The sequence below is a fragment of the Ferdinandcohnia jepli genome (assembly GCF_047246645.1).
Classification (GTDB): Bacteria; Bacillota; Bacilli; order Bacillales; family Bacillaceae_L; genus Ferdinandcohnia.
On the sequence record NZ_JBFOKR010000002.1, the window covers coordinates 115,343 to 230,685 of the forward strand.

The 115,343-nt window shown below is 35.9% G+C and carries 116 protein-coding genes, 1 pseudogene and 1 other annotated feature (1 of these 118 cut by a window edge); of the genes and pseudogenes, 17 read left to right on the forward strand and 100 right to left on the reverse strand.

All coding sequences use genetic code 11. The features are described 5' to 3' along the window. The 7 genes from pstC to AB3M96_RS02580 form a co-directional block, all read right to left on the reverse strand. A protein-coding gene (gene pstC, locus AB3M96_RS02550) for a phosphate ABC transporter permease subunit PstC (RefSeq protein WP_412965999.1) crosses the window boundary here: on the reverse strand, positions 1–697 show its 5' portion. Its footprint begins 245 nt before the window's first position; 697 of the gene's 942 nt are visible here — the first part of the coding sequence; it begins with the start codon at positions 695–697; its stop codon lies beyond the left edge, outside the window. 100 nt (positions 698–797) lie between these two features. After that, a complete protein-coding gene (locus tag AB3M96_RS02555) occupies positions 798–1,781 on the reverse strand; it encodes a PstS family phosphate ABC transporter substrate-binding protein (protein ID WP_412966000.1) in 984 nt (327 codons plus the stop codon). Positions 1,782–1,993: 212 nt separating this feature from the next. Then, positions 1,994–4,120 (reverse strand): peptidoglycan D,D-transpeptidase FtsI family protein, encoded by a 2,127-nt coding sequence (locus AB3M96_RS02560; RefSeq protein ID WP_412966001.1) that lies wholly within the window; start codon positions 4,118–4,120, stop codon positions 1,994–1,996. A 225-nt stretch (positions 4,121–4,345) separates the two neighbouring features. Continuing rightward, positions 4,346–5,632: an MFS transporter gene (locus AB3M96_RS02565; RefSeq protein ID WP_412966002.1), complete on the reverse strand. Its 1,287-nt coding sequence runs from the start codon at positions 5,630–5,632 to the stop codon at positions 4,346–4,348. A 141-nt stretch (positions 5,633–5,773) separates the two neighbouring features. Next, positions 5,774–6,382, reverse strand: a complete 609-nt coding sequence (gene sodA, locus AB3M96_RS02570) for a superoxide dismutase SodA (protein ID WP_412966003.1) — start codon at positions 6,380–6,382, stop codon at positions 5,774–5,776. Positions 6,383–6,604: 222 nt separating this feature from the next. Beyond that, entirely contained in the window at positions 6,605–7,087 is a 483-nt protein-coding gene (locus tag AB3M96_RS02575; protein ID WP_412966004.1) for a DUF456 domain-containing protein, read from the reverse strand. Between the two features lie 62 nt (positions 7,088–7,149). Next, positions 7,150–8,784 carry a Na/Pi cotransporter family protein gene (locus AB3M96_RS02580; RefSeq protein WP_412966005.1) on the reverse strand — a complete coding sequence of 545 codons (1,635 nt, stop codon included), beginning with the start codon at positions 8,782–8,784 and terminating at the stop codon, positions 7,150–7,152. 268 nt (positions 8,785–9,052) lie between these two features. On the opposite strand from AB3M96_RS02580, the gene AB3M96_RS02585 reads away from it, so the two are divergent. Continuing rightward, entirely contained in the window at positions 9,053–9,382 is a 330-nt protein-coding gene (locus AB3M96_RS02585) for a flagellin hook IN motif-containing protein (RefSeq protein WP_412966006.1), read from the forward strand. Positions 9,383–9,525: 143 nt separating this feature from the next. After that, positions 9,526–10,620: a flavodoxin-dependent (E)-4-hydroxy-3-methylbut-2-enyl-diphosphate synthase gene (gene ispG, locus AB3M96_RS02590; protein ID WP_412966193.1), complete on the forward strand. Its 1,095-nt coding sequence runs from the start codon at positions 9,526–9,528 to the stop codon at positions 10,618–10,620. A 66-nt stretch (positions 10,621–10,686) separates the two neighbouring features. On the opposite strand, the gene AB3M96_RS02595 is transcribed toward ispG, so the two are convergent. From AB3M96_RS02595 to AB3M96_RS02615, 5 genes are all read right to left on the reverse strand, one after another. Next, on the reverse strand, positions 10,687–11,073 hold the full coding sequence (locus AB3M96_RS02595; RefSeq protein WP_412966007.1) for a DUF4190 domain-containing protein: 387 nt from the start codon (positions 11,071–11,073) through the stop codon (positions 10,687–10,689). A gap of 115 nt (positions 11,074–11,188) precedes the next feature. Further along, positions 11,189–11,602 (reverse strand): zinc uptake transcriptional repressor Zur, encoded by a 414-nt coding sequence (gene zur, locus AB3M96_RS02600; RefSeq protein WP_412966008.1) that lies wholly within the window; start codon positions 11,600–11,602, stop codon positions 11,189–11,191. Beyond that, positions 11,599–12,441: a metal ABC transporter permease gene (locus tag AB3M96_RS02605; protein WP_412966009.1), complete on the reverse strand. Its 843-nt coding sequence runs from the start codon at positions 12,439–12,441 to the stop codon at positions 11,599–11,601. Before AB3M96_RS02605 ends, zur begins: the two co-directional genes overlap by 4 nt. A gap of 2 nt (positions 12,442–12,443) precedes the next feature. Next, entirely contained in the window at positions 12,444–13,196 is a 753-nt protein-coding gene (locus AB3M96_RS02610; protein WP_412966010.1) for a metal ABC transporter ATP-binding protein, read from the reverse strand. Positions 13,197–13,434: 238 nt separating this feature from the next. Then, on the reverse strand, positions 13,435–14,304 hold the full coding sequence (locus AB3M96_RS02615; protein WP_412966011.1) for a YitT family protein: 870 nt from the start codon (positions 14,302–14,304) through the stop codon (positions 13,435–13,437). A gap of 99 nt (positions 14,305–14,403) precedes the next feature. Between AB3M96_RS02615 and AB3M96_RS02620 the strand changes: the two genes are divergently transcribed. After that, positions 14,404–14,661 (forward strand): DUF2624 domain-containing protein, encoded by a 258-nt coding sequence (locus AB3M96_RS02620; protein ID WP_412966012.1) that lies wholly within the window; start codon positions 14,404–14,406, stop codon positions 14,659–14,661. Between the two features lie 110 nt (positions 14,662–14,771). Here the strand turns inward: AB3M96_RS02620 and AB3M96_RS02625 are convergent, their stop codons facing one another. Together AB3M96_RS02625 and AB3M96_RS02630 are read right to left on the reverse strand one after the other, a co-directional pair. Further along, the gene (locus tag AB3M96_RS02625; RefSeq protein ID WP_412966013.1) at positions 14,772–15,665 is read right to left on the reverse strand and encodes a deoxyribonuclease IV; all 894 of its coding nucleotides are present in this window, start codon (positions 15,663–15,665) and stop codon (positions 14,772–14,774) included. A 59-nt stretch (positions 15,666–15,724) separates the two neighbouring features. Next, positions 15,725–17,032, reverse strand: coding sequence for a DEAD/DEAH box helicase (locus tag AB3M96_RS02630; RefSeq protein ID WP_412966014.1), 1,308 nt, complete (start codon positions 17,030–17,032; stop codon positions 15,725–15,727). 283 nt (positions 17,033–17,315) lie between these two features. On the opposite strand from AB3M96_RS02630, the gene vrrA reads away from it, so the two are divergent. Beyond that, positions 17,316–17,834: a VrrA/YqfQ family protein gene (gene vrrA, locus AB3M96_RS02635; RefSeq protein ID WP_412966015.1), complete on the forward strand. Its 519-nt coding sequence runs from the start codon at positions 17,316–17,318 to the stop codon at positions 17,832–17,834. Positions 17,835–18,205: 371 nt separating this feature from the next. After that, positions 18,206–19,153: a 4-hydroxy-3-methylbut-2-enyl diphosphate reductase gene (locus AB3M96_RS02640; RefSeq protein ID WP_412966016.1), complete on the forward strand. Its 948-nt coding sequence runs from the start codon at positions 18,206–18,208 to the stop codon at positions 19,151–19,153. Between the two features lie 245 nt (positions 19,154–19,398). Here AB3M96_RS02640 and AB3M96_RS02645 read toward each other — a convergent pair whose 3' ends face one another. From AB3M96_RS02645 to rpsU, 27 genes and pseudogenes are all read right to left on the reverse strand, one after another. Continuing rightward, on the reverse strand, positions 19,399–20,520 hold the full coding sequence (locus AB3M96_RS02645; RefSeq protein ID WP_412966017.1) for a Nif3-like dinuclear metal center hexameric protein: 1,122 nt from the start codon (positions 20,518–20,520) through the stop codon (positions 19,399–19,401). Next, the gene (locus AB3M96_RS02650) at positions 20,517–21,221 is read right to left on the reverse strand and encodes a tRNA (adenine(22)-N(1))-methyltransferase (protein ID WP_412966018.1); all 705 of its coding nucleotides are present in this window, start codon (positions 21,219–21,221) and stop codon (positions 20,517–20,519) included. Before AB3M96_RS02650 ends, AB3M96_RS02645 begins: the two co-directional genes overlap by 4 nt. Positions 21,222–21,397: 176 nt before the next feature. Then, positions 21,398–21,760 carry a cytochrome c550 gene (gene cccA / locus AB3M96_RS02655; protein ID WP_412966019.1) on the reverse strand — a complete coding sequence of 121 codons (363 nt, stop codon included), beginning with the start codon at positions 21,758–21,760 and terminating at the stop codon, positions 21,398–21,400. A gap of 331 nt (positions 21,761–22,091) precedes the next feature. Continuing rightward, positions 22,092–23,231, reverse strand: coding sequence for an acyl-CoA dehydrogenase family protein (locus AB3M96_RS02660; RefSeq protein WP_412966020.1), 1,140 nt, complete (start codon positions 23,229–23,231; stop codon positions 22,092–22,094). A gap of 81 nt (positions 23,232–23,312) precedes the next feature. Beyond that, positions 23,313–23,852 (reverse strand): hypothetical protein, encoded by a 540-nt coding sequence (locus AB3M96_RS02665; RefSeq protein ID WP_412966021.1) that lies wholly within the window; start codon positions 23,850–23,852, stop codon positions 23,313–23,315. A gap of 212 nt (positions 23,853–24,064) precedes the next feature. Then, positions 24,065–25,189, reverse strand: a complete 1,125-nt coding sequence (gene rpoD, locus AB3M96_RS02670) for an RNA polymerase sigma factor RpoD (protein WP_412966022.1) — start codon at positions 25,187–25,189, stop codon at positions 24,065–24,067. Between the two features lie 54 nt (positions 25,190–25,243). Next, positions 25,244–27,052, reverse strand: a complete 1,809-nt coding sequence (gene dnaG / locus AB3M96_RS02675; RefSeq protein ID WP_412966023.1) for a DNA primase — start codon at positions 27,050–27,052, stop codon at positions 25,244–25,246. 36 nt (positions 27,053–27,088) lie between these two features. Then, a pseudogene (locus AB3M96_RS02680) lies at positions 27,089–27,563 on the reverse strand (YaiI/YqxD family protein). A gap of 405 nt (positions 27,564–27,968) precedes the next feature. Next, positions 27,969–28,781: a pyruvate, water dikinase regulatory protein gene (locus AB3M96_RS02685; RefSeq protein WP_412966024.1), complete on the reverse strand. Its 813-nt coding sequence runs from the start codon at positions 28,779–28,781 to the stop codon at positions 27,969–27,971. A 39-nt stretch (positions 28,782–28,820) separates the two neighbouring features. Further along, on the reverse strand, positions 28,821–29,465 hold the full coding sequence (ccpN, locus tag AB3M96_RS02690; RefSeq protein WP_412966025.1) for a transcriptional regulator CcpN: 645 nt from the start codon (positions 29,463–29,465) through the stop codon (positions 28,821–28,823). A gap of 129 nt (positions 29,466–29,594) precedes the next feature. Beyond that, entirely contained in the window at positions 29,595–31,673 is a 2,079-nt protein-coding gene (gene glyS, locus AB3M96_RS02695; RefSeq protein ID WP_412966026.1) for a glycine--tRNA ligase subunit beta, read from the reverse strand. After that, entirely contained in the window at positions 31,666–32,556 is an 891-nt protein-coding gene (gene glyQ, locus AB3M96_RS02700) for a glycine--tRNA ligase subunit alpha (RefSeq protein ID WP_412966027.1), read from the reverse strand. The genes glyS and glyQ overlap by 8 nt, the downstream gene beginning before the upstream one ends. A gap of 397 nt (positions 32,557–32,953) precedes the next feature. After that, positions 32,954–33,706, reverse strand: a complete 753-nt coding sequence (recO, locus tag AB3M96_RS02705; protein ID WP_412966028.1) for a DNA repair protein RecO — start codon at positions 33,704–33,706, stop codon at positions 32,954–32,956. Positions 33,707–33,885: 179 nt separating this feature from the next. After that, positions 33,886–34,029: a YqzL family protein gene (locus AB3M96_RS02710; protein WP_412966029.1), complete on the reverse strand. Its 144-nt coding sequence runs from the start codon at positions 34,027–34,029 to the stop codon at positions 33,886–33,888. A 145-nt stretch (positions 34,030–34,174) separates the two neighbouring features. Continuing rightward, entirely contained in the window at positions 34,175–35,083 is a 909-nt protein-coding gene (gene era / locus AB3M96_RS02715) for a GTPase Era (RefSeq protein ID WP_412966030.1), read from the reverse strand. Beyond that, complete coding sequence (locus tag AB3M96_RS02720) at positions 35,073–35,510, reverse strand: cytidine deaminase (protein ID WP_412966194.1); 438 nt, start codon at positions 35,508–35,510, stop codon at positions 35,073–35,075. Before AB3M96_RS02720 ends, era begins: the two co-directional genes overlap by 11 nt. Positions 35,511–35,666: 156 nt before the next feature. Further along, positions 35,667–36,044: a diacylglycerol kinase family protein gene (locus AB3M96_RS02725; RefSeq protein WP_412966031.1), complete on the reverse strand. Its 378-nt coding sequence runs from the start codon at positions 36,042–36,044 to the stop codon at positions 35,667–35,669. Beyond that, positions 36,028–36,498 carry an rRNA maturation RNase YbeY gene (ybeY, locus tag AB3M96_RS02730; protein ID WP_412966032.1) on the reverse strand — a complete coding sequence of 157 codons (471 nt, stop codon included), beginning with the start codon at positions 36,496–36,498 and terminating at the stop codon, positions 36,028–36,030. The genes AB3M96_RS02725 and ybeY overlap by 17 nt, the downstream gene beginning before the upstream one ends. Then, positions 36,495–38,687: an HD family phosphohydrolase gene (locus AB3M96_RS02735; RefSeq protein WP_412966033.1), complete on the reverse strand. Its 2,193-nt coding sequence runs from the start codon at positions 38,685–38,687 to the stop codon at positions 36,495–36,497. Before AB3M96_RS02735 ends, ybeY begins: the two co-directional genes overlap by 4 nt. 103 nt (positions 38,688–38,790) lie before the next feature. Continuing rightward, positions 38,791–39,753 carry a PhoH family protein gene (locus tag AB3M96_RS02740; protein WP_412966034.1) on the reverse strand — a complete coding sequence of 321 codons (963 nt, stop codon included), beginning with the start codon at positions 39,751–39,753 and terminating at the stop codon, positions 38,791–38,793. 3 nt (positions 39,754–39,756) lie between these two features. Further along, positions 39,757–40,944, reverse strand: a complete 1,188-nt coding sequence (yqfD, locus tag AB3M96_RS02745; RefSeq protein WP_412966035.1) for a sporulation protein YqfD — start codon at positions 40,942–40,944, stop codon at positions 39,757–39,759. A gap of 256 nt (positions 40,945–41,200) precedes the next feature. Next, a complete protein-coding gene (gene yqfC, locus AB3M96_RS02750; protein WP_412966036.1) occupies positions 41,201–41,485 on the reverse strand; it encodes a sporulation protein YqfC in 285 nt (94 codons plus the stop codon). A 91-nt stretch (positions 41,486–41,576) separates the two neighbouring features. Continuing rightward, on the reverse strand, positions 41,577–42,056 hold the full coding sequence (locus AB3M96_RS02755) for a hypothetical protein (RefSeq protein WP_412966037.1): 480 nt from the start codon (positions 42,054–42,056) through the stop codon (positions 41,577–41,579). Between the two features lie 32 nt (positions 42,057–42,088). Beyond that, a complete protein-coding gene (gene floA, locus AB3M96_RS02760; protein ID WP_412966038.1) occupies positions 42,089–43,084 on the reverse strand; it encodes a flotillin-like protein FloA in 996 nt (331 codons plus the stop codon). Between the two features lie 21 nt (positions 43,085–43,105). Beyond that, positions 43,106–44,434: an NfeD family protein gene (locus tag AB3M96_RS02765; RefSeq protein ID WP_412966039.1), complete on the reverse strand. Its 1,329-nt coding sequence runs from the start codon at positions 44,432–44,434 to the stop codon at positions 43,106–43,108. Positions 44,435–44,874: 440 nt separating this feature from the next. Then, entirely contained in the window at positions 44,875–45,321 is a 447-nt protein-coding gene (locus AB3M96_RS02770) for a GatB/YqeY domain-containing protein (RefSeq protein ID WP_412966040.1), read from the reverse strand. Between the two features lie 16 nt (positions 45,322–45,337). Beyond that, positions 45,338–45,511, reverse strand: coding sequence for a 30S ribosomal protein S21 (gene rpsU / locus AB3M96_RS02775; RefSeq protein ID WP_015595024.1), 174 nt, complete (start codon positions 45,509–45,511; stop codon positions 45,338–45,340). Between the two features lie 336 nt (positions 45,512–45,847). Between rpsU and AB3M96_RS02780 the strand changes: the two genes are divergently transcribed. Continuing rightward, positions 45,848–46,774, forward strand: a complete 927-nt coding sequence (locus AB3M96_RS02780; protein ID WP_412966041.1) for a Na/Pi symporter — start codon at positions 45,848–45,850, stop codon at positions 46,772–46,774. 43 nt (positions 46,775–46,817) lie between these two features. Here AB3M96_RS02780 and deoC read toward each other — a convergent pair whose 3' ends face one another. The 13 genes from deoC to gpr all read right to left on the reverse strand — a co-directional run bounded on the left by deoC (position 46,818) and on the right by gpr (position 62,330). Next, the gene (gene deoC / locus AB3M96_RS02785; RefSeq protein WP_412966042.1) at positions 46,818–47,486 is read right to left on the reverse strand and encodes a deoxyribose-phosphate aldolase; all 669 of its coding nucleotides are present in this window, start codon (positions 47,484–47,486) and stop codon (positions 46,818–46,820) included. Positions 47,487–47,646: 160 nt separating this feature from the next. Further along, complete coding sequence (mtaB, locus tag AB3M96_RS02790; protein ID WP_412966043.1) at positions 47,647–49,005, reverse strand: tRNA (N(6)-L-threonylcarbamoyladenosine(37)-C(2))-methylthiotransferase MtaB; 1,359 nt, start codon at positions 49,003–49,005, stop codon at positions 47,647–47,649. Positions 49,006–49,010: 5 nt separating this feature from the next. Next, a complete protein-coding gene (locus AB3M96_RS02795) occupies positions 49,011–49,754 on the reverse strand; it encodes a 16S rRNA (uracil(1498)-N(3))-methyltransferase (protein ID WP_412966044.1) in 744 nt (247 codons plus the stop codon). A gap of 30 nt (positions 49,755–49,784) precedes the next feature. Continuing rightward, positions 49,785–50,729 (reverse strand): 50S ribosomal protein L11 methyltransferase, encoded by a 945-nt coding sequence (prmA, locus tag AB3M96_RS02800; RefSeq protein ID WP_412966195.1) that lies wholly within the window; start codon positions 50,727–50,729, stop codon positions 49,785–49,787. A 281-nt stretch (positions 50,730–51,010) separates the two neighbouring features. Then, positions 51,011–52,141 (reverse strand): molecular chaperone DnaJ, encoded by a 1,131-nt coding sequence (gene dnaJ / locus AB3M96_RS02805; protein WP_412966045.1) that lies wholly within the window; start codon positions 52,139–52,141, stop codon positions 51,011–51,013. Positions 52,142–52,474: 333 nt separating this feature from the next. Continuing rightward, complete coding sequence (gene dnaK, locus AB3M96_RS02810; RefSeq protein ID WP_412966046.1) at positions 52,475–54,298, reverse strand: molecular chaperone DnaK; 1,824 nt, start codon at positions 54,296–54,298, stop codon at positions 52,475–52,477. Positions 54,299–54,330: 32 nt separating this feature from the next. Beyond that, positions 54,331–54,915 carry a nucleotide exchange factor GrpE gene (gene grpE, locus AB3M96_RS02815; protein ID WP_412966047.1) on the reverse strand — a complete coding sequence of 195 codons (585 nt, stop codon included), beginning with the start codon at positions 54,913–54,915 and terminating at the stop codon, positions 54,331–54,333. Positions 54,916–55,041: 126 nt separating this feature from the next. Continuing rightward, positions 55,042–56,073 carry a heat-inducible transcriptional repressor HrcA gene (gene hrcA / locus AB3M96_RS02820; RefSeq protein ID WP_412966048.1) on the reverse strand — a complete coding sequence of 344 codons (1,032 nt, stop codon included), beginning with the start codon at positions 56,071–56,073 and terminating at the stop codon, positions 55,042–55,044. A gap of 167 nt (positions 56,074–56,240) precedes the next feature. Continuing rightward, positions 56,241–57,377 carry a radical SAM family heme chaperone HemW gene (hemW, locus tag AB3M96_RS02825; protein WP_412966049.1) on the reverse strand — a complete coding sequence of 379 codons (1,137 nt, stop codon included), beginning with the start codon at positions 57,375–57,377 and terminating at the stop codon, positions 56,241–56,243. A 100-nt stretch (positions 57,378–57,477) separates the two neighbouring features. Then, on the reverse strand, positions 57,478–59,304 hold the full coding sequence (lepA, locus tag AB3M96_RS02830) for a translation elongation factor 4 (RefSeq protein WP_412966050.1): 1,827 nt from the start codon (positions 59,302–59,304) through the stop codon (positions 57,478–57,480). Between the two features lie 236 nt (positions 59,305–59,540). Continuing rightward, complete coding sequence (locus tag AB3M96_RS02835) at positions 59,541–59,897, reverse strand: YqxA family protein (RefSeq protein WP_412966051.1); 357 nt, start codon at positions 59,895–59,897, stop codon at positions 59,541–59,543. Positions 59,898–59,918: 21 nt separating this feature from the next. Continuing rightward, positions 59,919–61,115, reverse strand: coding sequence for a stage II sporulation protein P (gene spoIIP, locus AB3M96_RS02840; protein ID WP_412966052.1), 1,197 nt, complete (start codon positions 61,113–61,115; stop codon positions 59,919–59,921). Between the two features lie 87 nt (positions 61,116–61,202). Further along, positions 61,203–62,330, reverse strand: coding sequence for a GPR endopeptidase (gene gpr / locus AB3M96_RS02845; protein ID WP_412966053.1), 1,128 nt, complete (start codon positions 62,328–62,330; stop codon positions 61,203–61,205). Between the two features lie 302 nt (positions 62,331–62,632). Here gpr and rpsT point away from each other — a divergent pair, with 302 nt between their 5' ends. Next, the gene (rpsT, locus tag AB3M96_RS02850; protein WP_412966054.1) at positions 62,633–62,899 is read left to right on the forward strand and encodes a 30S ribosomal protein S20; all 267 of its coding nucleotides are present in this window, start codon (positions 62,633–62,635) and stop codon (positions 62,897–62,899) included. A gap of 138 nt (positions 62,900–63,037) precedes the next feature. Here rpsT and holA read toward each other — a convergent pair whose 3' ends face one another. Continuing rightward, positions 63,038–64,054, reverse strand: a complete 1,017-nt coding sequence (holA, locus tag AB3M96_RS02855; RefSeq protein WP_412966055.1) for a DNA polymerase III subunit delta — start codon at positions 64,052–64,054, stop codon at positions 63,038–63,040. Between the two features lie 350 nt (positions 64,055–64,404). Here holA and AB3M96_RS02860 point away from each other — a divergent pair, with 350 nt between their 5' ends. After that, positions 64,405–64,539: a YqzM family protein gene (locus AB3M96_RS02860; protein ID WP_412966056.1), complete on the forward strand. Its 135-nt coding sequence runs from the start codon at positions 64,405–64,407 to the stop codon at positions 64,537–64,539. 72 nt (positions 64,540–64,611) lie between these two features. Here the strand turns inward: AB3M96_RS02860 and AB3M96_RS02865 are convergent, their stop codons facing one another. Genes AB3M96_RS02865 through AB3M96_RS02875 form a run of 3 tightly spaced genes read right to left on the reverse strand, consistent with a single transcriptional unit; the run spans position 64,612 to position 68,190 of the window. Next, a complete protein-coding gene (locus tag AB3M96_RS02865) occupies positions 64,612–67,026 on the reverse strand; it encodes a DNA internalization-related competence protein ComEC/Rec2 (RefSeq protein ID WP_412966057.1) in 2,415 nt (804 codons plus the stop codon). Further along, a complete protein-coding gene (locus tag AB3M96_RS02870) occupies positions 66,947–67,519 on the reverse strand; it encodes a ComE operon protein 2 (protein WP_412966058.1) in 573 nt (190 codons plus the stop codon). Before AB3M96_RS02870 ends, AB3M96_RS02865 begins: the two co-directional genes overlap by 80 nt. Positions 67,520–67,578: 59 nt before the next feature. Next, on the reverse strand, positions 67,579–68,190 hold the full coding sequence (locus AB3M96_RS02875) for a helix-hairpin-helix domain-containing protein (RefSeq protein WP_412966059.1): 612 nt from the start codon (positions 68,188–68,190) through the stop codon (positions 67,579–67,581). Positions 68,191–68,430: 240 nt separating this feature from the next. On the opposite strand from AB3M96_RS02875, the gene comER reads away from it, so the two are divergent. Continuing rightward, the gene (gene comER, locus AB3M96_RS02880; RefSeq protein ID WP_412966060.1) at positions 68,431–69,264 is read left to right on the forward strand and encodes a late competence protein ComER; all 834 of its coding nucleotides are present in this window, start codon (positions 68,431–68,433) and stop codon (positions 69,262–69,264) included. A gap of 96 nt (positions 69,265–69,360) precedes the next feature. Here the strand turns inward: comER and AB3M96_RS02885 are convergent, their stop codons facing one another. The 8 genes from AB3M96_RS02885 to AB3M96_RS02920 are packed head-to-tail and all read right to left on the reverse strand — an operon-like array spanning position 69,361 to position 74,412. After that, a complete protein-coding gene (locus AB3M96_RS02885) occupies positions 69,361–70,107 on the reverse strand; it encodes a class I SAM-dependent DNA methyltransferase (RefSeq protein WP_412966061.1) in 747 nt (248 codons plus the stop codon). After that, positions 70,104–70,460 (reverse strand): ribosome silencing factor, encoded by a 357-nt coding sequence (gene rsfS, locus AB3M96_RS02890; RefSeq protein WP_412966062.1) that lies wholly within the window; start codon positions 70,458–70,460, stop codon positions 70,104–70,106. Before rsfS ends, AB3M96_RS02885 begins: the two co-directional genes overlap by 4 nt. A gap of 4 nt (positions 70,461–70,464) precedes the next feature. Continuing rightward, the gene (yqeK, locus tag AB3M96_RS02895; RefSeq protein ID WP_412966063.1) at positions 70,465–71,034 is read right to left on the reverse strand and encodes a bis(5'-nucleosyl)-tetraphosphatase (symmetrical) YqeK; all 570 of its coding nucleotides are present in this window, start codon (positions 71,032–71,034) and stop codon (positions 70,465–70,467) included. After that, the gene (locus AB3M96_RS02900; protein ID WP_412966064.1) at positions 71,024–71,593 is read right to left on the reverse strand and encodes a nicotinate-nucleotide adenylyltransferase; all 570 of its coding nucleotides are present in this window, start codon (positions 71,591–71,593) and stop codon (positions 71,024–71,026) included. The genes yqeK and AB3M96_RS02900 overlap by 11 nt, the downstream gene beginning before the upstream one ends. A gap of 19 nt (positions 71,594–71,612) precedes the next feature. Further along, positions 71,613–71,912 (reverse strand): ribosome assembly RNA-binding protein YhbY, encoded by a 300-nt coding sequence (gene yhbY / locus AB3M96_RS02905; RefSeq protein ID WP_412966065.1) that lies wholly within the window; start codon positions 71,910–71,912, stop codon positions 71,613–71,615. Further along, the gene (aroE, locus tag AB3M96_RS02910) at positions 71,906–72,751 is read right to left on the reverse strand and encodes a shikimate dehydrogenase (RefSeq protein ID WP_412966066.1); all 846 of its coding nucleotides are present in this window, start codon (positions 72,749–72,751) and stop codon (positions 71,906–71,908) included. Before aroE ends, yhbY begins: the two co-directional genes overlap by 7 nt. Positions 72,752–72,782: 31 nt before the next feature. Then, positions 72,783–73,892: a ribosome biogenesis GTPase YqeH gene (gene yqeH / locus AB3M96_RS02915; protein ID WP_412966067.1), complete on the reverse strand. Its 1,110-nt coding sequence runs from the start codon at positions 73,890–73,892 to the stop codon at positions 72,783–72,785. 4 nt (positions 73,893–73,896) lie between these two features. After that, positions 73,897–74,412 carry a YqeG family HAD IIIA-type phosphatase gene (locus AB3M96_RS02920; RefSeq protein WP_412966068.1) on the reverse strand — a complete coding sequence of 172 codons (516 nt, stop codon included), beginning with the start codon at positions 74,410–74,412 and terminating at the stop codon, positions 73,897–73,899. A 508-nt stretch (positions 74,413–74,920) separates the two neighbouring features. Here AB3M96_RS02920 and AB3M96_RS02925 point away from each other — a divergent pair. Further along, on the forward strand, positions 74,921–75,061 hold the full coding sequence (locus tag AB3M96_RS02925) for a sporulation histidine kinase inhibitor Sda (RefSeq protein WP_412966069.1): 141 nt from the start codon (positions 74,921–74,923) through the stop codon (positions 75,059–75,061). A gap of 42 nt (positions 75,062–75,103) precedes the next feature. Here AB3M96_RS02925 and AB3M96_RS02930 read toward each other — a convergent pair whose 3' ends face one another. Beyond that, positions 75,104–75,886: a phosphatidylserine decarboxylase gene (locus AB3M96_RS02930; RefSeq protein ID WP_412966070.1), complete on the reverse strand. Its 783-nt coding sequence runs from the start codon at positions 75,884–75,886 to the stop codon at positions 75,104–75,106. 142 nt (positions 75,887–76,028) lie between these two features. Between AB3M96_RS02930 and pssA the strand changes: the two genes are divergently transcribed. Next, a complete protein-coding gene (gene pssA / locus AB3M96_RS02935) occupies positions 76,029–76,568 on the forward strand; it encodes a CDP-diacylglycerol--serine O-phosphatidyltransferase (RefSeq protein ID WP_412966071.1) in 540 nt (179 codons plus the stop codon). Between the two features lie 110 nt (positions 76,569–76,678). On the opposite strand, the gene AB3M96_RS02940 is transcribed toward pssA, so the two are convergent. Beyond that, positions 76,679–78,472, reverse strand: coding sequence for a M3 family oligoendopeptidase (locus tag AB3M96_RS02940; RefSeq protein ID WP_412966072.1), 1,794 nt, complete (start codon positions 78,470–78,472; stop codon positions 76,679–76,681). A gap of 235 nt (positions 78,473–78,707) precedes the next feature. Here AB3M96_RS02940 and AB3M96_RS02945 point away from each other — a divergent pair, with 235 nt between their 5' ends. The 5 genes from AB3M96_RS02945 to sigK all read left to right on the forward strand — a co-directional run bounded on the left by AB3M96_RS02945 (position 78,708) and on the right by sigK (position 83,660). Then, positions 78,708–80,264, forward strand: a complete 1,557-nt coding sequence (locus AB3M96_RS02945; protein WP_412966073.1) for a spore germination protein — start codon at positions 78,708–78,710, stop codon at positions 80,262–80,264. A 6-nt stretch (positions 80,265–80,270) separates the two neighbouring features. Further along, on the forward strand, positions 80,271–81,389 hold the full coding sequence (locus AB3M96_RS02950; RefSeq protein ID WP_412966074.1) for a GerAB/ArcD/ProY family transporter: 1,119 nt from the start codon (positions 80,271–80,273) through the stop codon (positions 81,387–81,389). Beyond that, on the forward strand, positions 81,364–82,620 hold the full coding sequence (locus AB3M96_RS02955; protein ID WP_412966075.1) for a Ger(x)C family spore germination protein: 1,257 nt from the start codon (positions 81,364–81,366) through the stop codon (positions 82,618–82,620). The genes AB3M96_RS02950 and AB3M96_RS02955 overlap by 26 nt, the downstream gene beginning before the upstream one ends. Before the next feature lie 2 nt (positions 82,621–82,622). Next, positions 82,623–82,778 (forward strand): hypothetical protein, encoded by a 156-nt coding sequence (locus AB3M96_RS02960; protein WP_412966076.1) that lies wholly within the window; start codon positions 82,623–82,625, stop codon positions 82,776–82,778. A gap of 168 nt (positions 82,779–82,946) precedes the next feature. Beyond that, a complete protein-coding gene (gene sigK, locus AB3M96_RS02965) occupies positions 82,947–83,660 on the forward strand; it encodes an RNA polymerase sporulation sigma factor SigK (RefSeq protein WP_412966077.1) in 714 nt (237 codons plus the stop codon). Positions 83,661–84,268: 608 nt separating this feature from the next. Here the strand turns inward: sigK and AB3M96_RS02970 are convergent. The 30 genes from AB3M96_RS02970 to AB3M96_RS03115 form a co-directional block, all read right to left on the reverse strand. After that, positions 84,269–84,409, reverse strand: a complete 141-nt coding sequence (locus tag AB3M96_RS02970; RefSeq protein WP_412966078.1) for a YrzI family small protein — start codon at positions 84,407–84,409, stop codon at positions 84,269–84,271. Positions 84,410–84,451: 42 nt separating this feature from the next. Beyond that, on the reverse strand, positions 84,452–84,592 hold the full coding sequence (locus tag AB3M96_RS02975; protein WP_412966079.1) for a YrzI family small protein: 141 nt from the start codon (positions 84,590–84,592) through the stop codon (positions 84,452–84,454). Positions 84,593–84,629: 37 nt separating this feature from the next. Beyond that, the gene (locus AB3M96_RS02980) at positions 84,630–84,767 is read right to left on the reverse strand and encodes a YrzI family small protein (RefSeq protein ID WP_412966080.1); all 138 of its coding nucleotides are present in this window, start codon (positions 84,765–84,767) and stop codon (positions 84,630–84,632) included. A gap of 345 nt (positions 84,768–85,112) precedes the next feature. Then, on the reverse strand, positions 85,113–85,355 hold the full coding sequence (locus AB3M96_RS02985; RefSeq protein WP_412966081.1) for a YrhC family protein: 243 nt from the start codon (positions 85,353–85,355) through the stop codon (positions 85,113–85,115). Between the two features lie 571 nt (positions 85,356–85,926). Further along, positions 85,927–87,060: a bifunctional cystathionine gamma-lyase/homocysteine desulfhydrase gene (locus AB3M96_RS02990; RefSeq protein ID WP_412966082.1), complete on the reverse strand. Its 1,134-nt coding sequence runs from the start codon at positions 87,058–87,060 to the stop codon at positions 85,927–85,929. 2 nt (positions 87,061–87,062) lie between these two features. Then, a complete protein-coding gene (locus AB3M96_RS02995; RefSeq protein WP_412966083.1) occupies positions 87,063–87,986 on the reverse strand; it encodes a PLP-dependent cysteine synthase family protein in 924 nt (307 codons plus the stop codon). Between the two features lie 15 nt (positions 87,987–88,001). After that, complete coding sequence (gene mtnN, locus AB3M96_RS03000) at positions 88,002–88,706, reverse strand: 5'-methylthioadenosine/S-adenosylhomocysteine nucleosidase (protein WP_412966084.1); 705 nt, start codon at positions 88,704–88,706, stop codon at positions 88,002–88,004. Then, positions 88,703–89,374 carry a class I SAM-dependent DNA methyltransferase gene (locus AB3M96_RS03005; protein WP_412966085.1) on the reverse strand — a complete coding sequence of 224 codons (672 nt, stop codon included), beginning with the start codon at positions 89,372–89,374 and terminating at the stop codon, positions 88,703–88,705. Before AB3M96_RS03005 ends, mtnN begins: the two co-directional genes overlap by 4 nt. Before the next feature lie 158 nt (positions 89,375–89,532). Continuing rightward, positions 89,533–90,249 (reverse strand): YrrS family protein, encoded by a 717-nt coding sequence (locus AB3M96_RS03010; protein ID WP_412966086.1) that lies wholly within the window; start codon positions 90,247–90,249, stop codon positions 89,533–89,535. Between the two features lie 89 nt (positions 90,250–90,338). Then, positions 90,339–92,111 (reverse strand): peptidoglycan D,D-transpeptidase FtsI family protein, encoded by a 1,773-nt coding sequence (locus AB3M96_RS03015; protein ID WP_412966087.1) that lies wholly within the window; start codon positions 92,109–92,111, stop codon positions 90,339–90,341. A gap of 73 nt (positions 92,112–92,184) precedes the next feature. After that, entirely contained in the window at positions 92,185–92,661 is a 477-nt protein-coding gene (greA, locus tag AB3M96_RS03020) for a transcription elongation factor GreA (protein WP_412966088.1), read from the reverse strand. 191 nt (positions 92,662–92,852) lie between these two features. Continuing rightward, complete coding sequence (gene udk, locus AB3M96_RS03025) at positions 92,853–93,488, reverse strand: uridine kinase (RefSeq protein WP_412966089.1); 636 nt, start codon at positions 93,486–93,488, stop codon at positions 92,853–92,855. Between the two features lies 1 nt (position 93,489). Further along, positions 93,490–94,767, reverse strand: a complete 1,278-nt coding sequence (locus AB3M96_RS03030; protein ID WP_412966090.1) for a peptidase U32 family protein — start codon at positions 94,765–94,767, stop codon at positions 93,490–93,492. A 21-nt stretch (positions 94,768–94,788) separates the two neighbouring features. After that, positions 94,789–95,718, reverse strand: a complete 930-nt coding sequence (locus AB3M96_RS03035; protein WP_412966091.1) for a peptidase U32 family protein — start codon at positions 95,716–95,718, stop codon at positions 94,789–94,791. A gap of 1 nt (position 95,719) precedes the next feature. Further along, the gene (locus tag AB3M96_RS03040; protein ID WP_412966092.1) at positions 95,720–96,364 is read right to left on the reverse strand and encodes an O-methyltransferase; all 645 of its coding nucleotides are present in this window, start codon (positions 96,362–96,364) and stop codon (positions 95,720–95,722) included. 216 nt (positions 96,365–96,580) lie between these two features. Continuing rightward, complete coding sequence (gene mltG, locus AB3M96_RS03045; protein ID WP_412966093.1) at positions 96,581–97,717, reverse strand: endolytic transglycosylase MltG; 1,137 nt, start codon at positions 97,715–97,717, stop codon at positions 96,581–96,583. Between the two features lie 311 nt (positions 97,718–98,028). After that, a complete protein-coding gene (locus AB3M96_RS03050) occupies positions 98,029–98,316 on the reverse strand; it encodes a DUF1292 domain-containing protein (protein ID WP_412966094.1) in 288 nt (95 codons plus the stop codon). Between the two features lie 13 nt (positions 98,317–98,329). Continuing rightward, positions 98,330–98,746, reverse strand: a complete 417-nt coding sequence (ruvX, locus tag AB3M96_RS03055; protein ID WP_412966095.1) for a Holliday junction resolvase RuvX — start codon at positions 98,744–98,746, stop codon at positions 98,330–98,332. 5 nt (positions 98,747–98,751) lie between these two features. Continuing rightward, a complete protein-coding gene (locus AB3M96_RS03060; protein ID WP_412966096.1) occupies positions 98,752–99,018 on the reverse strand; it encodes an IreB family regulatory phosphoprotein in 267 nt (88 codons plus the stop codon). Between the two features lie 249 nt (positions 99,019–99,267). After that, positions 99,268–101,901 (reverse strand): alanine--tRNA ligase, encoded by a 2,634-nt coding sequence (gene alaS / locus AB3M96_RS03065; RefSeq protein ID WP_412966097.1) that lies wholly within the window; start codon positions 101,899–101,901, stop codon positions 99,268–99,270. Between the two features lie 58 nt (positions 101,902–101,959). Further along, positions 101,960–102,233: a binding site (T-box leader), on the reverse strand. A gap of 254 nt (positions 102,234–102,487) precedes the next feature. Beyond that, complete coding sequence (locus AB3M96_RS03070) at positions 102,488–103,549, reverse strand: AI-2E family transporter (RefSeq protein WP_412966098.1); 1,062 nt, start codon at positions 103,547–103,549, stop codon at positions 102,488–102,490. Between the two features lie 217 nt (positions 103,550–103,766). After that, positions 103,767–103,901 carry a YrzQ family protein gene (locus AB3M96_RS03075; RefSeq protein WP_412966099.1) on the reverse strand — a complete coding sequence of 45 codons (135 nt, stop codon included), beginning with the start codon at positions 103,899–103,901 and terminating at the stop codon, positions 103,767–103,769. 25 nt (positions 103,902–103,926) lie between these two features. Continuing rightward, the gene (locus tag AB3M96_RS03080) at positions 103,927–104,115 is read right to left on the reverse strand and encodes a hypothetical protein (RefSeq protein WP_412966100.1); all 189 of its coding nucleotides are present in this window, start codon (positions 104,113–104,115) and stop codon (positions 103,927–103,929) included. Between the two features lie 118 nt (positions 104,116–104,233). Further along, positions 104,234–104,710: a PRC-barrel domain-containing protein gene (locus tag AB3M96_RS03085; protein ID WP_412966101.1), complete on the reverse strand. Its 477-nt coding sequence runs from the start codon at positions 104,708–104,710 to the stop codon at positions 104,234–104,236. Between the two features lie 27 nt (positions 104,711–104,737). After that, entirely contained in the window at positions 104,738–107,176 is a 2,439-nt protein-coding gene (gene recD2 / locus AB3M96_RS03090) for an SF1B family DNA helicase RecD2 (protein WP_412966102.1), read from the reverse strand. Between the two features lie 64 nt (positions 107,177–107,240). After that, a complete protein-coding gene (locus AB3M96_RS03095) occupies positions 107,241–107,906 on the reverse strand; it encodes a tetratricopeptide repeat protein (protein WP_412966103.1) in 666 nt (221 codons plus the stop codon). Between the two features lie 128 nt (positions 107,907–108,034). Continuing rightward, positions 108,035–109,147 carry a tRNA 2-thiouridine(34) synthase MnmA gene (gene mnmA, locus AB3M96_RS03100; RefSeq protein WP_412966104.1) on the reverse strand — a complete coding sequence of 371 codons (1,113 nt, stop codon included), beginning with the start codon at positions 109,145–109,147 and terminating at the stop codon, positions 108,035–108,037. Positions 109,148–109,248: 101 nt separating this feature from the next. After that, a complete protein-coding gene (locus tag AB3M96_RS03105; protein WP_412966105.1) occupies positions 109,249–110,394 on the reverse strand; it encodes a cysteine desulfurase family protein in 1,146 nt (381 codons plus the stop codon). A 124-nt stretch (positions 110,395–110,518) separates the two neighbouring features. Then, positions 110,519–110,932: a cysteine metabolism transcriptional regulator CymR gene (gene cymR, locus AB3M96_RS03110; protein WP_412966106.1), complete on the reverse strand. Its 414-nt coding sequence runs from the start codon at positions 110,930–110,932 to the stop codon at positions 110,519–110,521. 25 nt (positions 110,933–110,957) lie between these two features. Continuing rightward, complete coding sequence (locus tag AB3M96_RS03115; RefSeq protein ID WP_489672274.1) at positions 110,958–111,599, reverse strand: YczE/YyaS/YitT family protein; 642 nt, start codon at positions 111,597–111,599, stop codon at positions 110,958–110,960. A gap of 288 nt (positions 111,600–111,887) precedes the next feature. Here AB3M96_RS03115 and AB3M96_RS03120 point away from each other — a divergent pair, with 288 nt between their 5' ends. Continuing rightward, entirely contained in the window at positions 111,888–113,189 is a 1,302-nt protein-coding gene (locus AB3M96_RS03120) for a replication-associated recombination protein A (RefSeq protein WP_412966107.1), read from the forward strand. 29 nt (positions 113,190–113,218) lie between these two features. Here AB3M96_RS03120 and AB3M96_RS03125 read toward each other — a convergent pair whose 3' ends face one another. Together AB3M96_RS03125 and AB3M96_RS03130 are read right to left on the reverse strand one after the other, a co-directional pair. After that, entirely contained in the window at positions 113,219–114,160 is a 942-nt protein-coding gene (locus tag AB3M96_RS03125; RefSeq protein WP_412966197.1) for an ABC transporter permease, read from the reverse strand. Position 114,161: 1 nt separating this feature from the next. Further along, complete coding sequence (locus AB3M96_RS03130) at positions 114,162–115,082, reverse strand: ABC transporter ATP-binding protein (protein WP_412966108.1); 921 nt, start codon at positions 115,080–115,082, stop codon at positions 114,162–114,164. Positions 115,083–115,343: the final 261 nt, after the last annotated feature.

The window sequence follows — 115,343 nt, forward strand, 5'->3', positions numbered from 1 at the left end:
GGGATATTCCAAGTACAAATGAAGCGATAATACCAGACATAGCAGCAGGAATAACAACTTTCCATGTAACCTCTAATCTAGTAGATCCAAGCCCTAATGCACCTTCTCTTATAGAATTTGGTACCGAGCTCATCGCGTCCTCTGATAAGGAGGCAACCATAGGGATAATCATTATTCCCATTACTATTCCTGGACTGAGGATATTGGTTGGTTCAAGACCAGGAATAATAGATCTCAATAGTGGTGTAACGAATGTTAATGCAAAGAAACCATATACTATCGTTGGAATCCCAGCTAATATTTCCAGAATGGGTTTTAATACCTTCCTAACCCTCTCAGAAGCATACTCACTTAAATAAATAGCTGACATTAAACCAACAGGTATTGCAACAAGCATTGCAATCGTTGAAGAGATTATTGTTCCGGTTAAAAGGGGTAGTACCCCAAATTCAGCATTATCACCGAGGGGTTTTAATACAGTACCTGTAAAAAAGTCTAGAAAAGGTACTCGCTTAAAAAACTCAAATGTTTCAAATAGCAATGTGAAAACTATTCCTATTGTAGTTAAAATGGAGATAATTGCAATCACAAGCAAGCTTTTCGGAATCACTTTTTCAATGAATGTATTTATGTTTTTTGCACTTTTGTTTTGTGCAATCATCTCTCTGACATTCACAGTTTTAGGTCCTTCCTTCATGATAGACTCCCTTCAATCCTTCTAATTTTTCGGCCAAATATTTTAATGTGGAAGAAGATGAGGGGATACCCTTCTCTCATCTTCTTCTTTTATCTACTACTTATTTTAATCCTTCTAGCTCTTCTACTACTTTTTGTAACTCATCATCTGGTAATGGAGCAAATCCAGTTTCTGCAGCAACTTCAGCAGCGTTTTTCATTGTATAGATTGCATAATCTAATACTTGTTGCTTTTCTTTTGCCATGTTTACATTTAGGTAAGTAAATACTGGTCTTGTAAATGGTGCGTAGTCTCCATCTTCACTAATTGTATCTAGATTCGGTTCAACAGGACCCTTACCAAAATCGATTTTTATTATTTTTACTTTATCCGTGTTATTTACTGCATACCCGTAACCAAAGAATGCAATTCCGTTTTTATCCTTTGAAACTAGATCAACTAATGTTGAATACTCTTGTTGAAGATTTGCATTAGCTACAAGGTCTTGTTCTTCTAAAATATTTTCCCAGAAGAATTCATAAGTACCATGATTTTCGTTTGGCCCATATGTTTTGATTGGTTCATTTGGGAAATCAGCACGAACATCAGACCACTTTTTCTTACCAGCACTTGCTAAGAAAATATCAATTACTTCCTGTTGGGTTAATTCCTCTGCCCAATTATTATCTGGGTGTACAACGAATGTTAAACCATCAAGTGCTACCTTAAGTTCTTTTACTTCAATTCCTAACTCTTCAGCTGTAGCAGCTTCTTCATCCTTAATTTGGCGAGATGCGTCATTAAAGTCTGTTCCGCCTTCTTCAACTAAGAACTTTTTGAAGCCTGCACTTGTTCCAGCACGGCTAACTTCAACTGATACGTTTTCTTGTTCATTTAACATATAATTTTCTGCCATTTTAGACATGAAAGGATAAACAGTTCCGGATCCATCGATTACAACACTACCTTCTAATTCTGCACTTGCATTACCATTTCCAGTTTGAGTATCGTTTTCCTCAGTGTTACTTCCACTGCTACCACATGCAGCGAGTGCAAGCATCGAGATTACCATTGTTACTAATCCAAAGAACTTCAAGCGTTTCATTTCTTAATTCCCCCTAAGGTTTTAAAGTGTTTTGCTTTTGTCCTACGAGTTTAGAATAATCTCACTCTATTAATCTCGTATGAATTGATTGTAAAGGTTTTGTAAATATGCAAAAAATGATGAATATGCACAGAAATTGTTGATTGATTCCAATGCATTTTTTTAAACAAAAAAACAGCCTAACGATTACTCGTTAAGCTGTTTTTTATTTTTTATTCAGTTTCTGGTTCTTCTTCCGTTTCGTCTGGAGCAGTTTCTCCCTGTGCTTCTTCTGTTGTTTCTGATTGCTCTGTTGAGGTATTCCGATCAGTTGCCTTAAGTTCAAAATACTTATCTAAGATACGAGATCCTACCTTAAGGTTCATACCATGATTGTTTTTTGAATAAGAGAAAGGAACTACTACAGAAAATGCGACCTCAGGATTATCATATGGTGCATAACCTACAAGTGTACTTGTTACTGAATCACCTTTTTGTTTAGTTTCAGCGTTATAATAACGAGTTTCAGCAGATCCTGTTTTTCCTGCTGGTTTATATGGCTTATTACCGAAATAACTCTTTGCAGTTCCTCTTGCGCCATGCATAACTCGCACAAATCCTTCTTGAACCCGTTCAATATATTTCATATCCATATCTATACGATTTAAGACAGTAGGTTCAAAAGGTTTTTGAATTGGACCAAGTTCATTATCTTCTAACGTAGGTTGATGAATTTGTTTAACAATCTTTGGTTGCATACGGTATCCATCGTTTGCAATGGTTGATACATATTGTGTTAACTGTAATGGAGTATAAGTATCATACTGTCCAATTGCTAAGTCCATTAAGAAACCAGTTGTAGTATCCTTTCCGACAAATCCGACCGCTTCACCAGGTAAATCAATCCCTGTTTTTACCCCTAATCCAAATTGGCTAAAATAGTTGCGAATAATCGGAAATGCCCCTTCATCAATTGGAAGTGAACGATTCGGGATATACGTCCCGCCTGCAATCCTAATAAAGGTTTTGAACATATAAACGTTCGAGGAACGTTCAAGTGCAGTTAAATCATTAATTAGGCCCATGTTCTGCCAAGATGCTTTTATAGGAGTACCTTTAATATCCATAGGAGCATCGTAGTGAGTACTACCTATATCGATCGCACCGGTCTCGTAACCCGTGAGCATTGTTGCTCCTTTTATTACTGAACCCATTTCATATGACGAATTCATAGCACCTAGAGCATAGTCTTGGAAAACAACATTTCCATTCTCATCTTTTGTATAGACCTTGCCGGCCATACTTAAAAGTTCACCTGTCTTAGGATTCATCATTACAACGAATGCACGATCAAGAAACGGAGTACCTGGTGATTGTTTGGCAGCTATTAATTCTTCTTCCAAGATTTGTTCTACTGCTTTTTGTAGATCCATATCAATTGTTAGGACAAGATCGCTGCCTCGCTGCCCTTCAGAAATAACAATCGTTTCTTGTACTGAGTTACCTTTAATCACATTCTCAACTTTTGCTTTTTGGCCGTGTAATACTGACTCGTATTGATATTCAAGATAACTTAAACCGACACGGTCATTACGGTTATAACCTCGAGCTAGATAATAATCAAGCATTTCACTCGGTAAACCATCATCTGTATCAGAAATTCGACCAAGAATTGATTTTAATGTTGCATCAAATTTATAATCACGAATCCAATCGGTCGTTGTATTAACACCTGGAAGGTTCTCAAGATTTTCAGATACAACTGCATATTCCTCGGCTGAGACACCTTCATTTTTTACAATTTGAGGTACAAGTGCGTAGCCCTTCGTCATTTCACGATATATCGCAGCGACCTCAAGTTCCGGTTCCGTAATCTTTTTTAGATCATCCTCTGTGATACGCTCAATCTGAAGCTTATAAATATCACCACTTGATAATTCCTTCTCTTCAATTTCAGACTTTGGAACCAACTCTTCGGCTTCATCAGGATGTTTCAACATCCAGAAATCTTTTAGGTCACGCTCTGTTACTTTATCTGATTCCATTTCGATTAGTGTTGCCAGCTTTTCAGCAACCTCTAATACATCTTCATTCTTCGTACCCTTGGCACGTGTGTAAGTAATAGCATTCATGGCAAGGTTATCAACTATTACCCTTCCATAGGAATCATAAATTTTCCCGCGAGGTACAGGAAGATTTACAATTTCATTTTCGGTTTTGTCTACTTCTTTTTGAAATTTCTCTCCATGTACAATTTGTACAACACCTAATCTCAAAACTAGTGCTGAAAAAAGAAGAAAAACAACAAAAAACAACATATTCAACCGAAACGGCACATGTGATTTTTTCTTTTTGATCATTTATATCATCAACCTTTTATAGAGTAATTATTACACTGGACATCTTTCTCAAGTGCGTTAAAAAGAGCACCTAGTCAGGCCAGGTGCCCTTATTCTTATTGTAAAAGAAAATACACTTGATTGCTATTAAAAAACACGATTTCCGCAAATTGGTGGAAATCGATATCTTTCTTCTACTTTAATCCTAAAAATTAAACAACTTAGAGTAAATTACTACGCTATTAATTATGCAGTAGATCCACCTTCACCCTCAATCAGTTTACGATTTGCAGCTGATTTAGATTGTACGGGACCTTTTGCATCTGGCATATTGATATTCCGAATAAAGAAATAAATGATTAAATGTCCGCCCCCTACTATTGCAAGCAAAATAGGAATACTTTGTTTATCGTCAAAAAATGTAACTGCAGCTAAAAATAATAGGATTGAAACAAACCTTCCTGCATTTAAGAATATTTCTCGAATAACTATGTATTCAATTCTCATTTCCTTTACTTTCCAGGCCTTACCGATTACATCATAGGTTAAGGAATTATAAGGTACCAAAATAATTGGATAGGCTATCGCTATCAAAATTCCGTAAATAATTAACCTTGCATACGTAACTTCAAATAGAATCGCGAAAATAGAGAGGTATAATAAAAGACCACCTAAAAGAATCGCTTTCTTTCGCATTTTCTTTTTAATTAGTCTAGTGGCCAAGAAGTAAAATAAAAATGATACCCCTGAATTAATAAGACCAAACTTTCCTAATGCTAGTTCACTTCCTGTTGCAACAAACACTAAGACTGAAATTACAAATACAAACGTTCCCTCACGGATTCCTTGGAAAAAGTGCGCATGAAGTATATACTTCCAATTCGAATTATTCTTTCTTTCCGCTAAAATTCTTTTAAATAAGAACTTTCCTTCAGCCTTTCTTCCTTTAATAAAGAAGCTTAAAATGACTGCCCCCGTAAAGAGTCCTAACGAAATACCGAATATGACCGTATATCCAGTAAAGCTTTCCATAGTAGAAATAATGACACCTGCAGCGATAGGTCCAATCATTCCAGCAAATGAACCAAGGAGACCTAAAAAGCCATTAAAAAAATCACGGGTCTCAGGCTCTGTGATTTCAAACGTTAATACATTAAAAGCTAACCAATAAAAGCCATAACCAATACCTAGTAAACCACCTAAGACAAATAAAAATTGTGATGCCCTTTCACCAAAGACTAAAACTGTTATATAGAATATGGCTAAAAATGATACTCCTAACCGCAAAACAATCACGCGATCTATCTTCTTAGCCCATCTTCCAGCTAAAATAAATGTAAGTGGTTGTAGCACTACAACTGATAAATTATAAAACCCTAAATCCCTAAAGTCACCAGATTGCTTCCATAAAAAAACATTTACAAACGTATTTGATAGTGCAGTACTAAGTGCATAAAGGCCACCAATTACTAATAACAATACTAAGTCTTTATGAATAGGTACATCTCCTAGTACCTTTTTAAAACGAAACATTAGCTGACTCCCCTTTTTTATCTACTAATTAGTTTGTCATAAAAGGAGTCAGATATACGAAGATTGTACAAATGTGAATGAGGAGTAGGATTGTTTTGAGGAGAATATAAAAGCCAGTAGATTTCTCTACTGGCTACATCATTATTTTGCTGCGCTATAGCGCTTTGATACTTCTTCCCAGTTTACTACATTAAAGAATGCAGAAATATAATCTGGGCGACGGTTTTGATAATTTAGGTAGTAAGCATGCTCCCAAACATCAAGTCCAAGAACTGGAGTCTTACCTTCCATTAATGGAGAATCTTGGTTTGGAGTGCTTGTTACTTCAAGCTCACCGTTGTTTACTACTAACCAAGCCCAACCTGAACCGAAACGAGTTGTAGCTGCTTTTGTAAACTCATCTTTGAATGCGTCAAAACTACCGAACTTGCTAGTAATAGCTTCAGCAATTTCACCAGTAGGTTCGCCTCCACCATTTGGAGAAAGGATAGTCCAGAATAAGCTGTGGTTTGCATGTCCACCACCGTTATTTCTAACAGCTGTACGGATATCTTCAGGAACAGCATCAAGGTTAGATACTAGTTCTTCAACTGATTTGCTAGCTAATTCTTCGTTACCTGCTAAAGCATTGTTCACGTTAGTGATATACGTATTATGGTGCTTAGTGTGGTGAATGTTCATTGTTTCTTTGTCAATGTGTGGCTCTAATGCATCATATGCATAAGGTAATTGTGGTAATTCGTATGCCATTGTTTATTTCCTCCTTAAATATGTACATAATTTGGTCCTTTGAAAACATACGCCTTCAGTAGTACCTAAATGTAGATTACCAAAATTAGCATAATCTTTCAAACAAAACGCCTATACAATTCAATGTTTTTTCAGAAAAATCAATAGATATTTTGTGAACATTTTTCTAAATCAACATCAACAAATCTAAACTTCCCTATGTAACAGAAACTTATTCGAGAATTACAGAACTACCACCAAGAAATAAATAATCATAATTGCTTGGATAATTCCCTTTGCAACTACTCCAGACAAAAATCCAATTACTGACCCAAACCCACTTTTAAATGCATCTTTAGCTGTTTTCTTATGAATAAGAAGTTCTGCAAGGAATGCACCTATGAATGGTCCGATGATGATCCCCGCTATCGGTATTACAAATGGACCTATAAGTAATCCAATTGTACTTCCCCAGATAGCCGCTTTACTTCCTCCATACTTCTTTACACCTATAAGATTTGTTGCATAATCTGCTCCCATTAACAATACAAAAAACAAGCCTTCAATCACCCAAAACAAAACTGAAAATGATTCAAATCCTTGAAATAGCCCAAAAACAATAAATCCGCCTACAATAAATAAAACACTAGGGATAATAGGGTATACCAAACCAATAAATGAAATTAAGAATAATAATACTACTAGCAGCCACATGATGATATCCATGTTTTTTCTCCTCCTTTTAAAAAAATACAAGGCAAGCTGCCTTGTATTTTACTTTAGTTCTATTATAAATGTCTTTCACCTAGAACTGCTTCTGCAATATTTACAGCATGGTCACCAATTCTTTCTAGGTTACTAATAATGTCCACAAACACGATTCCAGCTTGACCAGAACAAGAACCTTCATTTAGACGAAGTATATGCTTCTTACGTAAAGTTCTTTCCATTGTATCAATCTTTTCCTCTTGCTTTACTACATCGATTGCTAATGTACGGTCATTATTCCTAAGTGCCTGTACCGCCTCATTAACTGTGTAGATTGTTAAATCAAACATTTCATTTAAATCATCCATCGCATCATCAGTTAGCTTAACCTTATTGGAAATTTGGTAATCAACCAATTCAACCACATTCTCAAAATGATCTCCTATTCTTTCTATGTCACGAACACTATCAACAAGGATTGAATGTAGTTCGGATTCTTGCGGTGAAAGTGAACTTCCTGAAAGTTTTATGAGATAGTCTGTAATCTTTTTATCTAAATTATTTATTGCATCCTCAATTTGCATTGCGGTTTCTGAATATCTTTGGCTTTTTTCTTTTAGGTAAGTATTAGATTCTTCTAATCCCTTTACTGCAAATTCACCCATTCTCACTACTTCTTCCCTTGCCTGTCCTAAGGCAATAGATGGTGATTGTTCTATAAAGACCGGGTCTAGATGTTTTGCTTTGTACTCTATTAGAGCATCTTCTCCTGGAATTAGCTTTGTCACTATATAAGCTAATATAGCTATAAAAGGAAATTGAATGATTGTGTTTGTAACGTTAAAAGTACCATGCGCAAACGCAATGGTCATTTCCGGATTTAGATGCAATGTACTTTGAAGCCAAACTATTAGTTTTGTAAACGGAGCTAGTACCAATAAGAATATGAAGGTTCCTATTAGATTAAAGATAACATGTGTCAATGCAGCTCTTTTTGCAGCAACTGACGCACCTATAGAAGCTAAAACAGCCGTTATTGTTGTCCCAATATTATCACCAAACAATACTGGTAAGGCAGCTTTTATATCTAATAGACCTTCACCAAATAACTCCTGAAGAATCCCGATCGTAGCACTTGAGCTTTGTACAATTACAGTAAATACCGTACCAATAACAACCCCAAGAATTGCGTTGTCACTCATACTTACAGTTAAATCACGAAAAGCTTCAAGTGTACGCAGTGGCTTCATTCCATCTCCCATGAATTCTAATCCAAGGAAAAGGGCACCAAAGCCAAATACGATTTGTCCAAAATTATGTATTCGTTTATTTTTAAAGAAAAATAACAATATTGCTCCAACGGCAATAATTGGCAGGGAATAATCGGAAATTTTAATACCAATGATAAACGCTGTTATAGTTGTTCCAATATTCGCACCCATTATAACTCCGATTGCCTGTCGCAGAGTCATAAAACCAGCACTAACGAGTCCAACTACTATAACGGTTGTACCTGAACTACTCTGAATTAGAACTGTTACAAAGATACCAGCTAGTACACCCATAAATGGATTTGTTGTAAATTTATCTAAAATGTCACGAAGTTTATCTCCAGCAGATTTTTGAAGGCCATCTCCCATATATTTAATTCCGAATAGAAAGATACCTAAACCACCTATAAACTGAAATATCATACTTTGTACATCTAGTTCCACTTTGCCAACTCCTAAAAAATATATTTTTTGTAAGCAAACCCACTAAAAATAGTACCTTAGTAAAATTTTCTTGTAAAGAAATAAATTACGAATGATGTCGAACAATTTTTTTGATGACTCTTACATGTATTTTTTCTAAGTTCTATAAAAGTATGTATTTGTTACTAAATTGACTTGGCTCTCGACTATTTCTTAACATTTTAGTTATATAAAAATGGGACAAGCATATTTTGTAATATGGAAACAAATTAAAATGGAGGTTTTATAGTTGAAAAAACTCTTTGCATTCCTAAGTATAATTTTTGTCCTATATATAATTTATTACGATATTAAAATTGGAACATTACCTTCAGTAAAAGGTGAAACAATAGAAGTGTTAGAAAAAGTCTTGGAAGACCAACCTGTAGAACCCTCTATAGAAATAAAAGTAAAAGCTGGCGATACAGTATTATCAATTGTTGAAGAGATAAACAAAAATACCAAAATTACTTCAATAGAAAAAGTTATCAAGGATTTTGAGGAGCTAAATCAAAATACAAAAGCTGATCTTCTTCAAATTGGTAAGACTTATCAATTTCCACTTTATACAAATGATTAAATACACTTTTCTTGTCATTTTGCGGAACTGACTGTAAAATAGGCAGGTATAGGATATTTACCTAGATATTTTTTTCAAAAAGGATTACTCTTAATTATGATAAGAAATGAAGCTAAGCTGAAGGAGCGATATTCGTGAGTGAAATCATCCATCGTACAAAAACACGTCCTGTAAAGGTTGGAAATTTAACAATTGGTGGTAACAATGAACTAGTAATTCAAAGTATGACCACAACTAAAACGCATGACGTTGAAGCAACTGTAGCAGAGATTAAACGCCTTGAAGAAGCAGGGTGTCAGATTGTACGTGTAGCATGTCCAGATGAACGTGCAGCAAACGCAATTCCAGAAATCAAAAAAAGAATTAACATTCCTCTAGTAGTTGATATACATTTCGATTATAAGTTAGCGCTGAAAGCAATCGAAGGCGGAGCTGATAAAATTAGGATCAACCCTGGAAATATCGGGCGCAAAGAAAAAGTAGAGGCTGTTGTTAAAGCAGCAAAAGAAAAAGGAATTCCAATCCGAATTGGGGTTAATGCCGGATCACTTGAGAAACGGATTATTGAAAAATATGGGTATCCTACTGCAGATGGTATGGTTGAAAGTGCGTTACACCATATCAAAATATTAGAAGATCTTGATTTTCATGATATTATCGTTTCGATGAAGGCATCTGACGTGCCTTTGGCTATTGAGGCTTATGAAAAGGCAGCGAAGGCATTTGATTACCCATTGCATTTGGGTATAACAGAATCAGGAACACTTTTCTCTGGTACTGTTAAGAGTGCTGCAGGACTTGGTGCAATTTTAAGTAAAGGGATCGGTAATACATTACGTATCTCATTAAGTGCAGATCCAGTCGAGGAAGTAAAGGTAGCTCGTGAATTGCTTAAAACATTCGGATTAGCATCTAATGCAGCTACATTGATTTCCTGCCCTACTTGTGGCCGTATAGAAATCGACCTTATTTCAATTGCAAATGAAGTTGAAGAATATATCTCCAAAGTAAAAGCGCCAATAAAGGTATCAGTATTAGGTTGTGCTGTTAATGGCCCGGGAGAAGCACGTGAAGCTGATATTGGTATTGCGGGAGCTAGAGGAGAAGGTTTACTATTCCGGAAGGGTCAAATTGTCCGTAAAGTTCCAGAGGAAACAATGGTAGAGGAATTAAAGAAAGAAATCGATAAACTTGCTGAAGAGTATTACGCAAAACAAGCTCAAGAAGCTCAAAAATAATAAGTACATTAATCAAAAACAAGCCCAACACGATAGTGTCGGGCTTGTTTTTTTGTCTATATTTGGTTAAAAGAATGGGAGGATAAAGATACCGACAATAATTGAAACGGCACCGATTCCAATTGCCCACGCTCCTAAACCTGTAGCTCCACGTCTGCGGGCGATGAATCCAATAATAATACCTGCTGCTCCCATTAATACAGGCATTACAAATAGGGAAATAATTGATAAAGCAAGAGCTAACCAGCCTAAACCAGTACCACTCATTGCGTTATCCCCTGTGTTATTTCCAGTATTATTAGATTCTCTTCTAGCAGGTCCATAATTTATTGGTCCCGCAACTTCGGCTGCAGTTTCCTCATTGTAGCTTGAGTCAGCATTTGCACCTAAATTAGGGTCGACATATTCAAAATCATCGTCTCGAATTTTTCTAACATTTGTGTCTTCTGCCATGCTTATCCCTCGCTTTCCTTAAGGTTAAGGAGCATTTATAGTATGAGTGCTTTAAGGGATAATTATAATTGTTAATCATTTCATATTAGATAACTGCAATGTGTTTTTCGTAACTTTATACTCTACAATCAGGACATGCCCCATAAATCTCAAACTTGTGCCCAGTGATATCATATCCCTGCAAGTTATCCATTATTTTATCCATGGGACAAGAAGCTATTTCTTTTGTTTTGCCACAATCTAAGCAAATAAAATGGTGATGATGGTGACTTCCTCCACATGAAAATCTAAAATGTTTTTCACCAGATAACTCCGTTGTTTCCAGGATTCCAAGTTCTACAAACAGAGAAAGATTTCTATAAATCGTGTCAAAACTTAATCCTGGATAATTATCCTTCAATTGATCCAATACATCTTTTGCAGTAAGGTATTTATCTGAATTAGAAAATAACTCAAGCATTTCTTCTCTTTTACCTGTATGCTTGAATCCCTTTTCTTTCATAAGCTCAATCGCTTCTGTTACATTCATACTGTTCTACCTCTCCTAACATTTTTCCATCCAATTGCACAAAGCAGGATAAAAATTGCCAATATAACAATCGTTCCCCCAGGAGCTAAATCAAGATAATAGGAAAGAATCAACCCAACTATGACTGAAATTTCCCCAAAAACAACTGATAAAATAATGGTCTGCTTAAAACCTTTGGCAACCCGGATACTTGCTGCCACAGGTAATGTCATTAAAGATGAAACTAACAATATGCCAACAATTCGCATAGATGCAGCAATTACTAAAGCAACAATTATGATAAAGATAAAATGTATTGCTTTTGAATTTATTCCTGAAACTGCAGCATGTTCCTCATCAAACGATAACAAGAACAATTCTTTATATAAGAAAATAACAATGGCAAGGACGACGATTGTTATCGCAAGTATCGTCCATAAATCCGAACGGCTTATGGCACTAACACTCCCAAATAAATAATTAAACAAGTCTGTATTAAATCCCTCAGCTAACGAGATAAAAATTACGCCTATTCCAATTCCGCCCGAGAGTATAATGGGAATTGCCAATTCCTGATAGTGTTTGTAAACCGCACGTAGCCTTTCAATAAATAAAGAACCAATAACAGAAAACGTCATCCCCATATATATAGGGTTAATCGCTTGTGTAAAACCAAGTTTCTTCTCAAGTAAAAGACTAGCCGCTATCCCAGCTAATGTCACATGACTTAATGCATCCGCAATTAATGACAGCCTTCTAACAACAATAAATACTCCGAGCAATGGTGCAATAAATCCTATAAGCAAGCCACTCAAGAATGCGTTTTGTAAAAATTCAAATTGAAAAATATCAGCTAGCATTGTTATCCCCTTCCATGAGTATGATCATGGGTAATAACCTGAAGCGGATGCCCATAAAACTCAGATAAATCCTGTTCTTTAACATGTTCAAATTCCTCTGCACTTCCATGAAAATGCATATGTTTGTTAAGGCATGCAACATGCGTAACTTTTTCAGAAATTGTTCCAACATCATGTGTGACTAAAATCAAGGTTATTCCTTTATTTTTATTAATATCCTCCAGTATGTTATAGAACGTTTGAACCGTACCGGCATCAACACCTACAGTTGGTTCATCAAGAATTAGTAACTCAGGTTCACTAACAAGTGCACGTGCAATAAAAACACGCTGCTGTTGTCCTCCAGAAAGTTCACCTATATTTCGATTCAGAAAATCTTCCATTCCCACAGATTGAAGTGCGTTTTCAATCTTTTTTCTATGTTCTTTTTTTAAAAATGTAAATAGACCAAGCTTCGACGTTAACCCGCTTGAAACAACCTCAAAAACGGTTGCTGGAAAACCAGAGTTAAAGCTGTTTGCCTTTTGAGAAACAAATCCGATTTTGTACCATTCCTTGAATTTGTTTATATCAGAACCAAAAAGCTTAATTGAACCCTTCTGAATCTTTAATAAACCAAGGATACTTTTCAACAATGTTGTTTTACCCGAACCATTTGGACCAACAATGGCCAAAAAAGCACCTCTAGGTACATCTAAATGAATATTTTCTAAAACAGTCTGTTCATCATAACGAAATGATAAATCTTTTATCATTAAAACTGAGTTAGTTTGTGTCAAGTTATCACCTTATTTAAATAAAATCGACCCTTATTAAGAATCGTTACGATTTACGCTATATGAAGTATACAAGAAGATTTTTAGAATGTAAAGTTAACTACTTTGATGGTGTGATTACCATTTTCAAACCCTATTAAAAAAAGACTAACTCTTTCTTTAAAAAACTCTGTCTACATATACAGAATCTTTTAGAAAAAGACTTAATCTATGTTCATTAGTGGACAGCTGACTTAAATTTTCCACCTTTTACTTCATGTGTATCCATAATGGTAATAAACGCATTTGGATCAATTTCGTGAGTAATTGCTTTTAACTTCGTAACTTCGAGCCTTGTGACGACAACATACACTACTTCCTTTTCTGCATCCGTATAGCCGCCCCTACCCTTAAGCTTAGTAGTACCACGCCCCAAACGATGGAGTATCGCATCTGAAACATCGTCGAATTGCTCTGATACAATTATTGCAGCTTTTGTTTCATCCAGTCCTTCAACTACTGTATCAATAGTTTTAAAGGCAATATAATAAGCTAACACTGAATACATTGCTGATTCAATACCAAATACAAAAGCAGCTATTGCAAATATAAAGATATTGATGAACATTACAAATTCTCCAACAGAGAATGGTAGCTTTTTTGTTAAGATAATAGATAGTATTTCAGTTCCATCCATAGATCCACCATTACGAATAACAAGACCTACCCCTGCACCTAATAACAAACCTCCAAAAACAGCCGCTAAGATAGGTTCGACATCAACAGGTTCGACATAATGTAAAAGGGTCTCAATAATTGCTAAACATACTATTCCAAAAATACTTGACCACATAAATGTTTTACCGATTTGTTTATAACCAGAATACATAAATGGAAGGTTAAAAACGACTACTAATAAACCAAATGTAATATAGCTTGGAGTTAAATAATCAACAATCATGGAAATACCGATTATACCACCATCAATAATTTTATTTGGAAGTAAGAAAAGTTCAATTGCTGCAGCAGCAAAACCAGCACCAATGATGATCATAACTACCCGTAATAGCACATGTCCAAAACTCTCTTTTTTATGCTTTCGATGCATCTGGCCACCCCCGTTTTTATTTTTTTATTTTCTATTTTTTATTTTTGCACGAACCCGTATCCTCTTCAATAAACTAAGATGAGGAAGGTGAATTTTAAAATGAATATCTATCAGCAGATTATAAATCAAAAACTTAAAACATTAACACCTGGAGATTTAGTTAAATATGGAAAACAATATGAAATTTATGTTACGAAGGAACAAGCAGCAAATGTATTAAAACTAATAAAAAGTAAAAAGAATATAAATATCTTTAACGCAGAAGAAAAAAATCAATTACTTAGAGAAATTGCACGTGTAACCAGCCCAGAAGTTGCTAGAAAGTTAAATCAACTTTTTATTAAGTTCACTAGTTAGCAATCCCAATATATTTATTATACTTTCTAGTAAAGATCTCGACAATTACAGATGCTATAGAAAACAGAAAAGCTGTCAGATAGACAGCTTTTCTTGCATTTCTATGCTAACTATTGGTTTACTATTTTTTCTAGCAGCTTCTCATCAAAAGTGCCTGAGCGAAGCATTTCTATTTCAAATTTATATGGTGGCATTTTGCTATTTTTATCCTCGCCCACATATGGTGTCTCAAGAATTTTTGGAATTTCTTGTAGATCCGGATGATGAACAATATAGCTCAGTGCTTTAAACCCGATATGACCATAGCCAATATTCTCGTGGCGATCTTTACGAGACCCTCTAGGGTTCTTACTATCATTAATGTGCAGAACTTTTATCTTGTCAATCCCAATAAGTTTATCAAATTGTTCTAACACACCATCAAAATCCTCAACAATGTCATACCCTGAATCATGAGTATGGCACGTATCAAAACAAACAGAAAGCTTGTCATTATGCGTTACTCCATCAAAAATCTGAGCTAATTCCTCAAAGGAGCTTCCACATTCAGATCCCTTTCCAGCCATGGTTTCCAATGCAATTTGTACTTGATGATCTTTTGTTAATACCTCATTAAGCCCCTCAATAATTCTTTTTATACCAGTTTCCACTCCTGCACCAACATGAGCTCCTGGATGTAAAACAATTTGTTTTGCTCCTAGTGCCTCTGTACGTTCAATTTCAGAACGAAGAAAATTGACACCCAATTCATAAGTTGCCGGGTTAGTTGTATTACCTATATTTATTATATAAGGTGCATGGACTACGATTTCACTTATTCCATTTTCCTTCATATGGGCTTGTCCAGCTTCAATATTTAAGTCTTCTATTTTTTTACGTCTAGTATTTTGAGGTGCACCTGTATAAACCATAAATGTATTTGAACCGTACGATACCGCTTCTTCACTAGCAGCCAATAACATATTTTTCCCACTCATTGACACGTGCGAGCCAATTTTAAGCATACTTTAACACTCCAATCTCCCTTACAAATCTCCAAGATTTATTTTAGCATATAATCAGACTATTTTCTTTTCAAACGCCTTTGTCGCTTTTTAAACTCTTCCACTTCACGGTTCATTTTTTTCTTATAGCCTGGTTTAACCTTTTTAGGTTTCTTTACTGTACTTTGAGCTAGCTTTTCAACCTCATCAGTCTGCTTTTGGCGCGTCTTCCGCTTATTACGCTCACCGACTTTCACCCACTCACCTTTTTCAATATCCATATTGGTGAAGGTAATACCCATTTTTTCAAGCTTTACAAGAGCATCTTCATCTGAAAGATCATACATCGTTGCAGCAATTCCGGAATAACCCGCTCTTGCCGTTCTACCTACCCTATGGACATAGAAATCCAAATCACTAGGCAGTTCAAAATTTATAACATGACTGACACCCTCAATATCGATCCCTCTAGCAGCTAAGTCAGTAGCCACTACATATTGATATTCAAGCGCATTAACCTGTTTCATCATTTTTTTACGTTCTCTTGGAGACAGGTCACCATGAATTCTACCGACCTTTAACCCTTTTTCTAGCAGTCCATCGGCAACTTCATCCGCCATTTTTTTCGTATTTGTAAAGATAATGGCTAAATACGGATTGTACAGCTCTAGCATTTTCTCTAAAAGTGTAAGCTTATTACGGTGTCTTAGTGGGACTAAAATATGTTCAACTTTCGCTGCAGTTGCTTGTTTCGGTGCAACATGTGTATATCTAGGATTTTCCATGTATTTTTTTAGGAAAGGTTTTAGTTTTTCTGGTATTGTTGCGGAAAACACTAACATTTGAAGTTTTTCGGCCATACGTGATGCAATTTGGTCAACATCTTCTATAAAGCCCATATCCAGCATAAAATCGGCTTCATCCACAACATATTGTTCCGCAGTATAAACAACTAAAGCCTGTTCTTTTATCAGGTCATTGATGCGCCCTGGTGTACCAACTACAATATGTGGTTGGTTCTTAAGCTTTTCAATTGCCTGTGCCTTATCAGTTCCACCTACAAATAATTTAGCTGTAATCGATTCACCCTCAGAGAACTTAATGATTTTACCGACTTCCTTAAAAATCTGAGAAGCAAGTTCTCTTGTTGGAGCTGTTATAACTGCTTGGACCTCTTGTTTGCTTGGATCAATCTGATTAAGGATCGGCAGTAGGTACGCATGTGTTTTACCTGTACCTGTTTGTGATTGCCCAATCACACTTTCTCCACGCATGATACTAGGAATGATTCGCTCCTGTATTTCCGTCGGTTGTGTGAATTTTAATTCACCTAATGCTTCAAGTATGAACGGTTGTAAATCAAAACGCTCAAAACCCTGTTTTGTCATAAAAATCCCTCATTTATTGTGATTATGTATTGGCTAAAGATAAATAATTTTTAATTTTAATATTCCATTAAAACAGTGAATGTAGTTCAAATATAGAAATGCCCTACTCTTATTGTCATTAACCTAACTAATAATTATATAGGAATTTCTATAAAAACTCCAATTGCTATTATTGTGTGCCCAATCTTTCAATTCATTAAACAATTAGTATGTTAATCGCATATCCTAAAAACAAGGGTATTATACATTTTTACTTATCTCATTAAATGAAAGGAGGATAAGTATGTTTTTTCCTAGAAGACCAATGACTCCAATGAATCCACCTTCAATGTTTTCTAATCCTTTTGGCTTTCCACAACAAATGATGCAACCACAAAGTAAGCCTGGACTTGGAGGACTGTTAAAACGATTAATCCCTGGAATGGGCCAGTCAAATCCTATGCAAGGGATGGGTGGAATGGGTGGTTTTATGAATCCTTCCTCAATGCAAGGTTTAAATCCATCAACGTTGCAAAATCTAGCAAACCCCTCGAATCTAAGTGCTATTATGGGAAATGTGCAAAAAACGTTAAAAATGGCAGAATCCGTTGTCCCTATGGTCCAGCAATACGGGCCATTGGTAAAAAATATCCCGTCTATGATCAAAATGTACAACGCCATAAAAAATACTGGTGATGATGAGAAAAGTTCAGATGATTCTATTTCGCTTTCAGAAGTAACTGACACTGAAAATAAAAAGGAACAAAAGTCAAAATCTACAGCAAGCGGATCAGGTAAATCTGTACCAAAGCTTTATATTTAATTATCAGTAGTCTCCCCTACAAAATATGAAATTGAATTTTGAAGATTTAGGATACAAAATCTCTACAAAATACAGTTAATGTCACTGTAAGAAGCCATGATTTTCAAAGGAATTTTTTAATGCAAACTCTAGAAAAATTCGGTACAAAAGCGCCATGAGACATTTGACTATAATAGTATACCCACCGAAACCGCAGCCTCATGTGTACACACATAGAGGCTTTTTTGCTTAGTCAAATTCATTTTGTGACTTTTTGACAACTACTAAAAGTCCTTTGTATTATCCTCTATACTCATATATAATGAAATACGAGATTACGAGAATAACATCTTAGATAATGCACCAATCCGATTGAGTTAGGAGGAATTAGCATGGAAGTAATCAAAATAGCTCCACGCGGTTATTGCTATGGTGTGGTTGATGCAATGGTTATTGCCAAGAATGCCGCTTTAGATAAAACTTTACCTAGACCAATATATATATTAGGAATGATTGTTCATAACAAGCATGTAACTGATGCTTTCCAAGAAGAAGGCATTATTACGCTTGATGGACCAAACCGTTTAGAAATATTAAATCAAGTTAAAGAGGGTACCGTTATTTTTACAGCTCACGGTGTATCACCTGAAGTGAAAAAATTAGCACGAGAAAGAGGCCTTGTAACACTTGATGCAACGTGTCCAGATGTTACGAGAACACATGATTTAATTAAAGAAAAAATAGCAGAAGGCTATCAAATAATTTACATTGGTAAAAAAGGTCATCCAGAACCTGAAGGTGCTGTTGGAGTTGCTCCAAACGATGTACACCTTGTTGAAACAGTGGAGGATGTTGAAAACCTTACACTTACTAGTGAAAAACTAGTAGTTACCAATCAAACAACAATGAGTCAATGGGACGTAATCGATGTTATGGAAAAGGTAAAGGAAAAATATCCTCATACCGAAGTTCATAACGAAATTTGCCTCGCCACTCAAGTACGACAAGAGGCTGTGGCTGAACAAGCTGGCCAGGCAGATTTAACAATTGTAGTAGGCGATCCAAAAAGTAACAACTCTAATAGACTTGCACAGGTTTCGGAAGAAATTGCAGGGACAAAAGCTTATCGCGTAGCAGATGTAAGTGAGATTCAAATTGAATGGCTAAAGGGAATTAAAAAGGTAGCAGTTACCGCAGGTGCTTCTACCCCAACACCGATTACAAAGGAAGTTATTACATTCTTAGAGCAGTTTGACATTGAAAATGAGGTAACATGGGAAAGAGAAAGAAAAGTCCCTTTATTTAAAGTCTTACCTAAAGTTAAACAGCCAAAAAACTAAGCATTTCCAATTGGAAATGCTTTTTTTATTTACTATAGGCGCAACCAATCTTGAAAATATATAAGGGTTGTTACGTTAACCTTGAATACGGTGCTGAGTGGGTATGTTAACTCCCATTCTTACCCTCTCACTTCTAAAAACCAAGTTGAGTGGGTTCGTCAACATTGAATCTACAAACACACCTTGAAGCAATTTGAGTGGAGACGTAACATCTTGTTTCTTACCATCACCGCGCCCCCAATTCCTTACATAAAAACAAAAGGATCTGTGTTTGGCTCTGATGGGAATACTTCCACCTCAAACTTTTCCTGTTCGAAAAGCTTTGTTAATACGTTTGTTACACCCTTTTTCATAACTTTTTCGATATGATGCCCCGGGTCGACAATGTTTAATCCCATCATCATTGCATCGTGTGCAACATGATAGTACATATCTCCAGTAACATACACATCAGCTCCAGAACGTTTTGCCTGAGTGATGTACTTATTTCCGTCTCCGCCTAATACAGCGACTTTTTTAACAGTATCAGTTAGGCTGCCAACTACACGCACTCCCTCAACATCAAGAGATTTTTTAACATGCTGAGCAAACTGTTCAAGTGTCATTTCATGTTCTAAATAACCCACCCTGCCTAGTCCGAGAACATTCCCTTCATTTTCAAGAGGGTAGATATCGTATGCCACCTCTTCATATGGATGAGCCTTTAACATTGCATTTACGATCCTTTTTTGTAGGCTACTTTGAAATACTGTTTCGATCTTAACTTCCTCAACACTTTCAAGTTTTCCTACTTCTCCTATATGTGGAATAGTGTCCTCACCTGGCAAAAATGTTCCAGTGCCTTGTGTATTGAATGTACAGTGACTGTAATTGCCAATGAAACCAGCACCAGCGTCTCCTAGTGCTTTACGCACATTTTCAGCATCGCCAACAGGGACATAGACGGCTAGTTTCTTAAGCTTCTCCTCATATGATGGACTTAATGTACTAATGTTTTGCAGTTTTAATGCATCAGCAAGCAAATCATTTACCCCTCCAACAGCAACATCTAAATTAGTGTGAGCGGCATAAACTGCAATATTATGTAAGATACACTTTTCTATTATTCTACCCGCTGGAGTGTCTGTTTGAATTGCTTTTAATGGCCGAAAAATAGGCGGATGATGTGCAATAATTAAGTCTACTTTCTTCGCTATAGCCTCATCAACTACATTTTCTAACACGTCCAAGGCTACCATAATACGCTTAATTGGCTTTTTTAATGTTCCAATTTGGAGACCTATTTTATCACCCTCAAGTGCCAGATGCTTTGGCGAGAATTGTTCAAACAATTGAATCACTTCAAATCCATTTGGTACTTTGGTCATTGTAATGCCTCCTTAACAATTGAGATTCGGGCCAATAGCTCGTCTTTACGTAAAAGATTTTCAGGAGTATCTTCTGCGGCTTCTAGTTGTGCTACAATTCTTTCCCAATGTTTTAACTCGTTGCTCCATTTTTTTGTGAATACAGGACTTTTTTCTTTTAGTAGAAACGGTCCTAAAAGTAGTTCTGATTTTTCATTTTCATATGGAGCTAAAGGTTCGCCTTTTTCAGCTACTAAAATTTCATAAATTTTGTTATCTTCCTCTAGTATTTGTTCAGCCTTTATTTCCCAGTGATTTTCAAGTAACCATTCTCGGATGGTGTAGGCTCCTATATTAGGTTGTAATACTAGTCTTTCTACACCTGTTAACTTCTCACAGCCCGCTTCTAGTATCGATCGAATGAGTGAGCCCCCCATCCCTGCAATCGTAATACAGGTAACTTCATTAGGTTGTATAACCTCTAAGCCGTCTCCCATTCGAACATCTATCTGTTCCTCAAGATTATTCTTTGCAACCTGATTTTTTGCTGAAGTGAATGGACCTTTTGCTACTTCCCCAGCAACTCCTTTTCGAATCATTCCTTTTTTAACTGCATAGCAAGGTAAATAAGCATGATCTGAGCCGATATCAGCTAAGATAGCCCCTAATGGTATGTATGAGGCAACTGCTTCAAGTCGTTTCGATAGTTTATCTTCATTCATTTATTAACACCACATCTTTTTATAATTTCGTTTTAATTATAACAGTACCATATCCATAATGAAAACTTGCATAATGTGAAAATAAATAAAACTAAAACAAAAACCCCTTACATAAAGTAAAGGGTTTTGTCCTTAAACACATTGTGTCTCATAAACTTAGTAAAAACCAAGTTGTATTATTCTTGTTCAGATAACCACGTTGCTAGTTCTTGAACCTGTACTGGATCTTGAACTAGGCCTGGAGGCATTCCAGTACCTCTACCATTTGTGATTACATCTTGGATTTCTTCAACAGATAAACGGCCACCAACTCCTGTTAATGCAGGCGCAGCACCAGAACCGCTTAAATCTGCACCATGACATGCTGAACATTTACCTTGGAAAATTTCTTCAGGTGAAGCAGCTGCAGTTTCGGGTTGTTCCTCTCCAGCATTCGCCATTTCATCCATGTTTCCTAATCCAACAAAACCTAGAAGGAACATGAGTCCAATTCCGAATACAGCAATTAATGCAAATGGTATTAATGGATTCTTTGACATCTTTTTCTGACCTCCCTACCCTATGTAAATCCTTGTAAGCTGATATATTATATTCTATACAAACACTCTCTATTTTACTTGAAAAGTTTGAGAAGTGAAAGACCTAAATGTACAAGAACTTAATTAACATATTATTCTAAAAACATTTGTCTAGAATTCGTCACAATTTCGTCACAATTAGTAGTGATTATAGTATAGTTACCTTATCATAAGAATGTTGCAATATACAAGCTTAAAATGGTGTTTTCTAATTTAACATATTGAGAAAATAAAGCGTTTCAGAGTTATAGTACAAAAAAACAAATCCTCTCTAATGAGAGGATTCAGGAAACTAACATCCTATAGCTCTTGCGATTACCATCCTTTGTACCTCTGAAGTACCTTCACCGATTTCAAGTAACTTAGCATCACGCATAAATCTCTCCACATGGTATTCTTTCATGTATCCATAACCACCATGGATTTGTACTGCCTGATTCGTAATTTCCATACAAACCTCAGAAGCATATAGCTTTGCCATTGATGCTTCTTTGGAAAAGTTTCTGCCTTCGTCTTTTAACCAAGCAGCTTTATAGACCATATTACGAGCTAACTCTATTTTCATAGCCATATCAGCTAGTTTAAATTGAATCGCTTGAAATGAAGAAAGAGATTTTCCAAACTGTCTTCTTTCTTTTGCGTAAGCAAGTGCCTTCTCATATGCAGCCTGTGCAATTCCTACAGCCATAGCTCCAATTCCAATTCTTCCACCATCCAATGTGATTAAGAATTGTCTAAAGCCCTCACCTCGCCGACCAAGTAAATTTTCTTCAGGAACATGAACATCTTCTAATACAAGTTCTGTTGTATTAGAGGCATTTAGCCCCATTTTTTCGTAATTATCAATAATTTTAAAACCTTCTGCATCAGTAGGCACTATAATTGCACTTATTTCTTTTTTATCTCTGTCTCTACCTGTTATTGCCGTTAAAGCTAAATGTTTGGCATAGCTAGCATTTGTAATAAAGCATTTATTACCATTAATCGTAAATTGATTATCTCTTAATATTGCTTCCGTTTGTGTACCACCTGCATCAGAACCTGCATTGGGTTCAGTTAATCCAAACGCCCCAAGAGATTCTCCAGTACATATAGGGGTTAAATATTTTTCCTTCTGTTCTTTTGTTCCAAAAAGATGAAGTGGAGCCCCTCCTAATGAGATATGGGCGGAATATGTAATACCAGTAGAGCCACAAGCCCGACTTAGTTCTTCAACAACGATCGCAAAACTGATTGTATCTGATCCTGCGCCTCCATATTCTTCAGGAAATGGCAAACCCATTACTCCTAATTCCCCAAGTTGTTTAAATACTTCAATCGGGAACGTTTTATCTTTATCCCTTTGTTCAGCTCCAGGTGCGACTTCAGCTTCTGAAAACTCCCTAATTGTCTTCTGTAGAAGCTTTTGTTCTGACGTTAGATCAAAATTCATATAACCCCTCCTGTTGTATGCGTTTTCATAACCTATTATAAAGGGAGTTTATGAATTTTCACAACATTTTAAATAGGATAATTATATAAATAATAAAATTCCAGTCAAAATACCCACTACACCAGCAACTAAGAAATATTTTTTTGTTGTAGCAATTCCTACACCTATCCAAATTAAACAATTTAACAATAATACCAAAATCATATATGTAGACTTTCCATTCAAGAAGGATTCCACCGCAGTGGTAGACAGTATAAGTAATTGTAATGCAAGAATGATAAAACCAATGTGTAAAATTAGTTGATTATTGTTATTTTTAACCACAATAAAAATACTGACAATTAAAAAAATAAAGTTTATAACCATTTGCAAATTAGGAGATATTTCAGTAAAATAAGTGACAAGAAATAAAACTGGTAAAAGCAAACCAATTCCTAGTAAAGTAAAAATTGCTACTTTTACTGAAGTAAAGGTTGAAGCTTCTGTTTTTTCAGGTAAACCAACTCCCTCTCCTTCCGTATATAGGGTAAGTAGAAAGTTACAGTATGCTTCAGGTAGCAACTTATTATTTTTCCAATAGATAATTTCGTTTATAATGATTTTTTTTCGATCATGATTCATGAAAGCGTTCACTCCAGGCTGCAAAAACGGATTTATTATATAATGAAAACTCGGCGTTAACCTAGCCTCTGACACAATATGTGAACCAACATCGTTCTGCTTCTTGGCTGTAGAGCCAAAGTTGTACTAATGCGTTTTGGAAAGTATATTAGCCAAAAAAAATAGTTTACTTCAATTGTAAGAAGTAAACTACTGATTGTAAATATAAAACTTTATTCTAAGAAATCTTTAAGTCTTTTACTACGACTAGGGTGACGTAATTTACGAAGTGCTTTCGCCTCAATCTGACGAATACGCTCCCGAGTTACACCGAACACCTTACCCACTTCTTCAAGGGTTCTGGTACGACCGTCATCTAAACCGAAGCGAAGTCTTAATACATTTTCTTCTCGATCTGTTAATGTATCAAGAACATCTTCGAGCTGTTCTTTTAGAAGTTCATAGGCTGCATGCTCAGATGGAGATGTAGCATCTTGATCTTCAATAAAATCACCTAAATGGGAATCATCCTCTTCCCCGATAGGAGTTTCTAAAGAAACAGGCTCTTGTGCAATCTTTAATATTTCGCGAACCTTTTCAGGAGTTAAATCCATATCTTCTCCGATTTCTTCAGGAGTTGGTTCACGACCTAAATCTTGGAGTAACTGACGTTGAACACGAATCAGTTTATTGATGGTCTCTACCATATGAACTGGAATACGAATTGTTCTGGCCTGATCTGCAATTGCACGGGTAATTGCTTGGCGAATCCACCAAGTCGCATACGTACTGAATTTAAAACCTTTACGGTAATCAAATTTCTCTACAGCTTTAATCAGTCCCATATTGCCCTCTTGGATTAAATCTAAGAACAGCATTCCACGGCCTACATATCGTTTTGCAATACTAACAACAAGTCGAAGGTTTGCTTCTGCAAGACGGCGTTTCGCTTCCTCATCACCTTGTTCAATTCTTTCAGCAAGCTGTATTTCATCATCAGCCGAAAGGAGATCCACTCGACCAATCTCTTTTAAATACATACGTACAGGGTCATTTATTTTAACTCCAGGAGGAACACTGAGATCATTTAAATCAAATTCTTCTTCCTTAGCTAATTCATGAATTTTCGGATCGTCGTCATCATCTTCCGCTTCACCGTCACCTATTAACTCAACCCCCTGCTCACCAAGGAACTCATAATATTCATCAAGCTGGTCTGATTCTACCTCAAAGCCAGACATACGTTCTGCGATTTCTTCATATGTCAAAACACCACGTTTTTTTCCTAGCTCTGCTAACTGGTCTTTTACTTGTTCAATTGTTAAATCTGTTTCAACTTCTTTAGACTTTTCAGCCATTTGTTCCCCTCCTTCCAAACTAGTAAGCCATAGAGGTTTTAACTACCCTAGTGGTTATTTTAATGCTTTTTTCATTTGAATAATTTCCATTGCAATCATTGCGGCTTTTTGAAAATCCTTACTGCGTTCAGCCTCAATTTTCGCATCTTCTTTTTCTTTTAGCATTGACAACTTTTGATGATTCAACACCTGTTTGATGTAATCCGATATTACAGCGTCCGTTATCTCTTCGCTAACTGCAATCATGGCAAGTTCAGTGACGACACGTTTTAAGTGATTATCATGAAGCCTTGTTAAGAAAGTACTTATATCTGGTTCATTACCTTCCTCATAAAAGGCATATAAATACGTAACAATTGCCCGATGATCCTCTAAATTAAAGTTAGCTTGAAGTCGATCCTGCACCTTTTCAGCAATCTCTTGATTGCGTAACATATGGGCGATTAAAAATCGCTCGGCGTTATGGTAGGCAGGTAATAATTTCGTAGATACGATAGTTTTCGCTTTTGGTTCATTTCTATTCCAGGACGTATTATCCTTTTTCTTCCGTTCTGCTTTATAATATTGAACTTGTTGTTGTTTGAGTGCATCAAGAGAAATCGAAAATTCACTTGATAGCTGTCGTAAATAGTGATCGCGTTCAACAGCCTTTTCCAAGAAAGAAATTTCTTTAACTACTTCTTCTATATAACGGATGCGTTCTCCTTCATCCTGAAGATTTTTTCCTCTCCTTAGGTACTGCATTTTAAATGCCATTATTGTAAGACTTGCCCCTATTACATCATTTTTAAACTTTTCTTCACCATATTTCTTTATGTAGTCATCAGGGTCTAAGCCATCTGGCATCTTAGCAATCTTCACATAACAACCAGCCTCAGTTAACATATTCGAAGCACGAAGGGCAGCATCAAGCCCGGCTTGGTCTGAATCATAGCAAATAATTACCGATTCCACATTTCTTCTAATTATTTTTACATGGTCATCTGTAAGAGACGTCCCCATGGTTGCAATTGAATGTGGAAAATCCGCCCTATTTGCAGCGATAACATCCGCAAACCCTTCAAGAAGAATAGCTTGTTGGTGTTTTCTTATATGCAATCTTGCTTGGTGGAAATTATAAAGTGTTTTACTTTTATTAAAGATAATTGTCTCAGGACTATTTAAATATTTTGGTTCCTGAGATTTGTCAAGTACCCTGCCGGAAAAGGCAATTGTTTTACCTTGATGATCCCAAATTGGGAACATAATGCGGTTTCGAAATCGGTCAAAGAAAGTACCACCGTTTTCTTTCTTTATTAACAATCCAGCACGTTCCATTACTTCAGGCTTAAAGCCTCTTTTTTGAAGAAATTTTGTCGCGAAGTCCCATGAGTTTAATGAATAACCTATTTCAAACCTTTCGATGATTTCGCGTGTAAAACCTCTCTCAGTTAAATAATCTAATGCTGGCTGGCCTTCTTTCGTATTAAGTAATAGGTGATGGTAAAATTTCTTAAGTAATTCGTGTGCCTCTATCATGATTGATGCTTCGGTGTCTTTTTGAGATGCACCTGTTGGCTGTTCAATATCTGCTATATCAATATTCGCTTTTTTTGCAAGGTTAACTGCAGCCTCTGAGAAGGAGTACCCTTCCAAATCCATTAAAAAAGAAAATACATTTCCACCTGCTCCACAACCAAAACAATGAAAGATTTGTTTATCGGGCGAAACAGAGAATGAAGGGGTATTTTCACCGTGAAATGGACATAAACCGAAATAATTTCTTCCTTGCTTCTTCAATTGAACATATTCACTAATTACATCAACAATGTCTACAGATAAACGAATTTTTTCGATTGTTTCCTCGGGAATTCGATATCCCATCTTTAACAACTCCGCGTACTAAAAAATATTCTATATTTAGAGTTTAAATCCTGCAAGATTCGACAAGTTTTTCTCAAAAACTTTGATAAAATGTTGTCTGTCTACTTCCATAAATGGTTTTGGTCCTTTGGAATAATTCCCAAAACGTCTCTCTTTTGCCGATAAGAAGCGTAAATGGAGAGTAGTGTCCATATTTTCTTCTTCGAACTCTTTCCTCTTGTAGAGAGTGTAATAACGTCTTTGTTCACCAAAATACTGGCTAGACCAATATCCTGCGTGACAACGATATCATCTCTTCTTGCGTGATTCATAATATAAAGATCTGCTGCTTCTTTATCTGTATCAACATATACCCACGCCCCTCCAATTGGATTGGTTAACATATGAGCATAAGAAGCTACAAACACGACATCCATCTTGTATGTACCTGCGATGGTAAGAATCTCTTCTTTACTGGACACGCATCTGCATCAACAAATATTTTATTCTTTTTTTCGGCATATTTCTCTATTCTACATCACTCCAGAGATTCCTTCTTTTCTATGAAAAGAATTCAAAGATGTTAAAAAAGTGTAAGAAATTGATTACAAATCTTTTGTGCTGGCAAAGTAGGTATGTAAGTGATTTATTAGTAATAACTTAAACTAACTTAACCATCTTGTTCAATCGTGTGAAAAAAATGTCGAAAATTAATTCACCTATTTCCTTATCTTACCCTTGACAACCTTCAATACATAGTTTATTCTTTCTATTCCAACTCTAAACCTAAAAATATGCATTTTTATCACAATTTTTTATTATAATACAAAACCTTATAAATCGCTAATATAAAAATTTGATAATTTATGGTAATCGATAGCGGAGTAAAAGCAAGACCTAAACAAATACATAAAAAAACATATCCCGGGAGATATGTTTAAAAAACATTACGTTTATTGATCTTATTTAAAATGATATTTGCTGTCTCTTCAACAGCTTTATTTGATACATCTACTACTTCACAACCAATTCTGCTGACTACTGCTTCAAAATGGTCTAATTCCTCTTTAATACGGTTGATATTAGCATAAATAGCTTGATCATCAAGCCCCAACGATTTTAATCTCTCACGTCTAATATGGTTCAACTTCTCTGGACTGATTTTTAGTCCGAAACATTTATTAGGTGAAACCTTAAAAAGCTCTTCTGGAGGGTCCACTTCAGGAACTAAAGGAACATTCGCTACTTTAAATCGCTTATGAGCCAGGTATTGAGATAATGGTGTTTTCGATGTTCTAGATACACCGACTAAAACAATGTCCGCTCGTAAAATCCCTCTTGGGTCACGTCCATCGTCATATTTCACAGCAAACTCAATTGCCTCAATCTTTTTAAAATAATCTTCGTCAAGCTTTCTTACAAGTCCCGCTTCATATCTTGGATTAATATCATATAGGCCCTTCATTTTTTCAATAAGAGGTCCTAGTATATCGTTCACTATTACCCCTTCACGGTTTGCTTCTTCTATCAAAAATTCCCTTAGCTCTGGAACAACAAGTGTAAACACAATAATCGCATTGTTTAATTTAGCTAATGCAACAACTTCAGATAAAGTTGAAGTATCTTCCACATAAGGAATTCTCTTAATATCAGTATGTGAACCATTAAATTGACTAACTGCAGCTTTTACAACAAGTTCAGCCGTCTCACCTACTGAATCAGATACAACATAAACCACTCGATTACCCATTTAAGTCCTCTCCTTTGTAGCAATTAATCTCGAAAGAAATTAAAGCAGCTCATCACCTGATAATGCTACCAATGCTTTTGTCATATTCGTTTTGGTAATCCGCCCAATTACCTCAATTCCACGCTCCGTACGCTTTACGATTGGAAGTGCATCAATTTGTTTTTCGATTAATTTTTGAGCCACATCAATCAATAACTCATCTTTTTCACACATTGTGATATTAGGCATTCGTGTCATAATGATATTCACAGGAATGGCTGATAAATCCTTACTACCCAAACTTGCCCGGAGTAAGTCTTTTCTAGAAAGTACACCCACTAATAATGACGCTTTATCAACTACAAATAACGTACCAACATCTTCTAGGAACATTGTTACAATAGCATCATATACTGACACGCTTTCGTTTACTACAACAGGAATGGACTGATAGTCCTTTACTTGTATTTTTAAAATCTTATCAGCAAGTAATTGTTGACCAGTCTTTCCAGTATAAAAATATCCTACCCGTGGTCTGGCTTCAAGATAGCCAGCCATTGTTAAAATGGCAAGGTCTGGCCTAAGTGTAGCTCGGGTTAAGCCTAGTCGATCCGCAATGGCCTCACCTGTGATTGGTCCGTTATCCTTAACTATTTGTAGAATTTGCTCCTGCCGTTTATTAAGTTCTATGTTACTCACCACCATTACTTAGATATCGCTAATATGTATGTTGAAAAATGTTATACTATTTTAAATTATTATATACTATTTAGAGAAAATTGGTATAGTAAAAAACATACTAGGAGCATATACTCCTAGTATTTTAGTTAGCTATTATTTTACAATAATCGAATTCATGTCTCCAATTAAATAAATTGTATCTGCTAATTGAACCATTTGTGCAAGACGATTTCTTCTAATTGCTTCATCTTCTGCCATAACCATTGTATTTTCAAAGTAGTTATCAATAGCTTCTCTTAATGAAGCAAGCAGGCGGAATGCTTCTTCAACATTGTTGTCACTTAGATTTTGCATTACCTTTGGATTAACCTCAGTAAATCGATCATAGAGGTACTTTTCCTCATCAGACACGAAGAGCGTTGGATCAATGTCCACCTTCTCCCCCTTTTTAGAGATATTAATTACACGTCCAAGTGATTCTATCACTTCTTTAAAGTCCTGATTATTTTTACTGTTTTCTAGTACCTCTGCTTTTTTAACAATTGATCCGATATTACCAATCGTGGTACCTAAAACAGCATCAATAATATCATAGCGTATATTTCGAGTATTCAATTCATGTTTGATTCTTAGCTTAAAGAAATGAACAAGATCATTAATTGTTTCTTGTTTTTCCCGCTTAGCGATATTTGTATCTTCAAATTGTTGTAATGTAAATTCTAGTAAGTCCTCAAGCTTCACATTCCAATCCTTATCAAGGAGAATTTGAACCACACCGGCAGCCATTCTACGTAGAGCATACGGATCCTGTGAACCTGTTGGAATTATGCCTATTGAGAAGCAACCAACAATTGTATCAAGTTTATCTGCAATACTTATCACAGCACCTGTTATAGAAGTTGGACTCTTGTCATCTGCATGACGTGGCATATAATGTTCATTAATGGCAACTGCAACTGCTTCATCTTCACCACTAACCCTTGCATACCTTTCTCCCATCACGCCTTGTAATTCAGGAAATTCATAGACCATATTAGTTACTAAGTCAAACTTACAGATTTGTGAGGCCCTGTCTATTTTCTGTTTTGCATCGCCATCTAATTCTAATAATTGACTGATATGCTCAGATACTCGTTGAATTCTTCGTACTTTATCCCCTAATGAACCTAACTCTTCATGGAATATAATCTTGTCTAACTTTTTCAACAAATCATCAATATTTAATTTTTGATCTTCTTTATAAAAGAAATCTGCGTCAGACAAACGAGCTCTCAGTACCTTCTCATTTCCTCTTGCAACTGTTTCTAAATGTTTGTGATCTCCATTTCGAACAGCAACAAAGAACGGCTGCAAAGCACCATTCTGATCTTTTACAGGGAAGTATCGCTGATGTTCTCTCATACTTGTAATTAAAACATCTCCAGGAAGGTTTAAAAACTCTTCTTCAAATTTGCCATAAAATGCTGTTGGGTATTCAACCAGATTTGTAACTTCTTCTAGTAGGTCCTCATCAATTGGGATAACCCATTTATTCTCTTCTTCAAGAATTTTAATTTGATTTATAATTGCTTCCTTACGTTCCATTGAATCCGCAATTACGTATTGCGACATTAGAAGTTTTTCATATTCTCTTGCAGAGGTAATCTCAACTTCTTCTCCTAAAAAGCGATGACCCCATGTCTTATTATTCGAGGTAACATTTGTTATTGAAAGAGGTACGATTTCGTCACCAAATAAACCAACGATCCATTTGACAGGACGTACATAACGTAGTTCCTTATCTCCCCAACGCATATTTTTAGGAAACGAGAGGTTCTTTATTACGTTTTCAAGTTCACCTAATGCATCCTTTGTTTCTTGGCCTTTTATAAACTTTTTAACATGAGCATATTCAATTCCGTTTATTTCTTTAAAGTAAATGTCCTGAACAGATAGTCCTTGGCCTCTTGTAAAGCCTATCGCAGCCTTTGACCAATTTCCATCCTGATCAAGTGCTATTTTACTTGCGGGGCCTTTCGCCTCTAATTCTACATCCTCTTGTTTCTCTGCTACATCAGTTACAAGTACTGCAAGTCTCCTTGGAGTAGAATATCCCTTAACTTGTTCAAAGGAGATATTATTTTCCATTAGCCAGCCTGTAACTTTATCTGATAATTGATTCATTGCATCGGTTACAAATCGGGCAGGCATTTCCTCTAATCCAATTTCAATTAATAAATCCCTTTTATTCATTGTGATCGTCTCCTTTTGCCTTAAGCATTGGGAAGCCTAGTTTTTCCCGTTCGTCATAAAATGTTCGTGCGACTTTACGAGCTAAGTTACGAACCCTACCAATGTAACCTGTACGTTCTGTAACAGAAATAGCTCCTTTTGCATCAAGCTGGTTAAACGTATGGGAGCATTTTAATACATAGTCATAAGCCGGATGAACAAGACCTTCGTCCATTTGTCGGTGTGCTTCCTTTTCATAAATAGTAAATAGATTAAATAGCATATCTGTATCCGAAGTTTCAAATGTATATTTCGAGTGTTCATATTCGGGTTGATGGAAAATGTCACGAACGGTGAACCCTTTTGTCCATTCTAGATCAAATACATTTTCTTTGTCTTGAATATAAGAGGCTAAACGTTCAATACCATATGTAATTTCAACAGATACTGGCTTACATTCAATTCCGCCTACTTGTTGAAAATACGTGAATTGAGTTACCTCCATACCATCAAGCCAAACTTCCCACCCAAGTCCAGCTGCTCCAAGGGTTGGAGCTTCCCAGTTGTCTTCTACAAAACGAATATCATGCTGAAGCGGATCAATTCCTAGCGCTTTTAAAGAATCCAAATAAAGTTCCTGGATATTATCAGGTGATGGCTTCATAATGACCTGAAATTGATGATGCTGGTATAAACGATTCGGGTTTTCGCCATAACGCCCATCTACAGGACGTCTTGATGGCTCTACATATGCTACATTCCAAGGTTCTGGCCCTAAGCTTCTTAGGAATGTGTAGGGGCTCATTGTTCCTGCACCTTTTTCAACATCATATGCTTGCATGAGAATACAACCTTGATCAGACCAATGTTTTTGTAGTGTTAGTATCATTTCTTGAATATTCATTAGTGCACCTCCAAATTTATAAAGCGCAAGCGCCTTGCACAAAAGCTAATATAAATAATTTCTGAAAAACTAAAAAACTCCCCTCCTCTATGCCTAATTCTAGACATAGGGACGAGAGTTTACCCGCGGTTCCACCCTATTTGCTACAATGTGAAAAACTATATTGCAGCCTCTTTTACTTGTAACACTCCAGAACGCCTTCCTTACCTGTCCATACCCTAGCTTACACCATCCTAGGTTCGCTTTTATGTCCAAAAATAAGTACTACTTTCCTTCTACGTGTCATATTTTTAATTAGCACTATAATCCAATTTTACTACCAAGTCAAGTTTAAATCAATTACCTTTACCGTTTGAAATCATCATGTCAAAAATCGCAAGTGGGATTTCTACTGAACTTAAATGGATTTATTCAAGTTGTCAAGCTGGTTTAGAAACCGTTTTGATTTTAAATAGAGACCTGAGTATTCCTCGTAATATGCATCAATTACTTTTTTAAGCTCTTTTTTCGTTTCATCCTTTATTGCTATTTTGCCTAAACGGTTTAAATCAAAATAATAAAAAAGTCGTAATAGCCGTATAGTTGATTGTGAGACTCTATAATGATATGGTTCTTTCTCATAGCATCGGTGACATAAGAGACCACCTTCTCTTACAGAAAAGGCAAACTCCCCTTCCTTACTATGGCAAAGGGTACATTCATCAAGTTTAGGATAAAGACCAAGTAAAGGTAGCATTTTTAGTTCATAGATAAATACCAACACATCAGAATCAAAGCCTTCGTTAAGATAATTCAATGTTTGGTATAACATCTCGAACAGAAAAGGATTGGGCTTCTTTTCTTCAGTACATTTATCAGTTAATTCAATTACATGCGAAGCATAAGCTGTTAAGAAAATATCTTCACGAACTCCTCTAAACGTCGAAATTGTCTCACCTTGTTGTAAAACACCAAGTCCTGAAGTCTTTTGAAACATAAAATGCCCATATGTAAACAACTGGGTAATAGCTGAAAGGCGGCTATTAGGTTTTTTTGCGCCTCTTGCCATTACCCCAATTTTTCCCCATTCACGGGTATATAGTGTTACAATTTTGTTTGTTTCACCATAATCGCTTGTTTTTATTATAATGCCTTCGCATTTTTGTAGCACGAATGTCACCATCCAATAGGCAGGCATCTAGGAAACCCTATCACCTTGTTACAGTATCAAAACCTGGCGATTTGCAACAGATTTTAACAAGCTAGTCAAAAAATCTAGTGCGTTCACCGCGGCTTCTATTCAGACAGTACTGTAATTAATATTCTGCTGAATATGTGTTTAAAGGATGGTCAAGTAATTGGAAAATCCACTTCTGCTAGCTCATCAAATTGTGAATCGGGTCTCTCAGTCTTCTCTTGTTCCAATTCCTTAAAAAGAAGATACGTATCAACATTACCTGTTTGACTAAACACCTTCCAGGTAAAATCTAACATAGTAACCCCCACCTTTCAGTTATTTAACTAGCAAAACCTGTATTCCAATGTCATTCAGTTGTATGAATATCTTGACCGAAAACTCCCCAAAACATGTTATATAAATTTTGTAAATCCGTGAATTTTTTTCAGAATAATGCCTGATTTAGTATTCGTCTTCACGGAACCCATAGTCTCGTAATTGAGACATTTTATTTCTCCAGTCCTTTTGTACTTTAACCCATAGTTCTAAAAAGACCTTTGAACCCAATAACGCCTCTATATCTACTCTGGCACGCTTTCCAACTTCCTTTAGCATACTACCTTGCTTACCAATCACAATGCCCTTTTGAGAATCACGTTCAACAATAATAGTTGCACTAACATATACCGTATTTCCACCTTCTCTTCGCTCCATAGAATCCATAACCACAGCGATAGAGTGTGGTATTTCCTCTCTTGTAAGGTGTAAAACCTTTTCACGAATTAGCTCTGTTACGATAAATCGTTCCGGGTGATCTGTTACTTGGTCAGCTGGATAATATTGTGGTCCCTCAGGCAAATAATTTTTAATTTGCTCGACTAATCGGTTTGTGTTGGTTCCCTGAAGTGCCGAAATTGGTACTATTTCTTTAAACGGCAATAATTCTTTATATTGCTCAATTAACTCGAGTAATCGGTCCGGGTGTATTTGGTCGATCTTATTTACAACTAAAAATACAGGTGTTTGTATGGTCTTTAAACGTTCAATAATAAATTCATCGCCGCGTCCATAGCCTTCCTCTGCATTAATCATAAATAAAACCAGGTCCACTTCTTTAAGCGTGTTTTGTGCTACCTTCATCATAAAGTCTCCAAGCTTGTGCTTAGGTTTATGAATGCCAGGGGTATCTATAAAAATAATTTGTGAGTTTTCTTCTGTGTAAACCCCTTGTACTTTATTACGAGTCGTTTGAGGCTTATCACTCATTATTGCAATTTTTTGTCCGATAACGTGGTTCAGAAAGGTTGATTTACCTACATTTGGTCGTCCAATTATAGATACAAAACCTGATTTAAATTCCTTATTTTCCATGCATATCCTCCGCTGTAAAGGCTCCTGGTAGTAGCTCTGCAAGGCTAAGTTCTGTTACATCACCTTTAAGGTTTGTTAAATATATTTTTGTATCACTTTGACATAATTCAGAAATTACCTGACGACAAGCACCACATGGGGGTACAGGACGCTCAGTATCTGCAACAACTGCTATAGCAGCAAATTCTTTATCACCTTCAGAATATGCTTTAAATAATGCTGTTCGCTCTGCACAATTTGTTACGCTATACGCTGCATTTTCTATATTACAACCACGATACACCTTACCATCTTTCGTAAGTAAAGCTGCACCCACTTTAAAAGTCGAATATGGTACATATGCTAGTTCTCTTGCTCTTTTTGCTTCTTCGATTAGTTCCTCAATTTTCACTATATGTCTTCCTTTCTTCCTCTGTTCCCTGAGGATATTCAAATGTCTGGTTGATAAAGCCCAAAACTCAAATAGAGTTCTATATCAAAGACTCTTTGAACATGGTAATATTTTTATTTTACATAAAAATGAGTTTAATTTCATTGTTTCACTAGAAATGTTACAAAACTGTAAGAATTTTCTTTCTATTCACTAAAAGAAATAGGGATAAAAAATAATGATCCCAACAATTACTGCGGTAATTGCATAAATTAATACTGCACCTGCTGCTATATCCTTCGCTTTTTTAGCAATAGGGTGATATTCCTTTGTTACTAAATCCACTACATTCTCAATTGCTGTGTTTAGTAACTCCATTGTGAACATTCCTCCAATAACCAATAGGAGGACAATCCATTCGGATGGTTGTATATCAGTTATGAATCCTAAAGAAATAACAACTAGTGAAAGAAAAACATGAATTTGTAAATTGCGCTCTTCTAGAAAAGCTCTACGCAAACCTTGCAAAGCATATGTAAAACTTTTCATTAATCGTTTTAACTCACTTTTACTTTTATCGTTTGAGTCCATAGGCTTCTAATATTTCCTTTTGTTTTGAAAACATAATTTCTTCCTCATCTTTCGATTCATGGTCATAACCTAATAGATGCAGAAATCCATGAACGGCAAGAAAGCCTAGTTCCCTTATAAAGGAGTGTCCATATTCCTCAGCCTGTTCCTTTGCTCTTGGAATGGAAATAATAATGTCCCCTAATACAGTGGGTAGATCTGCACCAATAATCTCAATTTCTCCTTCACCTAACTCTTCCATGGCAAAGGAAATAACATCCGTAGGCTGGTCTTTGTCACGATACTCTCGATTTATTTCTTGGATTCGATCATTATCTACAAAGGTAATAGAAAGTTCACTTTCTTCTGCTACCCCTTCTTTCTCAGCAGCAAGAAATAATAATTCTCTTATCGTGTTGCATTCCTCATCTGATACTGCTTCGATTTCGTCAATAAAATCAATTTCTAACTTCATGCTTCCTTCACCTTCTGTTTTGTTGTTTCAGTTGGATACTCGATTCTTGAGTGAAAAATTCCCTTAAGTGACTCACAAAGTGTCTTAGATATGATATCTAATTCTTTTAGGGTTATATCACATTCATCAAATTGTCCATCCTGCAATCTGTCTGCAATTATACTATTTACAAGTGATTCTATTTTGAGCGGCGTAGGGTTTGATAGTGACCGCACTGCAGCTTCTACACTATCTGCAATTCCAATGACGGCAGCTTCTTTAGTTTGCGCCTTCGGACCTACATATCGAAAATCCGACTCTAATACATCACGTTCACTCTGTTGTTTTGCCTTGTGATAAAAATATTTTAGGAGTGTTGTTCCATGATGCTGTTCAGCAATATCAACTATTTCTTTTGGCATTTTATACTTACGGAGCGTTTCTGCTCCATCTGTTGCATGCGCAACAATAATTGTTTTACTTAGTTGTGGCGCAATTTTATCATGAGGATTATCAATATTCATTTGATTTTCAATAAAGAAATGCGGCCTTTTTGTCTTTCCAATATCATGATAGTAAGAAGATACTCTTGCTAATAATCCATTTGCTCCGATTGCCTCACATGCAGATTCTGATAAATTTGCGACCATTACACTATGATGATAAGTTCCAGGTGCTTCTGTCAAAATCTTCTTCAATAGAGGATGATTCGGATTTGATAATTCGATTAGTTTCATTGTCGATAAAATTCCAAATCCTGCTTCAAAGAATGGCAACAAGCCTATGGTTAAAACAGAAGCTACAACACCAGATAGCAAAGCCATTATAATGGAAGAACCAAAGTCTAAGCTTGAGTAGCTTCCATTTTTCAGTAACATAATAGAGAGAATTAATACAATATTAATTAATGCAATAAAAAATCCAGCTTGAAGTATTTTTCCTCTGCGATTATGTTTACTTAAAAACAATACACCTGCTAAACAAGCAAATAAGTAGTAGATACCCACTGAAAAGTTAAGGGTTCCTGTAACACCTTCGTTAAAAATAATACTTCCACTTACCGCAAAAATCATACTTGATAAGATGGCAACTCTTTCATTTATTAAGAGCTTAATAAGTAATGCTCCCATAGCAACAGGCACGACAAACCCTATCTCTGAGTAGTCAATTTGTTGGAATAAACTTATTACTTTCATTAATACAATAGTAATAACGAAGATTATCGAAAAAAGTAATAAATAAACATTTCGATTTCGATTTGTTGGAATCATCTCATTTTGGAAATGATACACAATCGCTGTAATAATTAAAATAATAATCATTGTTAGTCCAATAAAGGGTTGAATAGGATTGTCTGTATTCAGTAATCCGACTAACTCTAGTTGTCGATAAGCATCTCTACTTACAAGATGTCCTTCCTGTACCAAAATTTGTCCTTGTAAAATCTTTATTGGCTCCACTGTATCAATTGCTTGTTGACGCTTTTCTTCTGTTGCTTTGACATCATAATAGACATTTTGAATAACTGCAAAGCGCGCCATTTCCGAAATTGGATTTTTTAAAGTTGTGTCTATACTAGTATATCGCAGTTCTTCTACGACTTTATTTTTAGCATTTTCAACTTCAGTCACTGGTATCCGTGTATTCATAACATTATTAACAGCTGTTATTACTGCATCCTCTGCATGCGATAATTGGTCTGGTTTTGCAGCTAATAATGCTGTAAATACGTTATCAGAAATTCTTTCTGTTAAATCAGAAGGTAGCTTTGTTTTTAAGAGAACCAGTTTTTCAGAGGCACTAAGTTGTAATGGAGCATCTCCACGGTCCTCTTCTGCTAACTTCTCCCACTCTTTTACTTTTCCATCGTATTCTTCAGAAGCTTCTACATTGGTTTCTTCTATTGCCTCAAATATAGATGCAACCAAATCCACTTGGTTATCTGCATATTCCGTTTTTAATGTATAAACATCTTCAACTTCCTTTGCGGCTTCATCCTGCTTCGCCTTAGTAGCTTCTTTGTCCTCAATTGTTAGTGGAGAATAAATTGTTTGATCAGAAGGAGTTAATGGCTCTATATGCAATTCTTCCGGTTTAACATTACTATACATAGCTAGAAACATAATTGCAGCAAGGAGGACATAGATTACAATATGTAGTGATTGAAAGGCTTTAATTAAAGACATCAGTTTATTGCTTTTATTATTCATCAATCTAAACCTCCTTCATTTCCGTTCCACTTTTTAAATGATTTGCATGATATTACCTGCCAATTGAATGGTAAAAAAGACCCATGAAATATGGGTCTTCTCTTTATTCTTCAGACTTTTCGTACGCTTCGATGATCCTCGCTACAAGTGGGTGTCGTACGACATCAGACTGTTCCAGGTAAATAAAAGCAGTTCCATATACATCTTTAAGTATATGAGTTGCTGCATGTAAGCCTGATTTAACCCCTTTAGGTAAGTCGATTTGAGAAATATCCCCAGTGATTACCATTTTAGAACCAAAACCTAGCCTTGTCAAAAACATCTTCATTTGTGCAGGAGTTGTGTTTTGAGCTTCATCTAATATAACAAAGGCATCATCCAAGGTGCGACCTCTCATATAAGCCAGTGGTGCAATTTCTATGGTTCCTCGTTCCATTAATCTTTCAGTGTGTTCAGAACCTAATACATCATGTAAGCCATCATAAAGTGGACGTAAATACGGGTCAACCTTTTCTTTTAAATCTCCAGGTAAAAATCCAAGACTTTCACCGGCTTCTACTGCCGGGCGTGTTAAGATAATCTTTTTTACTTGCCCATTTTTTAATGCGTTTACAGCCATAACAACAGCGAGATATGTTTTACCAGTACCTGCTGGTCCGATTCCAAACACTAAGTCATTCTGTTTAATTGCAGACACATACTGTCTTTGCCCGTGTGTTTTTACACGAATTGATTTACCTTTAGCCGTTTTTGTTATTTCTTCATCGTATAATTCTTCAAAGGAATCTAAGTTCCCGTTTTTGGCCATTTGAATGCAGTAAATGACATCTCTTTCATTTAGTTGGATGCCTTTACGAATTACTCCAAGAAGCTTTTCTAAAATTTCCTCAACCAATTGAACATTTGTCGGGTTTCCTGACACATGTAAAGCTTCGCCTCTTGTAATAATCGTTACATTTAACTCTTCTTCAATCCTTTTTAGGTGAAGGTCATTGTTACCAAATAAAAGAATCGCTTCATTTGGATTTTCTACTTGATGTTTACTCATTACTAAGTCTTCGGACATCCTTTAGTCTCCTTGAACTAATGGTATCGTTGTAACAATATTTTCAATAACATTATATTTTATTTCCAATATAACTGTACCATTGTTAGTTGTTTGACGCAAAACTTTTTCTCCAATTATTTCCGCGTCACTATCCAACTGTTTCTCAAGATCGTTCCTACCAATTCTTTTTGCCGCCTCAATTGCCTCGTCCATCTTATATTCACGAGTAACTTCTTCTGTTTCTCTAAGTGTTTTCTTCACGTATGCGAGAGGAAGCTCCCACTTGAAAAATTTAATATGCTTTTTTTGAGTCTCCGTCTTAAATTCTTGGTAATTAGGATTCGTAAAACCCCAAATTGGAATATAAAATTTTCCTAGTGATAAATAATGCTTATTTTTATTATTTCCAGTCATAACATTAAGTTTCGTTGAAATTTCTACCTTTACTTTAGACTTGTACCATGTTTCGCCAAAAATTTTTCCGCGGGCAGGAACATAGACTTCTTGTCCTTCTTTACCAATTTTCCCTGAAACCAGTAAATCACCTTTATTTACAAAATCATACTTTTTAACAACTGGTTTTCCTTCTTCGACGAACAAACTCGTAATAGTTGCTTTCTTTTTCGCAACGAGGTTCCGTGGACTATACCGTTCTGGAGCATCTGGTTGATTTTTCTCTACTACCTGAAAATGATAGGTCGTCCCATTTAACTCCACACCAATCCACGTAATATCGTTAATGGAATCAGTTAGGTGACGTTGAAGTGATTCATTATCCTCTATAAAAAATTGAAACTTCCCTTTTTCTACGCCAAGTTTCTTCAATTCCTGAAGAATTAGGTGTTCCGTTTCCGGTTTCGCACCTTCAACTTTAATTCCCCAAACCATATTAGATAATAATGTGATAATAACAATAAATGAAATAGCCCCAATTAAAAAACCGCTGTTATGCAGAGCTTTTTGAAATAAAAAAGGTAACCCTTTTCTCCCAATAAAACGGAGTTTGCAATCACTTTTACGCACAACAGCTCGTACCTTAGAAATATCTTTAAGGTACATAGAGAAAGTTAGTGTATAGGTTCCTTGTTTTTTTACATTCCAAACAACGATTCCCCGCCGTACACATTCATTTATAAAGCGCTCTGTACCTTTTCCTCTTATCGCAACTTTTACACTTCCATTTAAGAAATGCATCCAATGGTTCTTCATGTTTTTCCCCCTAATCAATGCACTTTTAGCATATTCGCAACGACTTTTTTAAGATAACGAGTGAAACCTGAACGTAGTGATATTTAATATCCATATAAAGCTTAATTGAATCGGCGGATTGGGCTTACTGGCAGTCGACCAATAAGCCAAATGCCAGTTATACGCGGACCCCCCTAAAAAACGATGTATCCGCCGTTGTTTCAAACTTTAATACCAACACTCACCTTACATACACCACCACATTTTAAAAACGGTATCAGTTCTCGATATATTGGACATGTTCAATTGTTCCTTCTAACATTATTTCTTCAGGTAAAATGGTCTTAATAACAAAGGATTTTCCTTTAATCAGGAGTTGTCCTTGTTTCAGTAATAAACGTACCTCTGTATCTGAAAAGGTTAACAACCCCCGATGGTTTTCTATGTAAATATGTAATTGTCCTATCATCGTAATTCTAGGAAGATCCATCATGACATCAGCGGGTAGTTCCATCTTATTTGTGATCCAACTCTTCATACGCTGCTTAAGATTTTTAGGCATAAAAAAGAACCCCCTTTCATCTCATATTTATGAGTGAAAAGGGGTTCATAGAACAGAATTTACGTTTAGAAATACTGTTCACTACTTGTTATTAATAATTTCTTCGTTGAATCGGTTTTTTTGCTCGAGGTGGACCTAGTATCTCAGACCAGATTATACCCTCCACAACCTTATTATTGGAAAACGCTTGAACAGGTTGTTGTTCTGTTTGTATGGGCCTAGTGGGCTTTGCTTTGGTAGGCTTTATAACCTCTTCCACGGCAGGGCTAGTTTCACCATACAAGTTCTTTTCTTGGAGTTCAAGGTATTTCTCATAAAAGGTATTCGAACTGTTAGAAACAGGCGTTTCATCAACGTGTGTTTCAAATTTCCGCTCTTCGTAGACTTCTTTGACTTCCTTCTTTTCTTGGTCAAACGGATTAAACTGTTTAGGAAACGGAATCTGAGTGGTTGGCTCTGATTCTCCAGCATTAAATCGTTTAAACGTATTTAAGATAAAGCCACCAATAATAATGACAATCCATATATTCGAAAAAATGAAATCAAGTAACTGTTGAAATGGTGATTCCATTCGATAAACCTCCCTTCAGATTTTGAGGTTATCTATTTTTTATTTTGATCTTCGTCATTTGTATGAGTACTCTTACCAATCGAATCTCTCATATCAGTATCTGCCATGATGTTCTTCAGATTAGTATAATCCATTACACCTAGATTTCCTGAACGTAAAGCCTCTGCCATCGCTAGAGGAACCTCAGCTTCTGCTTCCACAACTTTCGCTTTCATTTCTTCTACGCGAGCACGCATTTCTTGTTCAGTTGCAACAGCCATTGCACGACGTTCTTCCGCTTTTGCTTGAGCAATCTTTTTATCAGCTTCAGCTTGGTCAGTTTGAAGAACCGCACCAATATTTTTACCGATATCAATATCCGCAATATCAATTGAGAGTATTTCAAATGCTGTACCAGCATCTAAGCCTTTTGCTAAAACTGTACGAGAAATCATATCTGGATTTTCAAGAACTTTCTTATGATCGACCTGTGAACCAATTGTACTTACGATACCTTCACCTACACGGGCAATAACTGTTTCTTCTCCAGCTCCCCCTACAAGTCGGTCAATATTCGCACGTACTGTAATACGAGCTTTTGCTTTTACCTCAATCCCATCCATGGCTACACCAGAGATAAATGGTGTTTCAATAACCTTAGGATTAACACTCATTTGAACAGCTTCCAAAACATCACGACCAGCAAGGTCAATAGCAGCAGCACGTTCAAATGTTAACTCAATATTTGCACGTTGTGCAGCAATTAGCGCATTAACAACACGGTCAACATTACCACCTGCTAAATAGTGGCTTTCCAGCTGATTCGTATTAAGTTCCAACCCAGCTTTTTGTGCCTTGATCAATGGAATAATTACACGATTTGGTATAACTCGACGTAATCTCATCCCAATTAGTGTAAAGATGCTGACACGAACTCCAGCAGCTAATGCTGAAATCCAGAGTGCAACAGGAACAAATGTAAGTAATACTGCTAATAAAATAATACCTAGTGCTACCAATAATAAAATAACTAACATTCCTGATGGCATTTTGTTACCTCCTAAAATAAATTATTTATCAATTTCAGTAACTTCCCGAACAACAATTCGAGAACCTTCTGTTTTGATCACTTCTATTTTTTTGTTACTTTCAATATAACCACCTTCAGTAACTACATCAATTCTTTCATTGTTAATTAAGGCAGTACCTGATGGTCGAAGAGTGGTTAAAGCGAATCCTTGCATACCAATCAATTCTTTTCTGTTTTGATTTGATACATAACCACTTTCAGTATTTGTCGAATCAAACAAGATAATCTTTCTAAAGGCATGTAGTTTTTTTCCGAACACTTTTACTAACAGAATTGAGACAACGATTGTCACAAGTAATGCAATTAATAGTGAAACAGATATTAGCCAAATGCTACTACCGGCCATAAAAAAGCTTGTTAATATTGCGCCTACTCCTACCAAACCTATTATCCCCCCCGGTAAAACAAATTCTAGCAGAACTAAGACAATACCTATTACAAACAGTATCACAGACTCCATACCTGCAAGTCCAGCTACTAAATGACCATAGAAAAACAGTAATAAAGAGGAAATCCCCATAATACCCGGGATACCAAAGCCTGGTGAATATAATTCAACAACAAGCCCTAAACTACCAATCGATAGTAATATCGGTACAACAATTGGATTTGTGATAAAACGAGCCAGTTTTTCTGCAAAACTTACCTCCGCAACTTCTACCGCTGCTTTTTCATACCCAAGGGTTTTAAGCAGGTCCGCACGGTCATGTGCAATACCTTCTGCATATTTAACTTCTATGGCTTGACTAGAAGTTAACGTTAAAAACTTACCTTTTGGTGCACCAAGCTCAGGCAAATCTATTTCTTTATCCGCCATGGCCAAGGCATATATAGGATCTCGGCCGTTTTGCTCAGCCGCCCCCTTCATAGCAGATAACCAATAAGACACAGCTTTTTCATCAGCAGTATTACCTTCTTGATCAATTATACCAGCAGCACCCATTCTTGCATTTTCTGACATATAAATTTCATCTGCATTTAATGCAATAAACGCCCCAGCTGAGATTGCATCATTATTAACAAATGCCACTATTGGAATAGTTGCTTCTTGAATTCTTTTTCCAATCGCTGTTGCAGCGTCAACCGCTCCTCCTGGTGTATTAATTTCCAAGATTATGAGGTTTGCACCCTTATCCTCCGCGTCTGTAATTGCACGGTCAATAAAAGCACTCAGCCCCTTTTCAACGGTTTCCTCCAGTGGAATAATATAGACCACTTGATCGGCACTATAGCTTTTGTTTGGAACTAGCATTACAAGCAAAGGTAATAGTATAAACGTAAAATATATAAATAATCTCAATTTCTTCAAGGCGTTACCCCCTTCCTATATACCATTATCTTAACCGGATATTATGTATTACGATTCACATTGCATTTTGGTTTCATTTTATTGTGTTATTACTAGGTTTTTATTAAAAATTTTTAGATCTATTATTTTGCTTTATTTATTTTACTAACGCGGTATGTTTAATTGTGATATATATATCTGTTGCACCATTTTCTTAACTTTAATCAAGCGTGTATAACATACGGCTCTTCCGGGACACCCTTTGCTTCTTTTTACTCAAGCGTGTATCGCATTCGGCTCTTGCGGGACACCTTTTGCTTCTTTTTACACAAGTGTGTATCGTATACGGCTCTTGCGGGGCACCTTTTTGTTTCTAACTGTTCAAGCGTACACAAAAGATAGTAAACGGGACAAAGTTATATGTAAAAAAACACCTTACACAAATTGTAAGGTGTTTTTCTTTAAGATAATTGCTGTTGAACGATTTTGTTGACTAAACCACCGTCTGCCTTACCTTTTACCTTAGGCATAATAGCAGCCATCACTTTGCCCATTTCAGCCTTTGAAGAAGCATTGACCTCACTTATTGTTTCCTTAACAATGTCTGTAAGTTCTTCTTCAGATAGTTGTTTAGGAAGGTATACTTCTAATATCTCAATTTCATTTTGAATTTTATTAACAAGATCTTCACGACCAGCGTTACTAAATTCTTGGAGGGAATCTTTTCGTTGTTTTAATTCACGAGTAAGAACAGTTAATTCTGTATCCTCAGAAAGTTCACCGGCGCCAAGCTTAATCCCTTCATTTTGAAGTGATGCTTTCACCATTCGAATAACAGATAGTCTATCTTTCTCTTTATTCTTCATCGCTTGTTTCATATCATAATTTAAACGCTCGAGAAGACTCATAAAACTACACCCTCTTTTAGAATTTGCGTTTTCTAGCAGCTTCAGATTTCTTCTTACGCTTTACGCTAGGCTTTTCATAGAATTCGCGCTTTCTAGCTTCTTGAATTGTACCTGATTTAGATACAGTACGTTTGAAGCGGCGAAGAGCATCTTCAAGCGATTCGTTTTTACGAACGACCGTTTTTGACATTCTAATTCCCTCCCTCCGAAAACAACCACTAACATCGAATTAAGATACATGTAAGTATCTTAATTGCCAATTCAATATTACCATGGCAAAAAAATAAACATGTACTTTGCAATTATAATATAACCTGTATTTTAGGTCAACTGTATTTCATATAACCATCACTTAATTGCGGTTAAGTCAGTATAGTAATTTCCCTATAAGTAGTACATTTCTTCAGTTTAGTTATTTGTAATTTATGTAGAAACAAATTTTCATTACACAAAAAAGAGTAAAAAATTCTAAGTAGTCATTTTCACTGAGTCTTGTCCATACAATGTGATAAGAGGTGAAAAGAAAATGCTAGAACTAGTATCGTTATTTGCAGTATTTATTGCAATATTTTTATTTGGTATGACCGTAATGAGGACTGGCCTTTACAATCTTACAGGGGATAAGATAAAGGTTTGGCTCATTCGTTTTACCGATAATCCCATTAAAGGACTACTCACCGGAACAATAATTACAGCTATTATTCAAAGTAGTTCAGCTGTAATGGTACTTGTGATTGGGCTGATCGCAGCTGGTTATTTAACATTCAAACAATCGATAGGAATTATACTAGGAACAAATATCGGAACCACTTTCACAACGGAAATTATTACGTTTGATATATATGAAGGTATTATTCCATTATTAATTATAGGTTTTTTATGCCTATTCATTAATAATCAGCAGGTATTTAGCTTTGGTGGTTTTATATTCGGATTAGGCTGTATGTTTGTGGCTATGAATGGGTTTGAACAGCTTGCGAGACCAATCTCAGAGTTTCCATCAATCCACACATTCTTTCAACGTACAAATGAAAGTGAGCTATTTGGAGTAGGTATTGGAACAGTACTAACCGCCATTATTCAGTCAAGCACTGCAACAACAGGAATTATCATGGGCTTTATGAATGAAAAACTTTTATCCTTAGATGCTGGAATCGCTGTTCTACTAGGAGCAAATATCGGTACTTGTATCACTGCATTTATCGCCAGTATCGGTAGTCGTCATGAAGCAAAATTAGCTGCCTATGCGCATATCTGGATAAATCTCATAGGAGTTGCATTATTTTTTCCATTTATAAATGTGTTGGGTACTATAGCAACATTATTAACTTCATTACCAGATGTACAAATTGCACATGTTAGTTTTATTTTTAATGTACTGACTTCGTTACTTTTCTTGCCGTTTACAGGATTATTAAATAAGTTTATTTTAAAAGTACATAGACCTGCATAATTGAAAAGACTGACCGAAGAAAAAATCGGTCAGTCTTTCTATTTTAATAATCCGAAGATCCGGTTAATCCATTTACAATAGCAACGCCTGCGCTTGCACCAATACGAGTTGCACCTGCTTCAATCATGTCTTGTGTGCCTTTTACATCACGTACTCCACCTGAAGCTTTTACACCTATATCTGGTCCAACAGTTTTACGCATTAGTCTGATATCCTCTACTGTTGCTCCACCTGTAGAGAAACCAGTTGAAGTTTTTACAAAGTCTGCTCCTGCTTTAACAGCTATTTCACAAGCTCGAACCTTCTCTTCGTCAGTTAAAAGGCTTGTCTCGATGATTACCTTTGTAAGTGCTTTGCCTTTTGCAGCCTCAACGACAGCAAGAATATCTCGCTCAACTAATGAGTCATTTTTATCTTTTAATGCTCCAATATTGATAACCATATCAACTTCCGTAGCACCTTTTTCAATTGCATCTTTTGTTTCAAAGCCTTTTGTTTCCGGTGTATTAGCACCTAGTGGAAATCCAATTACTGTACATACCTTTACTTCTGTACCTTGTAGTAAAGCCGCAGCAGTTTCCACCCAAGTTGGATTTACGCATACAGAGGCAAATCCATATTCTTTCGCTTCTGCACAAAGTTTTTCAATTTGTGATTTTGTAGTATCCGCCTTTAGGGCTGTATGATCAATCATCTTTGCAATATTTGTCATTATGTATTACTCCTTTTCGAAAATGAGTTGTACGTACCTCTAACATCATATCATTGATAGAGATAGTTGACTACACTGAAATATGTATGTCTTTTAACAATATTATGTGACAAAAAAAAGAAGCTAACCCTCCTTTTTGGGATTAGCTGTAACGTATTGACTATGCAGTTGTCCTTGCTTCTTCAACCACAGGGAAATCTTCTTCAACCTTTACAAATTGGCCTTCATTGTACGGATATCCAGCTTTAGTGATTTTCACTTTTACAATTTTACCAATCATCTCTTCAGTTGCATTGAATTTTACTTTCAAGTAATTATCCGTGTACCCTATATATAGACCGCTAGATGGATTGTCTTTATCGACTTCTTCAGGAATTACCTCTAATACTTCGCCTTCATATACAGATGCATATTCTTTTGCTAATTGGTCAGATAGACTAATTAAACGATGTACTCTTTCATTTTTCACTTCTTCATCAACTTGATCTTCCATACGTGCTGCTGGAGTACCTGTACGTTTAGAATATGGGAATACATGTAATTCAGAGAATTTATGTTCTTTAATGAAGTTGTAGGTTTCCATGAATTCTTCTTCTGTCTCACCTGGGAAACCAACAATAACATCTGATGTTAGTGCAAGTCCTGGTAATGCCTCACGTAAGCGATTTAACCGTTCAGCAAAGAACTCCATTGTATATTTTCGTCTCATTCTCTTTAATACAGTATTTGACCCTGATTGAAGAGGGACATGTAAGTGACGAACTATTTTTGTTGAGTTATCAAGAACTTCAATAATTTCATCTGTAATTTGACTAGCTTCAATTGATGATATACGGATTCTTTTTAGCCCAATAACTTTGCTTTCGAGATCACGTAAAAGTGCAGCTAAATTATAATCCTTCATATCCTCACCGTATCCGCCTGTATGGATACCTGTTAATACAATTTCTTTATACCCAGCATTAACAAGAGATTGTGCTTGTTTAACAACTTCTTCAGGGTCACGGGATCTCATTAATCCTCTAGCCCACGGAATAATACAGAAAGTACAGAAGTTATTGCAACCTTCTTGAATTTTTAGAGAAGCACGTGTACGGTCTGTGAAAGCAGGAACATCTAGTTCTTCATAGACACGTGTTTTCATAATATTACCTACACCATTAATTGGTTGACGTTCTTGCTGGTATTGTTCAATGTAACCGAGCATTTTTTTACGGTCTTGTGTACCAACAACAATGTCTACACCAGGAATCGCCATGATTTCTGCAGGAGAAGTTTGTGCGTAACAACCTGTTACACAAATAACTGCATCTGGATTTTTACGAATTGCTCTGCGAATAACCTGTCTACTCTTTTTATCACCAGTGTTAGTAACTGTACAAGTATTAATAACATATACATCAGCAGTGCTTTCGAATTCTGTACGTTCATAGCCTGCTTCTTTAAATAACTGCCAAATTGCTTCCGTTTCATAATGGTTTACTTTACAACCTAATGTATGGAACGCTACTGAAGACATTATTGTCACCTCGCTAATTCAAAATGATAAGAAACAGCTGATAAAACGTATAAAGGTGCTGTTTCCGTACGCAATATTCGAGGTCCAAAGCTACATGAGAGAAACCCTTCTTCCTGTAACATTAAAACCTCTTTTTCACTTAGGCCACCTTCTGGCCCAATTATAACCAACAGAGATTGTCCATCTTTTAGCTCCGATAAAACACGTGCTAGATTAGATTTTTCTCCTCGTTTTGCATCTTCTTCATAGGCAATTAGCTTATAATCATATAAATCACTATGCGCTATTAATTCCTTTAAAGATAACGGTTGTTGTATAACTGGAATAACTGCTCTGTGCGACTGTTCTGCCGCTTCCTTCGCAATTTTATTCCAACGTTCTACCTTTTTTTGCCCTTTTTTACTGTCCCATTTTACAATGGAACGCGCGCCAAGAAAAGGGACAAACTCAGTTGCGCCGAGTTCGGTCCCTTTTTGAATCACATACTCTAGCTTATCTCCTTTAGGAAGTCCACTGGCGATGCATACTTTTACTGGTAGTTCGTTTGCGTTCTCTACCCATTCTACAACATCTGCAAAAACAGTATCATTGGTAATTTCAGTAATACTACACTGAGCTATTTTTCCGTTATTACAGCAAATTATATTGTCACCTATATTCATCCGCATTACACGGGTAATATGGTGAACATCTTCACCAGTAATAACTGCTTGACTATCATTTAATTCATCAACAAAATATCGTTGCATCTACTTACACCACCTGAGCACCTTGAGGCATTATGCAATATTTTTTCTAGCAATTATTGCAACCCAGTCTTCCATTACAAGTACCTCTTCAATTTGGAAACCTGCACTTAGTAAGCTATCTTTTACTTCTTGTTTCTTTGTGTTAATTATCCCTGAAACAATGAATGTTCCATTAGGTTTTACTATTTTTGCAGCATCGTCAGTAAATCGCACAATGATTTCGGCAAGAATATTTGCAACGATCACATCTACTGGACCTTCTATGTCATCTAGCAAGTTATTTTGAGAGACAGAAACGATGTCATGTACCTTGTTTAATTTGACATTTAATTTTGCACTCTCGACAGCAACGATATCAAGATCCAGAGCTTTAACTGATTTGGCACCTAACATAGCAGCAGCAATACTTAACACTCCTGATCCAGTACCAACATCGATAATTTGATCACCATTTTTTACTGTACGTTCTAATGCTTGAATGCTCATTACAGTTGTAGGGTGTGTCCCAGTCCCGAAAGCCATCCCTGGGTCAAGTTCAATAATTAGTTCATCACTACTTACAGGCTCATACGTTTCCCATGTAGGAACAATTGTGAACTTTTCCGAAATCTTAACAGGGTTATAATACTTTTTCCAAGCGGTTGCCCATTCTTCTTCGTTTACTTCACTTATTGTTATTTTATTATGGCCTAAATCGATATCGAAAAGTAATAGATTGTTAATTGCCTCTTTTATTTCATCAACTGTTTCACCTAAAAAGCTATTTACAGGTAAATACGCTTTAACAATTACTCCCTCTTCTGGATAATCATCAGGATTAAGTTGGTAGATTTCACCAAATATATTTTCACGTTCCTTTGTTAAATCAAATGGATCTTCAATTACAACTCCACTTGCACCCGCCTCATGAAGAATATTCGAAATGGGTTCAACCGCCTCTTGTGTTGTATGAATACTAATTTCAGACCATTTCATCTCTACCAACCCCAATCCATTATTATCAAATGCGCCTTGGCGTATTTGCGCCCGATTTTTTTCGAGCTTGCTCGAAAGATTTCCTTTTAAAAATCGAGGCATCCGCCGGAGGCTTTAACTTTATTCAGTCGGAGTTTGAAACCCGACTGAATTGTATACTCTTTTTGCATTCGTCCCACACTTATAGAAGTAGGGGACTTCTGCTGAATAAAGTTAAAAGGTTTATCGTAAAAGCTGCTGCGCAGAACTAATTTCCAATCCCCGAGCTTTTGCCTTTCACTTTATTCACCTTTAAATGCTCGTTTTACTTTTGCAAAGAAGTTATCATGCTGTTCATCAGGAGTTTCGTTTCCACTAATCTCTGTAAACTCACGTAGTAATTGCTTTTGCTTTTCTGTTAATTTTGTTGGTGTAATTACACGAATGTGAATATGTTGGTCACCCTGACCATAACCTCTAACATTTTGTACACCTTTTCCACGGAGACGGAATTTAGTTCCTGTTTGTGTACCAGCTGGAATTTTCAACTTCACTTTTCCATGTAAAGTAGGAACTTCAATTTCGTCACCAAGTGCTGCCTGTGCAAACGTTAATGGCATTTCACAATATATATCGTCACCATCTCTTTCAAAGAATTCATGAGAACGCACATGGAATACAACATACAGATCTCCAGGAGGACCTCCATTAACACCTGGTTCCCCTTGACCTGATACACGAAGTTGTTGACCATCATCAATACCAGCAGGGATTTTGACGTGAATTTTTTTACGTTTTTTTACTTTGCCACTACCGCTGCATGTAGAACATTTATTTTTAATAAATTTACCTGTTCCACTACAATGATGACAAACTCGACGATTAACAATTCTACCGATAGGAGTATTTTGCTCAACATTTAGCTGCCCAGTCCCATGACAATGTGAACATGTTTCCGGCTTCGTTCCTGGTTTTGCACCAGATCCATCACATGTTGAACACTCTTCTTCACGTGGAATTTCTATATCAGTTTCTTTACCAAATACAGCTTCTTCAAACTGCAACGTCATTGTGTATTGCAAGTCCGCTCCTTGACGTGGAGCATTTGGGTCTCTTCGTCTTGTCCCGCCTCCAAAAATAGAACTGAAGATATCTTCAAATCCAAATCCACCGCCAAAGTCAGAACCTCCACCAAATCCACCAAAGCCCTGGTTTGGATCTGCGTGACCAAATTGGTCATAGTGAGCCCGTTTATTATCATCACTTAGGGCATCATACGCCTCTGTTATTTCTTTAAATTTATCTGCAGCATCCGCTTCTTTATTGATATCGGGATGATATTTTTTCGATAATTTTCGATATGCTTTTTTTATTTCATCCTTGCTAGCACTTTTCGAAACCCCGAGTACCTCATAATAATCTCTTTTACTCATCAAATCCACTCCCGCATCATTCACATAAAGAATATTTTATCATTTATTTTGAGGAAAAGGCAATAAAATCAACTGCCTTGTTTGTTATTAACCAGTATTTCACATAATCCTTTAGCGCATAAGAAAGTACTCCAATACTTTTTTATACGCTAAAAAGTTCTTACTTTTGGCTTATTCGTGGTTAGTCCGTGTTCAACACTAAAAAAGTCAAAGCCAAGACATGCCTGACTTCGACTTTTTTGCTAAGAATTGCATAGGCAATTCTTATAGTGAACGTTCTATGCTTTTATACTTGTCTAGCTACGGCTCGCAGCGACGCTCGCCTCCGCTTTTCTATTTATCGTCTTTTACTTCTTCGAATTCAGCATCTACGACATCGTCGTCCTTTTTGCCTGCATCTGCACCTTGAGCTGCTTGCTGAGCTTGAGCTGCTTGCTCATAAAGTTTTACTGAAAGTTGTTGAACTACTTCTTGAAGTGCATCCTTTTTCGCACGGATTTCCTCAAGGTCATTCTTTTCAATCGCTTGTTTCAGAGCGTCTTTTGCTTCAGTAGCTTTTGCAATTTCTGCTTCATCAACTTTTCCTTCAAGATCTTTAAGCGTTTTGTCAGCTGTAAATACTAATTGGTCAGCTTCGTTTCGAAGTTCAACTTCTTCTTTACGCTTTTTGTCTGCTTCTGCATTTTCTTCTGCTTCACGAACCATGCGCTGTACTTCATCATCTGATAGACCTGAAGAAGATTGGATTGTAATTGCTTGTTCCTTATTAGTTCCTAGATCCTTGGCTTTAACATTTACAATACCGTTTTTATCAATATCAAATGTAACTTCAATTTGTGGAACACCACGTGGTGCCGGCGGAATGTCAGTTAATTGGAAGCGTCCTAATGTTTTATTATCGGCTGCCATCTGACGTTCACCTTGAAGTACATGGATATCTACAGCTGTTTGATTATCAGCAGCAGTTGAGAATACTTGTGACTTACTTGTTGGAATTGTTGTATTACGTTCAATTAGACGTGTGAAAACTCCACCCATTGTTTCAATTCCAAGTGATAATGGTGTAACGTCTAATAATACTACATCTTTAACATCACCAGTTAAAACCCCACCTTGAATTGCAGCACCAAGTGCCACCACTTCGTCAGGGTTAACACCTTTATGAGGTTCCTTGCCCAGTTCTTTTTTAATAGCTTCTTGTACAGCAGGAATACGAGTTGATCCACCAACAAGGATTACCTTATCAATCTCGCTAGCAGATAAACCAGCATCTTGTAATGCACGACGAGTAGGTCCCATTGTACGCTCAACTAATCCAGCAGTTAGCTCATCAAACTTAGCACGAGTTAATGAAATCTCTAAGTGTAATGGACCAGCTTCACCAGCTGTAATAAATGGTAATGAGATTTGCGTTGATGTAACACCTGAAAGATCCTTCTTCGCTTTTTCAGCAGCATCTTTTAAACGTTGTAACGCCATTTTATCTTTCGAAAGATCAATTCCATTTTCCTTTTTAAATTGATCTACTAAATAGTCGATAACTACTTGGTCAAAGTCATCTCCACCTAAACGGTTGTCACCGGCAGTAGATTTAACTTCAAATACGCCATCACCAAGTTCAAGAATTGAAACGTCAAACGTACCACCACCAAGGTCATAGACAAGAATTGTTTGATCTTCGTCAGTCTTATCTAGTCCGTAAGCAAGTGCTGCTGCTGTTGGTTCGTTAATAATACGTTCAACCTCAAGACCAGCAATTTTTCCTGCATCCTTTGTTGCTTGACGTTCTGCATCATTAAAATAAGCGGGAACTGTAATTACAGCTTTTGTTACTTTTTCTCCAAGATATTCTTCTGCATAAGATTTAAAATATTGAAGAAGGATTGCTGATACTTCTTGTGGAGTATATTGCTTACCTTCGACATCTACTTTATAATCTGTTCCCATATGACGTTTAATAGAAATAATTGTGTTTGGGTTCGTGATAGCTTGACGCTTCGCAACCTCACCAACCTGTCTTTCACCATTTTTGAATGCAACAACAGAAGGAGTAGTTCGGTTACCCTCAGGGTTAGGAATAACCTTTGCTTCTCCACCTTCCATCACAGCCACACATGAGTTAGTTGTACCTAAGTCTATACCAATGATTTTACTCATGGAAATAACCTCCTTATTTTGTCACTATTAGTTTATTGATTTACTTTAACCATTGAAGGACGTAAAACTCGATCCTTTAGTTTATATCCTTTTTGGAACTCTTCTATAACAACATTAGATTCTACATCAGGATCTTCTACCTGCATAACAGCTTGGTGAACATGTGGATCAAAAGATGCCCCAACAGCTTCGATTGGTTCAACACCTTCTTTTTTCAATGCTTCCACAATACTGCGGTAAACCATATCCATACCTTGCAGAATTGATTTTGAATGCTCGTCTTTTGCTTCTATTTGAAGAGCTCTTTCAAAGTTGTCAAGAGCTGGTAATAAATCATTTACTAAGCTTTGAGCTCTATATGTAGTTGCTGTTTCCTGATCTAAGCGAACACGTCTCTTATAATTTTCGAAGTCAGCTTGGTTACGTAAAATGCGATTTTCTGCCTCCTCAAGCTTAGCTTCAAGTTCAGCTATTCTCTCATTGGCTTTCGATAATTCATCTTGCACTTCATTTTCTCTGTCTTCTACTAATTCTGCTTCTACTTGTTCAATTGTTTCTAGTACTTCTTCAGTTTCTACATTAGTCTTTTCTGTAACTGTTTCTTTCTCGTTAGCCAATTTTTTCACCTCCCTTAAAGTAGGTTTATCGTCTAATAAATTGGGCCATGATGCATTTGCGCCCGCTTTTTGTTGATTAGTATATGTATAAGGGTGAAAAACACCCTTTACTAAATATAGCCACTGCTATTCATTTTGATACAACTTGGTAAGAACCTTAGTGAAGTCCTGACTTATATGTTGTAAGATGCTAATAACTCGTGAATATTCCATCCTCGTAGGTCCCAATATGGCAATGGAACCAAGATGCTCGGAACCAACAGAATATGTTGCCGTTATTAGACTGCAGTTATTCATCGCAATATTATTGTTTTCATGACCGATTTTAATATTAATACCAGCTTTATCTGTACGTAGTAGTCTTGAGAACTCATGTTCACTATCAATCATACTAAACAGAGAACGCACTTTTTCAATATCGTGAAATTCGGGTTGACTTAGCATATTTGTCTTACCGCCGATATAGACTTTCTCTTCTGTTTGTACAGTAAGTGTATGGTCTAACACATTTAAAACCGAATCATAATTACGAATATTTGTTTTTAGCAGCATGGCAACTTCTTTATATATTTTGTTTTTAAGCTCTGTTAGAGGTACTCCAACAAGTCGCTCGTTTAATATATTCACCATTTTCTCAATATCACTAGGGTCTATTGATTCTGGGAATGAGATAGTGCGATTTTCAACATGGCCATTATCTGTAACAATAATAGCTACAGCTGTTTCGTGATTAATCGGTACAATTTGTAATCTTTTTACCTTATTTTCTTTAAAGGCAGGTCCAAGTACTATTGAAGTGTAATTAGTTAGATCAGACAAGATTTGTGCCGATTTTTGTACAATCTTTTCAAGTTCATAGATTTTCTCAGCGAAAATCGATTTTAGCTCTTGTTTTTCTTTAAGAGATAATCGACTAGGCGAGAGTAGATGATCAACATAATAACGATAGCCTTTTTCCGAAGGCACTCTTCCTGATGAGCTGTGTGTCTTCTCGATAAAACCGAGTTCTTCTAGATCTGCCATTTCATTGCGAATAGTTGCTGAGCTAAACACAATCTCATCTTTTTTCGACAATGTTCTTGATCCTACTGGTTGTGCAGATCTAATAAAGTCATCAATAATAACCTGAAGAATTAGTAGCTGACGATCTGTTAGCAAGGAACATCACCTCTGTTAGCACTCATTAAATGTGAGTGCTAATTCTATAAATAAATTACCAAATAAGAATTGTATTGTCAACGATTTAACTTTATTCAAAGAGCAAATAAAGCACATTTATAGATAGTAAAATATTTCGGATTACAAAACTAAAAATTTATTGTTTTCTATAGCAGAAACGCCTGAAAAACTTCATTCCCTAAAAATTTACCTTTATGGGTTAAACGAAGAAATCCTTCCACTTCTTCTAACAGACCCTTCGATTTCTGTTCTTCAATCTGTTGAGCAAAAACATTTGAAATATTCACATTAAATTTTTCTTTAAAATGAGCGATTGAAACCCCTGCTATCTTTCTTAAACCGAGAAACAGTTCTTCCTCCATCTTTTCTTGTGTTGTTACTTTGTGGGTGTCGATATATGGAAAATCATTTTCATCAATTAATGACATATATTTCTTAATTGGGCCAGCGTTTGTAATTCTTTTTCCATCGACATAGCTGTGAGCACCAGCACCAATACCAAAATATTCATCATTGTTCCAATAAGTTAGATTATGACGGCTTTCATAACCCGTCTTGGCAAAATTACTAATTTCATACTGATGAAAATGATGCTTTTCCATTTCCTTTATCAATAGTTCATACATAACTGCCTCATTTTCCTGACTAGGGAGCTGAAGTTTACCTACTCTCATGAGATTATAAAAAACTGTCTTCGGCTCAATAATTAGCGAATACGCAGATACATGTTCAATATCTAGTGAAAAGGCAATATCAAGAGATTCTTTAAAGCTTTCTACTGTTTGGTGTGGCAATGCGTACATCAAATCAATGCTTATGTTTTCAAAACCAACCTTCTTCGCTAGTTCAATCGTATGGTAAACATCTTTTTGCCGGTGGGTTCTACCTATCCCTTTTAACAGTTCGTCATCAAAAGTCTGAACGCCAAAACTTAGTCGATTAACACCTGAGTTATATAAAACCTTTAATTTTCCCTCTGATAAATCTCCCGGATTGGCTTCAAACGTAAATTCAAGATTTTCTTCTCTAGGTATCAAATATCTGTTAATACTAGCTAAAAGGAACTCTAGTTGTCTTTCAGAAAGTACAGTTGGAGTTCCACCACCAACAAATATTGTTTTCATTCGTTCTGGCGGATATGCTTTTACAGTATTTTTCAGTTCTTTATCCATGGAAGTTAAATATTCATCAACAGGCTGACCTTGTAAAAACACTTTATTAAAATCGCAATAATGACAAATTTGTTCACAAAACGGGATGTGAAGGTATGCTGCTTGTACCAAAGAATCACTTCCTTTTTTATTTAAAGACTTTACTAGATAATTTTTTAAGTAAAAATAGACAAGTACCGCAGATAAAGTCTGCGGTACCTGTAATGTGTTTTTACTTATCGTCCATTTTCAACACAGCCATAAATGCTTCTTGTGGTACTTCAACAGATCCAACCTGCTTCATACGCTTTTTACCTTCTTTTTGTTTCTCAAGAAGCTTACGTTTACGGGAAATGTCTCCACCATAACATTTAGCCAATACGTTCTTACGCATTGCTTTAATTGTTGACCGGGCAATAATCTTTTGACCAACCGCTGCTTGAATTGGTACTTCGAATTGTTGTCTAGGAATTAGTTCTTTAAGTTTTTCAACAATTACTTTTCCACGTTCATACGCTGAATCACGGTGAACAATAAAGGAAAGTGCATCAACTTTTTCAGTATTTAAAAGGATGTCCATTTTAACCAGTTTTGATGGCTTGTAGCCAATTAACTCGTAATCAAAGGATGCGTATCCTTTTGTACTAGATTTTAACTGATCAAAGAAATCATATACAATTTCGGCTAATGGTATTTCGTAAACAATACTTACACGATTTTCATCTAGGTATTGCATATCAATAAAAATACCACGTTTTCCTTGGCAAAGTTCCATGACAGCACCTACAAAATCATTTGGTACCATCATTGTTGCCTTAACATACGGCTCTTCAATTCGATCGATTTTTTGTGGATCAGGCATATTTGAAGGGTTATCAATTCGAAGATCTGATCCATCAGTTAAAAATACATCATAGATAACACTTGGTGCTGTTGTAATTAAGTCAATCTTGAATTCTCTTTCAATTCGTTCTTGGATGATTTCCATGTGCAATAGGCCAAGGAATCCACATCGGAATCCAAACCCAAGAGCTTGAGAAGTTTCTGGTTCGAATTGTAGTGCTGCATCATTCAATTCAAGCTTTTCTAACGCTTCACGCAAATCATTATATCTCGCAGTATCAATTGGATATAGTCCACAGAACACCATTGGATTTAGACGTCTATAACCTGGCAGTGCCTCTGTAGCACCATTTTTCGCATTTGTAATAGTATCACCAACCCGAGTATCTCCCACATTTTTGATAGCTGCCGTTAAAAATCCAACATCACCAACAGTTAACTCATCCTGAAGAGTGGCACGAGGTGTAAATACTCCCGCTTCAATTACCTCGAATTCCTTGCCAGTTGCCATCATTTTTATTTTGTCACCTGGTTTAACTGTTCCTTCTACTACACGTATATAAGCTACTACTCCGCGGTATGGATCATATAAAGAGTCAAAAATAAGTGCCTTTAAAGGAGCTTCTGGGTCACCTTGAGGTGCTGGAACCTTTTCTACTACTTGCTCAAGTATTTCTTCGATTCCAATTCCTGCTTTTGCTGAAGCTAATACAGCCTCAGATGCATCAAGACCTATTACATCCTCAACTTCTTGTCTTACACGTTCTGGGTCGGCACTAGGTAAATCAATCTTATTAATAACAGGTAAAATTTCAAGGTCATTATCTAGAGCTAGATATACGTTAGCAAGTGTTTGTGCCTCAATACCTTGCGCTGCATCAACAACCAACACAGCACCTTCACAAGCAGCTAAGCTTCGTGAAACCTCATACGTAAAGTCAACATGTCCCGGAGTATCTATTAAATGAAAAATATATTCTTCTCCGTCATTCGCTTTATATTTTAATTGAACAGCATTTAGCTTGATCGTAATCCCACGTTCTCTTTCTAAATCCATCGAATCTAGCAATTGGTCTTTCATTTCACGATGCGTTAAAGCGTTTGTTTTTTCTAATATACGGTCTGCTAATGTAGACTTCCCATGATCTATATGAGCAATGATTGAAAAATTTCGTATTTTAGACTGTCTCTTAAGTCTCTCTTCTTTGTTCATCAAAAAATCCTCCTGTATCAGAAAAGCGCAAGCACCATGTTTATACCCGACAAGTGCTGGACAATTTTAACTAGTTGATACCATATTTAGTTTTCGTATTTAAACTACACTAGATTAGATTATACAGAACAAATTAAATACATTCAATTAAGAATAGAATAAGGTTTTTATCATTGGAGAATGCAAAATGTTAGAATAGAAAAAAGAGTTTGCCCCTTTACCCAGCAAACTCTTCGACATCACAGTTTTTCAAGGATACCCCCAATAGCATTTCCCATAGCAGCCATTGCTTTTTCAAATAGAGCGCTTATTCCCTCCCCTAGTTTTTCTCCAATACTTGAGAATAAGTTGAATGCCTCTACTTCCTCAAGCTGCTGCTGCTTTTCTTCTAAATCATGACTTGTTACTTTTCTACCTAATACGGATGCTTCAACTTCTCCATTACTAGAGTCAGTAATATGAAAAGCACCTTGAAGAGAAGGGTCATCATACCCCCTCATCTTCTTCATGCCCTCATTTGCTTGTTGCATTCCGATTAGTACTCCAAATAAGAGTACAGTTAGAATAAAGAAACATTTCATCATGAATTTAGCCATTGAAATTACTCCTTAATAAGGTTATTCCTTACTAGAATCTGTTGCATTTACTTTTTCCGCTTGCCAGTAGTATTCTGCGAATACATCTGCAACTGCAGCTGATGTCCTTCTAAGTTCTTCAAAATTATTGTCGACTCCGCCAAACTCTATTAAGATTGCATTATTCGATTTATCTTGGTTATATACTCCATTATTGCCAGGTCCACCTTGATCTAGTATTCCTCTGCTAAGACCAGGAAATTTTTTTTCCAGTAGTTGATGTAGGTTCTTAGCAATTTCAACATTTTTTTCATATGATGGGTTATCAGTTCCAACTACAAAGGCAATCCTTGCATATTCTTTTCCGTTGATTGTTATAGTAGTGTCGTTTTTCCGCTTGGAGTCTCGATGTATATCAATAAAATGTGTTAATTCTCTATTGTTACCCATTGCACTCACAAATAGCTCACCAGAAGCCTTATAGGATTGGTTCCAATTGTAGCCTTTTTGATCCAGGTAAGTTTTCATATTTGTTGTATCCACTTGGCTGCCAATTCCTCTGGCTTGCAACTCCTCGCCTAGCATCTCACCAACCTTTGTTACGTTCATCTCTGGATGCACAGCTTTATTTGGATCATCTCCTACTTTTAAGTGTGGAAGATATGATTCATATGAATGTGTATGATAAATAAACACAACCTTCTTATCACCTGTTGTCATCGTTGGTGGCGGCAATGCTTCAGCATCTTCTGGTCTTTCCAACTGTTCTATGTTTTGTGTTGCTGCTTGCCTTTCATCTAGTAATACTTCTAATGGTGGAGGAGATTCGACAGGCATATTCGTATAGTTGGTACCTTCACCAGCAACTATGATTTTTCCATCGAAAATTGAAAATCCTGGAAGCTCACGGCCTAAGAAACTTCTCGGGTCATCCAAATTCATATTTGTAGCTGCTTTAAACACAGCAGACGCATAATTCGGTTTGCTAGAAGAGTCAGTTAGAGCTTGAGTAAAATAACGATTTTCGTACCCTAGTAAATGGATCAGTGATTCTCCTGTTAGGTTTGTCGCTACATTACCAATTGTTGAGGACGTGATTCGATACTCAGGCTTCAGAGAAACGATTGCACCTGTTATTGTAAAAAGTAATATAAAGCAAAATATGAGGAATAAAATCCCTTTTACAATGCTTGTCCCTTGTATTGATACCATCATTCCAGTTGCTCTATAGCCTTTCATATTCTACCTCCTCAAAGTCTGTCTATCATATTGATATGTGCAGACTTTGATTGGTAGAACCTATTTGCTAGATTTCATTAACTTTTCTTAGTGAGTATATGCCCCTATTTCATCTTGTCCAATTTGACCGTGTAACGCAGCATTTAGTCCACCCGCTATCACATTCGCCATATCCTCAATGAAAACATCAACTTCTTTTGGAGTAACCATTAAGTTGTGTCCTAATGGAGCAAGAACCTCGTGAATTAATTTTCTTTTTTCATCCTCTGGTAGATTTCCGACAATTCCTAAGAATGTATTTCGTTCCTGTTCTCCAGGCAAATCTTCATCAGTTAACACTCTTTTTTCTCCGAATGTCATACCTGCTGGTACTAGTGAACGTGAAGGTTTCCCACCTTCTCTCATTTCTCTACCAAAATGCTTTAAAATAAAGTCAATTGCATCACTAGTAATAGAAACGGCGTCTACAACTGTCGGAATTCCAATAGCGATAACCGGAATACCAAGTGAATCTTGACTAAGTTCTTTACGCTTATTGCCCACACCTGATCCTGGATGAATCCCTGTATCTGATATTTGTATGGTAGAATTTACACGTTCCACAGAACGTGCAGCCAATGCATCAATTGCTATTACAAAATCCGGCTTCGATTTCTCAATTACACCATAAATTATGTCACTCGTTTCGATACCAGTTATCCCCATTACCCCCGGAGCAATCGCACTTACGGACCGAAATCCTTCTTGGACACTTTCAGGTTGTAAATTAAATAAGTGTCTTGTGATAACCAAGTTTTCTACTGCAATCGGCCCTAATGCATCGGGAGTTACATTCCAGTTCCCTAACCCTACTACTAAACAACTTGCATCTTTCGAGATATTAAGCTTTTGAAGAAAGTGACTAAACTCCTTCGCAAACACTTCTTGAACTTTTTGTTGAAGCTCAGAGTCTTTTTGTCTTATTCCTTGTACCTCTAGTGTAAGATAATTCCCTTTTTTCTTTCCAATCGCATTTGCGCCTTCTTCTGTAATCTCTACTGTTGAAATTTTAATTCCATCAACATCTCTTTCTTTAACTATTACTCCTTCAATATCGGAAACAGGCTCTTGCTCTTGTTGCCTTTTTTTATTTCGTTCCTCTACTGCCATCGTTCGTGCTTCAAGTGCTAAATCTGTTCGCACAGAGTATTTGCTCAAATCAAGTTGCTCGCCCAATATAATAACCTCCCATTTTGTTAGCTCAGGTAACTTCAAATTGAAGACTAGTTTTTTTACATACTATGTATAGCTTTGCCTGAGTAAATACTGTTCATTCAATTTTTATCTTTTAGTAAGCATATAATGGTATTGCATTATTACCTCCAATTTGATAGAATATCATTTGTTCGACATCAGAATATCTAAAGACTTTATTCTGGTCATTAACGCAAAGAAAACTTTATAAATATAGGTTTTCATTCATTTTCGAAAATGATTGATCGTATTAGATCATCTTGATATTCGCAGGAGGTGAAAGTATGCCAAATATTAAATCAGCTATCAAACGCGTAAAAACAAGTGATGAAAGCCGTGCACATAATGCAACTGTAAAGTCTGCAATGCGTACTGCTGTTAAAAACTTCGAAGCAACTGTTGCTAACAACGATGCTGACAACGCAAAAGCAGCTTATGTAACTGCTGCTAGCAAGCTTGACAAAGCTGCTCGTAAAGGTCTTATCCATAAGAATGTTGCTGACCGCCAAAAGTCTCGTCTAGCTAAAAAACTTAACGAGGTTAACGCATAATAATTAAAAAAACGACTCTGATGAGTCGTTTTTTTGTTTATATACTTTGCAAATTATGAAAGCCATAGATAGTAAAGCCAAAAACCTTTAGTTATTTTGGTACTTACCACTTTGAAAGTCAACACCACAATTAATGTTCTACCTTGCCAAATTCATAATAAATAACTCTAAAATCAGTTGTTTATCCTTTTTCCCGCTTTTCATCTCATAATCGGCTTCTGCTAATTGATTTATTATCCCAAGCAGTTCTTCTTCAGAAAATAGGTTTGCTTGTCCACTTGCAAGCTTCACACGAAAAGGATGTACTTTTATATTCCCTGCTATTTGCTGCTGACCATAGCCTTGTTTAGAAAGTACCTTAACCTGGTAGATTAGTCTAAATTGTGTTGCCAGTAAGGATAGAATTTTTAGGGGTTCTTCATTATTTTGAAGTAAATCATAAAAAATTCGTAGTGCCTCATTTAATTTTCGATTTACTACTTTGTCTATTAACGAAAAAATATTTTGTTCCAACGATCTCGGAACAAGAAGTCTTACTGTTTCCTCTGTAATTGAACCATTAGCGCCTACATAAAGACACATTTTTTCTAGTTCTTGAGCGATTATCATAAGATTAGTTCCAGCTACTTGTAAGAGCTCCTGGGTAGCGGTCGAACTAATTGTAACCTCATATTGTTGTGCTCGCTCTGAAATCCATTTATGTAAATCTTGGTCATTTAGTGTATTTACTGTAAAAACCTCTGCATTTGCTTTAAGTTGTTTTACTATTTTTTTTCGTTCATCCAGTTTTTCATACGAAGCTAAAAATACAAGAATCGTAAAAGGGACTGGTTCCTTAATATACTGTTCCAGACTTTGAATATTGTGCTCAACTTTCTCTTTAGTTTTTTCCGCTGTTAAAAAGGAAGGATTTTGAATGATAACAATTTTCCGCTCTCCCATAAAAGGTAACGTTTCCGCATCACTAATTGCTACTTCAATTGGTGTCTCTTCCATATCAAAGATAGACAAATTAAAATCTTTTTCATCTTCATGTAACCCATTTTTTATAAGTAAATCCTTCGTTTCTTGTAGTAGGAACGTCTCAGTTCCAAGTAATAAATAAATCGGGGCGAATTGTTTCTTCTTAATTTTTTTCCAAAGATCAAGGTTCATGTATTACCTCTCCAACTACCAACTTTTTTCTTTCTATTTTATCGTATCGGTAAATCAAAAATATTTCAACAAAGAGAATGACAAAAGGGAATTGGTTACCCAATTCCCTATCTATATAATAAACATTACCAGGCAAGCCCCGGGTAACTTGCCGAGTAATGATTTTTTAAAGCAACCACACTATATCTATGTACTATTAGGCTTTCCGATATAATGTGAACTATTTGTGACAACTGTTGTTAAAAGTGGAAGAGTATCGGATAATAAGGGAAATAGTGTGCTTCTTTTTAATGACATATAGATTTTTTTTTTGAGTTGGGCTATACTATAACTGTTTAGGAGGGGTTACAGTGAACGAATTTGAAAATAATAAGCAAAACACTCGTAATGACGTTATTGACGCTGGTATAGGATTCATTGCTTCATTTGGATTCTTTGCTACTATTTTTATTATTGCAATGCTTATTAAAGTTATTGGATCATAATAAGGACAGCATACATACTGTCAAACAGAGACTGCCCAATTGTGGCAGTCTCTTTTCGTTTCCCTTTATATATTATGGAATTATCGTCCGAAAGGTTCCTTTCTTTTTCGAAAAACGGTAAGAAACAGCCCCATTTAAATCAGTGCGGTATACATGAATATTTGAAGAATTAAGTCGTTTTACAACCTCTGGGTGTGGATGATTAAATCGATTGTTTTTTCCCACCGGAATTAATGCCACCTCAGGATTTACTTTCTTTATAAAAAACTCTGTAGATGATGTTTTGCTACCGTGGTGACCTACTTTCAATACATCTACTTCTATATTCTTATATGTAGATATAAAGCTCTGCTCCCCACTTTTCTCTGTATCCCCCATGAACAGCCACTTTAGTCCTCCCAGCTCTGAATACAAGATAATTGAATTGTCATTCTCTTGCCTCTCACTTCCATTTGGCCCCAACACATAAAATGAATAGTCTCCTTCCGACCACATTTTTCCAATCTCAACCATTTCTATAGATATATTTTTCTCTGCGGCTAACTTAAGCAAATTCTCTTCTTGTTGTGAATTCTTACTTTTATTGGTAGCGAGCACAAGCATATCGACTGAGATGCTTCTTAATACATCTTCTGCACCACCAATATGATCCTGGTCACCGTGAGTAATGATTACTCTCGAAAGACTTCGAATTCCTCTTGATGCCAAATATGGAAGGATGATATCCTCACCTGTAGAAAATTCAGTTCGTCTTTTTCTCCAGTCCTCTTTTTCAAATTCTACTGTTCCTCCTGTATCTATTAGATAGACAGCTTTTCTATACGGAAGCTCCACGACAATACTATCTCCTTGTCCTACATCCAGCATCGTGACCTCACCAGTAGGATTTACAAACGGTAGCAAGAACTGAATTCCAATTAACAATATGGGGCCAATAATAGCTTTTTGTAACCATCTTTTATGTTTTTCCCATTCTTTTACATAATAAAATATGGATAAAACATATAAAACCATTAACACAAAAGATGGCTTACCAAGAGTTAAGACAGAAAACGAAAACCCAGAAAAGAACAAGGTTACGTGATTAGATACATTTAGTATGAATGTTAGTATGGAAGTTAATATGAGTCCTAACGGCTCTATTACTCCCAGTAGGAACACTGTTAGTAATGCCATGGGTAATATGATTACAGAGTATAAAGGAACATAAAGCATATTTAACGGAAGACTTAATAAGGAGAATTCATAAAAATGATACAAAAGAATAGGCATGGAACTAATTTGTGAAACGAAGGAAACAGCAAATAACGAAGATAGAAAATGGTTATATTTTCTAAAAATAACGCCTGAAGAAAGCACCAAAGAAAAGCTCACAATAAACGAAAGCTGAAAGCCTATGTTAACAACTAAATATGGATTTACGGCAAGCATTATAATAAATGCAATACTGATAACGTCTAGGATACTTACCTTTTTAAACCACAACAAACTTATTAACACAATCATTGTCATCAAAACAGAGCGTATTACAGAAGGAGAACCCCCAGCTATAATCATATAAATCGGCAGAAAACAGAGGAGTATGGTTGCAGCAAATTCTCGAGTTATGCCTAATCGTATTAGTAAAAAGAAAAACATTCCTGTCATTAGGCCTACATGTAATCCAGAAATGGCTAGAAGATGGATTAAGCCTAGTGATTGATACGAACTGACTATATCGGTGGAGATATTTCTTCGTTCTCCATAAATAAGTGCTTGTACCATCCCGGCAGATGTCCCATCAAAATACGTTTCTATCTGTTGGACTCCTTTTTTTCTGACTTTCAAAAGAGTCTTCATTATGTCGAATTTTTCCACTGTATTGCAATTACCTAGGTCTATCTCTTTTATTTCATACAACCAATGTATTTCCTTAAGATATAAATATTTTTTATAATCAAATGCATTGGGATTTCGGGATACTTCCGGCCGCTCCAATGTTCCCATAAATGAACAGGATATCCCTACTTGAAAATGCGTACTAAGCTTATTTTTTTCTTCTTCTGTTTTAATGATATATGTCAGTAATACTTTTTCATTTGAGGGTATTTTTATAGTTGCAGTTAGTTTATCACCATTAATGTCAGGAGAATCAATCACTTTTCCATTTAGAGTTTCTTTATCATAAGATAGTGTGGAAATGTTGTTATTATCAGTTATAACAAATAGAGTCATAAAGAAGAAAAATACACACAGACAGGTAACTACAAAAATGAAGTGGTGTCGGAGGATTATATAAATAAGGAATGATAAGGGGAAGAGTAAAGATATCCAATGAAATAAGGTATAAGGGACTATGATACCAAATAAAGCAAACAAGGCAATATAAAACAACTTTCCCTGTACATAGTCCCAATACATTAACAATCTACTCCAAAGTAGTTGAAAATAATGCTGCAGCCTGTTCATGTAGTTCCTGAATTTCCTTTTCTTCTGCCCCGGACTCATCTAGCTTGTCTATTAATTTATTGAAAAAGTTTAGTTTTTCATTTGATTTAATATCAATTACCGCTTCGTATAGAGGTACCTGCTCCACCTTTACATTTGCACCAGCAAAAAGTTCAATCGCATATGGGTGGTTTTTGTAATCAACAGCATAATAAACTGCTTTTATTCCAGCTTGAATTATGGCCTTACAGCACTGTAAACAAGGAAAATGCGTCACATATATCTCTGCATTTTCAGTAGGAACACCGAATTTTGCACATTGAAGGAGTGCATTCACTTCAGCATGTATTGTTCTGACACAGTGATTATCAATGACATAGCAACCTTCATCTATGCAATGGGTACCGCCAGAGATTGAACCATTATATCCTCCTGCAATCATTCGTTTATCTCTTACGATTGTTGCCCCAACTGTCAAACGAGTGCATGTACTACGTAAAGCTATTAAATGACTTTGAGCCATAAAATATTGATCCCATTTAATTCTATTCATTTCCACCCCGCCCTTCTACAAAATCTTACAATTATTTTATCGGGTAATGTAGCCTTACGTCAATTTAATTTAAGTTGTTTTTGTATCTTTTCTAGTGACTTTTCCCCAATTCCACTCACTTCTAATAATTCGTTAATTTCCTTAAATGGTCCAAACTCCTCCCGATAAGCGATGATAGCAGCTGCTTTAGCAGGACCAATTCCGTTCAATGTTTGCAGTTCCTCTATAGTTGCTTTATTAAGCGATATCTTGCTATCATTCGCTTGAGTAACCGTTATATCTCCTTCTATTTCTTCGTCAATACTGGGAACATAAATAACCATTTCGTCCTCTACTTGTAATGCTAAGTTAACCTGTTTTAAATCAGCGTTATCCGTAAACCCTCCTGCACCCTCAATAACATCCTTTACTCTGGAATCTAGGTCGACTTCATAAACCCCTTGGTTCACTACCTCTCCCTTAATATCAACAAATACTTTCGAATTCTCATTAATGTTAATAAGTGTATCCTCCATATCAGAACTCTCGGCAATTTCTTCATTTTGAAATTCTTGCAGGATCCCCTCTTTTCTTTCTTCTTTAGAAACGTTATATACGATCCCGATAGTTACAAGACCTACTCCACAAATAAGCAATAACAATTTATACTTACCTTGCTTTAACATGTTCATATTTTTTTCTTCCTTTCTTTGATTTAACTTGTAGTGAATAAAACAGTTAATATCTCTTAGTGAAACAAGCGAAATATTCCTACTACCATGCATATAATAAAAAACAGACTAGAAACGATAACTAACAGCGGGAAAAAATTTCTTAGTTTTAGATGAGTCAATTAAGCAAAATAACATTCATATTTTAAGCCTGATAAACATATTGTTATAGGAGAATATGTCTGCAAAGGAGGGACGAACTTGAATATAGGGTTTATTGGTACAGGAAACATGGGGAAAATTTTAATAGAGGCTTTTGTAGATTCTCTTGCAGTTCCACCTTCAAAGCTAACTATTACAAATCGTACAATTGAAAAAGCATTAGACATTAAAAACTCCTTACCAGATATCAAGGTAGTAACAAGCAATGAAGAAGTTGTAAGTGGCTCGGATATCATTTTTATTTGTGTAAAGCCATTAGAGATTCACCCCCTTTTACATCAAATAACTTCTTCCCTTACTAACAATAAATGCATTGTCTCAATTACAAGTCCTATTTCTGTCGAACAACTTGAATCTGCTGTAAGTTGCCAGGTAGCTAGGATTATACCGAGTATAACGAATCGTGCACTTTCTGGTGTTTCCTTATTTACTTTCGGTAAAAGCTGCAGTAGTAAGTATCAAGATTACTTGGAGTTCTTATTCGAGCAATTATCCACACCGGTTCATATAAAAAATGACATTACAAGAGTTGCTTCAGATATAGTAAGCTGTGGCCCGGCATTCTTTAGTTATCTACTACAAAAATTTGTGAATGCTGCTGCATCGGAGACGGAAATAACGGAAGAACAAGCAACATTGCTGGCAAGTGAAATGATTATTGGGATGGGAAAACTACTTGAAAAGGAAATATTTACGCTACCTACTCTTCAACAAAAGGTTTGCGTTAAGGGTGGTGTTACCGGTGAAGGGATAAAGGCAATGGAGGAACATATCGGTGAACTATTTGAAGAATTATTTAGAAGTACACACCGAAAATACGCCGAAGATATATGTGAGGTTAATAAACAATTTAACGAAACTCCATCACGCTAACGTTTAATATTCTACATTGCTAAAAGAAACCCTTTTTGTTTTTAAAATTTATTTTAATTATAAATATAAATATAAATAGGTAGATACAATTTGTATCTACCCTTTCTTTTTAACAGTAAATAGAATTCTCTCAGAAGTTTCTGATATGGTTTCTGAAAAATCAGCAGTGATATCTATTACCTCAAAACCACATTTTTCTAACCAACTTTTATACTGGTCAATATGGAAGGTTCGCTGAATATGGAACTCATCAAATCGTTGATATAAATCATCCACATTTTGAACAAAAAAAGACAGTTCATGTTCAACGCTGTTTGGATATGGACCTTCAAAACAGTTCCATATATAGCTAACCTCCTCATCACTAGTAACGAATGGACCATCTAAGAAAATATGCTTCATTTTATAAATTGAATGAACATCGAAAAGGAACATGCCGTCATCTTTAAGAAGGTTATATACATTTTGGAACGTCTTTTGGACTTCATCTTCTGTTTGAAGATAATTTAGTGAATCGCAAAAAATAACGATTATATCAAATGGTTGTAAACCTTCAATCTCAGCCATATTTTGTTGAAAAAAGTCAATACGTTGACCAGCTTCCATCGCTTTCGTATTAGCAACGGTGAGCATATCTTCTGAAAGATCGACTCCAACAACTTCATAGCCTTCTTTTGAAAGCTTAATTGAGATTGAACCCGTACCACAGGCCAAGTCTAAAATTCTAGCCTGTTTACTAAGTCCTAATTGATTCCTTTTTTTTTCTAAAAAAGAGATCCATAAATCATAATCAACATCGCTCATCAATGTATCATAGATGTATGCAAACTGCCTGTAACTCATTGACTTAACACATCTTCTACATCCTCAGTTGGTGCATCTCCCCAAAGGCGTTCTAGATTATAGTATAATCTTTCATCCTTATGGAAAACGTGAGCAACAACATCTCCTAAATCGACTAAAACCCATCTAGCTTCATCGAAGCCCTCAAGGCGCTTGACATTCACTCCATTTTCATCAGCTTTGTCTTTTATTTCTCTCGCAATTGCCTGAACCTGTTTCTCAGAATTACCATGACAAATTAAAAAGTAATCTGCCACAAGGGATAATCCATTCATATTTAATGCAATAATATTTTCAGCTCTTTTATCGTCTGCAGCTTTAACTGCTAATGTTAATAACTCTCTTTCATTCACTTTACTATTCCCCCTCTTTTTCTAGAAGCAAAGCGTTATATGTCAGCAATGTTTCCGGATATACTGGTTGGCTTTTCTTAACTAAAAACATGATTGTATTTCGCAATGATAGTACTAGTGCCTTATCAAGATCCTGATTGGCAACTTTCCTTACTTCATCGACACCTGGAAACTGCCTGCCAGGTTCAATATAATCTGCTACAAATATCACTTTTTCAAGTAAAGTCATATTTTCTCTTCCAGATGTATGATAGGTAATCGCATGTAAGATCTCCTGGTCTTGTATACCAACCTCAGTTTTGACCAAATAAGCCCCTACAGGTGCGTGCCATAACTCTGTGTTATAAATTAATAAATCTGATGGCATTTTTTGATTAATAATAATTTGTTTCATTTCTTCTTTATCTCGAAACTTTGCATAATCATGAAATATTGCTGCAGCCTCTGCTTTTTTAATATCAGCTCCATATTGTTCAGCCAAGCGGATTGCTGTTTCCATAACACCAAGCGTATGTTTATAACGATGTGATGTTAATTGTTTTTCTACAATTTCGAGTGCCCTCTCACGTTCCATACAAGTGGTTCTCCTCTATATAGTTTCTTACTTTTTCAGGAAGTAAATACATTGTATTTCCCTCCTCTTTCAGTCTTTCTCTGATCATCGAAGAAGATATGTCGAGCTGAGGAACATCTACCTCAAGAATAGGATACTTAGTAGGAAAAGCGTATCCTGGTCTTTTAACGCCCACAAAGGTAACAATTTTAAGCAATTCATCAATATTATGCCAATGAGGTAAGTACTCTACCATATCTCCCCCGATGATAAAATAAAACGTTGTGTCCTTGTACATAATATGAAGCATTTTCATCGTTTCATATGTATATGACGGGCCATCTCTTTCCAATTCGATCAGCTGTAATTTAAACTTCGACTGGTCCGAAATAGCTAAGGTCAGCATTTCTACCCGTTCTGAATTTGTAACATATTCTTTATGTTCTTTATGTGGAGGAATATTATTTGGCATAAACCATACTTCTGACAGATTTAGCTTTGTCAGTACTTCAGAAGCGATAAACAAATGACCAATATGAGGTGGATTAAAGGTTCCACCAATAATACCGATATGGTTCAATGCACTTCCCTCCAGCAAATTACTTTGATTTTGGTAACTCTAATTGTTTGTTTTCCTTCGATTCCTTATACAAAACAATTGTATTTCCAATTACCTGAACAAGCTCTGCCTTTGCACCATTACTAAGTTCTTCAGCCACTGTATCCCTGTCATCTTCGCAATTTTGCAGAACACTTACTTTTAGTAACTCACGTTTTTCTAAAGCATCTGCAATTTGCTTGATCATATTTTCGTTTACTCCACCCTTACCAACTTGAAAAATTGGGTCTAAATGGTGCGCTTTTGAACGCAAAAAGCGTTTTTGTTTCCCTGTTAGCATGTTTTACCTCCTAGTATGTTTGTAACTAATTTTTCCATTCGATCGGTATCCGGAAAGATTCCTGTCCATTTTTCAAAAGCAAGTGCTCCTTGATATACAAACATTCCCAGTCCGTTTTGCGTAAGTGCCCCTCTTTCTTTGGCCTCTAGCAGGAAACCGGTTTGCAATGGGTTATAAATTATATCACTAACGACTGACCCGTGTGCAATATTCTGAGTTGAAATTGGCAGTTCCTTTATATTGGGATGCATCCCAACTGACGTTGTATTAATAATTACTTTATACGACCCAAGTTTGGCCTCGGCTTCTTCATAGGTTAAAGCAGTCGAACTCACTTCAAATCTACAATCCTTTTGAATAGCTTCTGCTTTTTTTAGGGTTCTATTAACAATATCTATATTTTTTACACCGTTTGCAGCTAATGAGATAAATAATCCCCTTGCAGCACCACCTGCGCCAATTAAAAGAACCTTAGAGTTGCGCAAATCCTCAATAGAAATTATTTTTGTAAGGGACATTAGATATCCTAAACCATCTGTGTTGTATCCGATTAGTTTTCCATTATCATTTACAATAGTATTAACAGCACCGATATTTTCAGCAACTTCCTCAATTTCATCTAAGAATTCAATCACTGCGATTTTATGTGGTATCGTAACATTCATACCCGCAATTCCTAGTGCTCTCATTCCATTAATAGCAGCTCCAACATTCCCATTCTCCACATGAAAAGCATGATAGCGACCTGAAAACTTATAAAATTGAAACAGGTCATTATGCATCAAAGGTGACATTGAATGAGAAATTGGGTTACCAATCACCCCATAAATTTTCTCCATATCCTCACCCATTTTTTGTCTGTTTTTATCTTTAGATTAAAGATTTTCGAATAACAACTCCAACACCTTTTGGTACATGTGCAACAACTTTTGTTTGTGGTTCGTTAATTGTTACCCAACCTAATCCGGAGAATACAATATCGGTTTTCGCCTCTTTAATCATAAATTCATGTGCCACTAAAGGTGGAAAGTTTTCAAGTTCCTCTTTACCTGGTGGCTGGAGTAAATCTCCAACATGTTTTTCGTATAACTCATCTGCGTTCTCTAGTTTAGTCCGATGTATATTTATAAGGTTTGATATATAGCATACTAAAGATTGGCGTTTCCCACTTACAAAGTCTAATCTTGCAAGACCTCCGAAAAACAAGGTCTGACGTTCATTTAACTGAAACACCTTCGGTTTAATTTCTTTTTTGGGCGTTATGATCTTGAGTTCTTTACCTGAAACAAAATGTGCCATTTGGTGGTGATTAATGATACCTGGCGTATCGAATAAGGAATGTTCTTCATCCAGCGGAATATCAATTATATCAAGAGTAGTTCCTGGAAAATGTGAGGTAGTAATAATATCTTCGTCTTCTCCACCAAACTCCTTAATTAGTCTATTTATGAACGTAGACTTTCCTACATTTGTTGCACCGACAACGTATACATCCTTACCCTCCCGATAATGCTCGATTGCATCTGCTACTTCGTTAATACCAATTCCTTTTTCAGCACTTATTAACGTAACATCAACAGGATTTAATCCCAATTCCCTTGAAGCATCCTTCATCCAATTTATTAACTTATGATGCTTTAATGATTTTGGTAGTAAGTCAACTTTATTACCTACTAAAAGAATCTTGTTATTACCAACAAAACGATGCAGGCCAGGTAACCAGCTACCATTAAAATCAAAGATATCAACAATTTTTACAATTAGAGAATCAGTAGAACCAATACCATTTAATATCTTTAAGAAATCATCATCAGTTAACGATACATCTTGAACTTCATTATAATGCTTTAGTCTAAAACAACGTTGGCAGATAATCTTCTCTTTTTCCAAAGAAGATGGAGGAGCATAGCCTAATTTATCTCTATCCTCTGTCTGAATTTCAACCCCACAGCCAATACAACTTACTTTATTATCTTCCACTCTATTATTCCTCCCAATAAAGCATACCTCTTCGCTTCATCCACGATAGTAACCGTCTTTCTACTAGACGATTAAATTTCGTGAAAAACCCGTCTGTCTGAGCAACAGGTACCACAAGAATAGTATGTAACCCTGATCGATTACCGCCAAATACATCTGTTAGTAATTGATCTCCAATCACAACTACTTCATCTTTTGATAATCCCATTTCCTTCATAGCTCGCTTAAAAGCACGAACCATCGGTTTTCGTGCTTCAAAGATAAACGGTATCCCTAAAGGGTCAGCAAAGTCTTGCACTCGTTTTTCATTATTATTAGAAACAATTGTCACTGCAATTCCGTTAGCTTTAATTTCTTCAAACCATTTTTCAAGCTCAGGCGTTGCACTCGGACGATCCCATTCAACCAATGTATTATCTAAATCTGTAATGACACCTTTAATTCCACGCTTTTTTAATTCACTAGCAGATATGTCAAATATCGTTTTTACATGTTGGTTCGGTAAAAAAAAGTTTAGCATTTCTACAACACCTCTTGTCCAATAAAAATAGGTCTTGTGTGGCAATTAATGCAACACAATAAAAAATTAATAGTTTATCTTTCCTATAATAACGAATTTTTCTAGTTTCTACAAAATAATATGTAATTTATTTGTACTATATATTATTTATTTGCTAGTTATCTCGATAAAAACGACAAACTTCAGCAAGTTCAGCAAAAAAAATAAAAAAATCAAAAAACTTTTCGACAAAAGTCAGTATATTTCAACAGTTGTGGATAAACTTATACACATTTTACACATTGATATACATAGATTTCCAATATTTATGAACAAAATACCCACAAGTTATCCACTGGTTTCTGTGGATAACAAGAACGGTTGTTCTCTTTTATTTTTCGTGATAGAGTTAGGTTACTAACGAAGATTAACTTAAAAGTATATGACAGCATGAGATCAATTAGAACGTAGCAACCCCTTAAATAGAATTTATTTTAGGAGGTGAATGCCAACACATTGGCAGCCAGATATGAAAAAGTTATCAGATGAACTTCTTATCGAGTCTTATTTCAAAGCAAGGAAACTAAAATTAAGTCCTGACTTTATTCATCTTATTGAAATCGAAATTCATCGTAGAGCATTAGGACATCGAATTAGAAATATATCGTAACTGTGTTTTTTATACAAAAGAGCCCTTAGGCTCTTTATTTTTTTAGTTTGATTTATACCCTAATATTTCCCCTACTCTAACATTAGCTGATGATTTTATCGTTGAATTAAGAGTAAAAGTGTCCTTTTCAAACAAGAGAACTACAGTTGAACCAAATGAGAAATATGCTACCTCTTCACCTTTAGAAACATTTTCACTCTCATGAATGATTTCAATACTATTTACAAACATTGCACCAACTTTAACCATTGCAACATGGGTGCCATTTGAGTTGATTTCAGTAATAATTCGATAATTCTTCGATAATGGTTCCTTACCATATTTAAGACCGAGTTTATTTACTGGATAAGACTTGGTGCCTAACTCCCATTGCTTCGTAATAACCCCAGAAATTGGACAATGAATTCTATGATAGTGACTTGGACTTAAATAAAGAATAAGAAAAGTACCTTCAATATACTTTTGAAGAGATTCTTCATCTCCAAGCATTTCAGAAATCGAATATCGTTTACCTTTAACAACTATTTCTTTTGCTGGGGTAATACTCCCTGCTTCTTCGACTACTGCATCAACGGGACTTATGACACTTTCTTCGTGTTTATCAATTACTCTAAGATCCTTTTTTAATTTCCGGACAAATAATTCATGAAGGGTTTTATATTCTGTTATATTTTTTTCCATTTCAGATTGGTCAATATTGTATATTTTCGCATAACTGGGAATAAGTATAGCACTAACTCGTGAATGCGAAAATTTCCTTAATATGGCTGATGACAGGCGGTGATTAGTCAATTCTATTAAGAAACGATAAAGCCATTTTTGCAAAAAAGATTCCCCCTAATACACACAATTACTCTTTACTATAACAAATTTTACGAATAAAATAAGAGTATGTAAGCAATAATATATATTTTTTATCATATTTATTAACATCAAGTTAAGAACCCCTTATGAAAGGAGTGACGTAATGTTTTTATTAGAATACTTAGATTCTACAATAAAAAAGTTAAAAACACATACGGCAAATATATTAACCCTAGTTAACCTAAGTTTAGGTGGGTTTTCTATAATGTTTGCATTAAAAAATGAGCTTAATTTAAGTTTATTGTTGATATTTCTTGCAGCCTTAGCTGATCGATTTGATGGAATGGTTGCTCGCAAATTCAATATTGAATCAGAACTTGGTAAACAGCTTGACTCAATGTGTGACATTATTTCCTTTGGTGTAGCACCTGCAGTATTATTATACCTTGGAGTTCTGCAAGAATTCGGTGCACCAGGAATGTTTTTTACAGTTTTTTATATAGGATGCGGAGCATTTCGTTTGGCTAAATTCAATATTAGCGATAATAAAGGATTTTTTATCGGCTTACCAATTACCGCAGCTGGTTGCTTATTAACCCTAAGTTATTTAGCAATTCCTTATATAGCACCACACTATTTCATTTATCTTATCATAGCTTTATCCTTCCTGATGGTTGGCACGTTTAAACTCAAAAAGGTGTAACAATCCACAAATTTGGTTGTTATAAACCCCAAACATTACTCGGAAAGTACTAAATCCCAGAAAAAAGCACCAATCCGAAAAAAGGATTGGTGCTTCTGCTTTATCGACTATTATTTTGTTAATTCTAAGAACTCTTCAACATCTTTTACAGAAAGCTTAACAGCTTTTTCCCAGAAATCACGCTGAGTTAAGTCTACACTAAGATGCTTAGTAGCCAGGTCTTCAACTGTCATGCTAGCGGTATCTTTTAATAAGGCAATGTATTTTTCCTCATAGTCAGTGCCTTCTTCAAGTGCTTTTGCATATATACCAAGAGAGAACAAGTATCCAAACGTATATGGGAAGTTATAGAATGGTACACCTGTAATATAGAAATGCATTTTAGATGCCCAGAAATGTGGATGATACTGATCTAACGCACCACAATATGCTTCTTGCTGCGCCTCTTCCATTAGTTCATTTAGGCGCTCAGTGCTAACTATTCCTTGTTTTCTTTCATCATAGAATCTTGTTTCAAACAAGAATCGAGCATGGATGTTCATATAGAAAGCAACGCTTCTTTGAATTTTATCCTCTAATAGAGCAATCTTTTCTTCCTTAGTATTTGCATTTTTAACTGATGCATCTGCAACAATCATTTCCGCAAACGTAGAAGCTGTTTCTGCAACATTCATTGCATAGCTACGGTTTAGAGTATGTACTCCTGCCATTGCATGTTGATGGAAAGCATGTCCAAGTTCATGTGCAAGTGTAGAAACATTTGAAGGAGTACCTGAAAAAGTCATAAAAATACGTGACTGGTCACTTTCAGGAAAGCTTGTACAAAATCCACCTGGTCTTTTCCCTGGACGGTCTTCTGCTTCAATCCAATTGTCTTCAAATGCCGTTTTTGTAAATGCGGTTAATTTCGGGCCAAACTTAGAAAATTGATCTAAAATAAACTCTGCACCTTCTTGGTACGATACTTTACTTTCAGCTTGACCAACCGGTGCATCTAAATCATACCAACTTAGTTTTTCAAGACCTAAAAGTTGAGCTTTACGATCTAAGTACTCAACAAAAGACGCCTTGTTTTCAGTAATAACGCTCCACATTGTATCGAGAGTTTGCTTAGACATTCTGTTAATATCAAGCGGCTCTTGTAATACATTATCCCAGCCTCGTGCTTTATACACATTAAGGCGGAAGCCTCCAAGATGGTTTAGCGCATTTCCAATGTAATCAGTATGATCATCCCAAGCCTTTTCCCAGTTTTCAAACATTGTTTTACGAACATCACGATCAGAACTAGAAAATTTATTAAATGCTTGTCCAACAGAAAGTTGCTTTGTTTCTCCGTTTTCTTCAAAAGGAACCTTTATATTACCTACAACAGTATTATAAAGCTGCCCCCAAGCATGGTAACCATCTACACCAAGTGAGTTTATTAAATTTTCTTGTTCAAGTGTTAATTTATCTTTTGCTCTTGTGCGTCTTTCCTCTAATACATAAGCCAGTTCACTAAATGGTTCCTCTGCTAAAAGACCTTCCCAAACACTATTTTCGATGCTAATTAATTTTTGATCAAATGCAGTCAACACTGATTGAAGTTGTGCATTTAATTGGGTTGTTTTTCCTTGCAATAAATTAGCTTGTTTATCAGTTGTATCTTGAGCAGTTAAACAGCTCACAAAAGCCCCCACTTGTCGTAGCTTTTTAAATGAAGATTGAAATGCATTTATGATGTTGAGTAATCCTTCTTTATCACTCTCGGTGGTTGGTGGTGTAAATCCATCAACTAAAGCATTAAATTCACTAATTTCTTTTTGGAGCTCTTCTAAAAATGAATGAAAAGCAGGTGAACTACTCCCACCCTCAAAGAATACTTCTAAATCCCATGTTTGTTCATATGTAGTTGTTGTCATATCAAAAAAACCCCTTTCGTTATGTACAAGCTAAAAAAATATTTAGATTACCTAAATATTTTATAAGTTTTATTATAATAGCATTTTTAGAATATTTCTATCAATTTAGAAAAAACAATTGTATTTTCCAAAGTTTTGTCTGTTTTGCATTATTTTCAACTATTGGTGGAAAACTTAGGTAAACCTTTTTTATCAATAGTACTTGTCCTAAGGAAAACTCACTGGAGCTGTAAATATGCGCAAAAATCCACTTCAAATGTATATGCAGAAGTTTAAAAATATACAAAAGCCAAACCCTGATAATTATCCAGAACAGTCTTCTACAGAAGATATTGAAAGAAAAAAACAAAATATTGATGTAGTACTTGATTCGAATATTTCCACATTAAAAGAAATCTACTCAATTCCTGATAATAGTGATGTAAAACTCCATAACATTACAATTAATGGATTAAATAAGAATGCAGTACTTTGCTTTATTTCAACAATAATTGACGCACAAATCGTTAATAGTCAAGTAATAAAGCCACTGCTAGAAAATCAAGACGGATCTAAAACAATTGAGAATATTGTCGCGATCCAATCTATACAAGCTATTCAAACGATTTCAGAGGCGGTCCAGGGAATTAATTCCGGTTCTTCTGTTCTATTTATCGATGGTGACGAGAATGCCTATATATTTGCTACTACTAATTTTCAAGCACGCTCAGTAGAAAAAGCGGAAAATGAGGTTGTAATAAAAGGACCTAAAGAATCTTTTAATGAGAAAGTTGAAACAAATATATCCTTAGTCAGAAAAAAAATACGAAGCGAAAACTTAATTGTAGAGCAAATACCTATATCAAAGCGTTCACATAATGATTTATATATCCTGTATATTAAAGACTTAGCCAATGATAAATTAATAAAAAACATAAAAGAAAGGGTAAACGCACTCGATGTAGATGCTATCCAAAACCTTTCTCTCTTAGAGCAGTATATCGAGGAAAGACCTTATTCTATGTTTCCCAGCATTTTGTTTACGGAACGACCAGACAGGGCTGCATCCTTTCTTGAAGATGGCTACATTATTTTATTAATGAATAATTCACCGTCATCGCTAATTCTTCCTGCAACCTTTTGGTCATTTATTCACAATCCTGAAGATCATTATCTACGTTATATGTATGGTAATTTCACAAGACTACTAAGAGTAATAGCAATCTTTATTACTATTTTTGGATCTGCTATTTACGTTTCTGTTACTAATTATCATGCTGAAATGGTACCTACTGATTTATTATTAGCTATTTCGGCAACACGTGAAAAAGTTCCTTTTCCCTCTTTTATTGAAATACTAATGATGGAATTTGCATTTGAATTAATTAGAGAGGCTGGACTTCGCGTCCCTGCACCAATAGGTCCGACAATCGGAATTGTAGGCGCTTTAATATTAGGTCAGGCTGCTGTACAAGCAAACATTGTAAGTCCCATTGTAGTTATTGTAGTGGCATTAGGAGGAGTTTGTTCCTTTACAGTAAGTGATATTAGCATGAACTTTGCAGTTCGCATAAGCCGATTTATCTTTATTTTCGCCTCAGGATTATTTGGTATTTATGGTATGACTGCTTTGTTCACCACAGCTTTGTTCTATCTTGTATCAACTAAATCCTTCGGTGTTCCTTATTTATCACCAATGTCACCAAGATATATATCCGCAAAGGATACAATTATGAGACAGCTTATTAAAAAAGAGCGATTTAGACCAGGATATGTTAAGCCTAAGGATATTATAAAAAAAGCAGAGGACTAGGTAACTATGGAGCAGGACCAAACAAAAGGTAAGGTTGGAATAAGAGAATATGTTGCAATTATTTTACTAACAGTTGGAGTAAAGTTATCCGATGATACACCTGCTATTTTAGTTGAGCATCTTAGAAATGCTTATTGGATGGCACCTCTGGTTATTGCAGTTTTCTTGTTCCTTCCTACGATACTACTACTAAAAGTTGTAGGTGCTTATGGGAACAAAAAGAATCTACACGATATCATTATACATTTATTTGGTAAATATTTAGGAAACTTTCTATCCTTATTTTTATTATCCGGTTTATTTACGTCTATAACAGTTGATTCTGGTATTTATGTAGATATCATTGGCACGATGTATTTTACGAATACACCTTCTGTAATGATTTATATTGTGTTAATAGGAGTTTGTGCATATGGTGCCAAAAAGGGAATACAGCACATAGGAACTGTGTCGTGGTTAGTTTTGTTTTACATCAAAGCAACGCTTATTTTGGCACTAATTTTAGCCTTGAGGAATAGTACTGTATCTTTCATGTTCCCTTTTTTCGGAACAGGACTTTTAGACATAGTTAAACAAAGTGTAACACATACTACTTTTTTTGCGGAATTTCTTTTTATAGCGCTTATTGCACCATTTTTAACTTCTGCCTCTGATTTTAAAAAAGGAACATTATTTGCTTTTGGAATAGTAGCCATAGAGATGAGTATATCTTTTATTGTTTTTTTGTGTCTATTTGACTATGAGCCTTTACAGACACTTAATTATCCGTATCATGAACTTATTCGCTTGATTAGTATAGGCTTTCTAACAAATATTGAAACCTTTTTCTTCCCGATATGGCTACTAGCTGCTTTTATTCGATTTTCTTTTTATTTATTTATCATTTCTTTGTTCTTTGGTGGAATCTTTAATATTAAAAAATTTGAAAACCTAACTCCAATTTTTGGGACATTAGCTGTTATTGTCGGATTGATTCCTGAAACCCCAACGTTTACTATCTATCAAATAAAAGATACATTAATTCACTTTCATAGCCTACTTTTTCTTTTCTTACCTTGTATTATGTGGGTAATTGCAAAATTCAAAGGAGATTTTAAAAATGAAAAGCCTACTAAATCTTCTTAAAATCTTACTTTTAGCAGGTATCTTTATCCCATTAACAGGATGTTGGGATCAAAATGAAATTGACAAAAGAGCATATGTAGTTGGAATAGGTATTGATAAAGCCGAGAAAGAAGGGAAACTTAAGATAACTTACTTGATTTCAAATCCTGAAGTTGCTTCTATCCAACAAGGAGGCTCTACTGATGAGCCTCCTCATGAGATTATTACATTTGAAGCTTCTAGTTTTATATCATCTAGAGATATGGCTAACTCAGTAATAGCTAAAACTATTACGTATGATATTTTGGATGTAATCATTGTATCTGAAGAGGTGGCAAGAGATAAGGATTTTATTAGGTATATATACGATGCTACTAAAGATCGTGAGATTCGTCGCGATACGAAGCTTGTTGTAACGAAAGAAAATGCAAGTAAATTTATTGAAAGAAACAAGCCTACCCTAGAAACAAGACTACATGAATATTTCGAATTAATACTTGAAAATACAAAAAATATAGGATTAACCCCTAGTTCAGAACTAAATGTTTTCTTCCGGATAACAGAAGCTGATGCTGATTTATTCCTTGCGATTTATGCAACAGCAGAACACGAAGAAGATCCACCACTTCGGGAAAATGAAGATGATATTCTAGCTGGTGAAATAAAAATACAAGGAAAAACTAATCCTTCTCAAATATTAGGCTCAGCTGTATTTAAAGAAGGGCAAATGATTGGAACATTGACAGGTGAAGAGACGCGTTTAGTGCAAGCATTAAATAAAACTATGCAAATGTCTAAGTTTTTTAGTTCAGTACCTGACCCTTTTATGGATCACACCCGAGTAGCAATTAGGGTAAAGGAAAAAGCTGATCCAACAATAAAAGTAGATGTTTCAAAACCAGCCCCTAAGATTGATGTAACAATACCACTAGAGGTCGAAGTTTTATCAGATCATAGTATGGTGAATTATGCAGAGCATAAGGATAAGAGGGATAAGCTCAAACAAGTAATTAAAGAGCGAATAGAAGAAAAATATAAAGAATTGGTCAAGAAAACTCAGGAAGAATTTAAAGCTCAACCTTTTGGCTTTTCCTTGTCTGCCCGGAGGCACTTTCTCACAATCCCTCAATGGGAAAATTATGATTGGTTTAACTCGTACCCGGAAGCTGAGGTTAATGTCAAAGTTGATATTACATTAGGTGAATTCGGAAGACAGACTGAATTGCCACGCCATGATAAGATAAGGGATTGATTATGAAAATTTTTATTTATGTAATGTTAATTATTATGATTTCATATACAGTTGGTGTTGCGAAGTCGTTGTGGAAAGATAATAAAATAGGAGCAATTGCTATATTTTTCTTAGCAATCGCAATAGTTGTTATGCCATTCTTTTCAATCCTGAAATGAATCAAAAAAGCAATACGTTCTCTTGCTTATTTTTCAATAGTACAAAATTAGTTTTTTCGTTATGGACAGACACATGTAGCCAATCTTTCTCATAACATTTAGTAATAGGCAAACGCCTAGAAGGTAGTGTTTTCATACATACACTACTAGTTATGTGGAGGTGAGCGCATGTCAGGACTTTTAGCAGCACTAGGTTATTTTGTAAAGGAACTAATTTTCTTAGTATCCTATGTAAAGAACAATGCTTTTCCTCAACCGTTGTCATCCTCCGAAGAAAGGAAATACTTACAGCTTCTAGCCGAGGGTGATGAGCAGGCACGAAATATTTTAATTGAACATAATTTACGTCTAGTCGCCCATATTGTAAAAAAGTTTGAGAATACAGGCGAAGATACGGAAGACCTCATCTCGATAGGGACAATCGGTTTAATTAAAGCTATTGAAAGCTACTCACAGGGAAAAGGAACAAAACTTGCAACATATGCTGCTAGATGTATTGAAAATGAAATATTGATGCATTTACGAGCACTGAAAAAGACAAAGAAGGATGTATCTTTGCACGACCCAATTGGTCAGGATAAAGAAGGAAACGAGATAAGCCTAATTGATGTATTAAAGTCTGAATCAGAGGATGTTATTGAAACGATTCAACTCAATATGGAACTTGAAAAGATAAAGGAATATATTGATGTTCTCGATGATCGTGAAAAAGAAGTAATTGTTGGCAGGTTTGGACTAGATTTAAAGAAAGAAAAAACACAACGCGAAATTGCAAAAGAGCTGGGCATCTCAAGAAGCTATGTTTCCAGAATTGAAAAGCGCGCCTTAATGAAAATGTTTCATGAGTTTTATCGAGCTGAAAAAGAAAAGCGCAGGACATAAGAAAAGCGCAAGCGCCTTGGTCAGCCCCGACAAGCGCTGGAACCCTGACGAGGAGGCTGTTGCCGCCGCAGGAGGGGTGAAGCGACCTCGAGGGGCTAGGCGCTGGAGCTAGACATCCTAGCTATGGTAAAATTTAATAGCCTTTCTAACTTAGATAAAGGGTGGATTGCCAGTTAAGCTATCCACCCTTTACATTTTTATAATTCAACACTAACCTCTGTTCCGATAATAATTCCAATTACGGCAGTTACTACAAGTCCCATAACAATTGTGAACATCTCACATCTACCTCCATATTAGAGATTGTTTTTCTTCTTATTTTTAATTTATCACTTATTAACGTTGAAAAACTTGTTCACTTTTGAACATTCTGTTAAGGAAAATTGACAAAATTAAGGCAAACTAAAAGAGCACCCCGAAAGGCACTCTTATGGAATTATTTATTTTTCTTTGAAAACAAAATTGTAAATAATAGAATATGCATCGATAGCATCCTTAACTCCTCCTATTTCTATTTTAGGTGGAATCTTTCTCCACAAATAGCCATGCAATTAAAATTAATTTTCTCATCATTTTAGTTACCACCTTTCATTTGGTTTGTTTTTAAATTAAAATGTACGATACATTGAGAACTGACGATCTTTCATTTCTTCAAGAAGTTTTTTAGTTCTTTGTTGATGTTCAATTTCTCTGATAGACATCTCACGTTTTGCTATTGATATGGTTATAAAGAATAAGTTAATGGTCATTATTAATTTCACCTCCTATAAGCGTTATCCCCTTTTTGCTTCTTAATAAGAGCGATACGTTAAATACTGGCGTTCCTTCATTTGCTCTATTCGTAAATTTGTTCTTTGCTGTTGCTCAACTTCTTCTATTGAACGTTCTTGTTTTGCTATTGAAATAGTTAAAAAGAATAAATTAATCGTCATGGTTTTTCACCTCCTACAAAATTGCTTTACCTCTTTACTACATGTGGTACACAGAAAATTGACGGTGTTTTTGTTCTTCGATTACTTTTGAAAGTTCATTTCGCTTTTGAATATGTTCGATTGTCATTTCTCGTTTATTTATTGAAATGGTTAAAAATAATAAATGCAAAGTCATGATTGGTCACCTCCTATAAGTTAATATTTTCATTCTTAAAAATGGGCACAAAAAACCACAGGCAGACTTCTCCTGTGGCAAAAGGGCATAATAAAGCCACAGGCAGACTATTCCACCTGTGGCATGATTAATAATTTTAATAAAGCATTAGAAATTATCCACCAATTTGGTCGAATAGAATTTTACATATGAAGTTTCATTTACTTTGCAAGCAAATCCTTTAATCATTTGATTCGACCTCCTTGTTACGTATTTTTTCCTACAAAGGTAATTATAACCAATTAAGCGGTATATGTAAACATATATTTCAAAAAAAATCCCTCTCAAGAAATTGAGAAGGATTTTTTACTGTTCATCTATTTCATTCATTTGTTTTTTATACTTCAATGCTGCCTTAAAGAATACAAAAGCAACGCTCAATAATACCAATGTAAATCCCATTAAGGCATATATCTGAAATGGTGCTCTCTCTTCAGGAATGATAACACCAATATATAAAAATGTACTTATCGCAAGTAGTATATATGCAAAATTTGTGTAGTCTGCAATCTTACTACGAAGGGTCTTTACATCTTTGTCATGATTCATAGAGCATCTCACCTATCATATTAGTAAACTACTATCTCATCATAACATAAGAAACTTCTAATATCTGAATGTAAATTTCACCAGTTTGATAATAGAAAGACATGCAATGGTAGAAGAACCTGCCTAATTCTATCATGTTCTGTAAGAACAATCACTCACACTATACTTACCCACTCATTTCTGGTTTTCTCTCTAAGTGGGCACGTTTCCTGTTTTTCTTACCCACTCATTCCTTGTTTCCTTCCTGAGTGGGTACATTTCCCGCCTTTCTTGCCCACTCATTCCTTGTTTCCTTCCTGAGTGGGTACGTTTTCAGCTATTCTTACCCACTCATTCTTAGTTTCCTTTCTGAGTGGGTACGTTTTCAGCTATTCTTACCCACTCATTTTTAGTTTCCTTTCTAAGTGGGTACGTTTTCAGCTATTCTTACCCACTCATTCCTGGATTCCTTCCTTAGTGGGTACGCTTCATGCTTTTCTTATCTTCTCGTTCTTGGTTTCCTTCCCGAATGGGCACGTTTCGCACTTTTCTTCCCCACTAAAAAAACCTTCCCGAATCGGAAGGTTTCTTCTTATTTTAACGCTTGTTCGATATCCTCTATTAGATCTTCAATATCCTCTAATCCCACTGAGATACGCACAAGACCATCTGTTATTCCTAACTCTTCTCTACGAGCTGGTGGAATTGAAGCATGCGTCATTTTTGCTGGGAGTGAAATTAAACTTTCAACAGCCCCCAGGCTTTCTGCTAATGTGAAATATTTTACTTTATTTAATAATTGGTCCGCTTTATCCTCACTCCCAACATCAAACGAAACCATACCACCAAAGCCTTTCGCTTGTTCTTTAGCGATACTATGATTAGGATGCGACTCAATTCCAGGATAATAAACCTTCTTTACCTGTGGATGTTTCTGCAAGTACTCAACAATTTTTAATGTGTTTTCTTCTACCTCTTCCATACGAATACCTAGTGTTCGTATACCACGAATTAGAAGCCAAGAATCCTGTGGTCCAAGTACTCCACCTGTAGAGTTTTGCACGAAATGTAGTTCTTCACCAAGCTCTTTAGTATTAACAACTACCAGTCCTGCAACTACATCGCTATGTCCACCAATATATTTTGTAGCACTATGAAGCACAATATCTGCCCCTAAAGATATAGGAGTTTGCCAATATGGTGTACTGAACGTATTATCAACGATTGTTAAAAGATTGTGTTTCTTAGCAATTAGAGAAGCGCCTTTGATGTCGGTTATTTTTAATAATGGGTTTGTTGGTGTTTCTATATAAATAGCGCGTGTATTGGAACGAATTTCTTTTTCAATGTTTTCTAAATTGCTAGTGTCAATAAAAGTAGAATCAATTCCTAAACGATTTAACACCTTAGTCATCACGCGATAAGTTCCACCATATACATCGTCTGTTAATAAAACATGATCCCCACTATTGAAAAGCATCATAACAGCCGTTATCGCTGCCATACCGGAACCAAAAGCAAACCCTCTTTCGCCTTCCTCAAGATCCTTTATTAACTCTTCAAGCGCATGTCTTGTTGGGTTACCTGTTCGTGAATATTCAAAGCCCTTGTGTCCACCAATACCTTCTTGTTTGTAGGTACTCACTTGATAGATAGGAGTTGTTACCGCTCCTGTATGAGGATCTCCACCAATACCACCGTGAATTAACTTTGTTTTGCGTTTCATTATCACATACCTCCTTCATAAATCTTTTTACTTAAGTACCGTTCACTGCTATCAGGGAAAATCGTGACGATATTTGTTCCCGGCTTTGCTTTTTCTGCTTCAATGAGTGCCGCATGCAATGCTGCACCAGAGGAGCTACCTACAAGCAGACCTTCGTTTTGAGCTAATTCTTTTACGCGAAGAAAAGCATCATCGTCTTTAATTGTATAAATAGCGTCAAAAAAAGAAGGATTCATGTATTCAGGAATAAATTCCATCCCAATCCCTTCTGTTCTATGAGAACCAACCTCTCCACCGTTTAAGATTGATCCTTCTGGTTCAACAATGACAGTCTTAATGGTATCCTTTTTTTCCTTTAAGAAACGTGAAGTTCCCATAAAAGTCCCGCCTGTTCCAGCACCAGCTACAAATATATCAATTTGTCCCTCTAACTGCTTCCACAACTCTGGACCTAAGGTTTTATAATACGTTTCTGGATTTACAGGATTTGCAAACTGCTGAGGGCAGTAGGCATTCGGGATTTCGCTTAAAAGCTCCTTCGCCTTTTTAATCGCACCACTCATCCCATCTTTTGTGGGAGTATGTACGACTACTGCACCTAATGCCTTCATCAAAGTTTGCTTTTCTATCGAAAACTTTTCCGGAACACATAATATGACGTTAATATTTCTGTTAATTGCTGCAAGTGCAAGTCCAATTCCCGTATTTCCAGCTGTTGGTTCGATGATTGTTCCACCCTCTGTCAGCTGTCCAGAATCTAGAGCATGCTGTAATAACTCAATACCTAGTCTGTCCTTTATGCTTCCACCTGGATTATAAAACTCAAGCTTTGCAAATAAGCGAACTTCTTCAGGTAATTTAAAATTTGTAATTTCAACTACCGGTGTGTTCCCTATTAGTTCATGGACACTTCCAAACACTTGCATACTACTTTCACTCCATTATAACGATGTTTTAATTTGTTCAACCATTTTTTCAACTAAGTGTGAAGAATTGATTGCTGCTGTCTCTAAAAACTGATCAAAAGATATATTTGATTCTTTACCTGCAATATCTGATAAAGCGCGAATGACTACAAATGGCACTCCAAATTGATGACATACTTGAGCAACAGCAGCTGCTTCCATTTCAACAGCATATAAGTCACCAAATTTTTCACTAACAAACGAAACTCGGACAGGATCGTTCATAAAAGAGTCTCCTGTTGCGATAAGACCTGTTACTACTTGTTTATCTGAGATACCTTCCGCACTCTTTTCAGCAAGCTCTACAAGCTTTCTATCTGCTTTGAAAGCTGCTGGTAAGCCTGGGACTTGACCATATTCGTAATTAAAGGCCGTTACATCGACGTCATGATGTCGAACGTCAGAAGAGATTACAATATCCCCAACGTTTAATGATTCCAAATGGCCACCAGCTGATCCAGTATTAATTACATAATCGGGTTTAAATTGTAACAGTAAGATTGTTGTTGAAATCGCAGCATTAACTTTTCCTATTCCTGACTTTAGTAAAACAACCTCTTGCCCATTTAGGGAACCTGTATAAAATACACTTCCTGCAATTGTTGTTTCTTGTTTATTTTCGATTTTTTCTCGTAGAATGGCTACTTCCTCGTCCATTGCTCCAATGATTGCTATTTTCATATGCATGTATCACCTTTCATACTAGTGTGTTTTATAGCCTCCATTACCCAGACAAAATGATTGAAACGTGTAAAAGACACTTTAAAGCCGTTCTTTTCGGCTATTTCTTTTAAAGTACCAATTGTTGTGTAGTACTCCGTTTCTAAATCTTTAGCTAAGTTTAGGAAACCTTTTTTTATTGCAGATTGCACTGTCATGTTATATGAGTTTTGATCCTCAAACATTGTATCCGCAAACACTATTTTACCACCTTTTTCAAGATACATGCCATATTGCATGAAAGCCTGGTCTTTTTCACTATCACTCAGGTGGTGAAATGCATACGTGCTAACAATCGTGTCAGCCTGTTTCTCAGGTTTATTGAACTCTAAGAAATCCCCATCTTCAAGCTTAATTGTATTATTCTTTAGCTTTTCTAAGGCTATTTCACGCATTGGCCTTGATGGTTCAACCCCAAACACAAACTTATTATTTAACAACAGTTTTTCTGTTAGATTTCCAGTTCCTACTCCAAATTCAAGTACAACCTGACCTGAACGTCTAACAACTTCATTAAGAATGTCATCATAACGTTCAAATACTTCTTTATACTCTTCATCGTGTCCGTTTACAGTTGAGTCATATGTATCTGCCCAACCTTCAAAGACATCAAGAAATTCACGTCCCATCTTATTCACACTCCATAAATTATATTATTCCTATCTGTATAGTATGAATTATAAAATGAACTGTTCTTAATTTATCATAGAACATTCATATAATCAATTAAAAAATGATGTTCTAAATACAAAACAGCACAGAGGAAATTCCTCTGTGCTGTACGTCTTTAATCGTCATCTTCTTCATCTGTATCTTGATTACTCTTTTTATAGGCTGGACTATCGTTTTCTTTTAATTCTTCAAGTTTCACAGGTTTCCATCCTTCGTTTGGCACCCATTCTAGATAAACTTTAAAGACTTGCTTACTTGTTTTAGAAGAAACGGTAGCGTGAATAGAATTATCTCCATTTCTACCTAACCACCAAACAATCATATCAGAGCGGTCTATTGCTGTTGCATAGCTGGCAGCTCTCTCCATTTCCTCACGATCGGCTGAGCCTTCATCATAAGAAATAACATGTGGTTCAGATTGTTCAGTTCCTATTGGTTGCCATGCAGGATTAACAATTGATTTTGAAATATTTGATTCTGCATCCCCATCCGTTACAACGGCATCCTCTGAGGATTCTGGTTCAAGTGTTTCCTCTTCTTCTATAGGCTCCTCAACTGGCTTCTCTTCTGTATCTGTTGAAGGAGTTTCTTTATCCTCGGGTTTTTCTGCCTCGGTCTCGGCAGGAGTTGAGCCTCCGTCTTCAGGCTTTTGATTCTCTGAAGAAACAGTTTCTTCTACTTTTTTATCACCAAAGATAAGTTTTCCACCAAAGAAAACAATTAAAACAATAACTAATACGATTAAAATATTTAAAACTCGATTTACTTTTCTTCTTTTGTTTCTTCTCTCAGAGCGAGGTCCTTCATATAGTTTGTCTAAATCATATCCCATTGTGTAACCTCCTAAAACAATGAATACTAGTTATACTATCTTCCTATTCTAGCATGTGTTTTAGTTTGGTTGAAGAATTTTCTTACAGCTTATTCATTTTTAGTACCATTTTCCTGTTCCAATTTATGGATACCATCTACATAATCATAAAAAACCTGGTTAGTTACTGAAGTTGCTCCAGGTTGCTCCAACTCAACAACAACTAAGGCGTACCTTGGATTTGAAAACGGAAAATATCCAGCAAACCATTTGTTAACCAGGGAAGTATTCCCTTGTTTTTTGCCAGTTTCAGCTGTCCCACTTTTACCTGCGACTTCATAAGGGAGAGATGAAAATTTTTGTCCTGACCCCGATGTTACAACCCCTCTCAGCAACTCTTGAAGTTTACTTGCTGTATATGATGCAATTTCTTTACCTTGCATATCTTGTTCAGGGAAAGAGAATAAAGTAGTTCCATTTTTATAAAGAACTTGATTCACTGTTTTCACCTGTTTTTTATCGCCGCCTCTAGCAATGGTTGCCATCATGTTGGCAATTGCAAGTGGTGTTACTCTTACATCTTTTTGACCAATTGCAGTTTGAGCGATTGCCTTTGGGACATTTTTATCTTTTTCATCCACCCAAACTCTGCCATTGAACTCATTAGGGAGTTGCTTAAAATCTTCAAACCGAAATACATCCCCATGCCACCCAACTGGACCTAATAAACCGAGCATTTCTGCATATTTTTCAATACTTCCTTTGTCCTGTTGCAATAGCTCCTGTGCTATCGTAGCAAAGGTATTATTACAGCTTTTTGCAAAGCTCTCATAAAAATTAAGCATTCCATGCTGATATTCAGCAGGCCCTTCTCCATATAAATCTAAATCACAATTAAAGCTTCGGTCATTATTAATTTGATTTTGTTCAATTGCCGCTGCTGCAACAACTGTTTTAAAAACAGAGCCTGGAAATTGAGGTACTATCATTTGGTTATCGGCTGAACCATCTTCAAAGGGATTAGAATAATTCATATCCGGTTTACTAACCATCGCCAATACATCATTCGTTTGTATATCTAATAAAACTAGTCCACCTTTTTTCATCTTATGATTATCAAGAACTTCTTCAGCTAATATCTGAAGGTCCTTATCTAAGGTAGTTTGTATTGCAACTGGATAAAACGGGTTAGCTGGGGCTGTATATTTCACATCAATACCAAACAGTGGTCCTCCATCCCCTGCAACATGATATAGAAGCTTTGCTTCACCTTCAGGTAATAAGAATTCATCAAAAGTTGATTGTAATCCAGTAATTCCAACTTTCGTATTTTTTGCAAGATAGTCTTTTTCTGGATAACGCTTTAAAAGTAGTTCTTCATTTTCTCTTATTAACCCAATCAAATGATCAGCTATTTTACTATCAAGTTCATATTGTCTGTAAACAGCAAACACACCAGGTATTTGTAACTCATTAATCTTATTCATTTGTGTTTCTGTTAATTCTATGGGTTTATCTCTACCTACTATAACAGGCTTTTTTGAATCGTTAAGCTGGCTTTCAAGTTCATGTGGAGCAACATTTATAATATTGGCTACCTCTTCTTTTGGCCAATCAGTATTTTTCAAAAAAGGAAATAGTACAAGCGACGGATAATACTCATGGGTTATCGCCTTTTTATTACGGTCAATAAACCTTCCTCTTCCTTGGTCAATGACAAGCTCTTGTGTTCTTTGGGAAACACTAGCCTTAAGTAAATTCACGTTTCGTTCTGTAAAAGACTCGGTACTTATTAACTGCAGCTGCATGAGTCTTCCCATTAAGCCCGTTAAAATAAGTAAAATAATTACCAGAATGGTTAATGCCCTTTTTTTAATCACCATAGAAAAAACACCTCGTCAACAGTTTCGACGAGGTGTTACGCGGTTTATACGTGCGGTTACGTATATTTTTTAATTAATCGATTTTTGTAATTTCTACAAACATTTCTCCACCAGGAGTTTGAACCGTTACTTTATCGCCTACTTGTTTACCGAGTAAGCTTTTAGCAATTGGAGAATCATTTGAAATTTTGCCTTCAAATGGATCTGCCTCAGCACTACCAACAATTGTATAAGTTTCTTCCTCACCATCAGGAAGTTCAATGAAAGTTACTGTTTTTCCTAACGAAACTTTTCCAGCACTTTCTGCATCTTCTTCAATAATTCTTGCATTGCGGATCATATTTTCAAGAGTAGTGATACGTCCTTCAACAAATGCTTGTTCCTCTTTTGCTGAATCATATTCAGAGTTCTCAGACAGGTCACCAAAACTTCTTGCAATTTTTATACGTTCAACTACTTCTTTACGTTTAACTGTTTTTAAGTGTTCTAATTCTTGTTCTAATTTTTCTTTACCTTCTTGTGTCATCGGAAATACTTTCTCTACTGCCATAATCCCTTCACTCCTTCAGTCGTTACAATCCCCCTGTGATTGCTCTATGATTTATATGTAGTACATGTAAGCCCTTTCTATGATAGCTTACAAATTTTTTCTATGTAAGGAAAGGAATGATAGTGGAACCACTATCATTCCTTTTCTCACTAATTTGTACTAGCATAACATTCTTTTTCTCTGTTATGTTATTACAAAATTACATTTTGTTCAAGAATTGTTTGTATCTTAGTAACCATTAAGTCAATTGCAACGTGATTTTGTCCGCCTTCAGGTATGATAATATCAGCATATCGCTTAGTTGGTTCAATGAATTGGTTATGCATTGGCCTTACAACCGTTTCATATTGTTCAATTACTGATTCTAAGGTACGTCCTCTGTCCTTAATATCTCGTAGCATTCTACGAATGATACGAATATCTGCATCTGTATCAACGTAAAGCTTTATGTCCATTAAGTCGCGAAGTCGTTCATCCTCTAAAACTAGAATACCTTCTAAAATAATAACGTCCTTTGGATCAACCTGAACTACATCAGAAGACCTTGTATGAAATTTATAGTCATAAACTGGTTTACTTATACATTGATAATCAAGAAGATCTTCAATGTGTTCAATTAACAAATCATTGTCAAATGCTAATGGATGGTCGTAGTTTGTGTTTAACCTTTCTTCAAAAGGCATATGACTTTGATCTTTGTAATATGAGTCTTGCTCAAGCATTAGAATGGAATGGCCTTTAAAATGTTCGTAAATCGCTTTTGAAACGCTTGTCTTACCAGACCCTGACCCTCCAGCAATGCCAATTACAATTGGCTTCTTGCTCATTTTAGTTCCCCTTTCGCATCATGTTGTTTGCATAAACAGGCTTATCCACTTTGAATGATACAATTTGGAGCGGATGCCTTGCTGCCTCTATTTCTTGACCGTCCTCATCCCAAATAATATCTATTGTTTGTGTAAAGTTTTCAATTTCTGGACCAAAGAATTCTACTTGGTCTCCCTTTTTGAAGAAATTACGCTGTTGTAGAGTTACAATTCCTGATTCACTATCATAGTCTAACACTAGTCCAGCAAAATCATAAGTTGTTTTTTTACTATGTGTACCGAACATTTGTTCGTTAACCCCTGGCACACCTTCAAAGAAAGCTGGAGCAGTATCACGATTTGCACATTTATCGAGTTCTTCAAGCCATTCATTTTTAATTACAAAATTATCTGGGTCTGCACAGTAAGCATCAATTACTTTTCGATATACACTTACAACAGTAGCGATATAGTGAATTGATTTCATTCTACCTTCGATTTTCAGGCTATCGATTCCAATTTCTATCATTCTAGGGATGGATTCAATGAGTTTCAAATCTTTTGGGCTCATTGCGAAAGGTGAATCTTCATCATCAAACAATGCAATTTCATTGTTTTTTTCATCTAATTGGAATAGATCATAATCCCATCTGCATGACTGGCAGCAGCCACCACGGTTTGAATCACGTGCGGTCATATGATTACTTAGTGTACATCTTCCAGAATAAGCTATACACATTGCCCCATGAATAAATGTTTCAATCTCAATATCCACTTTTTCTTTCATTTCTTGAATTTCTTCAGCGCTAGTTTCACGGGCCAAAACAACACGTTCAAGACCTTCTTCTTTCCAAAACTGGACTGCTTTCCAATTTGAGAGTGATTGCTGAGTACTTAGGTGAACTTCTAGCTTAGGAGCTACTCTTTTACAAGTTTCGATAATCAATGGGTCAGCAACAATAATCCCTGTTACACCTGCTTTTTCTAACTCTATTAAATATTCATCTAAGCCGTCCATGTTTTCATTATGAGCAAATATATTGGTGGTTACATAAATTTTCGCACCATATTTGTTTGCAAATTCAACACCTTCTGCCATTTCCTCATGCGTAAAGTTGTCAGCGTTTGAACGCAAGCCGTATTCCTGACCACCGATAAATACCGCATCTGCACCATAATGTACAGCAATTTTTAGTTTTTCTAAGTTCCCAGCCGGTGCGAGTAATTCTGGTTTTTTTACAATTACACGCTTACCATCGATAATTTTAGAAATTGGTTCTCTTACAACCGCTGATGTCATCATCGTATCCTCCTCTTATTACTAATAAACAGTTTCCTTGAAGAAGAATCCAGTGTCTAGTGATCGGTTTACTGGTTGTAGTTCTTCAAGCTGCTCTAATAACTCATCCTTGATATCTTCATATTCCCCACGATTTTCAACACACAAATCAATTGCTTTTCGATATATCTTAGTAACTTCAATCATATATTCTGGGGATTTTAAAACACCGTCAATTTTAAAACTATCAATCCCTGCATCAATCATTTCCTCTAGCTCATCGACAATACAAATATCGTTTGGACTCATAATATGAGTTCCATTTTCATCTTCAAATATTGGGTATTTGTTGTTTCGTTCCTTATCAAACAAGAACATATCTTTTTCTATCTTGCGATTTTCAATTTCCATTACCTTGCCCTGATATTCAAAATAGTTACCAATTAGTGACCGCTTTGACTGAAACATAGCAGTCATACCATGCACTTGTACTTCGATTTCAACTTCCGCATTTTCTTTTATTTCAACAATCGCATCCATATTTAATTCTCGAGCTAACACAGCCCGCTTTGCACCTTTACGACCCCAATAATTACATGTATACCAATTTGTTGCTGTGGTTTCTGTATTCCAATGAAGCTTCATGGAAGGTGCAACTTCACGAACTGTCATAAGGACGGCAGGATCACCAAAAATAATAGCATCTACATCATGGTCTTTTAAAAATGCTACATAATCCGATAGATCCTCTATTTTTTCGTTATGAAATAACGCATTCATAGCTACATAGATTTTAGCACCACTTTGGTGAGCAATTTCTACTGACTTTTTAATATCTTCTCTCGTGAATTCTCCAGCAAGACGTAGGCCAAATCTTTGCTCTCCAATAACAAATGCTGTAGCACCTGCTTTAATTAAAGGTTCTATATCTTCTACACGGGTAGGAGTTACTAGAAGTTCTGGTTTTTTCAACTTAAACACCTCTTTGTTTACTAATTGCTATACCATCGCCAACTGGCAGTATCGTTGTTTGATAATCAGGATGAGACATCAGCCACTCGTTATACATTTTAATTTTTGAAACTAAGCTGCGAGTCCGTTTACTTTCAATTTGATCCTCTGCAACGAGACCTTTAAACAATACATTATCTGTTACAATTAAACCACTGTTTGAAAGTGCTTTTTCATAAATGTCAAAAAAATGTCGATACTGACCTTTTGCAGCATCAATAAAAATGCAGTCATAAATACCTTTGGCTTTTACTATATCTGCAACCTCAAGTGCATCCCCAAAGATCACTTCAATCTGTGAATTAGTTCCAGTTTCATTAATGTATTGAATCGCTTTTTCAAACCGTTCCTGATCGCGTTCAATCGTTACTATTTTAGCATCAGGTAGTGCTTTCGCCATACGGATAGCAGAATATCCAATGGCTGTACCTATCTCTAGAATTCTTTTAGGCTGCGCAATTCGCAAAATTTGAAGCATGGTATCGATTCCAACAAGCTCCATTATAGGTATATTGTTTTCTATTGCGTACTGTTCTATTTCTACTATCTTTTGTTCCCTCGCTGGTATAAGGGCTTCTAGGTATTCTGTAAGCTTGTCTGATAACAAGAAAAAAACCTCCATTCAGTATGGTGGTAATGTAAGTGTAGGAAATTTTGGTTGTTAGTTTGTTAAAAGAAATTGTTCAATCCGACAATTTTCTAAAAGATTTTCAGTTTCCAACTCGATATATTTTACCATAAAGAATAAGGGAACGCTAATAGTAAAATTAGGTCCCCTTACTGTAAAATGATTTACATTTTCTATCACAAACATACCTGCGTACTAGTCTTGATTTGTAATATGCTCTGCCTTCTTCACATTATGCTCATCCAACGTTTCAGAATAAAGCACTTCGCCTTCAGGAGTTGCAAGGAAATACAGATAATTAGTCTCAGTTGGATTGAGGGCTGCAGATATTGAAACTTCACCAGCATTCGCAATCGGTCCAGGTGTTAACCCTTTAATCTTATAAGTATTGAAAGGATGGTTAACCTCTAGGTCTTCATATAGTACTCGATCTTGATGTTCTCCAAGTGCATATAAAACGGTTGGATCGGTTTGTAATGGCATATCAATCTTAAGTCGGTTATAAAAAACACTCGAGATTAGCTCACGATCTGTCTGAGCCGTTGCTTCTTCTTCAATTAATGATGCCATCGTTAATAGTTTATGAGGTGTATTAATAATTTCATTTTCATCCATTACACCTTGGTATTTTGCTAGAATTTTCTCTGTTTGTGAAAGCATTGTTTCGACAATTAATTCGATAGACGGCTTTTCCTCATAGAATGGATAAGTAGCTGGGAAAAGATAGCCTTCAAGCGGATGTTTTATATCTTCATGAAGAATCTCAGTTGTTAAAATACCTGGATATTTGCCCATCAAGGTTTCGATATAAGCGGGGTCATCTACCTTCTTCATAATATCTTCCGATGTATGACCAGTTTTCTCAGCAATAATAATAGCAATTTGTTCTAATTGCTTTCCTTCTGGAATAGTTAATTTAAATGCTGCCTCACCCATTAATATACCTGACTTTAAGCTTGTTATTATTTCATCAAACGTCATGGAAGGAGTGAAAGTATAATCTCCCGCCTGAAAACCAGATTCATTTTTAAATTTAGTATAATAACGAAATACTTTAGCATTTTTAACAATACCGTTTTCTTCTAAAATTCTTGCAATCGCTGTTGGTGATGAGCCAATCGGAATAGTAACCTCAACCTTTTCATTGCTTGTTGAGTCTACTGGCTCTAAAGCTGATTTAATATATAAATAACCTCCACCAACGACTCCGGAAATAGCTAATAAAATTATGATAAATGCGACTAACACTATTTTACGTATCATTTTTGCCTCTCTATGTCGTTCTAGAAGTTTTTCTTTATACAATTTCTGGTTAGATTCTTTATCTGACATGTAATTTTAAATCCTCCCCTCACTCGAAATATTATACTACATTTTTTTATCAATTTCGTCAATTATAGGAAGAATTCACTATTTTTTTTGCTGGATTTTGCCTTGTTTAATAATTTTGAGTAAATTGATGTGTACCTATAAATGTTTTGACTACTTTGTACTTTGTTATTTTGCATCACCGCCTTGCGGTATACGCCTCACTCTTTTTTTATTATCATGTCCTCAACACGCTCAAAGCTTTCACAAACACAAAAAAGGACTAATCAATTATCTACAATAGACAACCAATTAGTCCCTAATAATCTAGAATCTTATTCTTCTTCCTCTTCATCTAAGAAAGTGTTAAGCATTTCTTCGATTAAATCCCATTCTTCTTCTGTTTCGATTGGTTGAAGTTCACCGTCTTCTCCGTCTTCTGAAGGATTGAAGCTTGAAGCATGAATCTCGATTTCTTCATCATCGTTTTCATCGCTTCCTAATGGGTAATATAACACATATGACTTACCAAACTCTTCAGATTCAAACGTGAATAATACTTCACAAAGTTGTTCATTTCCTTGCTCATCAACTACTGTTATTTGCTTTTCACCATGTTCCATTCATTACACCTCTTTAGTTTTTACTATCTAAATATCCTTGGAGAATCATGACTGCAGCCATCTTATCGATAACCTGTTTTCTTTTTTTGCGACTAACATCAGCTGATAAAAGTACTCTTTCTGCTGCTACAGTTGATAGACGCTCGTCCCATAAAACAACAGGCAATCCGAATCTCTCTGTAACCATTTGAGCGAAGTATTGGCTAGCCTCACCTCTTGGTCCAATTGTACCATTCATATTCTTTGGAAGACCAATAACTACTGAGTCAACTTCGAACTGAGCAATTAGTTCACCAAGCCGATCTAGCCCAAACTGCTGTCGCTCTTCATTAATTTTAATTGTTTCGATTCCTTGAGCTGTCCAGCCCATTTCATCGGAGACAGCTACACCGATTGTTTTAGAACCGACGTCTAATCCAAGAACCCTCATTTAGTTTACCCCTCACGATGGATCTTTAAATACGATTTCACTAACTCCTCGATTATTTCATCTCGTTCAAGCTTGCGGATAATATTCCTTGCGTCTCTATGACGAGGAATGTATGCAGGGTCACCAGATAATAAATACCCAACAATTTGGTTAATTGGATTATATCCTTTTTCTTGAAGAGCATCATAGACTGTAAATAATACTTCATTCACATTTGTTTCAACTGGTTCTTCAGGAAAATTAAATTTCATTGTTTTATCAAATGAGCTCAAAGTTATTGCACCTCACTCTCAGATTCTGTTGTATGAATCTGTGCATGTAAATCTTACCATTCATTGTACACCAATCACAACGAAATATAAACTATTTATAAAATGTACAATAGTAAGGATTCACTTTATAGGACTTAATCCTTACATTATTCACCAACAACCGTGTAGTTTAGTCAACTTGATTACTTTGGCTTAATTAGTATGCTACCACAATAACCAGTTGAAGTTGACCTACACGCTTACGTTTTCTTATATTGATTGTACCCACTCTTCTACAAAACGGAGTGCTTCTTCTAACTGCTCTGGATTTTTACCTCCAGCTTGTGCCATATCTGGACGACCACCGCCGCCACCGCCACAACGAGTTGCAACCTCTTTAATAAGCTTTCCAGCATGGAAGCCTTTATCAATTAAATCCTTTGTAACACCAGCAGTTATATTAACCTTATCATCATTTACAGATCCAAGTACGATTACAGCAGAGCCCAGCTTTTGTTTTAAGTCATCAACCATAGCCCTTAAATTGTTCATATCTTGTGCATTTACCTTGCTATACAATACGGTTGTTCCGTTAATTTCCTTAGCTTTATCCACTAAACTGCCTGCTTCAATATTCCCTAGTTTTGCAGATAATGACTCGTTTTCGCGACCAAGCGTACGAATTTCTCCAAGTAGTGCTTCAATACGGTTCGGTACCTCTGCAGGCTTCGTTTTGAGTACCCCTGCTGCTTCTTGCAATAATTTCACTTGGTCGTTAATCACATGGTATGCAGCTTTACCAGTAACTGCCTCAATACGGCGAGTACCAGCCCCAATACCTGATTCAGAAATGATCTTAAATAGTCCAATTGTTGATGTATTCGGTACATGGCAGCCTCCACAAAGTTCTAGACTGTAGTCACCAACCTGAACAACTCGAACAATTTCACCATATTTTTCACCGAATAAAGCCATTGCTCCCATTGCTTTAGCTTCGTTTAAAGATTTATAGTTAATTTCTACCGGAATACTGCTCCATATCTTTTCGTTAACAATTGATTCAATTTGATCGAGCTCTTCTTGTTTGATTTGACCAAAATGAGAGAAGTCAAAACGCAGGCGATTAGCCGTTACGAGTGACCCGGCCTGGTTAACATGTTCGCCTAATACATCCTTTAATGCCTGGTGTAATAAATGAGTTGCAGTATGGTTTTTTATTACTCCACTTCGGTTTTCTTTATTAATTGTTACATTGAATTGGTCTCCTTTAGAGATACTACCCTTTTCAACGACAACTCTATGAAGGTTTTGTCCATTTGGTGCTTTTTGAACATCCTTTACTTGAATAGTTGAAGATTCATTTTTCATGGTTCCTTCATCAGCTACTTGACCACCACTTTCAGCATAAAAAGGTGTCTTATCAAGGATTACCTGAACTTCTTCTCCTTGACTAACAGTGTCAACCAGTTCACCGTTCTTTACAATTGCAAGAATCGTTGAGCTTGCTTCAAGCTGGTCATACCCAATAAATTCACTCTCTACTATAATCTCGCCAAGTACACCACTTTGCACTTGCATGGAATCCACATCTTGTCGTGCTGATCTAGCTCTTTCACGCTGGTTCTCCATTTCGCGCTCAAAGCCTTCATGGTCAATTTTCATGCCTTCCTCTTCTGCATACTCCTCTGTAAGTTCAACAGGGAAACCGTAGGTATCATATAATCTGAAAACATCTTGACCAGAGATTGTATCATTGCCTTTTTCTTTTTCCTTTTGGATAACAGTAGATAAAATAGCTAATCCATCATGTAATGTTTCATGGAAACGCTCTTCTTCTGTTTTAATTACCTTTTGAATGAAGTCAGTTTTACTTTTCACTTCTGGATAGAAATCTACCATAATTTCTCCAACAACTGGTACTAATTCGTACATGAAAGGTCTGTTTATGGAGATTTGCTTTGCATAACGAACTGCTCTTCTTAATAATCGTCTTAACACATATCCTCTTCCTTCATTAGAAGGTAATGCGCCATCACCAACTGCAAAAGTAACCGTTCTAATGTGGTCCGCAATTACTTTAAAAGCAACATCTTTTTCTTTATCTTGACCATATTTTGCACCAGAAATGGACTCAGTTGCTTCAATAATCGGCATAAATAAATCTGTATCAAAGTTAGTTGGGACGTTTTGAATGACAGATACCATTCTTTCAAGGCCCATACCTGTATCAATATTCTTTTTAGGAAGTGGAGTATAAGTTCCATCAGGATTATGGTTAAATTGCGAGAAAACCAAGTTCCAAATTTCAAGGTAACGCTCATTTTCTCCACCTGGATATAGCTCAGGATCGTTCGGATCATTCCCAAATTCTTCGCCACGATCATAGAAAATTTCAGTATTAGGACCACTTGGACCTTCACCGATATCCCAGAAGTTACCTTCTAGTCTTATGATACGTTCTTCTGGAATACCCACTTTTTTATTCCAAAGTTCGAATGCTTCATCGTCCTCTGGATGAATGGTAACAGAAAGTAATTCAGGATCGAACCCAATCCAGTCTTTACTAGTTAAGAATTCCCATGCCCATAGAATAGATTCTTCTTTGAAATAGTCACCAATTGAAAAGTTCCCTAGCATTTCAAAGAACGTATGATGACGAGCTGTCTTACCCACATTTTCAATATCATTCGTACGAATAGACTTTTGTGCATTACAGATTCTTGGGTTAGCTGGTATTACACGTCCATCAAAGTACTTTTTTAATGTTGCTACACCACTATTGATCCACAGTAGTGATGGATCCTCGTGTGGAACGAGTGAAGCACTTGGCTCAACCGCATGCCCTTTCTCCTTAAAAAAGTCTAAAAACATTTGTCTTACTTGTGCAGATGTTAATTGTTTCATGAATATACCTCCCTATTTAATATCCATTTTAGGCATAAAAAAATACTCTAATCCCTGTAACAGGGACGAGAGTATCTCGCGGTACCACCCTGATTATGAACAAATAAATAACGCCTTTGCGTATTTGCTTAACTTTATTCATTGGGGAACGAATCCCAAATCAACAAAGCTAATTGTTCATCACCTTCGTAAATGATAACGGTATGCACCGGTAGGATTTGCCTACACTCAGGATTAGCGTTCAGTTACCCTTCACCTAGAATTTCTTTCAGCCTTGGAAATTCCTCTCTGATTGATGGTCTGTAACTTACTGGTTCCTTCATTGTTTTTACTATGTAATTGAGTGACATTAATTTAAAAAAGTTAATATTAACTTTCCAGGGATTGCACTAGTCACACATTCTTTTTTCATTTCTTGGCAGATAGGAAATAATAAAATTCTTTCTAATCTGCATAAGTACAACTACGGCTCTGCTGTCGCCTAAAGGCTCGGCAATCGCCGAGTTTTCTAATCAATTATATTCAAGTCAAAAATGTTTGTCAATGCTACAAGAAAAGCTTGATGAAATATGGGCTTAAACACTAATTAAGTTGGCGTAAAATGCTGTTTTGCATGGATAATAAAGACTTTAAGAATTGCTACAATAGGCACAGCTGTTATAAGCCCAATTACTCCTCCCACTTCTCCTCCTAAGAGTAAAGCAGCAATAATAACAATTGGATGCATATGAAGACTCTTCCCTACAATTAAAGGGGATAATAAATTCCCTTCTGTGAATTGAAGGATAAATATAATAATTACCACGATTAAAAGCATATTTACTGAGACAGTTGCTGCTATAATTGCAGCTGGGATAGCGCCAATAATAGGTCCGAAATACGGTATGATATTAGTTACACCTACAATACTTCCTAAAAGTAAGGGATACGGCATACCACAAATCCAAAATGCAATTGTTGCAATAGTCCCTATTAACAATCCTACTAGTAATTGCCCTCTAATATAGTTTCCAAGTGATTCATCGACATCTTTTAGAAATAATTGACCCGCCTTCCGAAGTTTCCTGGGTGTTATATACCATATAGCTTTAACCATTTGGTCATAGTCTTTTAACATATAAAACACGATAAACGGAATAATGGCAAATAAAAAGATTGAATTAACAAAAGCTTTTACTATTAAAAGTGTCTTTGCTAATAATGAGTCAACATAGCTTTCCACTGAGTAGAATAGTTCATCTAATTGACCATGCATGAAAGCTGGTAAATTTGAAGTACGTGATTCAAACTCAGTTAACCAATTTTGATAAGTTTCATAAAATTGAGGAAAGCTCTCTGCTAAATCTTTAAGTTGTTCAATTATTACTGGGATTCCTTTATAAAGCCCAAAACCTAATCCGCCAAAAAACAATAAATAAATGAGTAATATGGCAATCGAGCGAGGAATGCCTCTATGATGGATCTTTTCAATAAGCGGATGCAATAGGTAGGTAATAAAAATAGAAATTACGAAAGGAATTAAAAATGTTTTTACTATTGTCAGAATTGGTAACCATATAGTTCCAAGCTTTAAAAAGACATATAGTGTCAGAAAAATTAGTAACACCAAAGAAAATCGCAATATCCACTTAAGCTGAAATTCCTTCATTCTCACACCCCCTTATTTTATTGTTAGGAGTACAGTATGTTTTATACAGAAATGCCTAATATGTATGAATTTGTATAAAAAATAGTGGATTAACACCTATGATGTCACCGGCAGCTACAAGGCATTGACAGTCATTATCAGTTAGTAATTGTTATGTTATGCTTTTGTGTATTCACTTTCTTCAACTCAAAAAACCCCACAAAAGTGGGGTTTTCCTTTAAAATATTGCCTTTGTAATTCGCTTACGCATTTTTTTCATATTACGTCCAGACATTACATTTGTTTTTTGCATCATACCGTACGCTGCTGCACCTAAACCCATTGAAATTAGAGAAGTCATTGCTCGATTCATAGTGAACTTCACCCCTCGATTAGGATTACATACTGATTCGCCTGTCATCTTCAGCAAAAAGATCATCTAACGAACTGAGCGTGCCATCTTCCTCTACCTGATGCGTGAATATTTGTCCTTTTGTTACCGATAGCTCAATAAAACAACCCCAGCAATAATACTGGTTCACACCAATTTTACCGATATCCTTGCTTTTACAATTTGGGCACTTCACAGGTGTACACCTCACATCATGGATTCTTATCAGTTTTGCCTTTGCGTTTTTCTGTGCCCAGATCTTTTATCAGGATTGTTCTATTTTTCTTGATAATCCGTGGCAATCGTCAGAGGCTTTAAACATCAACGACGATGACATCTTCCCCTATTGTTAACGGCTGGGTTGATTTAACAACCTTTTTTCCTTCCGTTATATCTGCAAAGAAGCCATCCGTTACTTCATACCCTATAATAGTGCCCAATTCCTCGGTAAAATATACATCTTCTAACAGGCCTAATTTTTCACCTTCAGAAGATAACATTGGTTTTCTAAATAATCCATGATGAGAGTGTAAAAAGTAAGTTGGAATTTCAGCCTCATTATCGAGACGCTGAAGCTGTTCTCGATTTGAAACCATAACCCCATCATCACCAAATGAGGATATGCATTCAATTGGAACTAATCGATCTCTCTCAAAAAGTCCCATACCTTTCATTATTAACGCACTAACCTTACCATCAGATGTTATGCATATATCTGAAACTTTGCCTAGCACTTTACCAGCTTTTTCATCATAAACAGGTAAGTCCTTGAGTAGTGTAAATGTCCGCAAAGATATCTCCACCTCTCCGAACACTACTTATAATTTACTTTCCTCCATAAAGTCATACGGTGTAACGTTTTCCATTCCAATATTAGGATCAGTTTCAAATAAAAGATCGTAGTAGTTTATTTCTTCCAGTGCAGGTTTTTTTATTACTTGTTGGTTCTTTATAGGTTGTGGTTCAGATTTTTCTTGTAAACCAAATTCAACTTTTAACTTGTCACATAGAGTTGTTTGGCGTTTTGAATCATTACCTCTCTGAACACCTTGTCGTAGCGCATCTTCTTCTCCACATAGGATTAGGAAATTCTTGCTCCTCGTAATAGCTGTATAAATGAGGTTTCTACGAAGCATTCTATAGTAGCTTTTTACAACAGGTAAAATAACAATTGGAAATTCACTACCTTGAGATTTATGAATTGAACAGCAATATGCATGTGTAATTTGATTCAGATCTTGTTTTGTATACGTCACTTCATTTCCTTCAAATGAAACGACCACCATATCTTGTTTTTCCGTATTTTCTTTTGCGAAAAATATTGAAACGATCTCTCCTATATCACCGTTAAAGACATTATTCTCAGGTTGGTTGACTAGCTGTAAGACTTTATCTCCACGTCTGAAAATAACATCACCATATAAAAGCTCACGTTTTCCATGCACAGGTGGATTAAATAACTCTTGAAGCATAACATTCAAGCTATCGATACCTGCTGAGCCCCGGTACATGGGGGCTAATACCTGAATGTCTTTTACAGAGAATCCTTTCCTTTTTGCATTTTCTGATACTTGTTTTACTACCTCAAGAACCTGTGATTGGTTACATTTAATAAATGACCGATCACTTTTGGGAGCTGAGAGGTCCGGTGGAAGCGACCCTTTTTTTATGTCATGTGCAAGTTCAATGATGGACGAACCTTCTGATTGTCGGTATATATCCGTTAACCTAACCGTTGGGAGTACCTCAGAAGCCAATAAATCCTTTAGTACCTGACCTGGACCTACTGAAGGCAGTTGGTCTTCGTCTCCAACCAAAATAACTTGAACATGCTCTGGAAGTGATTTAAACAACTGATTTGCTAGCCAAATATCCACCATTGAAACTTCATCAACAATTAAAAGTTTCCCGCTTATCGGATTATCTTCATCATGGTTGAAACCTTCAACGCCATTCCACCCCAATAAACGATGAATGGTTACTGCTGGGAGTCCTGTAGATTCTGTAATTCGCTTTGCAGCCCTCCCTGTAGGAGCAACCAATACAATTGGAAAAGGGTTTTCTGAATTATAATCCTTTGGATCTAAGGAACAGCCATGGAGTTCCCCATAGAGCTCGACAATCCCTTTAATAACAGTTGTTTTACCAGTTCCTGGTCCACCAGTTAAGAGAAGCATCGGTGACATAAGCGCTTTTTGTATAGCATCTTTTTGCGAATTTGCATATTGAACATGTAATCTTTCCTCTAACTCACCCAATGCTAATAAAAACTCCGATTCTGGAAAAATATCCTCATATTCGGTCTGATCCATTACACGCTTAATGTTTGTAATTAAACCTTTTTCAGAATAATAAAGAGAGGGTAAATAAACCTTTTCTCCTTCAATAATAAGCTTACCTTCTTCAGTTAAATGAATCATTTCCTGAGAAATGTCTGTAGCAATTACATCATTAGGACTATTTTCCTCCAATAATTCCTGAACTGTAACAATTAAGTCTTTTGCATATAAATATACATGTCCTTCTTGTAAGGAATCCTGTTCAATTATGTATAAACAACCTGCTTTAATTCGGTCTGGATGATTACCTGATAAACCTAACTGTTTACCGAGCTCGTCAGCTCTACCAAAACCAATTCCTTCAATATCCTCAACGAGCTTATAAGGGCTATTTTGGATAATATCTAAGGTATGGTCCTTATAAACCTGATAGATCTTCATAGATAGCTGCGGCCCAAAACCATACTGAGAAAGAGCAATCATTATTTGCTCAAGACCTTGGTGTTCTTGAAGCTTCTCATATATTTCCTTCGCTTTTTCCTCAGGAAGTTTATCTACCTCCTTAAGTATCGAAGGATTAGCAATAATTTTTGAAATGGCACCTTCCCCAAGAGTTTCAACAATTTTCTCGGCCGTTTTCTTACCAATCCCTTTAAAAATATCGCTTGATAAATACTGAATGATTCCTTGTTTTGAATGAGGCACTTCCTTACGAAAATGTTCAACATGAAATTGTAAGCCGAATTTCGGGTGTTCCTTTAACCTACCGAAAAATATGTATGTTTCATTTTCATGTATACGAGGGAAATAGCCAGTCACAACCGCCTCTTTTTCTGTATACTCCTCATTTGTTTCTTCTAGGCGAATACGTACAACAGAATATAAATTTTGCTCATTATGAAAAATAGTAACAAGGTGGGTACCTTTCATAAATTTCTGCTGCTCTTTAAATAAATCCAATGATTCCTGTTGCTCCATGATGTTATTTCCCTCCAATCTTATGTTAAAAGTTTAGTTTTTTTAAGACACTAGTATCAGCGTATTAATTTTCATTCAGTGCCTGAGTAACGATGTTCTTTCCGTTTGCTGCCAGCACATGATCTGGTTGAATTTCTATCGCTTTTTCAAACATCTCTAGAGCTTTTTCTAAATCACTTTTATAACCGGCATATGCTACTCCTAAATTATAGTAAGCATCTGAATGTGTTGGATTCAATTCAACTACACGCTGAAATGTTTCGATTGCTTCATCAATTACTGACTCCCCAGCGAGGCAAAGACCATATTGAAATAGAGCATCAGTATCATTATCATTAAGTTCTACAGCACGCTTTAAGTAAGGAAGAGCTAATTTTGGTTGACCTAACTGGCTAATAGTCATTCCTAACATAAAATATGTATCGCTATTGTCCACGCCTGTCTGTATTGCCTTTTCAAACATATCCTTAGCCTTGATGAAATCATCATTATTATAAAGGATGCTGCCAATTCCATAGTAAGCTGTTCCCATATTCGAATCTAACTCAATTGCTTTATTAAAAAAGGCAATTGCCCTCTCCGCGTCACCGACAGCAGCTAACAAATTCCCAAAATTCGTATAGTAAATTGCTTCATTTGGATTCTGCTCAATAGCATCTGAAAAGCATTTTGCTGCTTCTTCGTATTTTCCTTGTTGCATATATTCAATACCTTGTTTGTTTAAATCCATTTATTTCAACTCCAATTTAAATTACAGTTAGTAGTAGTTTAGACAAATTTAATCGATGCCTATCTTTTTCCGCATTTCATATTATAACATAGTAAAACCTCAACCCTATATATAGAGTTGAGGTTCTGTTATCCTACGTAGGTTAGTCTTTCACCGTTTTTAAATACATGGTCAATTGTAGCTCCACCTAAACATTCATCTCCATTGTAGAAAACAACAGCTTGTCCAGGTGTTACTGCACGAATTGGTTCATCAAATACAACTCTTACCGTATTATCATCGACCTTTTGAACTGTAACTTTGTTATCTTGTTGGCGATAACGGAATTTCGCAGTGCATGTAAAATCAGTTTCTGGCTTATTATCTGATACCCAGCTAATATTGGTAGCCAAAATAGAATCAGAATATAAAAGGTCGTTATGGAAGCCTTGATCAACGTATAAGATATTTTTCTCAAGATTCTTACCCACTACGAACCACGGTTCGCCGCTTCCACCAATTCCAAGGCCATGACGCTGTCCAATTGTATAATACATTAGACCATCATGTTTACCTTTAACTTCTCCAGAAAAAGTTTCCATGTTTCCAGGTTGTGCAGGTAGATAATTACCTAGGAATTCTTTAAAATTACGTTCTCCAATAAAGCATATTCCTGTGCTGTCCTTCTTTGTTGCAGTAGCCAGGTTTGCCTCTTTAGCAAGCTCACGTACCTTTGATTTTTCAATATTTCCGATTGGAAACATTACACGAGAAAGCTGATCTTGTGTAAGTTGGTTAAGGAAATACGTTTGGTCTTTATTTTCATCAATACCTCGAAGCATTTTATATTCGCCATCACGATATTCTACTTGTGCATAATGACCTGTAGCTAAATAATCTGCACCAAGTGTTAACGCATGATCTAAAAATGCTTTGAATTTAATTTCTTTATTACACATTACATCAGGATTCGGTGTTCTTCCAGCCTTATATTCATCTAAAAAATAAGTAAATACCTTATCCCAGTACTGTTTCTCAAAATTCACGGCATAGTATGGTATTCCAATTTGGTTGCATACTCGAATGACATCTTCATAATCCTCAGTTGCTGTACAGACACCATTTTCATCAATATCATCCCAGTTTTTCATAAAGATGCCGATTACATCATAGCCCTGCTCTTTTAATAACAAAGCTGCTACCGAGGAATCCACGCCTCCTGACATACCAACTACAACACGTGTATTTTTTGGTTCTTTCATACAAGTCACCTCCTACTAAAAAACATTGGCAGAGTGTTTACTATTTACCACCCTAGCTTATCTAATTATCCAGATGTTGCTGCTTCCATCTGAACTGAAATTTAAATCTGTGTTAATCGTTTCACTATTTTTGCTGTTTCATTTGCTGCCTTTTGGATTTGTTCAACGGTATTGCCTAACCCGAAACTAAACCTTATGGATGATGCTATGCGGTCTGATTCTTTCCCAAACATGGCTACCAACACGTGTGAGGGATCAATGGAACCAGCTGTACAAGCAGATCCGCTTGAAGCAGCAATTCCAGCTAAATCAAGATTAACAAGCATCGATTCTACATTTGTTCCAGGAAAGTATATATTCAGGATATGAGGTAATGAAACATTTCTATCCCCGTTGACTTCAAAAGAGATATTTTCAGCTTTTAATACTTCAATAAAAGCATCCTTCATCTCATTGTATATATCTGTTCGGTCTTTGACTTTTTCTTTACTTAACTCTACAGCTGCTCTCATACCAACAATACCAGCAACATTCTCTGTTCCAGCACGTCTTTTCTTTTCCTGTTCTCCCCCAAAAAGAAGTTGGCCTACTTTAATTCCATCTCTCATATATAAAAAGCCTGTCCCTTTTGGCCCATTTATTTTATGAGCGGAGACTGACAATAAATCAATTTTAAGCTGGTTCACATCAATATTAATAGTTCCATATGCTTGAACAGCATCCGTATGAAATACAGCTTGGTGATTCTCAAGCAAATTACCTATTTCTTCGATTGCCTGAATTGTACCTACCTCATTGTTTGCATACATGATTGTAACTAGTATCGTTTCTGCTGTAAGTGCAGCTTTTACATCATTCACAGATACTAATCCCTTTTCATTCACTGGCAAGTATGTCACCGTGTAGCCTTGTTTTTCAAGATGCTCGCATGTATGTAATACGGCATGATGCTCAATGGATGATGTAATGATATGTTTTCCCTTTGATTGCATGGCAATAGCTGTACCTTTAATTGCAAGATTATCAGCTTCTGTACCACCACTTGTAAAAACAATTTCATTTGGTTTTGCTTTGATGCTATCAGCAATTGTTTGTCTGGCTTCGTCTATAGCATGACGACTTTTACGACCGAAAAAATGAATACTTGAAGGATTACCGAACGATTCTGTCATATAAGGTATCATACTGTCTACAATATCAGGGTGCATTGGCGACGTTGCAGCATGGTCTAGATATATTCTTTCCATCTATGCAGCCCTCCTTATAAAAGTTTTTTCAAATATAAAAGATCAACGTTTCAGTTTTTTTACCTAAAACGCTGATACATCCTGGAAATATACCTTTTGGATTATTAATTATGGCATGATTTCCTTAAATATAAAACATATATGCTTCATTTCCATCAGAATGACTAGCTAGATCGTCAAGAGTTGTATTATCTAAAACTTCTTTTACTGCGTCACGGATTCGTATCCATAATTCCCTTTTTGCTGGTTCTTCATCCTCTAAAACCTCTACAGGACTAATTGGTCCTTCAAGAACAAGGATGATATCCCCTGCTGTAATATTTGTTGGCTCATCACCTAATACGTACCCGCCATATGCTCCACGTATACTTTTTACCAAACCAGCATTACGCAATGGCGATATTAATTGCTCTAGATAATGCTCTGACAAATCATGTTTCCCGGCAATGTTTTTAAGCGACATTGGACCTTTTCCATGGTTTTTAGCAAGTTCAATCATGATTGTAAGCCCATATCTACCTTTAGTTGATATTTTCATACATTTCCACCCCTATATTTTTTCCCTAACTACTAAAATGATTAAATTCGATTTCACTTGTTTTTTGTAGTCTGCTTTTCAGACCATCAAATAGATGCTGACATTGTGGTAATGTAAAGCCCACCACATACCCAATAGCGACACTGTATAAAATTGTTCCCAAAAAGACAGGACCGCCTAAAAGCCAGCCTACCGTTAGGACAATAATCTCAATTCCTGAACGAATATATTGGACTTTCCACTTTGAAATTTCCGTCAGCGCAAGCATTAAACTATCACGTGGACCAGCACCTACATTAGAGGAAATATAGATTCCCATTCCATAACCATTAATGATGACTCCCAGCAATAACATAATAATTTGACCAGTTAATGATGGTGGAGTTACAAACCATGGAATCATCATGTACATATCAATAAAAACACCTACAAAAATCATGTTTAAAAATGCACCTATTTGTGGCATACGCTTTGTTAATAGGAAAGACACTAATAAAATAACAAATCCTGCAATTATCGACCATGTACCAATTGTCAATCCTAACTGCTTATATAAGCCGATATGAAAAACGTCCCAGGGTGATGCACCCAAATCAGCTTTAATAATTAAAACAATTCCTAACGACATTATTAACAGTCCAATAAAATATGTTGACCACTTCAACACGTGGTGCCTAAAACTCAACTGTGCTCTCACCCTTCTTCACTCCGTTTCTAACAATCAAACAAGTTGTGTAAATACCCTACGATTTAGCTTCTAAAACAACAACCTCTTCCATAAAAAATACTACTTTAACTCAAATATAGGTTGCTTAAAAGTCAGGTGAATTTTATATACTTAGTTTCAATTAAACTCACGACATTATATCATAAATTGCAATTCATTTGTATTTTAACAGGTAGAAACGTATGATAAAGTTATTTTAGAACGTCGAAATATAGGGAGGAGAACCTATTGCTTTTTGAATCAATGATTGAAGCACCATTATCATACCGTATGCGACCGAGAAATATAGATGAGATACTTGGACAAAAGCATATAATAGGTAAAGATACAGCTCTATATAAAATGATTAAAAATGGACATGTTCCCTCCATCTTACTTTATGGAGAGCCTGGGATTGGAAAAACGTCAATTGCAACTGCTATTGCTGGTACAATCGATATGCCGTTTATTTCAATAAATGCTACAACTGCCGGAAAGAAAGATATTGAGGATGCTGTATTAGTAGCAAAAACAGAAGGTAAACTAATTCTTTTTATTGATGAGGTTCATCGATTTAACAAAGCTCAACAGGATACCCTTTTACCACATGTCGAAAGAGGACTAGTATCACTTATTGGCGCAACAACTGAAAACCCGTTTCATGATGTGAACCCCGCCATTCGTAGTAGATGCGGTCAAATTAAAGAATTAAGACCTTTATCTAAAGATGATATAAAAGAATTAATTCAGCGTGCACTCGAAGATAAAGAACGGGGACTTGGACATTTACAAATTGAGATTTCTGAAGAAGCTATTGATCTCATCTCTTCATCAACTAAGGGTGACGCCCGTTCAGCAATGAATGTGCTTGAGGATGTCGTAATGGCATCTAAGAAGAGAGATAATAATGAAATAATTAGTGTTGAGATTGAGTCAGTTCAAGAGTGTGTGCAAAACAAAGGGTTTTCTCATGATAAAGATGGCGATCTACATTACTCTCTTCTTTCATGTCTTCAAAAAAGTATTAGAGGCAGTGATGTGAATGCAGCACTACACTACTTAGCCAGACTTATTGAAGGTGGCGATCTTGTTTCCATCTGCAGAAGGCTAACAGTGATAGCCTATGAAGATATTTCAATTGCCGCACCTGAGGTGGCTGTTCATACTGTCTCAGCTTGCCAAGCAGTTGAACGACTTGGTCTCCCTGAGGCCAGGATACCATTAGCAAATGTCGTAGTAGAGCAATGTTTATCACCAAAGACAAATAGCGCATATAAGGCATTAGATCAAGCGATACAAGATGTACGAAAAGGAAATATTGGAGAAATCCCTGCACATCTGCGTGATGCACACTATAGCGGAGCAAAACAATTGGGACATGGCATTGACTATAAGTATCCACATGATTACCCAAATGGTTGGGTTAATCAACAATACCTTCCAGATGCGTTAAAAAACAGAAAGTATTTTTCTCCAAAGCAAAATGGACAGGAAAAGCATTTCTTAAAAGTTTATGAGCGACTAGAGCAATTAAAAAAAGAAGGGAAGTAATAGACATTTGTCTGTTCTTCCCTTCTTTCTTATGCAGCGACATCACGCTTATTGAAAATAAACCATGATATCGCGTTAAAGATTACAAAATAAATAATCAACATTACAATCGAGAAGGTCATCGTCATTCCTTCTACATATGGATACCCCGTTAAATATAAAGATAAATCAGTATTAGCGAATAAGATATATTTTGCCCAGTCAAACTTCATTGCTAATAGAGAAGTAACATTGACACCTGCAAACATTAGGAAAATTGCTAGACCAATTGCTAGAGAACTACTGCGGAAGACAGTTGATATCATAAATGCAAAAGTAGACATCATAACTAAGTTAATCGATTTTAGACCAAATACCCCTAATACGTGAGCAATCATATGAACTTCATGAACTGCTCCGTCTTTATAGACAAGATGCAACTGATTTTGCCCTGTACCAAAAAAGATAAGGCCAACCAGATATGATAGAACAAATAAGAAAATAAGCGAAATTAATGCAAAAAGGATTGTAGCTAGATATTTTGATAGTAGTATTTTCGTTCTGGAAACAGGCCTGATTAGTAATAGCTTAATTGTTCCCCATGAAAATTCGGATGCTACACTACTAGCTCCAACTATAATTGTAAACAGTGTAATTAACGCGATAACTTCAGCCGTAATTTGCATAAAGTTCCACACAGTGTCTGTTGTATCTGGCGCAATATCATGTTCAACCCGATACTCATTAATTGCTAGTTCCTTTTTGAGGGAATCCTTGACCATCTCCGGCATTCCTTCACTTGCTATATCTTGCTTATATATTTCATTCTGTTGTTGGAGCTCTTGCTTCCAGTTTTCATTAACCTCGTCGTTACCATTAAAATTACCAATAATCGCAATTCCCATTGTTACAACAAACAGAAGCCCCAGCATAACCCAAGTTGAGACACGACGGTAAATTTTCATATTTTCGTTCTGAATTAATTTAATGATACTAGTCAATTTGATTTCCTCCTGTTACCTCAAGGAATCGATCCTCTAATGATTTTGATACTTGAACAATACCATAGACGTTAATCTCATTTTTTACCAAACTAGCATTTATCTTAGGTATCATATTTTGTTCAATAAACAATTCAATCCCTTTTTCAGTTGGTGCCACACTTACATCAGGGAATTCGGTTGATAGAATTGTTAAAACTCTTGAAGAATCTTCTACTTGAAATTGAACCCTCATTAATAGATCTTCATTCATAAACTCTGTAACTTTTTGCACGCCAACTAGCTTACCATTTTGAATAATACCAATTCGATCACACATCATTTCCATCTCAGAAAGTAAATGACTGGAAACAATTACTGCAAGACCTTCTTCCCTTGCAAGTTTACGAACATAATCACGGACCTCTCTAATTCCAGCAGGGTCAAGTCCATTTGTTGGTTCATCTAGGATCAAAATAGATGGATTATGTAACAGCGCCTGCGCTATCCCAAGACGTTGCCTCATCCCAAGAGAATATGTTTTTACTTTATCGTTAATACGCTTTTCTAAGCCTACTAATTCTATTACCTCTTGTATTCTCTCTTTCGTTACCCCATTTACCATTCTTGCATAATGAACCAGATTTTGATGTCCTGTTAAAAACTTATACATTTCAGGGTTTTCAACAATTCCGCCAATATGTTGAACTGCTTCTTCAAAATGCTTGGCTATACTTGTTCCTTTTATAATTACTTCACCTGAAGTGATCGACATTAAGCCCACTAACATCCGAATCGTTGTAGTTTTACCTGCGCCATTTGGTCCAAGAAACCCAAATACCTCACCTGGAAAAACATCAAAGGAAATGCCTTTTATGATTTCTTTTTTTCCGATTGCTTTCTTAACATTTCGTAATTGTAAAACTGGTTCCACAAAGTTTCCTCCTATCAGATTTTGAGATTCAATAACAGAACCTCAGCATCGTTGCTTATTTTTATATACGGAAGAACTTAAAAAAGGTTCCCAACTTTTACTATATAGGATTATAGATTTGTTAGTTCTAACGAAATAGAAAGTAAATCTAAAGTAGTATGAAATCTTTATTTACTAGATATTTTCCTGTTTTTACAAACTAGTAATGTATAAAACAAATTTGCCATGGTCATGATAGATATAAAGAAAAACTCGGTGACA

Coding starts and splice junctions, on each gene's coding strand:
- AB3M96_RS02555 (WP_412966000.1), bottom strand. CDS start 1,781: ATGAAACGCTTGAAGTTCTTTGGATTAGTAACAATGGTAATCTCGATG.
- AB3M96_RS02560 (WP_412966001.1), bottom strand. CDS start 4,120: ATGATCAAAAAGAAAAAATCACATGTGCCGTTTCGGTTGAATATGTTG.
- AB3M96_RS02565 (WP_412966002.1), bottom strand. CDS start 5,632: ATGTTTCGTTTTAAAAAGGTACTAGGAGATGTACCTATTCATAAAGAC.
- sodA (WP_412966003.1), bottom strand. CDS start 6,382: ATGGCATACGAATTACCACAATTACCTTATGCATATGATGCATTAGAG.
- AB3M96_RS02575 (WP_412966004.1), bottom strand. CDS start 7,087: ATGGATATCATCATGTGGCTGCTAGTAGTATTATTATTCTTAATTTCA.
- AB3M96_RS02595 (WP_412966007.1), bottom strand. CDS start 11,073: ATGGCAGAAGACACAAATGTTAGAAAAATTCGAGACGATGATTTTGAA.
- zur (WP_412966008.1), bottom strand. CDS start 11,602: ATGAATGTAACAGAAGCGATTGAGCTTATGAAAGAAAAGGGATTCAAG.
- AB3M96_RS02605 (WP_412966009.1), bottom strand. CDS start 12,441: ATGCTAGCTGATATTTTTCAATTTGAATTTTTACAAAACGCATTCTTG.
- AB3M96_RS02610 (WP_412966010.1), bottom strand. CDS start 13,196: ATGATAAAAGATTTATCATTTCGTTATGATGAACAGACTGTTTTAGAA.
- AB3M96_RS02615 (WP_412966011.1), bottom strand. CDS start 14,304: ATGCATCGAAAGCATAAAAAAGAGAGTTTTGGACATGTGCTATTACGG.
- AB3M96_RS02620 (WP_412966012.1), top strand. CDS start 14,404: ATGAATATCTATCAGCAGATTATAAATCAAAAACTTAAAACATTAACA.
- AB3M96_RS02625 (WP_412966013.1), bottom strand. CDS start 15,665: ATGCTTAAAATTGGCTCGCACGTGTCAATGAGTGGGAAAAATATGTTA.
- AB3M96_RS02630 (WP_412966014.1), bottom strand. CDS start 17,032: ATGACAAAACAGGGTTTTGAGCGTTTTGATTTACAACCGTTCATACTT.
- vrrA (WP_412966015.1), top strand. CDS start 17,316: ATGTTTTTTCCTAGAAGACCAATGACTCCAATGAATCCACCTTCAATG.
- AB3M96_RS02640 (WP_412966016.1), top strand. CDS start 18,206: ATGGAAGTAATCAAAATAGCTCCACGCGGTTATTGCTATGGTGTGGTT.
- AB3M96_RS02645 (WP_412966017.1), bottom strand. CDS start 20,520: ATGACCAAAGTACCAAATGGATTTGAAGTGATTCAATTGTTTGAACAA.
- AB3M96_RS02650 (WP_412966018.1), bottom strand. CDS start 21,221: ATGAATGAAGATAAACTATCGAAACGACTTGAAGCAGTTGCCTCATAC.
- cccA (WP_412966019.1), bottom strand. CDS start 21,760: ATGTCAAAGAATCCATTAATACCATTTGCATTAATTGCTGTATTCGGA.
- AB3M96_RS02660 (WP_412966020.1), bottom strand. CDS start 23,231: ATGAATTTTGATCTAACGTCAGAACAAAAGCTTCTACAGAAGACAATT.
- AB3M96_RS02665 (WP_412966021.1), bottom strand. CDS start 23,852: ATGAATCATGATCGAAAAAAAATCATTATAAACGAAATTATCTATTGG.
- rpoD (WP_412966022.1), bottom strand. CDS start 25,189: ATGGCTGAAAAGTCTAAAGAAGTTGAAACAGATTTAACAATTGAACAA.
- dnaG (WP_412966023.1), bottom strand. CDS start 27,052: ATGGGATATCGAATTCCCGAGGAAACAATCGAAAAAATTCGTTTATCT.
- AB3M96_RS02685 (WP_412966024.1), bottom strand. CDS start 28,781: ATGGGTAATCGAGTGGTTTATGTTGTATCTGATTCAGTAGGTGAGACG.
- ccpN (WP_412966025.1), bottom strand. CDS start 29,465: ATGGTGGTGAGTAACATAGAACTTAATAAACGGCAGGAGCAAATTCTA.
- glyS (WP_412966026.1), bottom strand. CDS start 31,673: ATGAATAAAAGGGATTTATTAATTGAAATTGGATTAGAGGAAATGCCT.
- glyQ (WP_412966027.1), bottom strand. CDS start 32,556: ATGAATATTCAAGAAATGATACTAACACTACAAAAACATTGGTCTGAT.
- AB3M96_RS02710 (WP_412966029.1), bottom strand. CDS start 34,029: ATGTTAGATTTTACCTGGAAGGTGTTTAGTCAAACAGGTAATGTTGAT.
- era (WP_412966030.1), bottom strand. CDS start 35,083: ATGGAAAATAAGGAATTTAAATCAGGTTTTGTATCTATAATTGGACGA.
- AB3M96_RS02725 (WP_412966031.1), bottom strand. CDS start 36,044: ATGGACTCAAACGATAAAAGTAAAAGTGAGTTAAAACGATTAATGAAA.
- ybeY (WP_412966032.1), bottom strand. CDS start 36,498: ATGAAGTTAGAAATTGATTTTATTGACGAAATCGAAGCAGTATCAGAT.
- AB3M96_RS02735 (WP_412966033.1), bottom strand. CDS start 38,687: ATGAATAATAAAAGCAATAAACTGATGTCTTTAATTAAAGCCTTTCAA.
- AB3M96_RS02740 (WP_412966034.1), bottom strand. CDS start 39,753: ATGTCCGAAGACTTAGTAATGAGTAAACATCAAGTAGAAAATCCAAAT.
- yqfD (WP_412966035.1), bottom strand. CDS start 40,944: ATGAAGAACCATTGGATGCATTTCTTAAATGGAAGTGTAAAAGTTGCG.
- yqfC (WP_412966036.1), bottom strand. CDS start 41,485: ATGCCTAAAAATCTTAAGCAGCGTATGAAGAGTTGGATCACAAATAAG.
- AB3M96_RS02755 (WP_412966037.1), bottom strand. CDS start 42,056: ATGGAATCACCATTTCAACAGTTACTTGATTTCATTTTTTCGAATATA.
- floA (WP_412966038.1), bottom strand. CDS start 43,084: ATGCCATCAGGAATGTTAGTTATTTTATTATTGGTAGCACTAGGTATT.
- AB3M96_RS02770 (WP_412966040.1), bottom strand. CDS start 45,321: ATGAGTCTTCTCGAGCGTTTAAATTATGATATGAAACAAGCGATGAAG.
- rpsU (WP_015595024.1), bottom strand. CDS start 45,511: ATGTCAAAAACGGTCGTTCGTAAAAACGAATCGCTTGAAGATGCTCTT.
- AB3M96_RS02780 (WP_412966041.1), top strand. CDS start 45,848: ATGCTAGAACTAGTATCGTTATTTGCAGTATTTATTGCAATATTTTTA.
- deoC (WP_412966042.1), bottom strand. CDS start 47,486: ATGACAAATATTGCAAAGATGATTGATCATACAGCCCTAAAGGCGGAT.
- mtaB (WP_412966043.1), bottom strand. CDS start 49,005: ATGTCTTCAGTAGCGTTCCATACATTAGGTTGTAAAGTAAACCATTAT.
- AB3M96_RS02795 (WP_412966044.1), bottom strand. CDS start 49,754: ATGCAACGATATTTTGTTGATGAATTAAATGATAGTCAAGCAGTTATT.
- prmA (WP_412966195.1), bottom strand. CDS start 50,729: ATGAAATGGTCTGAAATTAGTATTCATACAACACAAGAGGCGGTTGAA.
- dnaJ (WP_412966045.1), bottom strand. CDS start 52,141: ATGAGTAAAAGAGATTATTATGAGGTACTCGGGGTTTCGAAAAGTGCT.
- dnaK (WP_412966046.1), bottom strand. CDS start 54,298: ATGAGTAAAATCATTGGTATAGACTTAGGTACAACTAACTCATGTGTG.
- AB3M96_RS02835 (WP_412966051.1), bottom strand. CDS start 59,897: ATGGCTAAATTCATGATGAAATGTTTCTTTATTCTAACTGTACTCTTA.
- spoIIP (WP_412966052.1), bottom strand. CDS start 61,115: ATGAAAGGCTATAGAGCAACTGGAATGATGGTATCAATACAAGGGACA.
- rpsT (WP_412966054.1), top strand. CDS start 62,633: ATGCCAAATATTAAATCAGCTATCAAACGCGTAAAAACAAGTGATGAA.
- holA (WP_412966055.1), bottom strand. CDS start 64,054: ATGAACCTTGATCTTTGGAAAAAAATTAAGAAGAAACAATTCGCCCCG.
- AB3M96_RS02865 (WP_412966057.1), bottom strand. CDS start 67,026: ATGAGTCCGGGGCAGAAGAAAAGGAAATTCAGGAACTACATGAACAGG.
- AB3M96_RS02870 (WP_412966058.1), bottom strand. CDS start 67,519: ATGAATAGAATTAAATGGGATCAATATTTTATGGCTCAAAGTCATTTA.
- AB3M96_RS02875 (WP_412966059.1), bottom strand. CDS start 68,190: ATGAACATGTTAAAGCAAGGTAAGTATAAATTGTTATTGCTTATTTGT.
- AB3M96_RS02885 (WP_412966061.1), bottom strand. CDS start 70,107: ATGAGTTACAGGCAGTTTGCATACATCTATGATACATTGATGAGCGAT.
- yqeK (WP_412966063.1), bottom strand. CDS start 71,034: ATGGAACGTGAGAGGGCACTCGAAATTGTAGAAAAACAATTAACATCA.
- yhbY (WP_412966065.1), bottom strand. CDS start 71,912: ATGCTAACAGGGAAACAAAAACGCTTTTTGCGTTCAAAAGCGCACCAT.
- aroE (WP_412966066.1), bottom strand. CDS start 72,751: ATGGAGAAAATTTATGGGGTGATTGGTAACCCAATTTCTCATTCAATG.
- AB3M96_RS02920 (WP_412966068.1), bottom strand. CDS start 74,412: ATGCTAAACTTTTTTTTACCGAACCAACATGTAAAAACGATATTTGAC.
- AB3M96_RS02925 (WP_412966069.1), top strand. CDS start 74,921: ATGAAAAAGTTATCAGATGAACTTCTTATCGAGTCTTATTTCAAAGCA.
- pssA (WP_412966071.1), top strand. CDS start 76,029: ATGTTTTTATTAGAATACTTAGATTCTACAATAAAAAAGTTAAAAACA.
- AB3M96_RS02940 (WP_412966072.1), bottom strand. CDS start 78,472: ATGACAACAACTACATATGAACAAACATGGGATTTAGAAGTATTCTTT.
- AB3M96_RS02945 (WP_412966073.1), top strand. CDS start 78,708: ATGCGCAAAAATCCACTTCAAATGTATATGCAGAAGTTTAAAAATATA.
- AB3M96_RS02950 (WP_412966074.1), top strand. CDS start 80,271: ATGGAGCAGGACCAAACAAAAGGTAAGGTTGGAATAAGAGAATATGTT.
- AB3M96_RS02955 (WP_412966075.1), top strand. CDS start 81,364: ATGAAAAGCCTACTAAATCTTCTTAAAATCTTACTTTTAGCAGGTATC.
- AB3M96_RS02960 (WP_412966076.1), top strand. CDS start 82,623: ATGAAAATTTTTATTTATGTAATGTTAATTATTATGATTTCATATACA.
- sigK (WP_412966077.1), top strand. CDS start 82,947: ATGTCAGGACTTTTAGCAGCACTAGGTTATTTTGTAAAGGAACTAATT.
- AB3M96_RS02970 (WP_412966078.1), bottom strand. CDS start 84,409: ATGACCATTAACTTATTCTTTATAACCATATCAATAGCAAAACGTGAG.
- AB3M96_RS02975 (WP_412966079.1), bottom strand. CDS start 84,592: ATGACGATTAATTTATTCTTTTTAACTATTTCAATAGCAAAACAAGAA.
- AB3M96_RS02980 (WP_412966080.1), bottom strand. CDS start 84,767: ATGACTTTGCATTTATTATTTTTAACCATTTCAATAAATAAACGAGAA.
- AB3M96_RS02985 (WP_412966081.1), bottom strand. CDS start 85,355: ATGAATCATGACAAAGATGTAAAGACCCTTCGTAGTAAGATTGCAGAC.
- AB3M96_RS02990 (WP_412966082.1), bottom strand. CDS start 87,060: ATGAAACGCAAAACAAAGTTAATTCACGGTGGTATTGGTGGAGATCCT.
- AB3M96_RS02995 (WP_412966083.1), bottom strand. CDS start 87,986: ATGCAAGTGTTTGGAAGTGTCCATGAACTAATAGGGAACACACCGGTA.
- mtnN (WP_412966084.1), bottom strand. CDS start 88,706: ATGAAAATAGCAATCATTGGAGCAATGGACGAGGAAGTAGCCATTCTA.
- AB3M96_RS03005 (WP_412966085.1), bottom strand. CDS start 89,374: ATGGGACGTGAATTTCTTGATGTCTTTGAAGGTTGGGCAGATACATAT.
- AB3M96_RS03010 (WP_412966086.1), bottom strand. CDS start 90,249: ATGGGATATGATTTAGACAAACTATATGAAGGACCTCGCTCTGAGAGA.
- AB3M96_RS03015 (WP_412966087.1), bottom strand. CDS start 92,111: ATGGTGATTAAAAAAAGGGCATTAACCATTCTGGTAATTATTTTACTT.
- greA (WP_412966088.1), bottom strand. CDS start 92,661: ATGGCAGTAGAGAAAGTATTTCCGATGACACAAGAAGGTAAAGAAAAA.
- udk (WP_412966089.1), bottom strand. CDS start 93,488: ATGAGCAAGAAGCCAATTGTAATTGGCATTGCTGGAGGGTCAGGGTCT.
- AB3M96_RS03030 (WP_412966090.1), bottom strand. CDS start 94,767: ATGACATCAGCGGTTGTAAGAGAACCAATTTCTAAAATTATCGATGGT.
- mltG (WP_412966093.1), bottom strand. CDS start 97,717: ATGTCAGATAAAGAATCTAACCAGAAATTGTATAAAGAAAAACTTCTA.
- AB3M96_RS03050 (WP_412966094.1), bottom strand. CDS start 98,316: ATGGAACATGGTGAAAAGCAAATAACAGTAGTTGATGAGCAAGGAAAT.
- ruvX (WP_412966095.1), bottom strand. CDS start 98,746: ATGAGGGTTCTTGGATTAGACGTCGGTTCTAAAACAATCGGTGTAGCT.
- alaS (WP_412966097.1), bottom strand. CDS start 101,901: ATGAAACAATTAACATCTGCACAAGTAAGACAAATGTTTTTAGACTTT.
- AB3M96_RS03070 (WP_412966098.1), bottom strand. CDS start 103,549: ATGAAGGAATTTCAGCTTAAGTGGATATTGCGATTTTCTTTGGTGTTA.
- AB3M96_RS03075 (WP_412966099.1), bottom strand. CDS start 103,901: ATGAATCGAGCAATGACTTCTCTAATTTCAATGGGTTTAGGTGCAGCA.
- recD2 (WP_412966102.1), bottom strand. CDS start 107,176: ATGGAGCAACAGGAATCATTGGATTTATTTAAAGAGCAGCAGAAATTT.
- AB3M96_RS03095 (WP_412966103.1), bottom strand. CDS start 107,906: ATGGATTTAAACAAACAAGGTATTGAATATATGCAACAAGGAAAATAC.
- mnmA (WP_412966104.1), bottom strand. CDS start 109,147: ATGAAAGAACCAAAAAATACACGTGTTGTAGTTGGTATGTCAGGAGGC.
- AB3M96_RS03105 (WP_412966105.1), bottom strand. CDS start 110,394: ATGGAAAGAATATATCTAGACCATGCTGCAACGTCGCCAATGCACCCT.
- cymR (WP_412966106.1), bottom strand. CDS start 110,932: ATGAAAATATCAACTAAAGGTAGATATGGGCTTACAATCATGATTGAA.